The 115343-nt window shown below is 59.6% G+C and carries 108 protein-coding genes and 1 pseudogene (2 of these 109 only partly in view); 21 read left to right on the forward strand and 88 right to left on the reverse strand.

The features are described from left to right. The 3 genes from JFT91_RS27105 to JFT91_RS27115 all read right to left on the reverse strand — a co-directional run. Positions 1–652, reverse strand: partial view of a cation acetate symporter gene (locus JFT91_RS27105; RefSeq protein WP_158831984.1) — the beginning only. The gene continues 1007 nt to the left of window position 1, outside the view; the window shows 652 of its 1659 coding nt (coding positions 1–652); its start codon is at positions 650–652; the stop codon falls past the left edge of the window. After that, positions 649–960, reverse strand: coding sequence for a DUF485 domain-containing protein (locus JFT91_RS27110; RefSeq protein WP_201148229.1), 312 nt, complete (start codon positions 958–960; stop codon positions 649–651). Before JFT91_RS27110 ends, JFT91_RS27105 begins: the two co-directional genes overlap by 4 nt. A 239-nt stretch (positions 961–1199) precedes the next feature. Next, entirely contained in the window at positions 1200–2051 is an 852-nt protein-coding gene (locus tag JFT91_RS27115) for a glycine betaine ABC transporter substrate-binding protein (protein ID WP_201227393.1), read from the reverse strand. A 301-nt stretch (positions 2052–2352) separates the two neighbouring features. On the opposite strand from JFT91_RS27115, the gene JFT91_RS27120 reads away from it, so the two are divergent. Beyond that, positions 2353–3948: a glycoside hydrolase family 17 protein gene (locus JFT91_RS27120; protein WP_201234402.1), complete on the forward strand. Its 1596-nt coding sequence runs from the start codon at positions 2353–2355 to the stop codon at positions 3946–3948. A gap of 96 nt (positions 3949–4044) precedes the next feature. Here JFT91_RS27120 and JFT91_RS27125 read toward each other — a convergent pair whose 3' ends face one another. After that, positions 4045–4413, reverse strand: coding sequence for a hypothetical protein (locus tag JFT91_RS27125; protein WP_201234403.1), 369 nt, complete (start codon positions 4411–4413; stop codon positions 4045–4047). Positions 4414–4637: 224 nt separating this feature from the next. On the opposite strand from JFT91_RS27125, the gene mlaY reads away from it, so the two are divergent. Both mlaY and JFT91_RS27135 read left to right on the forward strand, forming a co-directional pair. Further along, positions 4638–5936 (forward strand): lipid asymmetry maintenance lipase MlaY, encoded by a 1299-nt coding sequence (mlaY, locus tag JFT91_RS27130; RefSeq protein ID WP_201227396.1) that lies wholly within the window; start codon positions 4638–4640, stop codon positions 5934–5936. Continuing rightward, complete coding sequence (locus tag JFT91_RS27135; RefSeq protein WP_201227397.1) at positions 5929–6717, forward strand: MlaA family lipoprotein; 789 nt, start codon at positions 5929–5931, stop codon at positions 6715–6717. Before mlaY ends, JFT91_RS27135 begins: the two co-directional genes overlap by 8 nt. 181 nt (positions 6718–6898) lie before the next feature. Here JFT91_RS27135 and JFT91_RS27140 read toward each other — a convergent pair whose 3' ends face one another. From JFT91_RS27140 to JFT91_RS27160, 5 genes are all read right to left on the reverse strand, one after another. After that, positions 6899–7813, reverse strand: a complete 915-nt coding sequence (locus JFT91_RS27140) for a DUF808 domain-containing protein (RefSeq protein WP_201234404.1) — start codon at positions 7811–7813, stop codon at positions 6899–6901. Positions 7814–7879: 66 nt separating this feature from the next. Next, positions 7880–9325 carry an efflux transporter outer membrane subunit gene (locus JFT91_RS27145; RefSeq protein ID WP_201234405.1) on the reverse strand — a complete coding sequence of 482 codons (1446 nt, stop codon included), beginning with the start codon at positions 9323–9325 and terminating at the stop codon, positions 7880–7882. Beyond that, positions 9322–12438 (reverse strand): efflux RND transporter permease subunit, encoded by a 3117-nt coding sequence (locus tag JFT91_RS27150; protein WP_201234406.1) that lies wholly within the window; start codon positions 12436–12438, stop codon positions 9322–9324. The genes JFT91_RS27145 and JFT91_RS27150 overlap by 4 nt, the downstream gene beginning before the upstream one ends. Further along, positions 12428–15508, reverse strand: coding sequence for an efflux RND transporter permease subunit (locus tag JFT91_RS27155; RefSeq protein ID WP_201234407.1), 3081 nt, complete (start codon positions 15506–15508; stop codon positions 12428–12430). The genes JFT91_RS27150 and JFT91_RS27155 overlap by 11 nt, the downstream gene beginning before the upstream one ends. 13 nt (positions 15509–15521) lie before the next feature. Then, positions 15522–16649, reverse strand: coding sequence for an efflux RND transporter periplasmic adaptor subunit (locus tag JFT91_RS27160; RefSeq protein ID WP_201234408.1), 1128 nt, complete (start codon positions 16647–16649; stop codon positions 15522–15524). 193 nt (positions 16650–16842) lie between these two features. Here JFT91_RS27160 and JFT91_RS27165 point away from each other — a divergent pair, with 193 nt between their 5' ends. Next, positions 16843–17448: a TetR/AcrR family transcriptional regulator gene (locus tag JFT91_RS27165; RefSeq protein ID WP_150647094.1), complete on the forward strand. Its 606-nt coding sequence runs from the start codon at positions 16843–16845 to the stop codon at positions 17446–17448. Positions 17449–17553: 105 nt separating this feature from the next. Here the strand turns inward: JFT91_RS27165 and JFT91_RS27170 are convergent, their stop codons facing one another. The 3 genes from JFT91_RS27170 to JFT91_RS27180 all read right to left on the reverse strand — a co-directional run bounded on the left by JFT91_RS27170 (position 17554) and on the right by JFT91_RS27180 (position 19046). Continuing rightward, entirely contained in the window at positions 17554–18012 is a 459-nt protein-coding gene (locus JFT91_RS27170; RefSeq protein WP_201234409.1) for an REP-associated tyrosine transposase, read from the reverse strand. A 224-nt stretch (positions 18013–18236) separates the two neighbouring features. After that, positions 18237–18506, reverse strand: coding sequence for a hypothetical protein (locus JFT91_RS27175; RefSeq protein ID WP_201234410.1), 270 nt, complete (start codon positions 18504–18506; stop codon positions 18237–18239). A gap of 99 nt (positions 18507–18605) precedes the next feature. After that, entirely contained in the window at positions 18606–19046 is a 441-nt protein-coding gene (locus JFT91_RS27180) for a GlcG/HbpS family heme-binding protein (RefSeq protein WP_201227405.1), read from the reverse strand. 268 nt (positions 19047–19314) lie between these two features. Between JFT91_RS27180 and gcl the strand changes: the two genes are divergently transcribed. The 8 genes from gcl (at position 19315) to JFT91_RS27220 (ending at position 29125) form a co-directional block, all read left to right on the forward strand. Continuing rightward, positions 19315–21090: a glyoxylate carboligase gene (gene gcl / locus JFT91_RS27185; protein WP_007919935.1), complete on the forward strand. Its 1776-nt coding sequence runs from the start codon at positions 19315–19317 to the stop codon at positions 21088–21090. Between the two features lie 214 nt (positions 21091–21304). Next, positions 21305–22087, forward strand: coding sequence for a hydroxypyruvate isomerase (gene hyi / locus JFT91_RS27190; protein ID WP_093103367.1), 783 nt, complete (start codon positions 21305–21307; stop codon positions 22085–22087). 224 nt (positions 22088–22311) lie between these two features. Further along, complete coding sequence (locus JFT91_RS27195; protein ID WP_201227407.1) at positions 22312–23205, forward strand: 2-hydroxy-3-oxopropionate reductase; 894 nt, start codon at positions 22312–22314, stop codon at positions 23203–23205. Positions 23206–23353: 148 nt separating this feature from the next. After that, positions 23354–24628 (forward strand): glycerate kinase type-2 family protein, encoded by a 1275-nt coding sequence (locus JFT91_RS27200; RefSeq protein ID WP_201234411.1) that lies wholly within the window; start codon positions 23354–23356, stop codon positions 24626–24628. Next, positions 24625–26040: a pyruvate kinase gene (gene pyk, locus JFT91_RS27205; protein ID WP_201227409.1), complete on the forward strand. Its 1416-nt coding sequence runs from the start codon at positions 24625–24627 to the stop codon at positions 26038–26040. Before JFT91_RS27200 ends, pyk begins: the two co-directional genes overlap by 4 nt. Before the next feature lie 227 nt (positions 26041–26267). Then, entirely contained in the window at positions 26268–27182 is a 915-nt protein-coding gene (locus tag JFT91_RS27210; protein WP_201234412.1) for an urea transporter, read from the forward strand. Between the two features lie 21 nt (positions 27183–27203). After that, positions 27204–28028 (forward strand): ion transporter, encoded by an 825-nt coding sequence (locus JFT91_RS27215; protein WP_201234413.1) that lies wholly within the window; start codon positions 27204–27206, stop codon positions 28026–28028. A 98-nt stretch (positions 28029–28126) separates the two neighbouring features. Then, on the forward strand, positions 28127–29125 hold the full coding sequence (locus JFT91_RS27220; protein ID WP_034151535.1) for a sulfate ABC transporter substrate-binding protein: 999 nt from the start codon (positions 28127–28129) through the stop codon (positions 29123–29125). Between the two features lie 184 nt (positions 29126–29309). Here the strand turns inward: JFT91_RS27220 and JFT91_RS27225 are convergent, their stop codons facing one another. Further along, positions 29310–29930, reverse strand: a complete 621-nt coding sequence (locus tag JFT91_RS27225; RefSeq protein ID WP_201227412.1) for a DUF5666 domain-containing protein — start codon at positions 29928–29930, stop codon at positions 29310–29312. Between the two features lie 242 nt (positions 29931–30172). Between JFT91_RS27225 and JFT91_RS27230 the strand changes: the two genes are divergently transcribed. Next, positions 30173–31360 (forward strand): MFS transporter, encoded by a 1188-nt coding sequence (locus tag JFT91_RS27230; RefSeq protein ID WP_201234414.1) that lies wholly within the window; start codon positions 30173–30175, stop codon positions 31358–31360. Between the two features lie 68 nt (positions 31361–31428). On the opposite strand, the gene JFT91_RS27235 is transcribed toward JFT91_RS27230, so the two are convergent. After that, a complete protein-coding gene (locus JFT91_RS27235) occupies positions 31429–31833 on the reverse strand; it encodes a type II toxin-antitoxin system HicB family antitoxin (RefSeq protein WP_201234415.1) in 405 nt (134 codons plus the stop codon). After that, positions 31833–32045: a type II toxin-antitoxin system HicA family toxin gene (locus tag JFT91_RS27240; protein ID WP_201234416.1), complete on the reverse strand. Its 213-nt coding sequence runs from the start codon at positions 32043–32045 to the stop codon at positions 31833–31835. The genes JFT91_RS27235 and JFT91_RS27240 overlap by 1 nt, the downstream gene beginning before the upstream one ends. Positions 32046–32237: 192 nt before the next feature. Between JFT91_RS27240 and JFT91_RS27245 the strand changes: the two genes are divergently transcribed. Then, positions 32238–32957: an SDR family oxidoreductase gene (locus JFT91_RS27245; RefSeq protein WP_201227416.1), complete on the forward strand. Its 720-nt coding sequence runs from the start codon at positions 32238–32240 to the stop codon at positions 32955–32957. 147 nt (positions 32958–33104) lie between these two features. Next, positions 33105–33993, forward strand: a pseudogene (locus JFT91_RS27250) (LysR family transcriptional regulator). A gap of 71 nt (positions 33994–34064) precedes the next feature. Here the strand turns inward: JFT91_RS27250 and JFT91_RS27255 are convergent. The 12 genes from JFT91_RS27255 to ccmA all read right to left on the reverse strand — a co-directional run bounded on the left by JFT91_RS27255 (position 34065) and on the right by ccmA (position 43755). Then, positions 34065–35588: a hypothetical protein gene (locus JFT91_RS27255; RefSeq protein ID WP_201234417.1), complete on the reverse strand. Its 1524-nt coding sequence runs from the start codon at positions 35586–35588 to the stop codon at positions 34065–34067. Then, positions 35575–36042, reverse strand: a complete 468-nt coding sequence (locus JFT91_RS27260; RefSeq protein WP_201234418.1) for an InvB/SpaK family type III secretion system chaperone — start codon at positions 36040–36042, stop codon at positions 35575–35577. The genes JFT91_RS27255 and JFT91_RS27260 overlap by 14 nt, the downstream gene beginning before the upstream one ends. A 332-nt stretch (positions 36043–36374) precedes the next feature. Then, positions 36375–36779 carry a hypothetical protein gene (locus JFT91_RS27265; protein ID WP_201234419.1) on the reverse strand — a complete coding sequence of 135 codons (405 nt, stop codon included), beginning with the start codon at positions 36777–36779 and terminating at the stop codon, positions 36375–36377. 25 nt (positions 36780–36804) lie between these two features. Further along, complete coding sequence (gene ccmI, locus JFT91_RS27270) at positions 36805–38007, reverse strand: c-type cytochrome biogenesis protein CcmI (RefSeq protein ID WP_201234420.1); 1203 nt, start codon at positions 38005–38007, stop codon at positions 36805–36807. Beyond that, positions 38004–38474, reverse strand: coding sequence for a cytochrome c-type biogenesis protein (locus tag JFT91_RS27275; protein ID WP_201234421.1), 471 nt, complete (start codon positions 38472–38474; stop codon positions 38004–38006). The genes ccmI and JFT91_RS27275 overlap by 4 nt, the downstream gene beginning before the upstream one ends. Further along, positions 38471–39007, reverse strand: coding sequence for a DsbE family thiol:disulfide interchange protein (locus tag JFT91_RS27280; protein ID WP_201149268.1), 537 nt, complete (start codon positions 39005–39007; stop codon positions 38471–38473). The genes JFT91_RS27275 and JFT91_RS27280 overlap by 4 nt, the downstream gene beginning before the upstream one ends. Then, positions 39004–40992, reverse strand: coding sequence for a heme lyase CcmF/NrfE family subunit (locus JFT91_RS27285; RefSeq protein ID WP_201227422.1), 1989 nt, complete (start codon positions 40990–40992; stop codon positions 39004–39006). Before JFT91_RS27285 ends, JFT91_RS27280 begins: the two co-directional genes overlap by 4 nt. Before the next feature lie 3 nt (positions 40993–40995). After that, complete coding sequence (gene ccmE / locus JFT91_RS27290) at positions 40996–41451, reverse strand: cytochrome c maturation protein CcmE (RefSeq protein ID WP_201227423.1); 456 nt, start codon at positions 41449–41451, stop codon at positions 40996–40998. Beyond that, complete coding sequence (gene ccmD, locus JFT91_RS27295) at positions 41448–41624, reverse strand: heme exporter protein CcmD (protein ID WP_008083431.1); 177 nt, start codon at positions 41622–41624, stop codon at positions 41448–41450. Before ccmD ends, ccmE begins: the two co-directional genes overlap by 4 nt. Beyond that, positions 41621–42376: a heme ABC transporter permease gene (locus JFT91_RS27300; protein ID WP_095190684.1), complete on the reverse strand. Its 756-nt coding sequence runs from the start codon at positions 42374–42376 to the stop codon at positions 41621–41623. The genes ccmD and JFT91_RS27300 overlap by 4 nt, the downstream gene beginning before the upstream one ends. A gap of 78 nt (positions 42377–42454) precedes the next feature. Beyond that, the gene (gene ccmB / locus JFT91_RS27305; RefSeq protein ID WP_008083427.1) at positions 42455–43123 is read right to left on the reverse strand and encodes a heme exporter protein CcmB; all 669 of its coding nucleotides are present in this window, start codon (positions 43121–43123) and stop codon (positions 42455–42457) included. Then, positions 43120–43755 (reverse strand): cytochrome c biogenesis heme-transporting ATPase CcmA, encoded by a 636-nt coding sequence (gene ccmA / locus JFT91_RS27310; RefSeq protein ID WP_201227425.1) that lies wholly within the window; start codon positions 43753–43755, stop codon positions 43120–43122. Before ccmA ends, ccmB begins: the two co-directional genes overlap by 4 nt. A gap of 197 nt (positions 43756–43952) precedes the next feature. On the opposite strand from ccmA, the gene fliK reads away from it, so the two are divergent. Continuing rightward, on the forward strand, positions 43953–45527 hold the full coding sequence (gene fliK / locus JFT91_RS27315; RefSeq protein ID WP_201234422.1) for a flagellar hook-length control protein FliK: 1575 nt from the start codon (positions 43953–43955) through the stop codon (positions 45525–45527). Then, positions 45524–45853 (forward strand): EscU/YscU/HrcU family type III secretion system export apparatus switch protein, encoded by a 330-nt coding sequence (locus tag JFT91_RS27320; protein ID WP_201234423.1) that lies wholly within the window; start codon positions 45524–45526, stop codon positions 45851–45853. Before fliK ends, JFT91_RS27320 begins: the two co-directional genes overlap by 4 nt. Before the next feature lie 87 nt (positions 45854–45940). Here JFT91_RS27320 and JFT91_RS27325 read toward each other — a convergent pair whose 3' ends face one another. From JFT91_RS27325 to JFT91_RS27405, 17 genes are all read right to left on the reverse strand, one after another. Next, the gene (locus JFT91_RS27325) at positions 45941–46333 is read right to left on the reverse strand and encodes a DUF2802 domain-containing protein (protein WP_201227428.1); all 393 of its coding nucleotides are present in this window, start codon (positions 46331–46333) and stop codon (positions 45941–45943) included. Next, positions 46334–46819 (reverse strand): chemotaxis protein CheW, encoded by a 486-nt coding sequence (locus tag JFT91_RS27330; protein WP_038363882.1) that lies wholly within the window; start codon positions 46817–46819, stop codon positions 46334–46336. Positions 46820–46909: 90 nt separating this feature from the next. Further along, positions 46910–47845, reverse strand: a complete 936-nt coding sequence (locus tag JFT91_RS27335; RefSeq protein WP_201234424.1) for a CheW domain-containing protein — start codon at positions 47843–47845, stop codon at positions 46910–46912. A gap of 118 nt (positions 47846–47963) precedes the next feature. Continuing rightward, positions 47964–48752 (reverse strand): ParA family protein, encoded by a 789-nt coding sequence (locus tag JFT91_RS27340; protein WP_201234425.1) that lies wholly within the window; start codon positions 48750–48752, stop codon positions 47964–47966. Positions 48753–48795: 43 nt separating this feature from the next. Continuing rightward, entirely contained in the window at positions 48796–49686 is an 891-nt protein-coding gene (gene motD, locus JFT91_RS27345; RefSeq protein WP_038363880.1) for a flagellar motor protein MotD, read from the reverse strand. A 12-nt stretch (positions 49687–49698) separates the two neighbouring features. Next, positions 49699–50439 carry a flagellar motor protein gene (locus tag JFT91_RS27350; RefSeq protein WP_095190692.1) on the reverse strand — a complete coding sequence of 247 codons (741 nt, stop codon included), beginning with the start codon at positions 50437–50439 and terminating at the stop codon, positions 49699–49701. Further along, positions 50439–51575 (reverse strand): protein-glutamate methylesterase/protein-glutamine glutaminase, encoded by a 1137-nt coding sequence (locus tag JFT91_RS27355; RefSeq protein WP_201227430.1) that lies wholly within the window; start codon positions 51573–51575, stop codon positions 50439–50441. The genes JFT91_RS27350 and JFT91_RS27355 overlap by 1 nt, the downstream gene beginning before the upstream one ends. Before the next feature lie 49 nt (positions 51576–51624). Beyond that, positions 51625–53889 carry a chemotaxis protein CheA gene (locus tag JFT91_RS27360; protein WP_201234426.1) on the reverse strand — a complete coding sequence of 755 codons (2265 nt, stop codon included), beginning with the start codon at positions 53887–53889 and terminating at the stop codon, positions 51625–51627. Positions 53890–53943: 54 nt separating this feature from the next. Next, entirely contained in the window at positions 53944–54732 is a 789-nt protein-coding gene (locus JFT91_RS27365; protein ID WP_007920000.1) for a protein phosphatase CheZ, read from the reverse strand. 18 nt (positions 54733–54750) lie between these two features. After that, on the reverse strand, positions 54751–55122 hold the full coding sequence (locus JFT91_RS27370) for a chemotaxis response regulator CheY (RefSeq protein ID WP_024012118.1): 372 nt from the start codon (positions 55120–55122) through the stop codon (positions 54751–54753). 166 nt (positions 55123–55288) lie between these two features. Beyond that, the gene (gene fliA, locus JFT91_RS27375; protein WP_003222919.1) at positions 55289–56029 is read right to left on the reverse strand and encodes an RNA polymerase sigma factor FliA; all 741 of its coding nucleotides are present in this window, start codon (positions 56027–56029) and stop codon (positions 55289–55291) included. Further along, complete coding sequence (fleN, locus tag JFT91_RS27380) at positions 56026–56856, reverse strand: flagellar synthesis regulator FleN (RefSeq protein WP_003222917.1); 831 nt, start codon at positions 56854–56856, stop codon at positions 56026–56028. The genes fliA and fleN overlap by 4 nt, the downstream gene beginning before the upstream one ends. Before the next feature lie 116 nt (positions 56857–56972). Beyond that, the gene (gene flhF, locus JFT91_RS27385) at positions 56973–58313 is read right to left on the reverse strand and encodes a flagellar biosynthesis GTPase FlhF (protein ID WP_201227432.1); all 1341 of its coding nucleotides are present in this window, start codon (positions 58311–58313) and stop codon (positions 56973–56975) included. Positions 58314–58324: 11 nt separating this feature from the next. Then, a complete protein-coding gene (flhA, locus tag JFT91_RS27390; RefSeq protein WP_201227433.1) occupies positions 58325–60454 on the reverse strand; it encodes a flagellar biosynthesis protein FlhA in 2130 nt (709 codons plus the stop codon). 196 nt (positions 60455–60650) lie between these two features. Continuing rightward, positions 60651–62300, reverse strand: a complete 1650-nt coding sequence (locus tag JFT91_RS30030; protein WP_201234427.1) for an immunoglobulin-like domain-containing protein — start codon at positions 62298–62300, stop codon at positions 60651–60653. A 35-nt stretch (positions 62301–62335) separates the two neighbouring features. After that, positions 62336–63199, reverse strand: coding sequence for a hypothetical protein (locus JFT91_RS27400; RefSeq protein WP_201234428.1), 864 nt, complete (start codon positions 63197–63199; stop codon positions 62336–62338). Continuing rightward, a complete protein-coding gene (locus JFT91_RS27405; protein ID WP_201234429.1) occupies positions 63196–63780 on the reverse strand; it encodes a hypothetical protein in 585 nt (194 codons plus the stop codon). Before JFT91_RS27405 ends, JFT91_RS27400 begins: the two co-directional genes overlap by 4 nt. 659 nt (positions 63781–64439) lie before the next feature. Between JFT91_RS27405 and JFT91_RS27410 the strand changes: the two genes are divergently transcribed. From JFT91_RS27410 to JFT91_RS27425, 4 genes are all read left to right on the forward strand, one after another. Beyond that, entirely contained in the window at positions 64440–64805 is a 366-nt protein-coding gene (locus JFT91_RS27410; RefSeq protein WP_201234430.1) for a DUF6124 family protein, read from the forward strand. A 687-nt stretch (positions 64806–65492) separates the two neighbouring features. Continuing rightward, complete coding sequence (locus JFT91_RS27415) at positions 65493–66356, forward strand: hypothetical protein (RefSeq protein WP_201234431.1); 864 nt, start codon at positions 65493–65495, stop codon at positions 66354–66356. Between the two features lie 29 nt (positions 66357–66385). Next, positions 66386–67846, forward strand: coding sequence for an Ig-like domain-containing protein (locus tag JFT91_RS27420; RefSeq protein WP_518524903.1), 1461 nt, complete (start codon positions 66386–66388; stop codon positions 67844–67846). A gap of 347 nt (positions 67847–68193) precedes the next feature. After that, positions 68194–70485: an MATH domain-containing protein gene (locus JFT91_RS27425; RefSeq protein WP_201234433.1), complete on the forward strand. Its 2292-nt coding sequence runs from the start codon at positions 68194–68196 to the stop codon at positions 70483–70485. Between the two features lie 213 nt (positions 70486–70698). On the opposite strand, the gene flhB is transcribed toward JFT91_RS27425, so the two are convergent. The 44 genes from flhB to JFT91_RS27645 form a co-directional block, all read right to left on the reverse strand. Then, positions 70699–71838 carry a flagellar biosynthesis protein FlhB gene (flhB, locus tag JFT91_RS27430; protein WP_201227435.1) on the reverse strand — a complete coding sequence of 380 codons (1140 nt, stop codon included), beginning with the start codon at positions 71836–71838 and terminating at the stop codon, positions 70699–70701. Positions 71839–71841: 3 nt separating this feature from the next. Further along, the gene (gene fliR / locus JFT91_RS27435) at positions 71842–72627 is read right to left on the reverse strand and encodes a flagellar biosynthetic protein FliR (protein WP_201227436.1); all 786 of its coding nucleotides are present in this window, start codon (positions 72625–72627) and stop codon (positions 71842–71844) included. 3 nt (positions 72628–72630) lie between these two features. Then, complete coding sequence (gene fliQ / locus JFT91_RS27440) at positions 72631–72900, reverse strand: flagellar biosynthesis protein FliQ (RefSeq protein ID WP_007920026.1); 270 nt, start codon at positions 72898–72900, stop codon at positions 72631–72633. Further along, positions 72897–73655: a flagellar type III secretion system pore protein FliP gene (gene fliP / locus JFT91_RS27445; protein WP_064121002.1), complete on the reverse strand. Its 759-nt coding sequence runs from the start codon at positions 73653–73655 to the stop codon at positions 72897–72899. Before fliP ends, fliQ begins: the two co-directional genes overlap by 4 nt. Further along, the gene (gene fliO / locus JFT91_RS27450) at positions 73655–74113 is read right to left on the reverse strand and encodes a flagellar biosynthetic protein FliO (protein ID WP_201227437.1); all 459 of its coding nucleotides are present in this window, start codon (positions 74111–74113) and stop codon (positions 73655–73657) included. Before fliO ends, fliP begins: the two co-directional genes overlap by 1 nt. Continuing rightward, positions 74114–74563 (reverse strand): flagellar motor switch protein FliN, encoded by a 450-nt coding sequence (fliN, locus tag JFT91_RS27455; protein ID WP_008077656.1) that lies wholly within the window; start codon positions 74561–74563, stop codon positions 74114–74116. A 57-nt stretch (positions 74564–74620) separates the two neighbouring features. After that, positions 74621–75589 (reverse strand): flagellar motor switch protein FliM, encoded by a 969-nt coding sequence (gene fliM, locus JFT91_RS27460; RefSeq protein ID WP_038363850.1) that lies wholly within the window; start codon positions 75587–75589, stop codon positions 74621–74623. 9 nt (positions 75590–75598) lie between these two features. Next, positions 75599–76102 carry a flagellar basal body-associated protein FliL gene (gene fliL, locus JFT91_RS27465; RefSeq protein ID WP_201148811.1) on the reverse strand — a complete coding sequence of 168 codons (504 nt, stop codon included), beginning with the start codon at positions 76100–76102 and terminating at the stop codon, positions 75599–75601. 219 nt (positions 76103–76321) lie between these two features. Continuing rightward, positions 76322–77692, reverse strand: a complete 1371-nt coding sequence (locus JFT91_RS27470; protein ID WP_201234434.1) for a flagellar hook-length control protein FliK — start codon at positions 77690–77692, stop codon at positions 76322–76324. 107 nt (positions 77693–77799) lie between these two features. Beyond that, positions 77800–78147 carry an Hpt domain-containing protein gene (locus tag JFT91_RS27475; RefSeq protein ID WP_201234435.1) on the reverse strand — a complete coding sequence of 116 codons (348 nt, stop codon included), beginning with the start codon at positions 78145–78147 and terminating at the stop codon, positions 77800–77802. 31 nt (positions 78148–78178) lie between these two features. Then, a complete protein-coding gene (locus JFT91_RS27480; RefSeq protein WP_201234728.1) occupies positions 78179–79882 on the reverse strand; it encodes an ATP-binding SpoIIE family protein phosphatase in 1704 nt (567 codons plus the stop codon). Positions 79883–79887: 5 nt separating this feature from the next. Next, positions 79888–80193, reverse strand: a complete 306-nt coding sequence (locus JFT91_RS27485) for an STAS domain-containing protein (protein WP_201227441.1) — start codon at positions 80191–80193, stop codon at positions 79888–79890. Between the two features lie 146 nt (positions 80194–80339). Continuing rightward, a complete protein-coding gene (gene fliJ, locus JFT91_RS27490; protein ID WP_201227442.1) occupies positions 80340–80789 on the reverse strand; it encodes a flagellar export protein FliJ in 450 nt (149 codons plus the stop codon). Between the two features lie 6 nt (positions 80790–80795). Continuing rightward, positions 80796–82154 (reverse strand): flagellar protein export ATPase FliI, encoded by a 1359-nt coding sequence (gene fliI, locus JFT91_RS27495; protein ID WP_201234436.1) that lies wholly within the window; start codon positions 82152–82154, stop codon positions 80796–80798. After that, complete coding sequence (fliH, locus tag JFT91_RS27500) at positions 82144–82950, reverse strand: flagellar assembly protein FliH (protein WP_201234437.1); 807 nt, start codon at positions 82948–82950, stop codon at positions 82144–82146. The genes fliI and fliH overlap by 11 nt, the downstream gene beginning before the upstream one ends. Positions 82951–82954: 4 nt before the next feature. Then, entirely contained in the window at positions 82955–83974 is a 1020-nt protein-coding gene (fliG, locus tag JFT91_RS27505; protein ID WP_007958288.1) for a flagellar motor switch protein FliG, read from the reverse strand. Continuing rightward, the gene (gene fliF, locus JFT91_RS27510) at positions 83967–85754 is read right to left on the reverse strand and encodes a flagellar basal-body MS-ring/collar protein FliF (RefSeq protein ID WP_201234438.1); all 1788 of its coding nucleotides are present in this window, start codon (positions 85752–85754) and stop codon (positions 83967–83969) included. The genes fliG and fliF overlap by 8 nt, the downstream gene beginning before the upstream one ends. Before the next feature lie 15 nt (positions 85755–85769). Beyond that, positions 85770–86099 carry a flagellar hook-basal body complex protein FliE gene (gene fliE, locus JFT91_RS27515; RefSeq protein WP_064119537.1) on the reverse strand — a complete coding sequence of 110 codons (330 nt, stop codon included), beginning with the start codon at positions 86097–86099 and terminating at the stop codon, positions 85770–85772. A 128-nt stretch (positions 86100–86227) separates the two neighbouring features. Next, entirely contained in the window at positions 86228–87619 is a 1392-nt protein-coding gene (locus JFT91_RS27520) for a sigma-54-dependent transcriptional regulator (protein ID WP_201227446.1), read from the reverse strand. Positions 87620–87624: 5 nt separating this feature from the next. Next, positions 87625–88818 carry a sensor histidine kinase gene (locus JFT91_RS27525; protein WP_201234730.1) on the reverse strand — a complete coding sequence of 398 codons (1194 nt, stop codon included), beginning with the start codon at positions 88816–88818 and terminating at the stop codon, positions 87625–87627. Between the two features lie 128 nt (positions 88819–88946). After that, positions 88947–90422, reverse strand: a complete 1476-nt coding sequence (locus JFT91_RS27530; protein WP_122661536.1) for a sigma-54 dependent transcriptional regulator — start codon at positions 90420–90422, stop codon at positions 88947–88949. A 172-nt stretch (positions 90423–90594) separates the two neighbouring features. Beyond that, positions 90595–90891 (reverse strand): flagellar protein FliT, encoded by a 297-nt coding sequence (gene fliT / locus JFT91_RS27535; protein WP_201227447.1) that lies wholly within the window; start codon positions 90889–90891, stop codon positions 90595–90597. Positions 90892–90902: 11 nt separating this feature from the next. After that, the gene (gene fliS / locus JFT91_RS27540; RefSeq protein ID WP_201227448.1) at positions 90903–91298 is read right to left on the reverse strand and encodes a flagellar export chaperone FliS; all 396 of its coding nucleotides are present in this window, start codon (positions 91296–91298) and stop codon (positions 90903–90905) included. A gap of 131 nt (positions 91299–91429) precedes the next feature. Beyond that, positions 91430–92893: a flagellar filament capping protein FliD gene (fliD, locus tag JFT91_RS27545; RefSeq protein WP_201234439.1), complete on the reverse strand. Its 1464-nt coding sequence runs from the start codon at positions 92891–92893 to the stop codon at positions 91430–91432. Positions 92894–92975: 82 nt separating this feature from the next. Next, complete coding sequence (locus tag JFT91_RS27550) at positions 92976–93335, reverse strand: flagellar protein FlaG (protein ID WP_201227450.1); 360 nt, start codon at positions 93333–93335, stop codon at positions 92976–92978. Positions 93336–93408: 73 nt separating this feature from the next. Next, positions 93409–94269, reverse strand: coding sequence for a flagellin domain-containing protein (locus JFT91_RS27555; RefSeq protein ID WP_201227451.1), 861 nt, complete (start codon positions 94267–94269; stop codon positions 93409–93411). A gap of 244 nt (positions 94270–94513) precedes the next feature. Beyond that, entirely contained in the window at positions 94514–94780 is a 267-nt protein-coding gene (locus JFT91_RS27560) for a hypothetical protein (protein ID WP_201234440.1), read from the reverse strand. Next, a complete protein-coding gene (locus tag JFT91_RS27565; RefSeq protein ID WP_201234441.1) occupies positions 94777–96066 on the reverse strand; it encodes a motility associated factor glycosyltransferase family protein in 1290 nt (429 codons plus the stop codon). Before JFT91_RS27565 ends, JFT91_RS27560 begins: the two co-directional genes overlap by 4 nt. A gap of 85 nt (positions 96067–96151) precedes the next feature. Then, positions 96152–97078 (reverse strand): ketoacyl-ACP synthase III, encoded by a 927-nt coding sequence (locus tag JFT91_RS27570; RefSeq protein WP_201234442.1) that lies wholly within the window; start codon positions 97076–97078, stop codon positions 96152–96154. A gap of 226 nt (positions 97079–97304) precedes the next feature. Then, complete coding sequence (gene pseI / locus JFT91_RS27575) at positions 97305–98357, reverse strand: pseudaminic acid synthase (protein ID WP_201234443.1); 1053 nt, start codon at positions 98355–98357, stop codon at positions 97305–97307. Beyond that, positions 98354–99856: a UDP-2,4-diacetamido-2,4,6-trideoxy-beta-L-altropyranose hydrolase gene (gene pseG / locus JFT91_RS27580; protein ID WP_201234444.1), complete on the reverse strand. Its 1503-nt coding sequence runs from the start codon at positions 99854–99856 to the stop codon at positions 98354–98356. Before pseG ends, pseI begins: the two co-directional genes overlap by 4 nt. Further along, positions 99853–100548 (reverse strand): pseudaminic acid cytidylyltransferase, encoded by a 696-nt coding sequence (pseF, locus tag JFT91_RS27585; protein ID WP_201234445.1) that lies wholly within the window; start codon positions 100546–100548, stop codon positions 99853–99855. Before pseF ends, pseG begins: the two co-directional genes overlap by 4 nt. Beyond that, positions 100545–101165 carry a pseudaminic acid biosynthesis-associated methylase gene (locus JFT91_RS27590; protein WP_201234446.1) on the reverse strand — a complete coding sequence of 207 codons (621 nt, stop codon included), beginning with the start codon at positions 101163–101165 and terminating at the stop codon, positions 100545–100547. The genes pseF and JFT91_RS27590 overlap by 4 nt, the downstream gene beginning before the upstream one ends. Before the next feature lie 31 nt (positions 101166–101196). Then, positions 101197–102354: a UDP-4-amino-4,6-dideoxy-N-acetyl-beta-L-altrosamine transaminase gene (gene pseC / locus JFT91_RS27595; protein WP_201234447.1), complete on the reverse strand. Its 1158-nt coding sequence runs from the start codon at positions 102352–102354 to the stop codon at positions 101197–101199. Next, entirely contained in the window at positions 102351–103352 is a 1002-nt protein-coding gene (gene pseB, locus JFT91_RS27600) for a UDP-N-acetylglucosamine 4,6-dehydratase (inverting) (RefSeq protein WP_201234448.1), read from the reverse strand. Before pseB ends, pseC begins: the two co-directional genes overlap by 4 nt. 30 nt (positions 103353–103382) lie before the next feature. Then, complete coding sequence (locus JFT91_RS27605) at positions 103383–106307, reverse strand: TIGR00180 family glycosyltransferase (protein ID WP_201234449.1); 2925 nt, start codon at positions 106305–106307, stop codon at positions 103383–103385. Positions 106308–106356: 49 nt separating this feature from the next. Continuing rightward, entirely contained in the window at positions 106357–107085 is a 729-nt protein-coding gene (locus JFT91_RS27610) for a cephalosporin hydroxylase family protein (protein ID WP_201234450.1), read from the reverse strand. Between the two features lie 29 nt (positions 107086–107114). Continuing rightward, positions 107115–107780, reverse strand: a complete 666-nt coding sequence (locus tag JFT91_RS27615; RefSeq protein WP_201234451.1) for a NeuD/PglB/VioB family sugar acetyltransferase — start codon at positions 107778–107780, stop codon at positions 107115–107117. Continuing rightward, positions 107777–108898 carry a DegT/DnrJ/EryC1/StrS family aminotransferase gene (locus JFT91_RS27620; protein ID WP_201234452.1) on the reverse strand — a complete coding sequence of 374 codons (1122 nt, stop codon included), beginning with the start codon at positions 108896–108898 and terminating at the stop codon, positions 107777–107779. The genes JFT91_RS27615 and JFT91_RS27620 overlap by 4 nt, the downstream gene beginning before the upstream one ends. Then, positions 108895–110121 carry a class I SAM-dependent methyltransferase gene (locus tag JFT91_RS27625; protein ID WP_201234453.1) on the reverse strand — a complete coding sequence of 409 codons (1227 nt, stop codon included), beginning with the start codon at positions 110119–110121 and terminating at the stop codon, positions 108895–108897. The genes JFT91_RS27620 and JFT91_RS27625 overlap by 4 nt, the downstream gene beginning before the upstream one ends. Next, positions 110118–110678: a dTDP-4-dehydrorhamnose 3,5-epimerase family protein gene (locus JFT91_RS27630; RefSeq protein WP_201227465.1), complete on the reverse strand. Its 561-nt coding sequence runs from the start codon at positions 110676–110678 to the stop codon at positions 110118–110120. Before JFT91_RS27630 ends, JFT91_RS27625 begins: the two co-directional genes overlap by 4 nt. Then, positions 110675–111757, reverse strand: a complete 1083-nt coding sequence (gene rfbG / locus JFT91_RS27635) for a CDP-glucose 4,6-dehydratase (protein ID WP_201227466.1) — start codon at positions 111755–111757, stop codon at positions 110675–110677. Before rfbG ends, JFT91_RS27630 begins: the two co-directional genes overlap by 4 nt. Continuing rightward, the gene (rfbF, locus tag JFT91_RS27640; RefSeq protein ID WP_201234454.1) at positions 111739–112512 is read right to left on the reverse strand and encodes a glucose-1-phosphate cytidylyltransferase; all 774 of its coding nucleotides are present in this window, start codon (positions 112510–112512) and stop codon (positions 111739–111741) included. The genes rfbG and rfbF overlap by 19 nt, the downstream gene beginning before the upstream one ends. Positions 112513–112779: 267 nt before the next feature. After that, positions 112780–115343: the 3' portion of a beta strand repeat-containing protein gene (locus tag JFT91_RS27645; protein WP_201234455.1), read on the reverse strand. The gene runs 1750 nt beyond the window's last position; only the last 2564 of its 4314 coding nucleotides appear in the window; the start codon falls outside the window, past its right edge; it ends in the stop codon at positions 112780–112782.

Here is a 115343-nt window from a genome sequence, read left to right on the forward strand (position 1 = left end):
GCAATAGCACAGCCTTGATGATCTGCACCCAGGTGGTCGCCAGCATGCCGCCGAACAGCACGTACATGCACATCAGGATGCCGACCAGAATCACCGCGACGTAATAGTCGAGACCGAACAGCAGCTGGATCAGTTTGCCGGCGCCAACCATTTGCGCGATCAGGTAAAACGCCACCACCACCAGCGAACCGCAGGCAGACAGGGTGCGGATCTGGGTTTGCCCGAGGCGGTAGGACGCCACGTCGGCAAAAGTGTATTTACCCAGGTTACGCAGGCGCTCGGCGATCAGGAACAGAATGATCGGCCAGCCCACCAGGAAGCCGATCGAGTAGATCAGGCCATCGTAGCCGGAGGTGAACACCAGCGCGGAAATCCCCAGGAAGGACGCCGCCGACATGTAGTCGCCAGCAATCGCCAGACCGTTCTGGAAACCGGTGATCTTGCCGCCCGCCGCATAGTAGTCGGCGGCCGACTTGTTACGCTTGGACGCCCAGTAAGTGATGCACAGGGTCGCACCCACGAACACCACGAACATGGCGATCGCGGCGACGTTCAGCGGTTGTTTGTGGACTTCGCCGGTCAGGGCATCAGCCGCCCACACAGCCGGCGCGAACGCCGAGATGCTCAGAAGAGCCAGTAGACGCCGGATCATTGCTGAGCCTCCTTGAGAATCGCATTGTTCAGGTCGTCAAACTCGCCATTGGCGCGGCGCACGTAGATAGCGGTCAGGATGAAAGCCGAGACAATCAGGCCGACACCGATCGGGATGCCCCAGGTGATCGAGGACTCGGGACTGAGTTTTGCCCCGAGCACTTGCGGCCCGTAGGCGATAAGAAGGATGAATCCGGAGTAGAGCCCGAGCATGATCGCCGAGAGTATCCAGGCGAACTTTTCCCTTTTTCGCACCAGCTCCTTGAATCGGGGACTGTTTTGAATCGAGAGGTAAATGCTGTCGTTCATTGTTTTTATCCTCGCAGCACAGATTATTGTTGGAACATAGCTAATGTATGCGGCTGCGGGAGCGGTTCCAGACGACCTTAGTAGTAGAAGGCCATGACACTTTTGCCAATTTCCAGCACACACAAAAAACTGTGGGAGCGAGCCTGCTCGCGAAGGCGTCGGATCAGTCGATATTTGTATCAACTGACAGATCGCTTTCGCGAGCAGGCTCGCTCCCACAGGTTATGGTGGTGAAGCTTTTATTTGGTCCAGTCAGCTACGCGATCCGGGTGCTTGGCAACCCAGGCCTTGGCTGCGGCCTCAGGCTTGGCACCGTCCTGAATCGCCAGCATCACTTCGCCGATTTCGTCTTTCGACGCCCACTGGAAGTTTTTCAGGAACTTGGCCACTTCCGGCGCTTTGGCGTCGAGTTCTTTGCTGCCGATGCTGTTGACGGTTTCAGCCGCGCCATACACGCCTTTCGGGTCGTCGAGGAAGCGCAGTTTCCACTTGGCGAACATCCAGTGCGGCACCCAACCAGTGACGGCGATGGATTCGTTTTTCTTCTCGGCACGGGTCAGTTCGGCAATCATGCCGGCGCCGGAACTGGCCTTTAGGCTGTATTTGTCGAGGCCGTAGTCCTTGATCGCCTGATCGGTCTTGAGCATCACGCCTGAACCGGCGTCGATGCCGACGATGCGATTTTTGAAGGTGTCGTCGGTTTTCAAGTCTTCGATGGACTTGGCTTTGACGTACTCCGGCACGATCAGACCGATTTTTGCATCCTTGAAGTTCGGGCCGTAATCGACGACCAGATCCTTGTTCTTCGCCCAATATTCGCCGTGGGTCACTGGCAGCCAGGCCGATAGCATGGCGTCGAGTTTGCCGGTGGCAACACCCTGCCACATGATCCCGGTAGCAACGGCTTGCAGTTTCACGTCATAGCCGAGCTTCTGTTTGATCACTTCGGCGGCTACGTGGGTAGTCGCAACGCTGTCGGACCAGCCGTCAACGTAACCGATGTTCAGGGTCTGTTTTTCAGCGCTGGCGAAAGTGGAGCTCATCGCAAGCACCAGTGCGGCACCTGCGCCTAAAAGTCGTCGCATCTTCATCGTTACTTCCCCGAAATGCTGCGCCCGACGGATGACGGGCGACGTCAACGTATTGTTATGGTGCACAGCGCCCCCATCACGCCTGACCGCAAACTCGTTGGAACATCAGCGCGATTTATCAATAAGGGTACTGACGGCTTTGATAATCAACCTGACGACCAACGCGACCTGCTCTGTCAGCGACCTCAAGACAACGAGAAACGACATCAGAAGGCCATTAACTGCGTCTATATAAATGACGCCAAATAATCCGCCCGAACTTTGCATGTCAAAATCATGCGGGCCACCTGCCCCCTGTTAAATGCAGGTAACATGCGTCGCTTTGCAGCCACTCGGCCTGACCATGTCCGCGACTTCCCGCTTGCCCTTTCTGCCTTATCTCTTCGCCTGCCTGCTCGGGCTGTTTGCACTCTGCGGTTTCTGGTACGGCCTCGGCAAACCGGTGATCCTGCCGGATGCAGCAACGCCAACCCACAAGCTGCAATGCGCCTCCTACACGCCGTTCGACAAAGACCAGTCGCCCTTCGACGTGCCGTTCAAGTTGCGCCCGGAGCGCATGGACGCCGACCTCGCCCTGCTGGCAACACGCTTTGAATGCATTCGCACCTACTCGATGACCGGCCTCGAAGCGCTGCCGGATCTGGCGCGCAAGCATGGCCTGAAACTGATGATCGGTGCCTGGGTCAACAGCAACCCGGTGGACACCGAAAAGGAAGTCGACCTGCTGATTGCCTCGGCCAACGCCAACCCGGATGTGGTCAGTGCGGTAATCGTCGGCAACGAAGCGTTGTTGCGTAAAGAAGTTACCGGTGGGCAACTGGTGAAGCTGATCAACAAGGTCAAAGGCCAGATCAAACAACCCGTGACCTACGCCGATGTCTGGGAGTTTTGGCAAAAACACCCCGAAATCGCCCCTGCCGTGGATTTCATAACGATCCATTTGCTGCCGTACTGGGAAGACCATCCATCAAACATCGACGTGGCCTTATCGCAGCTGACTGACGTGCGAGAGATGTTTGGAAAGATGTTTGCGCCCAAAGACGTGATGATCGGGGAAACGGGCTGGCCAAGCGAAGGACGCCAACGCCGGACCGCTCTGCCGAGTCGCGCGAACGAGGCCAAATTCATTCGTGGCTTTGTCAGTCTGGCTGAACAAAAGGGCTGGAACTACAACCTGATCGAAGCCTTCGACCAACCATGGAAGCGCGCGAGTGAAGGCGCGGTCGGCGGTTATTGGGGGCTGTTCGATGCCGATCGTCAGGACAAGGGCATACTCGCCGGACCAGTAACGAACGTACCGTACTGGAAAGAATGGCTGGCAGTCGGTGGTTTGATTTTCCTTGGCACGCTGCTGTTGGGCGGCCGTGTTCGCAGCACGCGCGCAGCACTGCTGCTGCCGTTGCTGGGCGCCCTCGCCGCTTGTTCGATTGGCGCCTGGGGTGATCTGGCGCGTGTGACTACAAGGTTTGCCAGCGAATGGCTGTGGGTTGGCTTGCTGACCACGTTGAATCTGTTGGTGCTGGCGCACGCTGCACTGACACTGAGCGCACGAACGGGCTGGCGTGAACGGGCTTTCAATCTGCTGGAACGGCGCGCGGGCTGGCTGGTCGCCGCGGCTGGTTTTGCCGCGGCGGTGATGATGCTCGAGATGGTTTTTGATCCGCGGTATCGCAGCTTTGCGAGCATGGCGTTTGTTGTGCCTGCGTTGGTTTACCTGTGCCGCCCGGTCAGCGTGCCGCGTCGGGAGATTGCTCTGCTGACCTTTATTGTCGGTGCGGGGATTGCGCCGCAGTTGTATCAGGAAGGTTTGCAGAATCAGCAGGCGTGGGGTTGGGCGTTGGTGAGTGCGTTGATGGTCGCCGCCCTGTGGCGCTGTCTTGGTGTTCGAAAAGTCTGATCTTCAGCGAGACATCAGGCCTCTTCGCGAGCAGGCTCGCTCCCACAGGGATTGCATTCCAAAGGTGGGAGCGAGCCTGCTCGTGAAGACAGATTATCAGGCGTTACGGGTAGCTCTGACCAAACGCAACCCGGCAATCACCAACGCAAACACCGCCAACGTCGTGTTGTACAACGCCAATGCCGGTACCCCGAACACCAGCGCCAACACCGCCATCCACCACCCCGCCCGCCCGGGCAAGACAAAGCCGATCAGTGCGGCACCCAGCGCCGTCCAGCCCAGCACCTTGAAGTGAATCATCAGCCCAAGGTTGGCGCGCAACTGGCATTCCCAGCGGCTGGCCTCATCCACGCAGATGCCGACCCACTTGCCGTCTTCCATAAAGCCATAACGCGCGCCATAACTGGCAGCCAGCCACAGCGGCAATAAAACGAGCAGCAGTATCACGGGCAAGCGGCGGGACATGAAACACTCCAATCTTCGGAAATCGGCGGCCAGCTTAATCTGCCCCCAGCCGTGTGCAAGCGCTAACAACAGTTAACTGTTCATTCTGTGGGTGCAAAGTGTATCGTCCAGCTACTATTACTCCGAATTCAGCCTGTTTGGTGCCGAGGCATGGCACTTTGGCGCAACCCCGGTGGTCATAGCCTGCGAACTTCATTCGGCACCTTCCTCTAAGGGATCTAGTCATGCTCCGTTCCTTGCGCTTCGCCGCGCTGTTCTGCGGCCTTATTTCGAGTGCGTCCGCACTGGCGGTGGATATCGACGCCGCCAGTTATGGCTACCCCCTCACCAACCCGTTCGAGGCGACCATCGCCACGACGCCGCCGGACTTGCGTCCCGAGTTGCCGCTGGACGACGACATCAATCAGTCGGATCGCAGCCTCACACTGCGCCCGGAGCGTGCGTTCATCCTGCCGGACAACTTCTGGGCAGTGAAAAAACTCACCTACCGCATCGCCGAACAGGACAAGCCCGCACCGCTGATCTTCCTGATCGCCGGCACCGGCGCGCGCTATGACAGCACGCTCAACGAATACCTGAAAAAGCTTTACTACAAAGCCGGTTACCACGTCGTGCAACTGTCGTCGCCGACCAGTTTCGACTTCATCAGCGCCGCCTCACGCTTCGCCACCCCAGGCGTAACCAAGGAAGACGCCGAAGACATGTACCGGGTGATGCAGGCGGTGCGGGCACAGAACCCGAAACTGCCGGTCACCGAGTACTACCTGACCGGTTACAGCCTCGGCGCCCTGGATGCCGCGTTCGTCGCGCATCTGGATGAAACCCGTCGCAGCTTCAACTTCAAGAAAGTCCTGCTGCTCAACCCGCCAGTCAATCTCTACACGTCGATCAGCAACCTCGACAAACTGGTGCAGACCGAAGTCAAAGGCATCAACAACAGCACCACGTTCTACGAGTTGGTGCTCAACAAGTTGACCCGCTACTTCCAGCAGAAAGGTTACATCGACCTCAACGATGCCCTGCTGTATGACTTCCAGCAGTCCAAGCAGCATTTGACCAACGAGCAGATGGCGATGCTGATCGGCACCTCGTTCCGCTTCTCGGCAGCCGACATCGCCTTTACCTCGGACTTGATCAACCGTCGCGGCCTGATTACTCCACCGAAATTTCCGATCACCGAAGGCACCAGCCTCACGCCGTTCCTCAAGCGTGCGCTGCAATGCGACTTCGATTGCTACCTGACCGATCAGGTGATTCCGATGTGGCGCGCGCGCACTGATGGCGGCAGCCTGCTGCAACTGATCGATCAGGCCAGCCTGTACGCACTCAAGGACTACCTGCACGACAGCCCGAAAATCGCGGTAATGCACAACGCCGACGACGTGATCCTCGGCCCGGGTGACCTCGGTTTCCTGCGCAAGACGTTTGGAGATCGCCTGACCGTTTATCCTTACGGCGGCCATTGCGGCAACATTAACTATCGCGTCAACAGCGACGCCATGCTGGAGTTCTTCCGTGGCTAAATATCTCCTGCTGATTGCAGCGCTCCTCTGCGCAGGCGTGGCCCAGGCCGACAACAGTAAAGCCAACGCTCCGGTGGTGGTCGACAATGACGGTTTCAAGGAACCGCTGTCCAAACTCAAGTTCAACCCGGGGCTCGACCAGCGTGAATTCGAACGTTCGACGCTCAACGCACTGAACGTCTACGACCCGCTGGAGGAGTGGAACCGTCGCGTCTACCACTTCAACTACCGCTTCGACCAATGGGTGTTCCTGCCGGTGGTCGATGGTTATCGCTACGTCACGCCGAGCTTCGTGCGTACGGGCGTGAGCAACTTCTTCAACAACCTCGGTGACGTGCCGAACCTGATCAACAGCTTGCTGCAGTTCAAGGGCCAGCGTTCGATGGAAACCACCGCACGTCTGTTGTTCAACACCACCATCGGCATCGGCGGCCTGTGGGATCCGGCGACGGCCATGGGCCTGCCGCGTCAGAGCGAAGACTTCGGCCAGACACTGGGTTTCTACGGCGTACCGGGCGGTGCCTACTTCGTGCTGCCGATCCTCGGCCCGTCGAACATTCGTGACACCGCTGGCCTGGCCGTGGATTACACAGCCGAATCGGCAATCAACTTCCTCAATGTCTCGGAGGTCAGCTCTGACCATCCGGAAATCTGGGCCCTGCGCGCCGTCGACAAGCGCTACCAGACCAGCTTCCGCTACGGCCAGATGAACTCGCCGTTCGAATACGAGAAAGTGCGTTACGTGTACACCGAAGCCCGCAAGTTGCAGATCGCCGAATAGTTTTCGGCAGACACAAAAAAGGGCCATTCGATGCGAGTCGAATGGCCCTTTTTCATGACACGACAAAGATCAAACTGTAGGAGCAAAGCTTGCTCGCGAAAGCGGTGTGTCAGTTCATATTGACTTCACTGACAGACCGCTTTCGCGAGCAAGCTTTGCTCCTACAAGAAGGCTGCTGTGTTTAGCCTTTGATGGCGCGCCAGATTTTGCCGACGACGGAAACCACCGCCAGCACCACCGCACCAGCGATGATCCCCGCGACACCGTTGAGCAACATCGGCACCGCAAACCCAGCAGAACCGGCCGCCGCACCAACACCTTCGATCCAGTGATGCACCACCGGCACGCCGTGAGTCAGGATGCCGCCACCGACCAGGAACATCGCCGCCGTACCCACCACCGACAAGGTTTTCATCATGTACGGCGCCGCACTCAAAATGCCGCTGCCGATTTTTTTCGCAAACTGCCCAGGCTTCTGGGTCAGCCACAGGCCGAGGTCGTCGAGTTTGACGATGCCCGCCACCAGACCGTAAACACCCACGGTCATGACGATGGCGATACCCGACATCACGATCACTTGCTGAGTCAGCGAAGCGTCTGCCACGGTGCCCAATGTGATGGCGATGATTTCCGCCGACAGAATAAAGTCGGTGCGGATAGCGCCTTTGATCTTGTCCTTTTCATACGCCACCAGATCGGTCGCCGGGTCGGCCACGGCTTCTGTCAATTGCGCATGCCCGGCCTCGTCTTCAGCTTCGCTGTGCAAAAACTTGTGCGCGAGCTTCTCGAAACCTTCGAAACACAGGTAGGCACCGCCAACCATCAGCAACGGCGTCACCAGCCACGGTACGAACGCACTGATCGCCAACGCCGACGGCACCAGGATCAGTTTGTTGACGAACGAGCCCTTGGCCACCGCCCAGACCACGGGAATTTCCCGCTCGGCACGTACGCCGGAGACTTGCTGGGCGTTGAGCGCCAGATCATCGCCCAGCACCCCGGCGGTCTTCTTGGCGGCCATTTTGGTCATCAATGCAACGTCATCCAGAACGGTGGCGATGTCATCGATCAGCACCAGCAAACTGCTTCCTGCCATGGTTCAGGCTTCCTACGTAAAAAAGTGCGCGCAGCATACCGTGCGGGCCACTCACAGGCGAGACAGTCAAGGCGCCTGCCAGCCACCGCCCAGGCTTTGAAACAACGCCACACTGCCCTGGCTGAGCAATCCTTGCGTGTCCCGCAGGTTTTGCTCGGCTTGCAGCAACACTAACTGTTGAGTGAGCACGGCTTGTTGGCTGACCGTTCCCGCCCGCAATTGAGCTTCCTGGCTGCCAAACAATCGCTGGTTGCGCTGGAACATCTGCGCGTATGCCTGCTCTTGAATGTGCAGGTGATTAATCGCTGACAAATTGTCCTCGACGTTCTGCAACGCGCCCAACACTGTGCCACGATAATTGGCGACATCCTGATCGTAAGTGGCTTCGGCCTCCTGCTTGGCCGCCGCGCGAGCACCACCGTCGAAGATTGTTTCGGCCAACGCCGGACCGAGCGTCCAGATGCGATTGGGTACTGAAAACAGACCGCCCAGCGCCGTACCGCGAAAACCGCCTTCGGCGGTCAGGCTCAAGGTCGGGAAGAACGCCGCTTCGGCAACCCCGATTCTCGCGTTCGCGGCGGCCGCCAAACGCTCGGCGGACACTACGTCCGGGCGGCGTAGCAACAGACTCGACGGCACAACCGGTGGCGGCAGCGGCATGACAAAACGATAGTCACCGGCCTTGGGCAGATTGAACTGCGCAGGCGCCAGCCCCACCAACACCGCCAGCGCATGTTCAGCCTGCTCGCGTGAGCGTTGGGCATTTTGCAGGGCACTGATCACCGTGCTCAGTTGATCCTGCGCCACCAGCAACTGATCGTTGGTCGCAGTGCCCTGCACCGTTTGCGCTTGAATCATCGTCAGCAATTGTTGATTGATCGTCTGTTGGCGCTGCAACAGGTCGATGTCGATATCCAGCTGCCGCAATCCCAGATAGTTGGTCGCCACGCTGGCACCGATGGACAGGCGCACGCCGGCGAGCAAAGCATCAGACGATTGCAGCGAGGCTTGGCTCGACTCGATGCCGCGTCGTACTTGCCCCCACAAATCCGGCTCCCAACTGGCGCTGAGGGTGGCGCTGACGGTTTGCTCAACGCTGCCGCCTCCGCTGCCGGTCAGGCCGCTGGTGGTGCTGCCGCTGGCCCCGCCGCCAACCCCGCGCGCACCGGACAACCCCACGCCCACGGTTGGCCACAATCCGGCGCGACTGGATGCCACTTGCGCCTGCGCCAAGCGATACGCAGCCTCGGCGGCGATGATCGATTGATTGGCCTTGGCCGAGCGCTCAACCAGATCATTCAGCACTGGGTCCTGATAAGCCCGCCACCACTGGCTGTCCAGCGCACCTTGCGGATTGGACACAGCACGCTGCCACGGCGTGCCCTCCTTGAACGAAGTCGGCAGTTCAGTCGCCGGTTTTTGATAATCCGGCCCGACCATGCAACCGCTCAATAACAGGAATACCCCCATTAAAAGCAGGCTCGCTCCTGCAGGGGATTTGCGATATTTCATGAGGATCTCCTGCGCAGGCGCTGCGACGCCCGATCGAGCCAAAGGTAGATCACCGGCGTGGTGTACAGCGTCAATAACTGGCTGAACAACAACCCGCCAATAATCGAAATCCCCAGCGGTCGGCGCAGCTCCGAGCCGTAGCCACTGCCGAGCACCAAGGGCAGCGCACCGAGGATCGCCGCCAGCGTGGTCATCATGATCGGCCGAAAACGAATCATACAGGCGCGGCGAATTGCGTCCTTGGCGCTCAAGCCTGACTCGCGGCGTTCGGTGATGGCGAAGTCGATCATCATGATCGCGTTCTTCTTGACGATCCCGATCAGCAGAATCACCCCCACCAGCGCGATGATCGACAGTTCGGTGCCCGTCAACAGCAAGGCGATCAACGCGCCGACACCAGCCGACGGCAAGGTCGAAAGAATCGTCAACGGATGTACCAGGCTTTCGTAAAGCATGCCGAGCACGACATATACCGAGAGCAGCGCGGCGACGATCAACAACGGCTCACTGGCGACCGAGGTCTGGAACACCTGCGCCGTCCCGGCAAACTGCCCCACCACACTGGCCGGCATGCGCAGTTGTTTTACGGCGTTGTCCACCAGCGCGGTGGCCTGTCCGATGGACACGCCGGGCGAGAGATTGAACGAGGCCGTCACGGCGGGAAAAGTGCCTTGATGGCTGATGGAGATCGCTGTGCGTGCGACCGAATACTCCGCCACCGCCGACAGCGGCACCAGGTTTTGCGCAGCCGTGGCACTGAGATTGGGCGCCGTAGCTGCGCCCTTGACGGTGACAGCCGTATTGCCCACCGGCACGTAGACGTTTTCCAATGTCGCCGGGTCAGACCAATACGGCGGCGCCACTTCCATCACCACGTGATACTGGTTAGCGGATCGATAAATCGTCGACACCTGACGCTGGCCGAAGGCGTCATACAGCGTCTGATCAATCGCCGACATACTCACGCCCAGACGCGCGGCAGCATCGCGATTAACGGACACGCTGGCCATCAGACTGTTGTCCTGCTGATCGGTGTTGATGTCTGTCAGTTGCGGCAAGGCATGCAGCGCCGCCACCACTTTGGGCACCCACTCATCGAGGGTGCTCTGATCATCGGCCGTCATCGTGTACTGATATTGCGCCCCGCTCTGCCGCCCGCCGACGGTGATGTCCTGAGCCGATTGCAGATACAGCCGCGTGCCCGGCATGTCGCCCAGCGTATGGCGGATCTGCGCGATGACCTGATCGGCGCTGTCCTTGCGATCGGCCAGCGCCTTGAGGGTGATGAACAACTGCGCACTGTTCACTGCGCCGCCGATGCCACCGCCACCGCCGACAAAACCACCGACCGTGGCGACATTCGGGTTACCCAAGACCTTCTGGTTGATCTCGCTGAAGTTCGCCTGAATCGCCCCGAAGGAAATGCTTTGCGCAGCGATGATGCTACCGGACATGCGCCCGGTGTCTTCCTGCGGAAAGAAGCCCTTGGGTACCAGCACATACAGCCCACACGCCAGCACAATCACCAGCAGGGTCAGCAACCCCATCAACAACGAATGCTCGATGACCCAGCCCAATGTGCGGTCGTAGAAGCGGTGAAAACCCGAGTCGGGCTGATTGCTGCTGCTCTGTTCCTTCGTGCGCAGCAACACACTGGCGAGCATCGGTGTCACCGTCAGCGACACCACCATGGAAATCACGATGGCCACCGACAGAGAAATCGAGAATTCGCGGAACAGTCGTCCGACAATCCCGCCCATCAGCAACAACGGAATGAACACCGCCACCAGCGAAACACTGATGGTCATCACAGTGAAACCCACTTCGCGCGCCCCGGCCAACGCGGCTTGCACGCGGCTCTCGCCCTTCTCCAGATGACGCATGATGTTCTCGACCACGACGATGGCGTCGTCCACCACAAACCCGGTGGAGATGGTCAGCGCCATCAGCGACAAGTTGTTCAGGCTGTAGCCGAGAAAGTACATCGCGCCAAAAGTGCCGAGCAGCGACAGCGGCACGACAATGGCCGGGATCAGCGTACTGCGCCAGTCGCGGAAAAACGCGAAGGTCACCAGCGTCACCAGCGCAATCGAAATCAGCAACGTCAGTTCGACGTCTCGCAATGACGCGCGAATGGTGCTGGTGCGATCCATCAGGACATTGATCTTGATCGCCGACGGAATCGAGCTTTGCAGAAACGGCAGGTCAGCCTTCACCGCATCCACGGTGTCGATGACATTGGCCCCGGGCTGTTTGAACACCACCAGCAACACCGCCGGTTTGCCATTCGACAAGCCGAAGTTGCGCAGGTCTTCGACGTCTTCGCTGACATCGCCCAAATCGGCGATACGCACCAGATCGCCATTGCGCTGTTTGACCACCAACGGCGCGTAGTCAGCGCCCTGATAGAGCATGTCGTTGGCCTTCAGGCCGTAGGATTGGTCACCCAGCGCCAGCGTGCCCTTGGGCAGGTTGACGTTGGCGGCCTGAATCACCTGGCGCACTTGCTCCAGGCTGACGCCATAGCGGTTGAGTCGATCCGGATTGAGCTCAATGCGCACCGCCGGCAAAGAGGCGCCGCCCACGGTGACGTCGCCGACGCCGGTGGTCTGCAACAAGCGTTGCTCCAGCAGCGTCGAGGCAACGTCATACATTTGGCCGCGAGTGGCGCTGTCAGAGGTCAGGCTGAGGATGAGGATCGGAGAATCGGCCGGGTTGACCTTGCGGTAGGTCGGGTTGCCGGACAAGTCGCTGGGCAGGTTGCTGCGTGCCGCGTTGATTGCTGCCTGTACATCCCGAGCGGCACCATCGATGTCACGGTTGAGGTCGAATTGCAGAGTGATGCGCGTCGCCCCCAGCGAACTCGCCGAGGTCATTTCGGTGACCCCGGCGATCTGCCCGAACTGACGTTCCAGTGGCGTCGCCACCGATGAGGCAACCGTGCTCGGATCAGCACCCGGCAACGACGCACGCACACTGATGGTCGGGAAATCGACCTCGGGCAGCGGCGCCACTGGCAGCAGATTGAACGCCAACACACCGAACAGCGCCAACCCTACCGCCAATAAAGTGGTGGCGATCGGTCGCTGGATAAACGGCGCGCTAAGGTTCATCGCGATACGCCTCGGCCACCGGCCGGCGCCGACTGAAACGCTGCTCCAGACCGTGCATGGCGAGGAAAATCACTGGCGTCGAAAACAGCGTCAGCAACTGGCTCAACAACAGCCCGCCAATGATCGCGATCCCCAGCGGATGGCGCAGTTCCGAGCCGATCCCGGTGCCCAGCGCCAGCGGCACCGCGCCAAACAGCGAGGCCATGCTGGTCATCAGGATCGGTCGGAAACGTAGCTCGGCGGCCTGACGAATCGCCGCGACCGGATCCAGCCCACCCTCCCGCTCCAGTTCCAGCGCGAAGTCGACCATCATGATGCCGTTCTTCATGACGATGCCGATCAACAGCACGATGCCGATCAAGCCGATGATGTCGAACTGCGTACCGGTGATCAGCAGCGCCAGCAACGCCCCAAGCGCGGCTGATAGCAACGTCGACAGAATCGTCACCGGATGCACAAAACTTTCGTAGAGAATGCCCAGCATCAGGTACACCACGATGATCGCCGCCAGTACCAGAAACACCTGGTTGGACAGTGACGCCTCGAACGTCGCCGCTGCGCCTTCCAGATTTGCCTGCACCGACTGCGGCAGGCCGGCCTGGGTTTCGATCTGCTTGAGTCTCGTCACCGCCGCGCCGAGCGTCTGGCCGGGGGCGAGGTTGAACGAGACATCGGCGTACGGAAACTGACCGAGACGGTTGATCGTCGCTGGCGCGCGAATCACCTGAAGGGTGGCCATGCTCGACAGCGGAGCCACTCCGCCGCCGGGAATGTCGACGTATAACCCGGTCAACAGATCGGCGAGATTACGTGGCGGATGGTCGGTGGCGATCACCACGTGATACTGGTTGAGCTGGGTATATATCGTCGACACCTGCCGCTGACCAAACGCGTCGTACAACACATCGTCGATGGCTTGCGGAGTAATGCCCAGGCGCGAAGCGGTGGCGCGGTCGACATTGAGCTGGATCTGGTTACCGAACTGCATCGCCTGACTTTGCACGTCGGTAAACATCGGATCGTGCTTGATCGCTGCCAGCAGTTTAGCCGTCCACTGCTCCAGCACATCCGGATCGGTGGCCTGTAGCCCCAGACGATAACTGGTGGTCGACACCGTGGCGTCGAGAGTCAGATCCTGCACGCTGTGCAGGTACAGGCGAATCCCGGCGTCGTCGGCGTTGGCATCCGCAAGCCGCCGAATCACCGCCGCGCTGCTGTCGCGATCGCCGTGCGGCTTGAGGTTGATCAGCAGGTTGCCCTGATTGATCGTCGGGTTGGTCTGGTCGATGCCGACGAAGGACGACAGGCTCGCCACCGCCGGATCCTTCAAGATCCGCGCTGCCAGCCTCTGTTGCTCAATCTGCATCTGCTGGAAGGAAATAGTCGGCGACGCCTGGGAAATCCCTTGAATCAGCCCAGTGTCCTGTTCGGGGAAAAAGCCCTTGGGCATCACCACGATAATCAGCAACGTCAGCAACCCGGTACACACCACAGAGATCAGCGTCAGCCCACGGTGCAGCAGCACCCAATCGAGGCCTTTGACGTAATAACCATTGATCCGGTCAAAAAAATCGACCCGGCGCTCCTCGTGTTTGTCCTTGAGCAGTCGCGAACACATCATCGGCGTCAGCGTCAGGGTGATCAGCGCCGAGATGACGATGGTCACCGCCACGGTCATGGCGAACTCACGGAACAACCGGCCGACCACATCGCCCATGAACAGCAGCGGAATCATCACCGCGATCAGAGCCACCGACAGCGAGATGATGGTGAAGCCGATTTGTTCCGACCCTTTGAGTGCGGCTTGCAGCGGCGAGTCTCCAGCTTCGAGGTAACGAGTGATGTTTTCGATCATGACGATGGCGTCGTCGACCACGAAGCCGATCGCGATGGTCAGCGCCATCAGCGTCAGGTTATTCAGCGAAAACCCCAGTGCGTAGGCCACCGCCAAGGTGCCGACCAGCGTCAGCGGCACGGTCACCGCCGGAATGATCGTCGCGGGAATGTTGCGCAGGAACAGGAAAATCACCATCACCACCAGCAACACCGCCACACCCAATTCGTATTGCACGTCGGTGACCGAGGCGCGGATGGTCTGGGTGCGGTCGGTGAGCACGCTGACCTTCAGTGTCGCCGGCAGACTGGCGCGCAGTTTGGGCAACAGTTGCTGCACCCGGTCGACCACGTCAATAACATTGGCGCCGGGCTGGCGCTGGATATTGAGAACAATCGATGGCGTGCTGTTTGTCCATGCGGCCTGGCGCGGGTTCTCCGGCCCTTGAGTGGAGGTAGCAATCTGCGACAAGCGAATCGGCGCGCCATTTTTGTAGGCGATCACCAGGTCGCGGTATTCCTCGGCCGACTGCAACTGGTCGTTGGTGCCAATCGAATAGGCCTGATATTTACCGTCGATATTGCCCTTGGCCTGATTGACGTTGGCCGTGCCTAATGAGGTGCGCAAGTCATCAAGGGATAAACCGAGACTGTTCAGCGCCGAGGTGTTGGCCTCGACCCGGACTGCCGGACGCTGGCCGCCGCTGAGGGTGACCAGACCGACGCCGGTGATCTGCGAGATTTTCTGCGCCAGCCGCGTGTCGGCGAGGTCTTCGACCTTGGTCAGCGGCAACACATCGGAGGTCAGCGACAGGGTCAGCACCGGCGCGTCGGCCGGGTTGACCTTGCTGTACACCGGCGGATACGGCAGGTTGGCCGGCAGGAACGTGCCAGCGGCGTTGATCGCGGCTTGCACTTCCTGCTCGGCGACATCCAGCGAAAGCGACAAATCGAATTGCAGGGTGACCACCGAAGCACCGTCGGAACTGGTCGAATTCATCGATTTGAGGCCCGGCATCTCGCCGAGCTGACGCTCAAGCGGTGCGGTGATCGACGAACTGATGACCTCGGGACTTGCGCCCGGATATTGGGTGAACACCTGAATGGTCGGGTAATCGACTTCCGGTAGCGCCGACACCGACAGCAAGTGATAACCGAGCAGCCCGAGCAACAACACCGCCACCATCAGCAACGTGGTGGCCACCGGGCGTTCGATGAAGGGCCGCGAAACGTTCATGCTGGGCGCCTCCTCACTGCGCGACGACTTTCACCGCAGAACCATCGTCGAGCTTGTCGGCCCCCTCAGTGACCACTTTTTCACCCTGCTTGACGCCGTTGTCGAGCACCGCCGTGACATCGCCGGTGGCCGGGCCGGTCTTGATGTTGCGCAGGCTGACTTTGCTGCCGGGGTCGACCACAACAAAGACGAAATCGCCTTTGCTGCCATGCTGGATCGCCCGGGTCGGCACCACGCTGATCTGCTTCAGCGTGTCAGCCTTGAGCCGGGCGTTGACGAATTGATTGGGGAACAGTGCGTTGCCCGCGTCATCGAACTGCGCCTTGACCTTGATCGTGCCCGTGCTGGTGTCGACCTGATTGTCCAGCGCCAACAAGCTGCCGGCCGCCAGCAGGTTGTGTTTGTTACGGTCATAGGCCAACACCGTCACGGTGCCTTTGGCCATAGCTTGATTGATCGCCGCCAAGTCATCTTCAGGCACCGCGAACACCACAGTGGCCGGGGTTATCTGAGTGATCACGGCAATGCCGGTGGTACTGGTAGTGGTCACGTAGTTGCCAGGATCGACCTGACGCAGGCCGACCACGCCGTCCACCGGCGACGTGATGGTGCAATAACTCAGCTGCACTTCAAGGTTCTGCAGGCTGCCCTCATCGGCGGCGACCGTGCCTTGCAACTGTTGAACCAGCGAGGCTTGGGTATCGACAGTTTGCTGGGTGGTGGAGCCGACTTTGATCAGCTCGCGATAACGCGCCAGATCGCGCACGGCGTTACTCAGCAGCGCCTGATCGTGCATCAGCGTGCCTTTGGCGACTGCCACTTGCGCCTTGAGCGCCCGGTCATCAATGCGGGCGATGACTTGGCCTTTGTGCACCTGTTGGCCCTCTTTGAATTCGACCGAACCGAGAATCCCGTCGACCTGGGAAATCACCGTCACGCTTCGGGTTGGCGTGACGGTGCCGAGGGCATCGATGTACACCGGCACGTCTTGCAGGGTGACGGCCACCGCCGCCACCGGTTCGGCAGGCGGCGGTGGTTTGCTGCGGTGTTGTCCCTGGCTCAGGTAAAACCACAGGGCAAGCGCCAGCAACAGCCCGATGCCAAACATCAGCACGAATTTGCCTCGCCTGCGTTTTTCCATGGTCGCCGCCTCGCGCACTTGATCGCTGCCTAGACTCTAGCAGCGCCGCCGCAGTGGGCCTGGCGGATGGAGCATTTGTTCAGGCGGGCGACAGACTGACGCGACGAACGCCCCGGCCGTGCATTCTTGAGCGCCGCGCGAGGCCGGTGCTACCATGCACGACCGCCAGAACAGGCAAGGAACCACCGGGTTTATGAGCACAATCCGCGAGCGCAACAAAGAACTGATCCTGCGTGCCGCCAGTGAGGAGTTTGCCGACAAGGGCTTCGCTGCGACCAAAACCAGCGACATCGCCGCCAAAGCGGGATTGCCCAAGCCCAACGTCTACTACTACTTCAAGTCCAAGGAAAACCTCTACCGCGAGGTGCTGGAAAGTATCATCGTGCCGATTCTGCAAGCGTCGACACCGTTCAACCCGGACGGCGTGCCGAGCGAAGTGCTCAGCGGCTATATCCGCTCGAAGATCCGCATCTCCCGCGACCTGCCCTTCGCCTCCAAGGTGTTCGCCAGTGAAATCATGCACGGCGCCCCGCACCTGAGCGCCGACCTGGTCGAACAGCTCAACGGCCAGGCCAAGCACAACATCGACTGCATCCAGAGCTGGATCGACCGCGGGCAAATCGCCCCGATCGATCCCAACCACCTGATGTTCAGCATCTGGGCCGCGACTCAGACCTACGCCGACTTCGACTGGCAGATTTCTGCTGTGACAGGGAAGGAGAAGCTGGATGAGGCGGATTACGAGGCGGCGGCGCAGACGATTATTCGGTTGGTACTCAAAGGCTGCGAGCCGGACTGATAGACCGTGGTGACGCCATTCGCGAGCAGGCTCGCTCCCACATTTGGAATGCGTTTCCCCCTGTAGGAGTGAGCCTGCTCGCGATCGAGGCGCCACGGTTTCAGCTCAAACCCAAATGGCATCCCACAACGGATAGTCGCCAAGCTTCTGCACCAAACCCGCCCGCAACGGATTCGCCACGACATACCGAGCCACCTTCACTAAATCCTCCTCACGCCGCAGCGCCCGGTCATGAAAACCTCTCTGCCAGAGAGGGTGGCTATCACCAGTAGACTGCCTTACGGCTTTGGCACTCAGTGACTTGGTCTTCTGCATCAGCTCACTCAATGTTCCCTGTTGCAACTCGATCAGCCAGTGAAAATGATCCGGCATGACCACCCAGGCCAGCGAATTCGCCACGCCGGACTTCTGTGAATTGCGAAATTGATCGACAACCAGTCTGCCCAAGCTGAAATTCCTGAAGACTGGGCGTCTCTGATACGTGTTGGTAGTCAGCAGATAAATGCGACCGGCTTCGGCGTAGCGTCCGAACCTCAATCGGTGTGCAGCGGGTGAGTCCGGCATTCCTTTGCCCTCCATGATCAGGTCATGAAAGGCTAGTGCTGTGGTTCACTTGTGTGGGCGGACTGTTGGCAGGATGTGTCTGGGAGGTCGCTATCGCGAGCAGGCTCACTCCTACAGTGACTTTGAGGTGCTCAGACAATTTGTGTCAGAACACGATCCTTGTAGGAGTGAGCCTGCTCGCGATGACTTTTCTTCAAGCGCCGCAAGATCTCACAAATAAAACCTCAACCCTCTTCCCGCATCACCCAGCGCAGCGCTTGCGGGAACGAAATTTTCCAGTCATCCGGGTAGAAATGCCCACCTTCATGGGTACGGGACTTCACTTCGTTGCCTTCACTGAACAGTTGGCGGAAATCGGCGTTGATCAATGCAGAGACCACCGGGCTCAGCGCGTGGAACGCGATCTCTTCGGCGTCGGGTGTTTCCGTCGCGTGCAGGATGGGAGTACAGAGGGTCATGGCCGTGGCCAGAGTCATGGCGAATAGCGTCTTCACGCAGATCTTCCTTGATACATAAACGAGAGGGGCGGCAGTCTATAGACCCCACCCCTCTTCGTCATCATCACGCCTTCAGACGTGCTGATTTATTTCCACTCAGGCCGCCACCCCCGCATCCGCACGCAGCTCCAGCGCCTCTACCGCTTTGATCGCCACTTGTTCATCGATGTCCGACAGATCGCCGCTGATACCGATCGCTCCCAGCACATTCCCGGCCTGATCACGAATCAACACACCGCCCGGTGCCGGCACGACGCTGCCCTGGCCCATGCTGTTCAGCGCAGCAATAAAGGCCGGACGTTGTTGGGCGTCCAGCGCCAGCAGGCGCGAGCCTTTACCCAGGGCAATCGCGCCCCAGGCTTTGCCGATGGCGATATCCGGGCGCAGCAGGCTCGCGCCGTCTTCGCGTTGCAGGGTGATCAGGTGGCCGCCGGTATCGAGTACCGCAATGGTCAGCGGCGCAGCGGAGATTGCCCGTCCGGCGCTGATGGCTTCGTTGACCAGCTTGACTGCGACTTTCAAGGTTAAAGCGCTCATGGTGCCGTCCTCATTTTGTTATTGGGAAAGTCGTGGGCCTGCGGTTTTCTGCCGCAGTCCGATGCAACAAATAGAACACAATGAGTTATTTTTTTGTATACAATAATTCTCGAAAAGCGCCACATGCGACGAAAAGCCACAGTCATACAGGCTTCCGACGAATGAAACAGGCGCTTGAGAAAATGGATTGACCTGCGCCGTCCGCCGTGAATACACTCTGCGCAAAGCCACTTGTATACAATTACAAAACGTAAAGAGGCACAAAACCATGAGCAAAATGAGAGCAATCGAAGCCGCCGTTCTGGTGATGCGCCGTGAAGGGGTTGATACCGCTTTTGGCATCCCGGGCGCTGCCATCAACCCGCTGTACTCCGCCTTGCAAAAAGTCGGTGGCATCGATCACGTCCTTGCTCGCCACGTTGAAGGCGCCTCGCACATGGCCGAGGGCTACACCCGCACCAAGGCCGGCAACATCGGCGTGTGCATCGGCACTTCCGGCCCAGCCGGTACCGACATGGTCACCGGGCTCTACAGCGCCTCGGCCGACTCGATTCCAATCCTCTGCATTACCGGCCAGGCACCCCGCGCCCGTATGCACAAGGAAGACTTCCAGGCGGTTGACATCACCAGCATCGTCAAGCCAGTCACCAAGTGGGCGACCACTGTTCTGGAGCCGGGCCAAGTGCCTTACGCGTTCCAGAAAGCGTTCTTCGAAATGCGCTCCGGCCGTCCAGGCCCAGTGCTGATCGACCTGCCGTTCGACGTGCAGATGGCCGAAATCGAATTCGACATCGACGCCTACCAGCCGCTGCCGCTGGCCAAGCCAACCGCTACCCGCGTGCAAGTCGAAAAGGCTTTGGCTCTGCTTGATCAGGCCGAGCGTCCATTGCTGGTCGCCGGTGGCGGCATCATCAACGCCGACGCCAGCGACCTGCTGGTCGAATTCGCTGAGCTGACCGGTATCCCAGTCATCCCGACCCTGATGGGCTGGGGCACCATCCCGGACGATCACCCGTTGATGGTCGGCATGGTCGGTCTGCAGACTTCGCACCGTTACGGCAACGCCACGATGCTGAAATCCGACGTGGTGTTGGGTATCGGTAACCGTTGGGCTAACCGCCACACCGGTTCGGTTGACGTTTACACCGAAGGCCGCAAGTTCATTCACGTCGACATAGAAGGCACGCAGATCGGTCGTGTGTTCACCCCGGATCTGGGCATCGTTTCCGACGCCGCCGCTGCGCTGACCGTGTTCATCGAAGTGGCCCGTGAATGGCAAGCCGCCGGCAAGCTGAAAAACCGCAGTGCCTGGCTGCAAGACTGCCAGCAGCGCAAAGCCAGCCTGCATCGCAAGACCCACTTCGACAACGTGCCGGTGAAACCGCAGCGCGTTTACGAAGAAATGAACCAGGTGTTCGGCAAGGACACCTGCTACGTCAGCACCATTGGTCTGTCGCAGATTGCCGGCGCGCAGTTCCTGCACGTCTACAAGCCGCGTCACTGGATCAACTGTGGTCAGGCGGGCCCATTGGGCTGGACCATTCCGGCAGCGCTGGGCGTGGTCAAGGCCGATCCGAGCCGGAAAGTCGTGGCCCTGTCGGGGGACTATGACTTCCAGTTCATGATCGAAGAACTGGCGGTCGGCGCTCAGTTCAAACTGCCGTACATCCACGTCGTGGTGAACAACTCGTACCTGGGTCTGATCCGTCAGGCACAGCGCGGGTTCGAAATGGACTACTGCGTGCAGCTGTCCTTCGATAACCTCAACGCGCCGGAACTCAACGGTTACGGTGTTGACCACGTTGCAGTGGCTGAAGGCCTGGGCTGTAAGGCACTGCGTGTGTTCGAACCATCGGAAATCGCCCCTGCCCTGCGCAAGGCCGAACAGATGATCGAAGAGTTCAAGGTACCGGTGATCGTCGAGATCATTCTGGAGCGTGTGACCAACATCTCCATGGGCACCGAGATCAACGCCGTCAACGAGTTCGAAGACCTGGCGCTGGTCGGCAACGATGCGCCAACGGCGATTTCGCTGCTTGATTAACTGCTGACCGCTCCCTCTGTAGGAGTGAGCTGATGTGGCGAGGGGATTTATCCCCGTTAGGTCGCGAAGCGGCCTCAAAACCGAAAACCGCGGAATATCAGGAACACCGCGCGAATTGGTTCACGACTGCTTCGCAGCCGAACGGGGATAAATCCCCTCGCCACACAGGCTCGCTCCCACAAGGGGAACCTCACAAGATTTACGGGAGACCACCATGCCGCGTTTCGCAGCCAACCTGTCCATGCTGTTCACCGAACAGGATTTCCTTGCCCGTTTCGACGCCGCCGCCAAGGCCGGTTTCAGCGGTGTCGAGTACCTGTTCCCGTACGACTTCAGCTCCGCTGAAATCAAGGCCAAGCTCGACGCCAACGGTCTGACCCAAGTGCTGTTCAACCTGCCGGCCGGTGACTGGGCCAAGGGCGAGCGCGGTATCGCGTGCCTGCCGGATCGGGTTGAAGAGTTCCGTGCCGGTGTCGATCTGGCCATCGCTTACGCGCAAGTGCTGGGCAACACCCAGATCAACTGCCTGGCCGGTATCCGTCCACAAGGCGTTGACGATGCCACCGTTGAAAAAACCTTCGTCGCCAACCTGAAATACGCCGCCGACAAGTTGCAAGCCGTCGGTATCAAACTGGTGATGGAAGCGATCAACACCCGCGACATCCCGGGCTTCTACCTGAACAACACGGCGCAAGCCCTGTCGATTCGCGAGCAGGTCGGCAGCGCCAACCTGTTCCTGCAATACGACATCTATCACATGCAAATCATGGAAGGCGATCTGGCCCGCACCCTGCAATCGCATCTGGGCGAGATCAACCATGTGCAGCTCGCGGACAACCCGGGGCGCAACGAACCAGGTACCGGTGAAATCAACTATCGCTTCCTGTTCGAACACCTCGACCGCATCGGTTATCAGGGTTGGGTCGGTTGCGAATACAAGCCGCTGACCACCACCGAAGCAGGCCTCGGCTGGCTGAAAACCCACAACGCAATCTGAGTTCGAGTTTTCAACATGGATCTGGACTTGAAACCAGATCCCCTGTGGTGAGGGGATTTATCCCCGACCGGCTGCGCAGCAGTCGTAAAACCTGCACCCGGGATTGCAACTGATTCGCGCTAAAAACTGGGGCAGCTTCGCTGCCCATCGGGGATAAATCCCCTCGCCACAAAAAGCCCATCGGTTGCGAACCGGGGGAAAGACAAAAACAAGAGGATTTTCTCATGGCTAAAATCGGATTTATCGGCACCGGCATCATGGGCCACCCAATGGCGGCGAACCTGCAGAAAGCCGGTCACAGCCTGTTCCTGTCGCAACACCACGACGCCGCGCCTGCCGACCTGGTGGCCGCTGGTGCCGTCGCCCTGGCCAACCCGCGTGAAGTGGCGCAGGAAGCTGAATTCATCATCGTCATGGTGCCGGATACCCCACAGGTCGACGACGTACTGTTCCGCGCCGACGGCGTTGCCGCGGGCCTGAGCAAAGGCAAAATCGTCATCGACATGAGCTCGATTTCGCCGACCGCCACCAAAGCCTTCGCCGCAAAGATCAACGAGAAAGGCGCGCAGTACCTCGACGCACCGGTATCCGGCGGTGAAGTCGGCGCCAAAGCCGCGACCCTGAGCATCATGATCGGTGGCGACGCCGATGCCTTCGAGCGCGCACTGCCGCTGTTCCAGGCCATGGGCAAGAACATCACTCTGGTCGGTGGCAATGGCGACGGTCAAACCGCCAAAGTTGCTAACCAGATCATCGTCGCGCTGAACATTCAGGCCGTCGCTGAAGCGCTGCTGTTCGCCTCGAAGAACGGTGCCGATCCAGCCAAGGTGCGTGAGGCGCTGATGGGTGGTTTCGCCTCGTCGAAGATCCTCGAAGTACACGGCGAGCGCATGATCAAAGGCACCTTCGATCCAGGCTTCCGCATCAGCCTGCACCAGAAGGACCTGAACCTGGCCCTGCAAGGCGCCAAGGAGCTGAACATCAACCTGCCAAACACCGCCAATGCCCAGCAAGTGTTCAGCACCTGCGCAGCCATCGGTGGCAGCAACTGGGACCACTCGGCGCTGATCAAGGGCCTGGAACACATGGCCAACTTCTCGATCCGCGACAAAAAATAAGCCTTCATCAAACCTGTAGGAGTGAGCCTGCTCGCGATGAATTCATCTCGGTGTACCTGATACACCGCGCAGCCTGAATCGCGAGCAGGCTCACTCCTACAGGGATCTGAGTTGCCCTTTCGAATAACAAGAATTCCGGGAGCCCGCCATGTCGGTCGATCCGCAACAACTGCTGCGCGAGCTGTTTGCCACAGCCATCGACGCGGCCCATCCGCAGCAAGTCCTCGAAGCCCATCTGCCCGCCGACCGTAGAGGTCGAGTCATCGTCATCGGTGCCGGCAAAGCCGCCGCTGCCATGGCGCAAGTGGTCGAGAATTGCTGGGAAGGTGAAGTCTCTGGCCTGGTTGTGACCCGTTACGGCCACGGCGCCCCGTGCGAAAAAATCGAAGTGGTCGAAGCCGCGCATCCGGTGCCTGACGCTGCCGGTCTGGCCGTGGCCAAACGCGTGCTCGAACTGGTCAGCAATCTGACTGAAGACGACCGCGTGATCTTCCTGCTCTCCGGTGGCGGCTCTGCCCTGCTGGCGTTGCCGGCCGAAGGCATCACCCTCGCCGACAAGCAAGCGATCAACAAAGCCCTGCTCAAATCCGGCGCGACCATCGGCGAGATGAACTGCGTGCGCAAGCACCTCTCGGCGATCAAGGGCGGCCGTCTCGGCAAGGCCTGCTGGCCTGCCACTGTCTACACCTACGCGATTTCCGATGTACCGGGCGACCTCGCCACGGTCATCGCTTCCGGCCCGACTGTGGCCGACCCGAGCACTTCGGCCGAAGCGCTGGCGATCCTCAAACGCTACAACATTGACGTCCCGGTGTCGGTGCGCAACTGGCTGCAAAGTCCGGCATCGGAAACCGTCAAACCGGGCGATCCCAGCCTCGCGCGCAGTCATTTCCAGTTGATCGCCCGCCCTCAGCAGTCGCTGGATGCCGCCGCGGTGAAATGCCGCCAGGCCGGTTTCAGTACGCTGATCCTGGGCGACCTCGAAGGTGAATCGCGTGAAGTGGCGAAAGTCCACGCCGGCATCGCCCGCCAGATCATCAACCACGGTCAGCCATTGGCGGCGCCGTGCGTGATCCTCTCTGGCGGCGAAACCACCGTGACCGTACGCGGCAATGGCCGTGGCGGACGTAACGCCGAATTCCTCCTGAGCCTCACCGACAGCCTCAAGGGCCAGCCCGGCGTCTACGCCCTGGCCGGTGACACCGACGGCATCGATGGCTCGGAAGACAACGCCGGCGCGATCATGACCCCGGACACCTACGCCCGCGCCGCCGCCCTCGGTTTGAGCGCCAGCGACGAGCTGGATAACAACAACGGCTACGGCTATTTCGAGGCGCTCGATGCGCTGATCGTCACCGAGCCGACCCGCACCAACGTCAACGACTTCCGCGCCATTCTGATTCTCGAGAGTTCTAAATCATGACGCCTGATAAAAAGGTCAAAATCCTCGCCACCCTCGGGCCTGCTGTCGATGGCATCGACGACATCCGTGAACTGGTCGAGGCCGGGGTCAATATTTTCCGCCTGAACTTCAGCCACGGCGATCACGCCGACCACGCCAAGCGCTATCAATGGATCCGCGAAGTCGAGCGTCAGCTCAACTATCCGCTGGGCATCCTGATGGACCTGCAAGGGCCGAAACTGCGCGTTGGCAAGTTTGCTGACGGCAAGGTTCAATTGCATCGCGGTCAGGCGTTTCGTCTTGATCTCGACGCCACACCGGGTGATGAACGCCGGGTAAACCTGCCGCACCCGGAGATCATTGCGGCGCTGGAAGCGGGCATGGATCTGCTGCTCGACGACGGCAAACTGCGTCTGCGCGTAGTGACCAAATACAACGATGCGATCGACACCACCGTGCTCAACGGCGGCGAACTGTCGGACCGCAAAGGGGTGAACGTGCCGCAAGCAGTGCTCGACCTCAGCCCGCTGACCGCCAAGGATCGCCGCGACCTGAGCTTCGGTCTGGAGCTGGGCGTGGATTGGGTTGCGCTGTCGTTTGTGCAGCGTCCGCAGGACATCATCGAAGCCCGCGAATTGATCGGCGACAAAGCCTTTTTGATGGCGAAAATCGAGAAGCCTTCAGCCGTTGAGCAACTGCGTGAAATCGCTGAACTGAGCGACGCGATCATGGTGGCCCGTGGCGACCTTGGCGTGGAAGTACCGGCCGAGAGCGTGCCGCAGATCCAGAAAAACATCATCACCACTTGCCGCGAACTGGGTAAACCGGTGGTGGTAGCGACGCAGATGCTCGAGTCGATGCGCTTCTCCCCTGCCCCGACCCGCGCTGAGGTGACCGACGTTGCAAACGCCGTGGCCGAGGGTGCTGACGCGGTGATGCTGTCGGCGGAAACCGCCTCTGGTGAATACCCGCTGGAAGCCGTGCAGATGATGAGCAAGATCATCCGCCAGGTTGAGAACGGCCCGGACTATCAGACTCAGCTCGACGTGAGCCGACCGAAAGCCGAAGCGACTGTTTCCGATGCAATCAGCTGCGCGATCCGTCGCATCAGCAATGTGCTGCCGGTGGCGGTGCTGGTCAATTACAGCGAGTCGGGGGCTTCGAGTTTGCGTGCATCGCGGGAACGGCCAAAAGCGCCGATCCTCAATCTGACACCGAACCTGCAGACTGCGCGGCGCTTGAGCGTGGCGTGGGGCATTCACTCGGTGGTCAACGATCGCCTGCGTCAAGTCGACGAAGTTTGCTCGACGGCGCTGGAAATCGCCCAGGCACAAGGCATGGCCGAGCGTGGCGACACGCTGCTGATCACGGCGGGTGTGCCGTTCGGCCAGCCTGGATCGACTAACTCGCTGCGGATCGAAACACTGATTTAACCCACCATAAAAAGTGGGTGCATAACCTTGTGGCGAGGGGATTTATCCCCGTTCGGCTGCGCAGCAGTCGTCGCTTTTAAACGGTGTGACGGTTTCCACAGAGAAATCGCATTCACCGATGTGGGGGCCGCTTCGCAGCCCAACGGGGCGGTGCGACGTTTCGCTAAATCCCCTCACCGCAGGTATGCAAGACCTTTTGATTTTCCAACTGCCCAGATTTTCTCAACATGCCTGCCAACCATTTCAACACCCACTGCCCCGACTGGGCCGAGGCTTTGCTCAACGGTTTCAGTCAAATATTCCTTCAGCGTCATCCGCTGTGCGGCCTGCTGTGCCTGTTGGCGATCCTTCTGACCGCGCCGGTGCTGTTCGCCGGTGCACTGCTCGGTGCCGTCGCCGGTTTGCTCACCGCGCAACGGCGCAACTACGCCAAGGCTGATCGCCAGGCTGGACTGTTCAGCTACAACGGCATCTTGCTCGGCCTGCTGCTGAGCCTGTATTTCCCCTGGTCGCCAATGCTGCCGCCACTGATTCTCGCCGCTGGCGGCTTGAGCGCGATGGTCACTCAGCAATGGCTCAAATATGTGTACCGCAGCCGCTCCATACCGGCCTACACCTCGCCTTTCGTGGCCATGAGCTGGGTCCTGCTGCTGTTCGCCGAGCCGTCGGCGCCGATGGCGCACATCGAGATGAACACGCTGAACCTGCTCGCCGCTGAACTGCGCGGCCTGGGCCAGGTGATGTTCCTCGGTCATCCGCTGGCCGGCGCATTGATCGCCGTCGGTTTGCTGATCGCTGATCGCCGCGCGTTCTGCTGGGCGCTGCTGGCTTCGGCGATCGGCCTGGGCTCCAGTCTGCTGCACCACGAAAGCAGCACGGCGCTGCTCGGTCTCGGCAGTTACAACGCGGTGCTCGCCGCCCTCGCCTTCAGCAGTCAACGCCATCAACCGTGGCTGCCGCTGCTCGGCATCGTCCTGGCGCTGCTGGTCACGCCACTGTTCGCCGCCATCGGTCTGGCCACGCTGACTGCGCCATTCATCCTCGCCGGCTGGCTGATCCGCAGCGGCATTCAGATGCTCGGTAAAGCCAGCGTCGACAGCACGTCTTGCACTCATGGGGAGAATCAACCTAGGCTGCGCTGATCTTTGATTCAGGCGTTTTCCATGGACAGCAACAACAGTTGGCGTGAACGGCTTTACGTCATGATTTTTCAGAGCGACACCCTCGCCGGGCGTCGCTTCGACGGCATCCTGCTGTTGATCATCCTCGCCAGTCTGGTGATTGTGATGCTCGACAGTATCGACAGCGTTCACCGTAACTACGCCGATCTACTGGCCTACATCGAGTGGGGCTTCACGATCATCTTCCTCGGTGAGTACATCCTGCGTCTGTACTGCTCGCCCAAACCGTTGCGCTATGCCTTCAGCTTTTATGGGCTGGTGGATTTACTGGCGATCGTGCCGGGCATCCTTGCGCTGTATTACAGCGATGCGCAGTACCTGCTGATCATCCGGATCATTCGGATGCTGCGGATTTTCCGCGTGCTCAAGCTCAGCCCGTACCTCAAACAAGCCAACTACCTGATGTCGGCACTGCGCGGCAGCAAGCAGAAGATCGTGGTGTTTCTGGTCAGCGTCTGCACGCTGGTGACAGTTTTCGGCACCTTGATGTACGTGATCGAAGGCCCCGAACATGGCTTCACCAGCATCCCGAAAGGCATCTATTGGGCTATCGTCACGTTGACCACTGTGGGCTTCGGCGACATCGTGCCGAAAACGCCGCTGGGCCAGGTGATTTCGTCGCTGGTGATGATCACCGGTTATTCGATCATCGCCGTACCAACGGGTATTTTCACCGCCGAACTGGCCAACGCCATGCGCGGTGAACAGCTGCAACATGACTGCCCCGTGTGCAAGAAAAACAGCCATGAGCATGGCGCGGCGTTCTGCTCGCGGTGTGGTAATGCCCTGTTCAAGAAATTGGAATAAGCACAGAGCTTTTTAATCTTTAAACGACTATGCGCAGGCCGTTATAGTCAGTGGCAATTGAACATTACCCCCCGCATAGACAAAACAAGGAATGCGCAGTGAAAAAACTCTTTGGCGCCTCACTTCTCGCCGCCGGCCTGGCTTTGGCCAACATCGCTCAGGCAGCCCCGACGCTGCTCAACGTTTCCTACGACGTGATGCGCGATTTCTACAAGGACTACAACACTGCGTTCCAGAAGCACTGGCAAGCCGAGCACAACGAAAACATCACCGTGCAGATGTCTTTCGGCGGTTCGAGCAAGCAAGCGCGGTCGGTGATCGATGGCCTGCCGGCTGACGTCATCACCATGAACATGGCCACCGACATCAATGCCCTCGCCGATAACGGCAAACTGGTCCCGGAGAACTGGGTCACCCGTCTGCCGAACAACAGCGCGCCATTCACCTCGGCCACCGTGTTCATCGTCCGCAAGGGCAACCCGAAAGCCCTGAAAGACTGGCCGGACCTGCTCAAGGACGGCGTGCAGGTGATCGTGCCTAACCCGAAAACCTCGGGTAACGGTCGCTACACCTATCTGTCGGCCTGGGGTTATGTGCTGAAGAATGGCGGCGACGAGAACAAGGCCAAGGACTTCGTCGGCAAACTGTTCAAGCAAGCGCCAGTGCTGGACACCGGTGGCCGCGCCGCGACCACAACGTTCATGACCAACCAGATCGGTGATGTACTGGTGACCTTCGAAAACGAAGCGGAAATGATCGCTCGCGAGTTTGGTCGTGATCAGTTCGAAGTGATCTACCCAAGCGTCTCCGCTGAAGCCGAGCCACCGGTGTCGGTAGTCGATAAAGTCGTCGACAAGAAAGGCTCGCGTGCAGCGGCTGATGAGTACCTGAAGTACTTGTGGTCGCCTGAAGGTCAGGAGATCGCAGCGGCGAACTACCTGCGGCCGCGTGATCCGGCGGTGCTGGCCAAGTACACCGATCGTTTCCCGAAAGTTGATTTTCTGTCGGTTGAGAAGACGTTTGGTGACTGGCGTACCGTGCAGAAGACCCACTTCAATGATGGTGGGGTTTTCGACCAGATTTATAGCGGGCAGTAAGGTTTAGGCTAGCGTGAAAAAGGCGACCCTCAGTGGTCGCCTTTTTTGTGCGCTTCTGAATCCACTACAAACCCAATGTAGGAGTGAGCCTGCTCGCGATAGCGTCCTGTCATTCTGCACATGTGGTGGCTGACAGGACGCTATCGCGAGCAGGCTCACTCCTACCGGGGAATATGTCAGGCGGTTACATCGGTGGCGTCACCCCGTCCTTCCCCGCCGAAATCGATTGAGCGGTCAAAGTGCCGTCCGCACTCTGCGTCACGAACGTAACGATCTTCACCCCGACCTTGAGCAAGCTGCGATCCCCCGGCATCAGATTGACGATCGGCACATCCTCCGGCACCAGGATCTTCTGCTGTCCGCCCTTGTAGTTCACCGTCAGCACCCGGCCATTGCTCACCACCAGATCGCCAACGCTGCCATTGGTCATGCTGCTGCCCTTGGCCAGATCGAAGGGTCGATGGCCATCGCCACTGCCCGCCAACTCTGGCGGAAACACATGCACTTCCAGCGCCTTGAGCGTGCCGTCCTCCTGTGGCATCGCCGCCGAACCAATGTAACTGCCGGGTTTTATGTCTTCGATGTTGGCCAACGTGACGGCGCGGACTTTGGTGTCGCCGGTCAACTGGATCACCACGTTCTCGCCACTGTTGACGTGGACTTTCAGGGAATCGGCGCTGACGCCGGTGATTTCGCCGCGCACGCCGAGGCGCATGCCCGGTGCATCGGCGGCCAGCACGCTCGTCGCACCCAGCAGGCTGATCAGGGCAATCGTTGCAGTGTGGCGAAGCTTCTGACGAAACATTGCAATCCTCCGGTCATAAAAGTGAACAAGACGATGTAAACATAAGCACGCTATCGAAGAAGATGTAAGTGAATGTATCATCGACCCTCAACGGTCGAACGCAAGGTTCACCGATGGATGACAGGCCGACAGCACCCGGTCATTCCGCAACGGAATAACTGATATCAACCGACGGCGTCTTCTGCCCTTCGGCTTTGTCCCATAGCCTCACCGCATTCCCTTTCGCTGGATCGAGAAACCTTATGACCACCACCACTCAAGCAATGACCCGAGGCATGGTGCTGCTGTTCGCCTTCTGCTGCGGCGCCATCGTTGCCAACATCTACTACGCGCAGCCAATCATCGGCCTGATCGCCCCGGACATCGGCCTGACCGACACCATGGCCAGCTTCATCGTCTCACTGACGCAGATCGGTTATGCGCTGGGCCTGTTCTTCCTCGTGCCGTTGGGCGACCTGTTGGAAAACCGTCGGTTGATGATCATCACCACCGTCGTCGCGATTGCCAGTCTGCTCGGCGCGGCGTTCACCGATCAGCCGAATGTGTTCCTGCTGATTTCGTTACTGGTGGGGTTCAGTTCGGTGTCAGTGCAGATCCTCATTCCACTGGCCGCGCATCTGGCGCCTGAAGAATCCCGTGGCCGAGTGGTTGGCGGCATCATGGGCGGCTTGTTGCTGGGCATCCTGTTGGCACGACCGGTGTCGAGCGTGGTGGCTGACCATTTCGGCTGGCGGGCGATGTTCATGATTGCCGCAGCATTGATGGCAGCGATCAGCGTCGTGCTGGCACTGACCGTGCCCAAGCGCCAACCGGATCACAGCGCCTCTTACGGACAATTGCTCGGTTCGCTGTGGACGCTGTTGCGCCAGCAACCGGTGCTGCGTCAGCGGGCGTTTTATCAGGGTTGCATGTTTGCCGCGTTCAGCCTTTTCTGGACCGCTGTGCCGCTGGAACTGGCGCGCAACCATGGTCTGTCGCAAAGCGAAATCGCGATCTTCGCCCTGGTTGGTGCCATCGGTGCCATCGCCGCGCCGATCAGCGGCCGCCTCGCCGACGCCGGGCACACTCGCATCGCCTCGCTGCTGGCCATGATATTTGCCAGCCTGAGCTTTCTGCCCGCCTTCATCCACCCTGCCTACAGCGTCATCGGCCTGGCCGTGACCGGTGTCGTGCTCGACTTCTGCGTGCAGATGAACATGGTGCTTGGCCAACGCGCGGTGTACTCGCTGGACGCGAAAAGCCGTGGTCGCCTCAACGCGTTGTACATGACCAGCATCTTCATCGGCGGCGCCTTTGGATCATCGGTGGCCAGTGCGGTGTACGAACATGGCGGCTGGTTGTGGATCGTGATTGTCGGTAGCGCGTTCCCGGTGCTGGCGTTGTTGCGGTTTTTGAGTGTTTCGCAGCGTGGTTCATTGGCAACGGCGTAAGACGTCAAAAGCTTCGCGAGCAGGCTCGCTCCCACAGGTTGCTCACTGGCCTATGGGAGCGATGACGCTTAATAGCGAACCAGTTTTTCCATCGCCGCGTCTGCCAGAAAGGAGGAGCGGCTTTTGACGTTGTGTTCGCGCACATAACGATCAATTCGCTGGATCACGTAACCGGGGAGCGTCACGTTAACCTTCTCGGTCTTGTCGAGATACGGCGAAATATCCAGCTCCAGCATGCCCCAGCCCATGTCGGCAAATTCCGGATTACTGCGATGAACAGATGCCGAGGTCGGCATAGGAATCGATTCCCCGTCCGCCGCAAGTTCTTGCAGCATGATGTGTGCGATTTCAACCGCTGCGTTATAGGCGTCTTCAAAGCTATCCCCCGCCGTGACAGCACCCGGAATATCGGGGATCTGGATACCGATGGCTGTGTTCTCGTCTCCCCACTCGATGCAGATTGGATATTGCATTACGGATCTCCTTCGTAACTGGCTGGCGGGTTGTACAGCCCGGCACGCCTCCTGATACTTTTGACCGTCCCCAACGGTAAATCCTTTTTCGGATGAGGCACGGGAATCGTGTACGGGTTGTAACGGTGCCTGAAGATGTGATGGCTGCCGGTAATCCTGTCCAACGTCCATCCGGCCTCCTCCAGCTCCTTGATCAATAACCTGCTCTGCACCAACCGCCTCCTTGCCTCGGCCTGTTAAAAGTAACTCTAGAGTTATCTTTACTCAAGCATAGAAATCCGCAGAGCGACGCCCGGTTGTTTTACAGAGTGTGATTGAATGCACCGACCTCAACCCGGATTACACTCAGCCGCTCAACCCGCTAGCTGATCAACGCTGCTCGCCAGACCTTCCAAGGAGTTGCCATGACCCGACGTACTTTCCTCATCACCGGTGCCAGCAAAGGCATTGGCCGGGCGCTGGCCGAACATCTCGACCGCGCCGGCCATCGCGTGGTGGGGATTGCTCGCCAGCCGGATTTGAGCTTTCCGGGCATTTTGTTTCCGCTGGACCTGAGCGATCGCAAGCTGACCGGTGAGGTCCTCGCGGAACTGGCGCGCACGTATGAGTTCGATGGGCTGGTGAATAACGTCGGGCTGGTGCGACCGCAGGCGTTGGGCGATATCGACCTGGAAGCGTTCGACGATGTGATGCGGGTCAACCTGCATTCGGCGTTGCAGGCGACTCAAGCGTTGTTGCCGGGAATGCGGGCGCGGGGTTGGGGTCGGGTGGTGAACATTTCCAGCCTGACAGTGCTGGGCATCACCCAGCGCACGGCGTATGCAGCGGCGAAAGCAGCGTTGGTCAGTTTCACCCGCTCGTGGGCGCTGGAGCTGGCGCAGACCGGGATCACTGTGAACGCCGTAGCACCGGGGCCCACCGAGACCGAACTGTTTCGCGCCAACAATCCGCCGGGCAGCGAGGGTGAGGCGCGGTATCTGGCCGGGGTGCCGATGGGACGGCTGGGGCAGCCTGAAGAGATTGCCTCGGCGATTGCGTTTCTGCTTTCGGAGCAAAGTGGCTTCATCACCGGCCAGACCCTGTTCGTCGATGGCGGCGCCTCTGTGGGCAAAGCCGCGTTCTAATCAACAACACATTCCCCCCTGTAGGAGTGAGCCTGCTCGCGATAGCGTCCGTCCAGCCGACATTGGTTTGACTGACACACCGCTATCGCGAGCAGGCTCACTCCTACAGGGTTATTCAACAGCTTCAAGATTGTGCAAGGACATGAGATGGACCGCCTCGCCGCCATGGAAACCTTCGTCTGCGTCGTCGAAACCGGCTCGTTTTCCGCCGCGGCCCGACGCCTGAATATCGGTCAGCCCGCCGTATCAAAAACCATCGCTGCGCTTGAAAAACGCCTGGCCGTCAGCCTGCTCCTGCGCTCGACTCGCGGCCTGACCCCGACTGAAGCCGGACTGGCTTTTTTTCGAGCGTGCCAAACGTGCGCTCGAAGAAGCCGACGAGGCCGACAACGCTGCCCGCGGCATCGCCAGTGGCCTGAGCGGCAACCTGCGTATCAGCGCCGCCGTGACCTTCGGCCGCCTGCACATCGTGCCGCAACTGGGGCCGTTCCTCGATCAGCACCCACAGCTGAACATCGACCTGATGCTCGACGATCGCAACATCAATCTGGTTGAAGAAGGCATCGACGTGGCCTTGCGCATGGGCGCGCTCAACGATTCGGGGCTCACCGCACGCAAAATCGCCGACTGCCGCCGCGTGGTACTCGGCACGCCGGCCTACTTTGCCAAGCACGGCGAACCGAGCTGCCCCGCCGAATTGAGCAAATACCAGGCGGTCGTCTACAACCTCGGCGGCGGCACCACCTGGCAATTCGCCAAAGGCGCGGTACAACAATCGGTGATCCTCAGCGGACGTTTGCGCGTCAGCGCGGCCGAGGGCGTACGCGAAGCCGTCCTGGCCGATCAGGGCCTGACACTCGCCTCGGAATGGATGTTCGCCCCGGAACTGGCCAGCGGCGCGGTGAAAACGGTCATGCATGACTGGACACTGCCCGATCTGGATTTATGGGCGGTGTTTCCAACGGGAAGAATGGCCAGTGCCAAGGCGCGGGCGTTTGTTGAGTATGTGCAGAAATTGCTCGAGGCGAGCCGCTGACGTCACCAACTTTTAGCGTCGCGCACCATCGTCCCTGACTGTACTTCCTGGCCGTCCCTGGCCTGAAAGGTTCAAGGTTGTTTCGGCTCTTTCCCGCGCTGTAACACCTCGTCCGCCATGGCCGGCAAATCGGCGCGCTTGGTATTCGGGCTGACATGGCTAATCAGATCAGCCAGCGCCACGCCCTCCATACCCAGTCTGTCGCGCAGGCCTTCATAGCCTGCGGGAACATTCCCGTCTTTCCAGAAAGAAGGCACGCGTACTTCCTTGGGCAGTCGCGCGCTCTGATCGACGATCTTATAGGGGTAAGGTGTTTCTTCGAGTTTTCTTGACTGGCTCATCAGAGGCGCCTTGCCCGCGACCATTTCGGGATGGGTCAGGCTGCCCGCGCGGTGTTGCTGTTCGAGCAGGACGATGCGCTCCTTCAGCTGTTGGATCTTGCTTTGGTGGCGCTCGTTTTCGCGGATGAGTTCGTCCGGCGTTTTCGCGATCAGCGCTGGCGGCCTGTCCAGTTGTTTCTGGATAAAGATCGCCTTGACCGCGGCCAGGCTGGGCGGTGTCAGCCACACCTGCTCGTTGTGGTCCGTATGGGCTCCGGGCGTCTCGAGGATGTCCTTCAAGTGCGTATGGCTCTCGCTGGCAATCCGCGCCAACCGGTCGGGGTTCAGAGCCTTCAATGGGTACACGCGCTCCAGGTCGTCACGCTTGTAATACAAGGGATTGCGCTGACCGAGATACCTTTCGCCGCTCCTGCCGACCTTGGCGCCCTCTCGCTCACTGGGTGCCTGCGCGACCCGACCGAGAATACGCCCCGCGGAATCCCGGTCGTTATGCCAAAGCTCCAGGGGATGGCTGATATTGCTCAGGGCCGTCTTGCCATCGAGGGTAATGGTTATGCCTGAATTGCCAATGGAACCGATCCCCAACGGAGGCAGTTGCTGGTAGGCCGCTGCGGTCTTGGCCTGGTCGATACGTTTGTCTGACACCACCCGTGTATAGGTGCCCATGGCCCCGCCACGGTTGAAGTCGGCCATTTTTCTGATTCGCCCTATCCCGTTCAACTGGCGCTCATTGACCGATAGAAAACGCTCGGACTTGAGCAGGCCCTGCATTTCGCGAAAGTCCACATCACGGGTGAAGACACTTTTCCCGACACTATGATCAAGAATGCTTTCCAGCGGCGCCGACAACTTCTGCACGTGCCTGGCTTCTTTTCCATGGGGAGCCCCTTCGCGGACCTCTCTGGACAGCTGCATTTCCTGGGCAATTGCTTTGGACAGATAGTTGGCATTCGATCGCCATGCGTTCAACTGATTCAGCTCGCGCTCGGGCAGCTTTTCTCCGGCGGTAAAGCGTTGCAACTGAGTGACCATATGACGTTCGAAGTCAGCGTCACTGGCAAAGGCGTTTTTCGCGATGAACTCGCGCTGGGCCACGGCCGCTGGAGCATGGGCAGCAGGCTGCGCCGGAGCATGAAGAGGGTTGGTGACCGACCTGATAGACATTCCTGTGGGGGTGGCAGCAGGCTGCGGATCGGTTTGCGTTGCCTGTACGGAGAACACACCACTGGCGCCGGGAATATTATGTATCGGCATGTGGAAACTCCTTGATGAGGGTGCACAGCATTTCAAGCCGGCGATGGAACTGCTCGATGACCAGGGAAAATCCTGGTTCGTGTTCCAGGCTGCGCAAATCGACCAGCCCCTTCAACTCGTAACCCTCGGCCCCTTCACTCAACACCAGCTGCCCTGTTTCGAAACCGAATACCGGCTTGCTCAACAAGGAAAACACCTCGGCCGCATTGGCCACGAGCATAGGCAGACGCAGGTCGGCGAGCACACTCCAGACCCATAAGCGATCGTCGTCCACAGTGATGAAAACATCCGAGACGCCATCAAGCTCGATTGCGATTGTGGAGTGCTGGTCAAAATCGAGCATTTTATGCTCGGGGCATTGGTATCGCCGCAGCAACGCATCCATCAGTTCCTTCAGCGTGAATCTTGACTGCTCACGGAAGGAGTAAGGATCTTGCACATCTTCTTTCACCATGGGGGACACCTGGAAGGTCTGAAGTAACCAGCGTTGTTTTGATATCCCGACCATTCGGAATAAAAAATCGCTGGCCTGTCAGGAATCAGGCTTTGGCTCTACTCAGGTCCTTGGGTATCTCCACCAGACCAGATTGGCGAACTGCACACCTTGATAACCATCACCATGACCCGTTGGCGAAGTATGCAAATCAAGGCTCTGAATTATCTGCCGAAAAAAATGCATGAAATTTTAGCCCACGGCCGATATCCATTCAGCCTCGGGTCTGCAGGCTTTGATGTTTTCAGCAGCACCCATTAGCAAAACGGCGATTCAGGATCGCCGTTTTTCATTCATTGCCCGAATTGCTTGCCCAACCCCGGCGGTACGCCGTGGATGTCGGTGTCTTCCCATGGACCACTGGGGCTGACCGAGCGGCTCCAGCCGTTGTTCCAGCGAAAGTAAGTGCGCTGGCGGTAGAAGGTGTTGGGCTGGTCATCGAGGACGTAGACGCCGAGTTTCTGATCCCAATGGCTGTTGCCACCCGGAGGTGGGGCGAAGCTGGCCGAGGTGCGCGGGACTGGTTTGGCCGGTTTGGCAGGGATGCTCTTGCCCGGTGTTGGCGAGGTCGACGGGGTCGGGCTCGGTTGCGACGGCGGGATTGGCGGCAGGTTGGTAGTCGGTTCTGGTCGTTGCACCGCACATGCGCTCATGCCCAGGGCCAGTGTGAGGACTGTGATTCGGGCGATGACGTGCATGGCGGTGCTTTCCTGTTGTGTCCGGTTACTTGTCCGGGCTGTCGATGGTCAATTTTTGTGGCGCGGTGGTGCTGCTGGGCACAGGCCCGCTGCGACCGACCCACTCACCGGCGGTCGGTTGACCTGCCCGTGAGACGCGCGCAACCAGTTGGACTTCAGGGAAGTTCGACAGTTTCAACTGCGGCATCATTGCGTCGGCATCGCCCAGTTCGACGGTCACCGGCAGATCGGCCACGGTCAGGCGTTTGGCCGCCAGCGGTGCCGGTGGGCCGGAAGTGGCGCGGGCGAAGATGAACACGCTGTCGCCCGGTTGCACTTTGCCTTTGAGTTCGCTGGCGAGGTCGACGCTGACTTTCAACAGCGCGGTTTTCGCGGCTACAGGTGCCTGAGCGACCTTGCCCCCGCTGGCTTCAAGACGCTCGGCAGCGCGTTTGATCCCGCCTTGTAGCGCGGCACGCGAGTTGTCGTCCGGCGGCAGTTGCGCCAGCAAACGGTTCCAGTAATCGATGGCTTCCTGATAACGCTCGCCTTCGAACGCAGCGATGCCGAGCAGGCCGAGGCTGGTGACTTCTTTCGGATCGGCTTTCAGTGCTTCGTCAGTCAGTGCCTGAATCTTGTCCGACCACTTTTTGCCATCCGCAAAATACTGCGCCTGCGCCCATTGGCCGAGCAGTTCCGGCTGGCGACCGGCAAGGTTGGCAGCGCGTTCGAACATCTTCGCCGCGTCCGCCGGACGCTCTTGCGCCATATAGGTACGGCCGAGAAAATACAGGCCTTCCGCAGAATCCGGTTGCGCCGCGACGGCGCGCTCCAGACGCTGGGTCATCTCTTCCATCGACTGCGGTGCCTGAGCAAATTCGCGAGTCAGTTCGACCTTGTCGGCAGCGCCGAAGTGCATATACAACCCCAAGCCCAGCACCGGCACCAGCACCGCGGCCAGCAATGGCAACGGCTTGCCTAATCGAGAGACACGCGGTGCAGCAACGCCTTCGGTATCGGCGAGCAATTCACGCGCCGCTTCAGCACGGCCGCTGTCCATTTGTGCGGCATCGAGTACGCCTTCGGCCTGTTGCGACTGCAACTCGGCGACACGTTCCTGATACAACGCAACGTTCAGGGCAGTCCGATCCTCTTCGCGCTGGGCGCGACGTTCACGCAGAACCGGGATCAGCAGAAAACTCAGGGCGACCAGAAGCAACAGCCCTGCGGCAAGCCAGAAATCAATCATTCTTGGTTTTTATCCAACAGTTGGTCGAGGCGCTGACGCTCTTCGGGGGATAGCGATTGCGGGGTCTCGGCGCGTTGCCCGCGACGACGGCGGACGATCACCGCGATCACCACAAAACCACCGAGCAAAAGCGCGGCCGGGCCGAACCACAGCAGCGCAGTCTTGGCGTTGAGTGCCGGTTTGTAGCGGACAAAATCACCGTAGCGGTCGACCATGAAATCAATGATCTGCTGATTGTCCTTGCCCTCGCCGAGCATGCGAAAAATCTCTTTGCGCAGGTCAGCGGCAATCGGTGCATTGGAATCGGCGATGTCCTGGTTCTGGCACTTGGGGCAACGCAGTTCCTTGGTCAGCTCGCGAAAACGTTCGCGATCACCTTCCTTGGCGAACTCGTAAGTGTCGATGGCGGCATGCGCGACGCCGGCCAGACTCAGGCCCAACACCACGGCGGCAATAAAACGCTTCATGGCTTGGCCTCATCGACCAGCGCCTGATACTTGGCCGCGAGTTTTTCGCGCCAGACCTGCTCATCGATCACGCCGACGTACTTGTCGCGGATGATGCCCTTGGCGTCGATGAAGAAGGTTTCCGGCGCGCCGTACACGCCGAGGTTCAGGCCCAGCGAGCCTTCGTCGTCACGGATGTCCAGTACGTACGGATTGTGGAACTCGGCCAGCCACTTCAAGGCATCGGCGTTGGTGTCCTTGTAGTTGATGCCGTAGATCAGCACGCCGCGCTCGGCGAGTTTGTTCAGCACCGGGTGCTCGACCCGGCAGGAAATGCACCAGGTGCCCCAGACGTTTACCAGCGCCGGTTTGCCGAGAATGTCAGCCTTGGTCAGCGTCTTGTCGCCCTGCACGTTCGGCAGGGTGAACTCCGGGAACGGCTTGTTGATCATCGCCGACGGCAGTTCCGCCGGATCGAGGTACAGACCGCGATACAGAAACACGGCCACCAGCAGGAAAATCGCCAGTGGCACCAGCATCAACCAACGTCTCATGCAGCCGCTCCCGTCATGCCCAGCGCTTCACGCACTTTGGATTTCACCTTGACTCGATAACGTCGATCCAGCGCTGCCAGCAAACCACCGATGCCGGTGAGTAAACCGCCGAACCAGATCCAGCGCACGAATGGTTTGACGTGCACGCGCACGGCCCACGCGCCGTTTTCCAGCGGCTCGCCCAGTGCGACATAAAGGTCACGGGTGAAACCGGCGTCAATCCCGGCTTCAGTCATTACCGAGTTCTGTACGGTGTACAGACGTTTTTCCGGGTGCAGCACGCTGACTTCCTTGCCGTTACGCACGACACGAATGGTGCCTTTGTCCGAGGTGAAGTTCGGCCCTTCGAAATGCTTGGCGCCTTCGAAGATGAAGTGGTACCCGGCCAGGTCCATCGACTCGCCCGGCGCCAGACGCAGGTCGCGTTCGGCACTGTTCTGGCTGGACAACACCACGCCCAAGGCACACACGGCGATGCCGAGGTGAGCGATCTGCATGCCCCAGTAACTGCGGGTCAGGGTTGGCAAACCGTTGATCAGACCTTTGTGGCGCGTCTTGTCGAAGATGTCGCGGACACCGGCAAGCAAAACCCACGCGGCGAGCAGGAAGGTCGCGATCACCGCCCAGTTGAAATCGCCATAAGCGACGCCGGCCACCACTGCAAGCGCGACACTGCCGAGTAACACCGGGGTCAGCATGCCCACCAGCCATTTCACCGGGGTGTCTTTCCAACGCACCACCACGCCGACTGCCATCACCAGCATCAGCAACGCCATCAATGGAATGAACAGCGCGTTGAAGTACGGCGGGCCAACCGACAACTTGGCCCCGCTGATCGCATCGAGAATCAACGGGTACAAGGTCCCGAGCAGAATCATCGATGCCGCCACGACCAACACCAGGTTGTTGCCCAGCAGCAGGGTTTCCCGCGACCACAGATTGAAACCTACCTGACTCTTCACAACCGGCGCACGCAACGCAAACAACGTCAGCGAACCACCGACCACGAACAACAGGAAGATCAGGATGAACACCCCACGCTCAGGGTCCGAGGCAAACGCATGCACCGAGGTCAGCACGCCGGAACGCACGAGGAAGGTGCCGAGCAGGCTCAGGGAGAATGCGGCAATCGCCAGCAACACCGTCCAACTCTTGAACACGCCACGTTTTTCCGTGACCGCCAGCGAGTGAATCAGCGCAGTACCGACCAGCCAGGGCATGAAGGATGCGTTTTCCACCGGGTCCCAGAACCACCAGCCGCCCCAGCCGAGTTCGTAGTAAGCCCACCACGAACCGAGCGTGATGCCGATGCCGAGAAAGGCCCAGGCGACGATTGTCCAGGGACGCGACCAGCGCGCCCACGCGGCATCAAGGCGCCCCCCCATCAACGCGGCAATGGCGAAGGCGAACGCCACCGAAAAGCCGACGTAACCCATGTACAGCATTGGCGGGTGAACGATCAGGCCGATGTCTTGCAACAATGGATTGAGGTCAGCGCCGTTGCTGGGCATTTGCGGCAGGATGCGTTTGAACGGGTTGGACGTAAGGATCAGGAACAGCAGGAAACCGGTGCTGATCATGCCCATCACCGCTAGAACGCGGGCGAGCATGACTTGCGGCAACTGGCGCGAGAACACCGACACGGCGAATGTCCAGCCACCGAGAATCAGCGCCCACAGCAGCAACGAACCTTCGTGGGCCCCCCACACTGCGCTGAATTTGTAATACCACGGCAAAGCAGTATTGGAGTTGTTGGCCACGTAGGCGACGGAGAAATCATCGGTCATGAACGCATAGGTCAACGCGCCGAAAGCGAACAGCAAAAACGCAAACTGCCCCCACGCGGCCGGTTGGGCCAGACTCATCCAGAAACGGTCGCCGCGCCAGGCACCCACCAATGGCACCACGGCCTGCACCAGCGCAAAACACAGCGCCAGAATCATCGCCAAATGGCCCAACTCAGGCATAAAAATCGCCGAAGTCATCAATCAACCCTCCTTCGCAGGTGTTGGTGCGGATTGACCACTGTCTTTCAAGGCTTTGGTCACTTCCGGCGGCATGTACTTCTCGTCGTGCTTGGCCAGCACCTCATCGGCCACTACCACACCCTCGGCGTTGATCTTGCCGAGAGCGACGATGCCCTGCCCTTCGCGGAACAGATCCGGGAGGATGCCGCGATAGGTGATGGTCACGGATTTGCTGAAATCAGTGACGACGAATTTGACGTCGAGCGAGTCCGGCGAACGCTGCAGCGAGCCCTTTTCGACCATGCCACCAGCGCGGATGCGCGTATCGTGCGGCGCTTCGCCGTTGGCGATCTGAGTCGGCGTGTAAAACAGGTTGATGTTTTCCTGCAGGGCACTCAGGGCCAGGCCGACGGCAGCGCCGACCCCGACCAGAATCGCCAGAATGATGATCAGACGCTTTTTGCGCAGCGGATTCACTTGCCGTTCTCCCGGCGCAAACGACGCGCCTCTTGTTGCAGATACCGCTTGCGGGCCAGGATCGGCGCCGCCACGTTGAAGGCCAGCACGGCCAGGCAGATGCCGTAGGCCGTCCAGACGTACAGGCCATGATGGCCCATGGCGAGGAAGTCGCCGAATGAAGCAAAACTCATCGAGCGGCCTCCAGACTGTTCTGCACTTCTTCTTTCACCCAACTGGCGCGGGCTTCGCGCTTGAGCACTTCAAGACGCATGCGCAACAGCAGCACGGTGCCGAAGAAGCAATAGAAGCCCAGCACGGTCAGTAGCAGCGGCAGCCACATTTCGGCGGGCATCGCCGGTTTTTCGGTGAGGGTGAAGGTCGCGCCCTGGTGCAGGGTGTTCCACCACTCCACCGAGTATTTGATGATCGGGATGTTGATCACGCCGACGATAGCCAACACCGCACAGGCCTTGGCGGCGCTGTCGCGGTTGCTGATCGCATTGCCCAGCGCGATCACGCCGAAATACAGGAACAGCAGAATCAGCATCGAGGTCAGCCGTGCGTCCCAGACCCACCACGAGCCCCAGGTCGGCTTGCCCCAGATCGCCCCGGTGACCAGCGCCACGGCGGTCATCCACGCGCCGATCGGTGCGGCGCATTGCAGGGCGACGTCGGCCAGTTTCATCTTCCACACCAGCCCGACCACGCCACACACCGCCAGCATCACGTAGATCGACTGAGCGAGCATCGCGGCAGGCACGTGTATGTAGATGATGCGAAAGCTGTTGCCTTGCTGATAATCCGGCGGCGCGAAGGCCAGGCCCCAAACGACGCCGACGCCAATCAGCAACAACGCTGCAATGCTCAACCACGGCAGGAACTTGCTGCTGATGCCGTAGAACCACTTGGGCGAGCCGAGCTTGTGAAACCAGGTCCAGTTCATACTGTTTCCATCACGGGTGCCGCTCATCGGTGCGAGCGGTCTCAGGGTCTTTGCTGGTTAAATTTTAACCAGACCTCATTATTCGCCGACGCTGATCTTCAGGCCAGCAGCTATTGCAAAAGGTGTCAGGGTGATCGCCAGGGCGGTCAGGCTACCAAGCCACAGCAGATACCCGGTCGCCGGCATGCCTTGCAATGCGGCCTGCAAGGCGCCACTGCCGAGGATCAACACCGGGATGTACAACGGCAGAATCAGCAGCGCCAGCAACAGGCCGCCGCGTTTCAAACCGACCGTCAGTGCCGCGCCCACCGCGCCGAGCAAGCTCAGCACCGGTGTACCCAACAGCAACGAAAACAGCAAAACCGGCAGGCAGGCGGCAGGCAAACCGAGCATCAGCGCCAGCAGTGGTGAGAGCAAAACCAGTGCCAGACCGGAGAAAAGCCAGTGTGCCAGCACCTTGGCCAAGACCAGAAGTGGCAACGGGTGCGACGAAAGGACCCACTGTTCCAGGGACCCGTCTTCGAAATCACTGCGGAAAAGCCCGTCCAGCGAGAGCAGGACCGACAAAAGCGCCGCCACCCAGACTAACCCCGGGGACAGGTTTTGCAACACTTGAGTTTCCGGGCCGACGGCCAGCGGGAATAAAGCGATGACGATGGCGAAGAAAATCAGCGGATTGGCCAGCTCCGCCGGGCGGCGAAACAGCAGTCGGGACTCACGGGCAACCAGCAGGCCAAACACACTCATACTGCCCAGTTCCCCAGATCAATGTCGCGATAACCGGCCGGCATCCGGCTCAGCGTATGGTGCGTGGTCAATACCACCAGACCGCCGCGCTCGCAGTGTCCGGCCAGATGCTCTTCGAGCTGCGCTACGCCCTGTTTGTCGAGGGCGGTGAATGGCTCGTCGAGAATCCACAACGGCGGGCTGTCGAGATATAGACGCGCCAGCGCCACGCGGCGCTGCTGACCCGCCGACAGACTGTGACAGGGAACATCTTCGAAACCGCGCAATCCTACAGCTGCCAGCGCTTGCCAGATCGCCTCGCGTTCGGCGGGATGATGCAGGGCGCAGAGCCACGCGAGATTCTCTTCCGGGGTCAGCAGATCCTTGATTCCGGCGGCATGGCCGATCCACAGCAGGTTGCGCGCCAGTTCGCTGCGTTGCTCGGTCAATGGCAGACCGTTGAGCAGGACTTGGCCGTCGGTCGGTTGCATCAAACCGGCCAACAGGCGTAACAAACTGGTTTTACCGCTGCCGTTGGGCCCACTGATCTGCACCATATCGCCACTGGCCAGTCTCAATTCGAGATTTTCGAAGAGCAGCCTGAGATCACGTTCACACGCGAGGGCAACGGTTTGCAGGACAGGACTGGTCAAGGGATCACGGGCCTTATACGGTTCAAGTCGGCTCTGGTACGGCCGTTAAAGAGATGCAGCATAGATGCATTGACGGCTCGATCTAGAGAGCTGCGTCAAACAATTGTTATGTTTTTTGAACGAAGCGCAAGACGGGCGGCATTATACATGCCGTGCCTTACTCTCAAGAGTGCAATTTCCTCAGGTTGTGTCCGCGTATGACAGGCGAAATGAACATCCTCCCGCTCCCGCCCACCACCCCGGCGACCGTTCGCCCGCAGGTGGGTGAGCTGCTCAAGCTGCTGACACCGGTGGAAGGCTTGATCGGCGCCGGGCAAAGCGCCAAGGCCGAGGTGTTGTCGCTCAAGCAGGCGGATCAGACCTTTCAGTTGCTGCTCAAGGTGACACTGGACAGTGGCCGCCAGACCACCGTGCAAGCCACCAGCAATCTGCCATTGCCGCAAGGCACCAGCCTGGCCATTACTCAACCGTCGGCGGGTAATCTGGCGATTACCGTGCAGCAAGCGATTGCCAGCAGCGTCGCCGCCCTCACCCGCATCGATACCGCGCAGTTGCCGGCCGGCACGTTGCTGCAAGGCAAGGTGCTGACCTCACAGGCCCTGCCGCAGACGCCGGGGCAAGCGACGGTGTTTCGCTCGATGGTCAGCTTGCTCAATACCGCATTGAGCGGCAGCACGTTGACCGTCGACAGCCCACAGCCGTTGCGCATCGGCACACTGTTGTCGGCGCTGGTGGAGGATTCGCAGACCCTCAAGTTCGTGCCGATGAGCAGCCGCCAAGAGCAGTTGGCGGTAAGCCAGCAACTGGTCGGCCAGCAGAGTCGCCAGGCATCGCTCGGCAGTTTATTGAACGCACTGCAAAATCTGCCGACCGATACCGATCAAACGTCGGCGGATTTGCGCGCAGCGGTCGACAAACTGCTTGCCGGCCTGCCTGACGTGCAGCAACTGAGCACGCCGAAAGGTCTGGCAATGGCGCTGGCCAACAGCGGCATGTTTCTCGAGGCCAAATTGCTGACAGGCCAGAATCCGACGCTGGCCCCGGACATGAAAGCCGATCTGCTCAAGTTGATCGCGCAACTCACCCCAGGCCTGCCCGGCAACACCAATCTGAATGCGATCATCGCCGCCAACACCCTGGCGCAGGCCATGCCGAGTTTCGTCCGCAACGCCCTCGGCATGCTCGGTCAAGTCAGTGCCAAACCGCTGCCAAACAGTTTCCCGCTGCCCGACCGACTGCTGCAAAGCCAGGACGGCGAAGGTGATCTGGAACATTTGCTGCGCCTCGCCGCCGCCGCTGTTTCTCGCCTGCAAAGCCATCAGTTGTCGAGCCTTGAACAGACCGGCGTCACCGATGACGGGCGCCTGCTCAGCACCTGGCAACTGGAAATCCCCATGCGTAACTTGCAGGACATCGTGCCGTTGCAGGTCAAGTTCCAGCGCGAAGAAGCGCCGGAGAAAGAGCCGCAACCGAACGAGCGTCGCGACGAACGCGAGCCCAGGCAACAATTGTGGCGCGTCGATCTGGCATTCGACATGGAACCGCTCGGGCCAATGCAGATTCAGGCACAGTTGATCGCCGGCAGCCTGTCCAGTCAGCTCTGGGCTGAACGGCCATACACCGCCGACCTGATCGAAAACAACCTGTTCGCCCTACGCCAGCGCCTGCTTGATCGCGGGCTGAACGTCGGCGACATCGACTGCCACCGAGGCACGCCACCGCAAGGCAACCAAACCCGCCTCGACCACCGCTGGGTTGACGAAACCGCATGAATGACACCACCGCCCCACGCCAGGCCATCGCCCTCAAATACGACGGCAACCACGCCCCGACCCTCACCGCCAAGGGTGACGAGGAACTGGCCGAAGAAATCCTGCGGATCGCCCGCGATTATGAAGTGCCGATCTACGAAAACGCCGAACTGGTGCGGCTGTTGGCGCGAATGGAATTGGGCGACAGCATTCCCGAGGAGTTGTATCGCACGATTGCCGAGATCATCGCGTTTGCGTGGAACCTGAAGGGGAAATTTCCCGAGGGGCAAGACCCGGACGCGCCGATGGTCGAGAAGGACATCACCGAACGTGGGGATGATTACTGAGGATTTGAGGGCCCCATCGCGAGCAGGCTCACTCCTACATTGGAACGCATTTCAAATGTAGGAGTGAGCCTGCTCGCGATAGCGATTTCAGTTCTTGTGAAGTTTACGCATCAACTCCGCCTCAGCCTGGGTCAACCCACACGACTGAGTCAGTTCATCAACGCTTGCGCCCATCCCCACCAGTTTCGCTGCTTGGGCGAACGACAGGCTCGATGGATCGCGCTGTTCCAGTTGAACAATTTTGTCCGGCAACGGACCGACTACCGCGCGCAACTCGTGCAGGGCTTCGCCCATGCGCACGTTGCCGTTCTGGTAGTCGTCGACACGTTTGGCCAGCTCTTTGATGCGCTGATCACGCAGCGCATCGCCTTGAGCCTGCTGCGCGGCGATCACTCGCTGCGCTTTGATGTACGCCAGAAACATTGCCAGCGTGCCTGCCCAGAAGAGGAACAGGACAATGACCGCAACCTCGAGAATCAATCAGATATTCTCCAGGTCCGACCATTCTTCTTCGCTCATCATCTTGTCCAGCTCGACCAGAATCAGCAATTCGTTGTTCTTGTTGCACACGCCCTGGATGAACTTCGCCGACTCTTCGTTACCGACGTTCGGCGCCGTTTCGATTTCCGACTGACGCAGGTAAACCACTTCAGCGACGCTGTCGACCATGATCCCGACGACTTGCTTGTCGGCTTCGATGATGACGATACGGGTGTTGTCGCTGATCTCACCAGTGCTCAGGCCGAAGCGCTGACGGGTGTCGATCACGGTGACCACGTTACCGCGCAGGTTGATGATGCCCAGCACGTAGCTTGGCGCACCCGGCACTGGAGCGATCTCGGTGTAGCGCAGCACTTCCTGAACGCGCATCACATTGATGCCGTAGGTTTCGTTGTCCAGCTTGAAGGTCACCCATTGCAGGATCGGATCTTCAGAACCTTTTGCATTCGTCGCCTGACTACTCATACCCTGACCCCTCGAAAAAACCGCACTGAGCGGTGTGTGTTCTGTGTGGCGGCATTCAACAATGCCGTCGCCTGATTGTTATGTCGGCTGCTATGTCGGTTTATGTAGCGGCTTGTTGCCGCCCAGGTGCTTTGCCCCACCGCTGGCGATCAACTCGGCCAGTGCGGAAACGTCAAGCAATGCACACATGTGCTCAATCACCGTGCCGGCGAGCCATGGCCGCTGACCTCGATGACTTCTCCATTTGATTTCATTCGGATCAAGACGCAACGAACGACTGACCTGATGCACCGCCAGGCCCCACTCGTAACCTTGTACCGAAATCACGTACTGCAAGCCTTGACGGAAGTCATCGCGATAGCGATCCGGCATGACCCAGCGCGCAGTGTCCAGAACCTTCAGGTTGCCGGCCTGGCTCGGCAGGATCCCGAGGAACCACTCCGGCTGTCCAAACAGCGGCGTCAGCTCATGGCCGGCCAGCGAATAGATCGAACCGAGGCACACCAGCGGCACGGCCAACGTCAGCCCCGCGACATCGAACAGCAGGCACTCGAACGCTTCGGAGGCCCACGCGGGACGTCCATCGGTTTCCACCGGTGGCGGTGTGTTGCTCGGCGGCAGATGCACTTCCACCAGCGGCGGCACCAGCGTCTGTTCGACGGCTGCGGGCACAACTGGAGCCGGAGCCGGTTCAACCACAGTCGGTTCCGGTGCGGTTTTCAGCAACTGGGTTTGCAGCAGCGGTGCCAGCGTCGAGACCGATGCGCGAACCTCTTCAATCAATGTCACCGGAGCCTTGGTCACCGCTACCGCAGCGGCAGGCGCGGCAACCGGCTTCACAGCCTGTTGCGCATCACGCGCCTGTTCTTCCAGCACCGCTGCCTGGAATTCATCCAGCGCCTCGCTGCTTTCTTCAACGACCTCGACTGGCGTCGGCAGCTCGTCAGGAATTTCCTGCAGCAAACTGTCCAGATACGACTGCAAGGCCAACTGCGGCTTCGACGTCAACTTCAACGGCCGATTCATACGCAACCCCCTGTAGGAGCTGCGGAACGCTGCGATCTTTTGATCTTTTCAGAAGCACCACAAAGCAAGATCAAAAGATCGCAGCCTGCGGCAGCTCCTACACGAATAGAGATCATGCTCAAGCCACCTGCGGAACAAGTTGCTGCGCCAACAGATGCTTGAGCAGCGCGCGGTAAGCCAGTACGCCACGGCTCTTGCCGTCGAATTGCGAAGGCGTGACGCCGGCACGGCTGGCGTCGCGCAGACGGGTATCGACCGGGATATAACCCTGCCAGATCTCGTCGGGGAATTTGTCACGCAGCACACGCAAGGTATGCATCGATGCCTGCGTACGGCGATCGAACAGGGTCGGCACAATGCTGAACGGCAACGCCTGCTTGCGCGAGCGATTGATCATCGCCAGGGTGTTGACCATGCGTTCCAGACCTTTGACGGCCAGATGCTCGGTCTGCACCGGGATCACCAGTTGCTGGCTCGCCGCGAGGGCGTTGACCATCAGCACGCCGAGCAACGGCGGGCTGTCGATCACCGCGTAATCGAAGTCCTGCCACAACTGCGCCAGACTCTTGGCGATCACCAAGCCCAAACCACTCTGCCCCGGCGACTGACGCTCAAGGGTCGCCAGTGCAGTGCTCGATGGCAGCAGCGAAATAAGTTCATCACTGGTCGACAACAGCAATTGCCCAGGCAGGCCTTGCGGCACGCTGCCCTTGTGCAGAAACAGGTCGTAGTTGCTGTGTTCCAGACTGTCGGGGTCGTAGCCGAAATAACTGGTCATCGAGCCGTGCGGGTCGAGATCGACCACGACCACGCGCTTGCCCGCCTCGGCCAGCAATCCGGCTAAAGCGATGGAAGATGTGGTTTTACCGACACCACCCTTTTGATTGGCGACTGCCCAGACTCTCATTCGGTTCGTTCCTCCCGGCCGATATCCTCGACCGAGACATAGCTCAGCGTGTTAATGCGGGTGACGGAGAATTGACGGCACTCTCGCGTCCCGGCGTCTTGACCGGGGTCGGTGCAGTTTGTGTGCCAGCACGCTTCAACGCTGCGTCCGGTTGCGCATTGGCGGTTCCGGTGCCCGTAAGACTGCGGCGTACATCGAGATTTCGTGACACCACCAAGACTACGCGACGGTTTTTCGCCCGGCCTTCAGCGGTGGCGTTGTTGGCCACTGGCTGGAATTCGCCATAGCCCACCGAGGCCAGGCGTCCAGGGTTAACGCCCTGCATCGCCAGCATGCGCACGATGCTCGCCGAACGCGCCGAGGACAGTTCCCAGTTGGTCGGGTACTGCGCGGTGCGGATCGGTTGATCGTCGGTGAAACCTTCGACGTGGATCGGGTTGTCGAACGGTTTGAGAATCGCCGCGACCTTGTCGATGATGTTGAAGGCGATGTCGCTCGGCATCGCATCGCCGCTGCCGAACAACAGGCTGGAATTGAGTTCGATCTCGACCCACAACTCGTTGCCGCGCACGGTCATCTGGTTGGAGCTGATCAGGTCACCGAACGCTGCGCTGATGTCATCGGCGATGCTTTTCAGCGGATCGCTGGCACCGGCGATACCGGCGTCGATCTGCTCGGCATCCTTGACCAGCGGCTTGGCCGGGGTCACGGTCTTCGGTCGTTCGTCGCCGATCGGGATCGGTTTGAGCGCGCGGTCGGAGTCTTTGAAAACGCCGACCAGCGCTTCGGAAATTTCCTTGTACTTGCCTTCGTTGATCGACGAAATCGAGTACATCACCACGAAGAACGCGAACAGCAATGTGATGAAGTCTGCGTAAGACACGAGCCAGCGCTCGTGATTGACGTGTTCTTCCTGGTGGCGACGACGAGCCATGAGGTCAGTCCCTTAATCCATGAAGCCTTGCAGCTTCAACTCGATGGAGCGTGGGTTTTCACCTTCGGCGATCGACAAAATACCTTCCAACAACATTTCGCGATAACGCGACTGTCGCAACGCGATTGACTTCAACTTGGCGGCAACCGGCAACAGAATCAGGTTGGCACTGGCAACACCGTAGATGGTTGCCACAAACGCCACGGCAATGCCGCTACCCAGTTGGGTCGGGTCGGCGAGGTTGCCCATCACGTGGATCAGGCCCATTACCGCGCCGATGATGCCGATGGTTGGCGCGTAGCCACCCATGCTTTCAAAGACTTTGGCGGCTTCGATGTCGCGCGCTTCCTGAGTGTAGAAATCCACCTCGAGGATGCTGCGGATCGCTTCCGGCTCGGCGCCATCGACCAGCAATTGCAGGCCTTTGCGCGAGTAACTGTCGGGTTCGGCGTCAGCCACTCCTTCCAGACCCAGCAGGCCTTCCTTGCGCGCGGTGAGACTCCAGTTGACCACGCGGTCGATGCCGCCAGCCAGATCCACACGCGGCGGAAAGAAGATCCAGGCAAGAATCTGCATCGCGCGTTTGAACGCGCTCATCGGCGATTGCAGCAGTGCGGCACCAATGGTGCCGCCCAGTACGATCAGCGCCGCCGGGCCGTTGGCCAGCGCACCGAGGTGACCACCTTCAAGGTAGTTGCCGCCGATGATGGCGACGAACGCCATGATGATCCCGATAAGGCTTAAAACATCCATCAGATACACGCCTCGACGATGTGCTTGCCGATATCGTCCAGGCTGTACACCGCATCCGCGAGGTCAGCTTTGACGATGGCCATCGGCATGCCGTAGATCACACAGCTGGCTTCATCCTGCGCCCACACGGCGCTACCACCCTGCTTGAGCAGACGCGCGCCTTCACGGCCGTCGGCGCCCATGCCGGTCAGTACCACCGCCAGAACTTTGTCGCCGTAGGACTTCGCGGCAGAACCAAAAGTGATGTCCACGCACGGCTTGTAGTTCAGACGTTCGTCGCCCGGCAGAATCTTCACCGCGCCACGGCCATCGATCATCATTTGCTTGCCACCCGGCGCCAGCAACGCCAGGCCCGGACGCAGGATGTCGCCATCCTCGGCTTCCTTGACGCTGATGCGGCAGAGCTTGTCGAGACGCTCAGCGAAGGCCTTGGTGAAAGCCGCCGGCATGTGCTGGATCAGCACGATCGGCGCCGGGAAATTCCCCGGTAGTTGCGTCAGCACACGTTGCAGCGCGACAGGGCCGCCCGTCGACGTACCGATGGCAACCAGTTTGTAGGCCTTGCGTTTCGGTGCCGGCGACGAGGCGCTGGCGGCCGGCGCACGAGTCGGTGCCGGTGCAGGCGCCGGACGTGCCGGAGCGCTGCTGCTGTGGCTGCTGAAGCTCGACGCTGCCGGAGCAGGCGTCGGCGTCGGTGCAGCAACGGGCGCAGGCGCGCTGTAGGCACTGAAACGACGGTTACTGCGCGAGATGCTATGGACCTTTTCGCACAGCAGCTGTTTGACCTTCTCCGGGTTACGCGAGATGTCTTCGAAATTCTTCGGCAGGAAATCCACTGCGCCCGCGTCCAGCGCATCGAGGGTTACCCGAGCGCCTTCGTGGGTCAGCGAGGAGAACATCAACACCGGGGTCGGGCAGCGCTGCATGATGTGCCGCACTGCCGTGATGCCATCCATCATCGGCATCTCGTAGTCCATGGTGATCACGTCCGGCTTGAGCGCCAGGGCCTGATCGATCGCCTCTTTACCGTTGGTGGCCGTGCCGACCACCTGGATGCTCGGATCCGCTGAAAGAATTTCCGAGACGCGGCGGCGGAAAAAACCCGAATCGTCCACCACCAGGACTTTGACTGCCATAAACACTCCATTAGGTGCAGCGGAACGTTGTCGCCCCGCTGCCCCGGATTCAAATACGCCGTGCGGCGTAACGCTTGAGCATGCTCGGAACATCGAGAATCAGTGCAATGCGGCCGTCACCGGTGATGGTGGCGCCGGACATGCCCGGAGTCCCCTGGAGCATTTTGCCCAATGGCTTGATGACCACTTCTTCCTGGCCGACCAGTTGATCGACGACGAAGCCGATCCGCTGAGTACCTACCGAAAGGATCACCACGTGGCCTTCACGCTGCTCTTCGTGAGCGGCGGAGCTGACCAGCCAGCGCTTGAGATAGAACAATGGCAGCGCCTTGTCCCGCACGATCACCACTTCCTGGCCGTCGACGACGTTGGTGGTCGACAGGTCGAGGTGGAAGATTTCGTTGACGTTGACCAACGGGAACGCAAACGCCTGATTGCCGAGCATGACCATCAGGGTTGGCATGATCGCGAGGGTCAGCGGCACCTTGATGACGATTTTCGAGCCCTGGCCCTTGGTCGAGTAGATGTTGATCGAACCGTTGAGCTGGGAAATCTTGGTCTTCACCACGTCCATGCCGACGCCACGGCCGGACACGTCGGAGATCTCGGTCTTGGTCGAGAAACCCGGGGCAAAAATCAGGTTGTAGCACTCGGTGTCGCTCAAGCGATCGGCTGCATCCTTGTCCATCACGCCGCGTTTTACCGCGATGGCGCGCAGGACGTTCGGGTCCATGCCTTTGCCGTCATCGGAAATCGACAGCAGGATGTGGTCGCCTTCCTGCTCGGCCGCCAGTACCACGCGACCGCCACGGGCCTTGCCCGACGCTTCGCGTTCTTCCGGCGACTCGATACCGTGGTCGACGGCGTTGCGCACCAAGTGGACCAGCGGGTCGGCCAGGGCCTCGACAAGGTTTTTGTCGAGGTCGGTTTCTTCGCCCACCAGTTCCAGGTTGATCTCTTTCTTGAGCTGACGCGCGAGGTCGCGAACCAGACGCGGGAAGCGCCCGAAGACCTTCTTGATCGGCTGCATCCGCGTCTTCATCACCGCGGTTTGCAGGTCAGCCGTGACCACGTCGAGGTTCGACACGGCCTTTTGCATGGCTTCATCGCCGCTGTTGAGGCCCAGGCGCACCAGACGGTTACGCACCAGCACCAACTCGCCAACCATGTTCATGATTTCGTCGAGACGTGCAGTGTCGACGCGCACGGTGGTTTCCGCTTCGCTCGCCGGTTTTTCCGGTGGCGGAGTCGCGGGAGCACGGGCCGGAGCCGGTGCCGCCGCGGCAGCCGGTTTTGGCGCCTCGGCTTTTGGCTCGGGCTTGGCTGCAGGTTTTGGCGCAGCAGCAGCCGGCGCTTTGGCGGCTGGCGTCGCCACGGCAGAGGTACTGCCCACGGCGGCGGTGCCCACTTCAGTGAACTTGCCTTTGCCGTGCAATTCGTCGAGCAGCGATTCGAATTCGTGATCGCTGATCAGATCGCTGCCGGCCGCCGCTGCAACCGGTGCGGCTGGCGCAGGCGCCGAGGCAATGGCCGACTCCAGCGCATCAACGGCAAAGTTGCCCTTGCCATGCAACTGATCGAGCAGTGCTTCGAATTCGTCGTCGGTGATGTCGGAGCTGTCACCCTTGGCCGGTGCCGCAGGTGCTGGCGCGGCTGGCGCAACAGCGTCCACCGCGAACTGGCCTTTGCCGTGCAACTGATCGAGCAACGACTCGAACTCGGCATCGGTGATTTCATCGCTGGCCGCGCCATCGGCAGCCTGCGCAGGTGCAGCGGCTGCCGGGGCTTCAGCTTGCGCCTTGACGGCATTCAGCGAGTCCAGCAGTTGTTCAAATTCGTTATCGGTGATGTCGCCCGAATCGCCTTCGACGACCAGCTCTTCGATCATCTCGGCCACCGGCGATGCCGGGGCTTCATCCGCCGATTGCGGTTCGGCCAGACGCGCCAGGGCGGCCAGCAGTTCCGGGGTAGCGGCGGTGATAGGCGCACGTTCACGGACTTCGCTGAACATGCTGTTCACCGCGTCCAGTGCTTCGAGGACAACGTCCATCAGTTCTGCATCAACGCGACGCTCACCCTTACGGAGGATGTCGAACACGTTTTCGGCGATGTGACAGCACTCCACCAGCTCATTGAGCTGAAGGAAGCCGGCGCCCCCTTTTACAGTGTGGAAACCGCGAAAAATTGCGTTGAGCAGATCTGCGTCATCCGGGCGGCTTTCCAGCTCGACCAGTTGCTCTGACAGTTGCTCAAGAATCTCGCCGGCCTCAACCAGGAAATCCTGAAGGATCTCTTCATCGGCGCCGAAGCTCATTAATGGGGTGCTCCTACAGGTCTAAAAACCCAAAAAACCTACAATTCCAAAACTCTAGAATCCAAGGCTGGATAACAAATCGTCCACATCGTCCTGACCGGACACAACGTCTTCTCGTTTATCGGCATGAATCTGCGGACCTTCACCCTGCGAGAGATGTTTTTGTGGATCTTTTTCTGCAAGCATCGCCGCACGGTCATGTTCGATGCCCGCAAAGCGGTCCACCTGACTGGCCATGAGCACAAGCTTGAGCAAATTACTTTCGACTTCGGTGACCAGTTGGGTCACACGCTTGATCACCTGACCGGTCAGATCCTGGTAATCCTGGGCCAGCAGGATGTCGTTGAGATTGCTCGACACCGCACGGTTGTCCGTGCTGCTGCGCGACAGAAAACCGTCGACCCGGCGCGCCAGTTCGCGGAACTCTTCAGCCCCGACCTCGCGACGCATGAAGCGACCCCAATCGGCGCTCAAGGTCTGGGCTTCATCAGCCAGACTGTTGACCACCGGCGTGGCGCTTTCCACCAGATCCATGGTGCGGTTGGCCGCGGCCTCTGTCAGCTTGACCACATAGCCCAGGCGTTCGGTGGCGTCGGTGATTTGCGACACTTCCTCGGCCTGCGGCATGTTCGGATCGATCTGGAAGTTGACGATCGCACTGTGCAGTTCACGTGTGAGCTTGCCGACTTCCTGATACAGGCCGCGGTCACGGGTCTGATTGAGCTCATGGATCAGTTGCACAGCGTCGCCGAACCTGCCTTTTTCAAGGCTCTCGACCAGTTCGACCGCGTGTTTTTTCAGGGTCGACTCGAAATCGCCCTGTGAAGATTCGTTATGCTCCATAGCTCCCCCGCGCGTTCATCAGCCGATGCGTTCGAAAATCTTCTCGATTTTGTCTTTCAACGCCTGAGCCGTGAAAGGTTTGACGACGTAGCCGTTTACACCGGCCTGAGCGGCTTCAATGATCTGCTCGCGCTTGGCTTCAGCGGTCACCATCAGTACGGGCAGATGCTTGAGTTTTTCATCGGCACGCACGTGGCGCAGCAGGTCGATACCGGTCATGCCCGGCATGTTCCAGTCTGTTACCAGAAAGTCGATGCTTCCGCTGTTGAGCACCGGAATGGCGGTAGTGCCATCGTCGGCCTCGACGGTATTGGTGAACCCAAGATCCCGCAGCAGGTTCTTGATGATCCGCCGCATCGTTGAGAAGTCATCAACGATGAGGATTTTCATGTCTTTGTTCAATTCGACCTCCAAGCAGTCTTAAACGCGCCCAGCACCTGGACGCGCCACTTCAATCAATCGGCGCAGCACTCGAAGACTGTCTGGAGCACAACAGAGCAAGACCGGTGCCGTTCATCACCGCACCAGCCTCGTTCGCAGTGTCCCCACACTGCCTTCAGCGCGCTCGCCACTCCCCCAAACGCCCCCGCAAGCGGGCCGCGCACTGGCTGTGTAACTGGCTGACCCGCGATTCACTGACGCCAAGGACTTCACCGATCTCCTTGAGGTTCAGCTCTTCGTCGTAGTACAGCGCCAACACCAGTCGCTCACGCTCCGGCAAATTGGCAATCGCGTCCGCCAGCGCCGCCTGGAAGCGTTCATCTTCCAGATCGCGTGACGGCTCAAGATGAGCACTCGCGCCATCCTCGTGCAGCCCTTCGTGTTCGCCGTCCTGCAACAGGTCGTCGAAACTGAAGAGGCGGCTGCCCAAGGTGTCATTCAAAATCCCGTAGTAATCGTCGAGACTCAATTGGAGTTCGGCCGCAACCTCGTGATCTTTAGCATCACGGCCGGTTTTAGCTTCAATTGCACGAATCGCGTCACTGACCATACGGGTATTGCGGTGAACCGAGCGTGGCGCCCAGTCCCCTTTGCGCACTTCGTCGAGCATCGCGCCGCGGATTCGAATGCCCGCGTACGTTTCGAAACTGGCGCCTTTGCTGGCGTCATATTTGGTCGAGACTTCGAGCAGGCCGATCATCCCGGCCTGGATCAGGTCTTCGACCTGCACACTCGCCGGCAACCGTGCCAGCAAGTGATAGGCAATGCGTTTGACCAGCGGCGCGTAACGCTCGATCAGCTCGTACTGAGCGTCACGTGCCGACTTTTTGTAGTAATTCATACCGCTAGCGGTCATAGCACGGGCCCTGCCGTTTGCTGCACGAGACGCTCGACGAAAAACTCGAGATGGCCGCGCGGGTTGGCGGGCAGCGGCCAGGTGTCGACCTTTTGCGCAATCGCCTTGAACGCCAGCGCGCACTTGGAACGCGGGAAGGCTTCATACACCGCGCGCTGCTTCTGCACTGCCTTGCGCACGCTTTCGTCGTAAGGCACGGCGCCGACGTATTGTAGAGCGACGTCGAGGAAGCGATCCGTGACCTTGGTCAACTTGGCGAACAGGTTGCGACCTTCTTGCGGGCTCTGCGCCATGTTGGCGAGAACGCGGAAGCGGTTCATGCCGTAATCGCGGTTGAGCAATTTGATCAGCGCGTAGGCGTCGGTGATCGAAGTCGGCTCATCGCACACCACCAGCAACACTTCCTGGGCGGCGCGGACAAAACTGACTACCGAGTCACCAATACCCGCAGCGGTGTCGATCACCAGCACGTCGAGATTGTCGCCGATGTCGCTGAACGCCTGAATCAGGCCAGCGTGTTGCGCAGGGCTCAGGTGCACCATGCTCTGGGTGCCGGAGGCAGCCGGCACAATGCGAATCCCGCCGGGCCCCTGCAACAGGACGTCGCGCAGTTCGCAGCGGCCTTCAATGACGTCGGCCAGCGTGCGTTTAGGGGTTAACCCCAGCAGAACGTCGACGTTCGCCAGTCCCAGGTCGGCGTCCAGCAACATGACCCGACGGCCAAGCTCTGCCAGCGCCAGGGACAAGTTCACTGACACGTTAGTCTTGCCGACGCCACCTTTGCCGCCGGTCACCGCGATCACCTGTACGGGATGCATGCTGCCCATGTTATTTCTTTACCTTGTCTTGCATAGACGGAGGCCACATTACTGGCTGCGCGTTCACAACCTGAACAATGCATGGCAGACCATCGATGTAGGTACAAAAACTGTTCATGAATACCTCAGCCTACCTGCTTGGTCGGGCTGTGATAGATATCAGCGAACATGTCAGCCATGGCTTCTTCGCTGGGTTCTTCCTGCATTTGCACGCTGACGGCGCGGCTGACCAATTGATGACGGCGCGGCAGATGCAGATCATCCGGAATCCGTGGGCCATCGGTCAGGTACGCGACCGGCAATTCATGACTGATCGCCAGGCTCAACACTTCGCCAAGGCTGGCCGTTTCATCCAGTTTAGTCAGGATGCACCCGGCGAGCCCGCAACGCTTGTAACTGTGATAAGCGGCGGTTAGAACCTGTTTCTGGCTGGTGGTTGCCAGCACGAGATAATTTTTTGCACGGATGCCACGTCCGGCCAGACTTTCGAGCTGCATGCGCAGGGCCGGATCGCTGGCTTGCAGGCCGGCGGTATCGATCAGCACCACGCGCTTGCGCAGCAGTGGATCCAGCGCTTGCACCAGCGACTGGCCCGGATCGACATGGGTCACCGGCACATTGAGGATGCGGCCCAGAGTCTTGAGTTGTTCCTGCGCGCCGATGCGGAAGCTGTCCATGCTCACCAGCGCGACATTCTGCGCGCCGTACTTGAGCACGTAACGTGCCGCGAGCTTGGCCAGCGTGGTGGTCTTGCCCATGCCGGCAGGGCCGACCATGGCAATCACACCGCCCTCTTCCAGCGGCTCGACTTCCGGTACGGCAATCATCCGCGCCAGGTGCGCGAGCAGCATGCGCCAGGCCTGACGGGGTTCTTCGATATCGGTAATCATCGACAGCAAGTCGCGCGACAACGGCCCGGACAGACCGATGCGTTGCAGACGGCGATACAGATTGGCTTGCGCCGGACGGCTGCCTTGCAGCTGATTCCAGGCCAGGGTGCCGAGCTGAACTTCCATCAGCTCGCGCAGGCTGTTCAATTCAAAACGCATCGAATCCAGTGCACGTGGATCCACGCCGCCGGAGGACTGCGCAGGCGCCGGAGCTGGACGCGCCGGGGCGGCGTAGGTCGGTTCGCTCAACGGTTCGGCAGCGGTCAGCGGCAGGCCAGCGGTCAACGGCAGCCCGGCAAAGATCTGGCGATTGCTATTGCCGTCGGCTTCGCCGCGCAGGCTCAACTCGGCCTGGGCGGTAACGATGCGCGACTGCGTCTTGCGCAGTTCGTCTTCGAGTTCCATGTTCGGAACCCGTGGCGCGAGCGCCGACAATTTGTAATCCAGTGCCGCCGTCAACTCGACACCGCCGGCAATGCGGCGATTGCCAATGATGGCGGCATCAGCGCCCAGCTCATCACGAACCAGCTTCATGGCCTGACGCATATCGGCGGCAAAGAAACGCTTAACTTGCATAAACCACTACCTCAGCCGTTGGGCCCTACTGTCGCAACGATGGTCACTTGCTTGTTGTCCGGTATTTCCTGGTAGGCCAGCACGTGCAGTCCAGGGACTGCGAGGCGGCCAAAGCGCGAGAGCATCGCGCGCACCGGGCCTGCTACCAACAGGATCACCGGCTGACCTTGCATTTCCTGACGCTGCGCCGCTTCGATGAGCGAACGTTGCAGCTTCTCGGCCATGCTTGGCTCCAGCAGAACACCCTCTTCCGAGCCTTGTCCTGCCTTCTGCAGACTATTGAGCAATATTTGTTCCAACCTTGGCTCCAAGGTGATCACAGGCAGCTCGGACTCAGTGCCTACAATGCTTTGGACGATGGCGCGCGATACGCCGACCCGCACAGCGGCCACCAACGCGGCGGTATCTTGACTCTTGGCGGCGTTGTTGGCGATGGCTTCGGCAATGCTGCGAATGTCGCGTACCGGCACGTGTTCGGCCAGCAGCGCTTGCAGCACTTTGAGCAGTTGCGACAGCGAAACCACGCCCGGCACCAGCTCTTCCGCCAATTTCGGCGAGCTTTTGGCCAGCAATTGCATGAGTTGCTGCACTTCTTCGTGGCCGATCAGCTCGCTGGAGTGCTTGTACAGAATCTGGTTCAAGTGCGTCGCGACCACGGTGCTGGCATCCACCACCGTGTAACCGAGCGATTGTGCCTGCGCCCGCTGGCTGATTTCGATCCACACCGCTTCCAGGCCGAAAGCCGGATCTTTGGCGTTGATACCGTTGAGCGTGCCGTAGACCTGGCCCGGGTTGATCGCCAGCTCTCGATCCGGGTAGATCTCGGCTTCGGCGAGGATCACGCCCATCAGGGTCAGACGATAAGCGCTCGGCGCCAGATCGAGGTTGTCGCGGATGTGCACGGTTGGCATCAGGAAGCCCAGATCCTGCGAGAGCTTCTTGCGCACGCCCTTGATCCGCGCGAGCAATTGCCCACCCTGATTGCGGTCCACCAGCGGGATCAGGCGATAGCCGACTTCGAGGCCGATCATGTCGATCGGCGTCACGTCATCCCAGCCAAGCTCTTTGGTTTCCATGGCGCGGGCCGGCGATGGCAGCAGTTCCTGCTGGCGCTGAACCTCTTGCAGGGCCTGCACCTTGACGGCGTTTTGCTTCTTCCAGAACAGGTAAGCGCCACCGGCGGCCAGCGCAGCCATGCTCAGGAACGAGAAGTGCGGCATGCCCGGCACCAGGCCCATGACCGCCATCAGACCTGCGGCCACCGCCAGCGCTTTCGGCGAGGCGAACATCTGGCGATTGATCTGCTTGCCCATGTCTTCCGAGCCGGAAGCACGGGTCACCATGATCGCCGCCGCTGTCGATAACAACAGTGATGGCAATTGCGCCACTAAACCGTCACCGATGGTCAGCAAGGCGTAAACCCGACCGGCGTCGCCGAAGCTCATGTTGTGCTGGAAGATACCGACGGCCATACCGCCGATAAGGTTGATGAACAGAATCAGCAGGCCGGCAATCGCATCACCACGGACGAATTTGCTGGCACCGTCCATCGAACCGTAGAACTCGGCCTCTTGGGCAACTTCGGAGCGACGCGCCTTGGCCTGGTTCTGGTCGATCAGGCCGGCATTGAGGTCGGCGTCGATCGCCATTTGTTTGCCGGGCATCGCATCGAGGGTGAAACGTGCGCTCACCTCGGAAATCCGTCCGGCGCCTTTGGTTACCACGACGAAGTTGATGATCATCAGGATCGCGAAGACCACGATACCGACGACGTAGTTACCGCCGATCACCACCTCACCGAAGGCCTGGATCACCTTACCGGCGGCGGCGTGGCCGTCCTGACCGTGGAGCATTACTACCCGCGTCGACGCCACGTTCAAGGCCAGCCGCAGCAACGTCGCGACCAGCAGAATGGTCGGGAACACCGCGAAATCCAGCGGCCGCAAGGCGTACACGCAGACCAGCAGAACGACGATCGACAGCGCAATGTTGAAGGTGAAGAACACGTCCAGCAGGAACGGCGGCACCGGCAACATCATCATCGCCAGCATGACCAGCAGCAACAACGGCACGCCCAGATTGCCTCGACTGAGGTCGGCAATGTTCGAGCGAGCGTTGTTGATTAACTGAGAGCGATCCACCGGTTTTCCCCGTTCCTTTAAAGCAAACTTTTGACGCCCGACACAGGCGCACGGCGGCTATTGCAAGAAGCCTTCCAACTTTTGCGCAGGCAAAAAATCGCAGCCTGCGGCAGCTCAACGGGGTTATCCCGCCCATTGAACTGCCGAAAACGGCGATCACGGCGCGTTCAGTAGCGACACGCCCCTACCTCGGTAACTATGTCGGGAAATACCCCATTGCGCGAGAGCGGGTCGCCCCATCCGTTAAATGTACGTTGCGACTCCCCATGACCCCGTTGCTGACCAGCAACGAGTGTTCGAGTACATAGATGTTCGGGTATGAAAGATTGATCGAAACAAATCGTCCGTAATACAAACCCCGCCCGCCATAAATGGGCGTAACGTCGATAAAGTTGTTATGCAAAATCCCCCATCCCATAGGTTGTCCACCGTTGTCCATGCTGACGGCACCGAACTGTCTGAACCAGGCGGCTGCCTGAGCTGCGGTCATGAACGAGTTGTTTAAAATCAACCTGTGAACATTCATCACCCGCACGGGATAGGAAATCTGTTTTTCATCGGCATCGGTCACAGTGATAGTGGTCGATTGATTACTCAGCCCCGTAACCTTGCCATTGGCATCGACCGATGCGATGCCGGGGTTGGCTGAACGATAGGTGTAAGGTGGCCGGCCACCCGTTGGAACGCGCACCCGCACATTGTTGGCGACCTCGCGTTCGCGTAATCCATAAGCGGTGCCACCCAACAATTTCCAGCCATTCAAAAGCATCAGTTGAGTATCAATCGCCAATGCTTCAGTGACCTTGACGGTATACCGCGCCACTGGAAGCATCAGCGCCGTCTCCTCGTTGTCCATACTGCCCAGTGCGATTTTGCAAGTCACCTCACAGGTAGACAGATCCTTGAGTGCATAGAACCAGCCTCGCGCGGCCTTAACGCTGATGCCCTGAGAGATTTCTTCGGCAGTCAGCGCGGTGCCGGGACGCAATAGCAAAGGATCAACGCCCTCGCTGGCGACCGTGATCCACACTCGCTGCCCGACCTCGGCGACAGGCAACGGCGGCTTGACCACGCACGTGAGGTCAGTCTGGATGATTCTCAGATCGATAAACGGCACCGCTCCTGCTTCAACAATATGCGGGCGGGTCAAGACGGGATCCCTGTCGCTGATTGTTTTGACCGTCAATATCAAAGGCCTGGACAGAATAGTCTTGCCATTCCTGATCAGCTCAAAGTTGATTTCTACCTGTGCCCCACGATTTTCCGCAATGAATGACGGCCTCAGTGAAAAAAATGCAACGTTGTCAGCATTCAACGATTGAGCAGTGAATGTCGGAGAGCCCTCACCCGGCGCCCCCTTGACCAGCAGGCGCACTTGGTCTCCCGGGCGTGGACTGGCCACATGTACACGCGCTCGGGCACCGCCATTATTTTCCAGCGGGTCAAGTACGCCATCAGGCGCACGGCGTACAGTCGGCGGCTGCAACGATTGCGCCGGGTCTCCGATGTACAACTCGAGAAGCGCGGATGACTGTGGCAGATCTTCTGGCCGCTCGATCCACCAAAGCAGACTGAAAAACTGCTCCCGATAGAACTCGATAGCCTCGCCACCCAGCCAGAACTCCAGATCCTTGCCTACCCTTGAGTGCTCAATCGGTAAGCGGTCCCGAAATACCACCCCGCCTGCATCCCCTCGCCCCTCCAAATGCACCACGTCTCCCAAACGGGTATAGGAAGCCGCCGCGACCTGGATATCCGTTCCATACGGCACATGCGCGGGATTGAGCACACCATCGATGACGCCAATCACAACCGGCGCAGGCAATACGGGTTTGAAATCGTCCACACGCGCATTCATCGTTTCCGAAACCAGCGCAGGATTCAAAGTGGCATGACTGGCCTCATAGGAGACATTGACCGCCCCCGGATCAACGGGGCAATGTCCTTGGCAGTTACGCTGAAGGCAATGGCTTGGCCGACCAACTGATCACTGACGTCACGATAGGTTTGATACAGGTGCGGACGCCCAGAGGCACTGGTTCCCGCCCATGTCAATGTGACTCTGAACCCCTTCTTGATCCGGGTATCGGGACCGCACAACACCACGGTTCGGCTTAGCGCAGGATCCAGAGTGCCGCCTACCGCATCCGTTATCCACGGCGCCGGTAGCCGCAAAGTCTTACCTTGCAACGTGAAGATATAGATCTCCGAACGATCCTGTTTACCATCTGCTTTTGTGCGCAGGTAATCGACTTGCACCTGCCCACAAGCACTGGCAAGCACGATTGGATTTGGAATTTGGAAAGACTGAATCCCGAGGCGAGTGATCGGTTGCTCTTCACTGTGTTCGACCACCTCGCCGCTCTGCGTCGTAGCCGCCCATCGCAACAGCAGTTTCTCACCCCGCGCAAAACCACTGCTCGTAATCACCTGAACAGCCAAGTCGTCGAAACCCACCTCATCAAGGCTGACCAGGTCGTCGTCGGCAAGAGGAACGAATACCGGATCAAGCCAGGCATTGGCGGGATCACTGACGACTGTAGTGCGCTCTGAAAAGTCGCTGACGTTCTCCACCTGATCTTCGATCTGATAGACCAGCACCGCCGGGTCGGCGGGACCTGCATCGCGGATATTTTCTGGCGTAATGAAAACACTGATGTCCGATCCGACCTCGCTCTCCAGCACCGTGTGGGGAGTGACAGCAATGCCATGGAAACAGAGCTTCAACTTGTCCCCCTTGGTCATGAAGGGCCACCGAGGGATGATCGCTGTGACCCCTCGGCAGCGACATCCTTATCAATGACCTGACCAGGGGCCAACTGGAGTCGAGCCGGCTTGAGTCGTTGATGACCAGGCAAGTCCGGCTCGGGATCGTTGCCGCCCGGCGGATCGATCTTGAACCAGACTTCGAGTTCCCGCCCCTCGGGTGGCTGACCGCTTTTGCGCAGAATTTCATAACGCAAAGTATGAACACCGGCCGGGACATCCTTCGCAGCGATGTGCATCACCACATCAAGATTATCGTGATCCGCAGGCAACACCGACGTGGCAACCAGTGTTTTACCCACGTACAGCCGAATGGTGTCCTCTGCGGCCATGTTCGTATAAGCCTGAACCAGCACCCGGAGCCCCTTGGCACTCGTATAAAGCAAGGGACGGTTGACCCCCACTTGCGCCGGCGCAAAATCGATGTTGGTGAACTGCCCGGGAATATTGGGCGCATACAGGGAAAAGAGCCCCAGACCACCGCTCGAATCGAAGGGAACAATGTCGTATTGCGCATCGTCAATTTCGTCCAGAATCGGCATTACCATTAAGCCAATCATTGCCCTGCTCCTGAAAAGATCCGTGCGGTTTGCCAAGGATATGGAGCGGCCATTGAAAACTTGATGCGAATAATCGACCACTGTCAGAACTAACAGGTACACGCTTTTTTCTGACGAACGGCACAGACGTCAACCGGAAAATATCTTCAAAGGACAGTGTGTCAGTCTCACCACTGTCACCGTGATTGAGGAATCGCGGCGTAGATGGGGCGCAATCGCGCAACGGGTCATGCTGGCTGGGCTAGCGGTTAATCGAGGGCTGAATATTGTGGAGTTGCCGTAGGCTGCAATCTTTTGCTTTTAAACACCAACGTTTAAAAGACACCTCCAGACACGTCTCGCAGGCTACACATCCTTGCGCCATTGCCTACAGCTACGCCAGAATCGGCCGGCTTGTGCGCTTTGGGGGCGGGTTCTATTGTGGTCCGGTCGCTGACGAATCAGCGATCGGGTTTAGCGACCTGGACCAACTCAGTGCATCAGCGTTCGTGGCTTCGTTGTGGGACTTTTCGCCCGCAATTACGTTATGGCGGCTGTATGCGGGAGACCTTTGGGTCTACCGGTGTGCCTGAGACCGGTTCGCTAACCTGCGTACAGCTGCCACCTTCATCTGTTTAGCGACAGGTAAAGAGTGGCTCCATAAATTCAGGAGCTTCACCATGATCAAACCAACACCCAACCCACCCGAAACCGAAACCGACCTCACCTCCCCCTACGAATCCCTCGATTCAAAAAAACTCCACGAAGCCGCCGACCGCGCCCTCGATCACTACCTCTGCCCGCCCGGGTCTGCTCCCATTCAACGCAAAACCCGCTCTATGTTCGCCGTCACCGCAGACTTCAAAAACGAAGAACTGTTGGCCAACGCCTGCGAAACCCTCGCTTCAGCCAGAACCATCGCCAATGACTTCGCCAACCTCATACCCGCATCACAACGCAGGACGCTGCTGGGCATCGCGCAGTTGATCATGCTCGGCGAACTGGCGGTGAATCGGGTGATGGATAATCTGGAGTTGCCCCAGTAGCGTCTCCCCCGATGATCGTTCCCACGCTCTGCGTGGGAACGATCAGAAAAACCGCCGCCCGTTGACTCGGGGCGGCGGTTTTTTCGTGTCAGCTGCTTTACGGTCGGTTGCTCAATACCGGAGGATTTTTACTTTTCCATTCTTGTTCCTGGGCAATTCGAACTCGACCTCGCCGCCCACCTTGACGTTCGCATGCTGGGCATCGGGCAATGGAATGCTGAATCGGTACTCTTTGGCAGTCAGAAAAAACCAGTGGCTTCGGCAAAGGAAAGGGATCGTCCCGTTTGCTTCGGCGTGATGGTGCCTCTTCCGGTTTTTTCATCGTAGCTGCTGAAAATACCTTTCATTGACTTGCTCCCCTGCACTCGCCTGTCTGACCGCGCCAGTGCGCGGCCGCACCTTGTATCAGACTGCAAAATCACGGCGACCGCACCTGTCAGAGTTGACAGTAAACGGGAGTCTTAGACAAATGGCCGCACAGCAAAGTCAGCAATCGCGCCGCAAACCCGGCGGAAATCGGCTAGTCATCCTTGAGCGGATCCGGACATCGGGATCCCTCAGAGACAGACCACATTTGCTTTGCACGGATGACCACCCGTCGCCACCTGTCAGATCTGACAGGTGCGCAAATCCTCATTTAGCGCTCTGATGGCTCCTTCCCGTTCTCACTACGCAGGAGCCTCTTCCATGACCGCCTCGTCCTCTGGCGACAACACTGTCCTTGTCCTCTTTCCGCCCATAGTCAACGGCCAAACCGAGCCCGTGGTTGGCGCGGACATCGGCGTGCCGTTGGTGGCCTATGACCTGGTCACCGACGGTGAAGGCGCTGTTGTTTTTGTCGATCCGCCATTCTCTCCCTCCATGGAGTCCGGGGATGTCATGGAGCTTCGGCTCAAGGATGAGTTGGCCGCACTGGACAGTAAAACCATTGACGATCCGAACGTGCGCACCAGGTTGCGCATTCCCAAGGGCCGGCTGCTTCCTAATCGGGTCAACGAGCTTTACTACACCATCACACGCGGCAGCCAAAACATCGGCAAGTCGAATCCGCTCACCATCCTCTACAACAAGATCCGTCCAGGCCTCAAGGACAAGTACGACGCCTCCGGTGGCCATTCCGAACTCAAACTGCTGCTGCCCGACGTGATCAAAAACGGCGTCGGTGCGGATTTCGTCAGCGCCGACGTCTGCGTGTCCTACCCGTACTGCCGGGCTTATGACCTCATCACCCTCAAGTGCAATGGCGAACTGATGACGGCCAAGGTGAATCCGAATCAGGCGCCGCAACCGCCGAATCATGGCTCCGAAGAGCCCATCACCATTTGCTTCACCATCACTCGCGCGTTTCTGGACAAGGCGAAACGGATAGAGCAGAAACTGTATTTTTCCTACACCGTCACCGACCAGATCGGCAACGGCCCGGACACCGATGCGCCGTGGTCGCCGGTACAAGTCGTGGATGAGGATCTGGACGGCAAGCGTTTGCCGAAGCCGATTTTGCTGGAACGCCTGGAGGATTTCCCGGGGATGACCCCGAGGAAATCGATCTGAAAAAACTGGCCGGCAAGCCTTTGCTGCTGGTGGTGTTGACGGCGAATCCCCCTTTTGTTGCGGGTGATAACGTGCTGGCGACCTACACCGCCCAAGACACCGGGCAACCCGCCGATGTGGTGGTGAACGTCAGCGGCAAAGTCGAAGCGGATCAGTTCGGGTCGAAAAAGCCCTGCATTCTCGAAGTGCCCAACGCCAAGGTCTTCGCCGGCAGCCGCGTGACCGCGACCTACGAACTGCGCAGGCCCAACGGTGATCTGGTGGGCAATTCGATCACGGCCAACGCAACGGTAACCGGAGCCGCTCCGATTGATCTGCTACCGCCGAGTCTCGTGGCGCCGGCCGTTGACCCTGTCGATGTGCTGGCCTATCCGAACGGGATCACGATGCGCATCGAATACCTTGCCGCCCTCGACGGCGATCGCGCGCGATTGGCCGAGGTCGATCCGCCGACAGGTTCGCCACAGTTTCCGTTGGTGGCATTCAACAGCAACAAACGGGTCAACACCGTGCTGACCCCGGCGTATCTCGCGGCCCGCCAAGGCAAGTCATTCGAGCTGCGCTGGAACCTCAATCGCAATGGCGGACAGGCCGGGAAGTCAACCCCGACACCAGTGAGGGTGCTGAAGATTGCCGATGGCGACTCACGTTTGCCGACGCCGAACATTGCAGCCAACACCAATACCGTACTGGACGTTGAAGCCCTCAACGAAGGGGCGCGGATTCTTGCAGTGAAATGGCCAGTGTTTGAACCGGCGCAACCGATCTGGGTTACGTGCAAGGGTTTTGACAACAATGGCAACCCGATCAGTACCGAGGTGAAGTCTGGCGAGCCCAATGACTCACTGGATGGATTGAACGTTCAGGCGCCGGTTGCGTGGTTGAAGGCGCTCAAGGATGGCAGTGCACTGACTGTCGAATGCGCCGTAAGTCTTGATGGCTCCCGTGACAAGACCAGGGCGGTTTTACTTCCGCTGCGGCTTTATACCGTCAGGGCCGTGGAGGATTTGAACTTTGGAGCGGCTCTAACGCTCAATCTCCCGGCTTATAGCGTTGTGCGAGGTGTCCCGCCACTGAATCCTCCGGCCAATGCAACGTATACGCGGACGCCGACCGGCGGAATCAAGCCCTACCATTTCAGCTCAAGCAACACCAACGTCGCGCTGATCGACGCAACCACGGGCACGGTGCGCGTGTCCGGGCGCGGAACGACGACACTGACCGTCACCGATCATCAAAACAATAAAGCCACTTACACCCTCACCACGACCGGGTTAAAGATGTTCGTCAGGCTTGGCAACCTGATGACTCAGCCCAGTGCCGCGCAGGCTTGTGCAGCCGCCGGGGAGGCCTGCCGAACAATCGAGCAGAACTGCGTGCGGTGTACAACACCTACGCAGGGTCAGGAGGCATTGTTCAAGCAGCTGGATGGTTACCGAATGACACGTGGACAAATGAAACTCACTCCCAGAAAAATCACTATTGGGTAGTACGAATGAACACCGGAGTGGACTCCTATGCGCATACAACCCAGGGCCAATCAGCGGTTGCCTGTCGAATTGATACTTGAGTCAATTCCGCAGACAGGCAAGCGCAACCGCCAGAAACCTGCAGCTTTTGCCAGCTTCTACAAGGAATGAATGCCTGGCTCAAGGCATGAAAAAACCGCCGCCCGGTTCAATCGGGACGGCGGTTTTCTGTTTCGGATCCCTCAGGGACAGACCACATTTGCTTTGCACGGTTGACCACTCGTCGCCACCTGTCAGATCTGACAGGTGTGCAAGCTTTCATAAAGCGCTCTGATAGCCGTTCCCCTCGCCGCGCCGGAGCCGCAGCCATGACCACGAACCAGTCACCCGACAACACCGTGCTGGGGCTGTTTCCACCACACGCCCCTGAAGCGACCACACCAGTGGCAGGCGCGACTTATGGTGTACCCAAGCACGTTTACGACCTCAAACCCATGGGCCTGACCATCCTCGTTGAAGCGCCACTGGCCGGTACGGCTCAAGGAGGCGATGTCATCCGACTGGTGCTGAACAACACCAATACCGAAGCGACAAAAACCATTCAGCCTGGCGAGGAAAACGCCACGCATACGCTCTACCTGCCTAAGGGCCTGCTGTTGACCGAACGCGTCAACACACTCGTTTACACCATCACCCGCGGCAGTGAGAACATTGGCACATCGACGCCGCCGCTGACCTTGCTGTACAACGCCATCCGTCCCGGTATCGAGGATCGTACGCCGGGTGACGGCGCCCATTCCGAACTGCAATTGATCCTGCCGCAGGACGTGATCGAGGACGGTATCGATGCCGACCGCGCCAAATCGGGTGTGCAGGTGTGTTTCACCTACCCCTACTGCCGCGCTCACGACGTGATCCGATTGAACTGCAACGGCCAGGATGTCTTGCGCACCGTCACCAACGCCGAAGCCCCTACTGCTCCATCGCCTGCGCCAACGACAATCTGCGCCATGGTCGACGAAGATGTGTTTCTAAGGGCCGGAGACAATCCGAAGTTCATCTTTTCCTACACCGTCACCGACCAGCTCGGCAACGGGCCGGACACCGACTCGCCATACTCGGGCACGGTGGAGGTCGATGTGCACCTCGGTGAAACCCGATTGATCGCTCCAGATCTGACCGAGGACCCGGACGATCCAAGCGATGACCCAAGCACCATCGATCTGACGAAGCTCGGCAGCAAGGATCTCACCGTACTGGTGCATGCATTCGCCCCAATATGGCAGCCCAACGACAAAATCCGTGTGACCTACACCGCCAGCAAACCTGATGCCCCCGTGGTATCACACACCGTTGAGGCGGATGTCGGGCGCATCCCGTTCACCTACAAACTGATGGTGCCCAATGCCAAAGTAATTGCCGGCAGCATGGTGCGTGCGAAATATGAACTGTTGCGCGGTGGCATCGTCATTGCGACATCGAAAACCGCCACGGCCGATGTGATCGGCGGTAGCACCATTGTGTTGTTGCCTCCGTTTCTAGTGTCACCAGCTGTCAATCCGATTGATCCACTGGCGTATCCAGATGGGGTAACCGTCCGCATCGAATACCTCAACGCCTTGCCCGGGGACAGAGCGCGGTTGGTTGAGGTCAACCCGCCAGCGGGTTCGCCGCAGTTCCCGCTAGTGACGTTCAACAGCAACAAACGGGTGAACACAGTGCTGAACCCGGCGTTCCTGGCAGCACGCCATGGCAAGCAGATTGAGTTGCGCTGGAATCTGAATCGCAATGGAAGACAAGCCGGGAAATCGCCGGTTGCAGAGTTCCGTGTATTGCAGATTGCGGATGGCGACTCGAGACTGCCGATACCGCATATTGCGGGTGAAGAGAGCAGTGTTTTGGATGTGACAAAGTTACTGAGTCGCGACTTGCTAAAATCCGCTCCGTGGCTGCATCAAGCTCGCGGGCAAACGGTTTGGGGCGTCTATGAGGGGATTAATGATCAAGGCGAAGCCATTTCGCGCACCGAACCCAATGGTGTAACGATTGATCAAACAGGCGATTTCGAATGGCCCATCCCCGTTACATGGCTCAAAAGCCTGCGACACGGCAGCGACCTGCGCGTCAAGCTCATGATCAACGCTAACGGAACCTCCGACTCATCAGAAGCTGTGAGCACACAGACACGTTTGTACAGGGTGCAGAGACAGATCCTGCAATTATCAGAAAACTTCAACTCTCTCGCGCCCTTCGTCAGCACTGAGGAGGGTGAATTAATAACGCCCAACATTAAAATCACAATCAGGAAAGTCCGATTTCCCGATATCGCCTGGGCAATTGAACCCAGTGAAGGCGAATACCTCTTTCCAGGAAAAGTAGACGGCAGGCACTTCGCGATAAACGCGGCAGAAACCGAATTCAATTTTGGCAGGACGTGTTCTCGTGTGAGCTTTTGGTATACGCACGTTGACTTTGCCAATCACAGAGTCGAAGCCCGCGATGACACCGGTCTTTTGTTGGATAGCAGAATCTTGCAAATCAATAGGGGAATACGAGCAGATCAATTGATATTCAATCATGACGACATATACAGCATCACCATCATCCCCGACTCTCGTGAAGCGCTGATATTTGACAATTTTGAACTCACCACACAGTAAAACCACGTCATCAAGGACTACACGGAGCCAGACCACTGCCCAATAAAACCCGCCGGATGTACGAGGTTTGATTGATGTGTTGTCGTGACTGACGCTTTCGGGAGCGGGCTTGCTCGCGAAGGCGACCTCACAGGCAAGACACGTCCTCCCGGCATAAAAAAACCGCTGCCCCATTCAATCGGGACAGCGGTTTTCTGTTTCATCTCAGCACAGTCAGGAGTCGCGACGCAAATCCGGCGGGATCGGCAAGTCGTCCTTGAGCGGATCCGGGCGCTTGCCCTTGCCCGCGCGGAATTGGCGGATCTGGTAGACGTAGGCCAGTACCTGCGCGACGGCCAGGTACAAGCCGCCAGGGATTTCCTGGTCGAGTTCGGTGGAGTAGTAGATCGACCGCGCCAGCCCCGGCGACTCAAGGAGCATGACGTTGTTGGCCACGGCGATTTCACGAATTTTCAGAGCCAGGAAGTCGCTACCCTTGGCTAGCAGGACTGGCGCCCCGCCCTTCTCCGAATCGTATTTGAGCGCCACGGCGTAGTGGGTCGGGTTGGTGATGACCACATCGGCAGTCGGAATCGCCGCCATCATCCGCCGTTGGGACATCTCGCGCTGGGTCTGGCGAATCCGCTGCTTGACCTCTGGCCGGCCTTCTTGATCCTTGTGCTCGTCGCGCACTTCCTGCTTGGTCATCAGCAGTTTCTTGTGGGCTTCCCAAAGCTGCACCGGCACGTCGACCGCCGCGATGATGATCAACCCGCAAGCCAGCCACAAGGTACTCCACCCCACCAGCGTCACGCTGTGAATGATCGCCCGATCCAGCGGCTCATGAGCGATTCGCAAAAAGTCGTCAACGTCGGCGGACAGCACCACCAATGCCACACCCAAGGTGATCAAAAACTTCGCCAGCGCTTTGAGCAACTCGACCACGGACTTGAACGAGAACATCCGCTTGATGCCCGCAGCCGGGTTCATCCGGCTGAACTTGGGCGCCATGGAACCGGCCGCGAACAGCCAGCCACCAAGGGAAATCGGCCCGACCAGCGCGGCAATCAACAAGGTGATCATGATCGGCTGAATCGCCACCAGCGCGAGCTTGCCGGACTGCATCAGAAACGCGCCCATGGAACCCTGATTCATGATCACTTCGCGCGACAGCGTGAAGTTCATCCGCATCAGGTCCATCAGGTCTTCCGCCAGCATGCCGCCGAATATCAACAGTGCGCTGGCGCCGGCCATCATCACGGCAAGCGTGTTGAGTTCTTTCGAGCGGGCGATCTCGCCCTTCTCACGGGAATCCTTTTTACGTTTCTCCGTGGGGTCTTCTGTTTTGTCCTGACCGCTTTCGCTCTCAGCCATGAGTCAGCGCGCCCGTGCCAGTTCACGTAGCAACTGCAGGGCCTCGGTGGCCAGCGGTTGATACTGATTGAGAATGTCCGCCAGACCGACCCAGACGATGAACAGGCCGAGCACCAGGGTCAGCGGAAAACCGATAGAAAAAATATTCAGTTGCGGCGCGGCACGGGTCATTACGCCAAAGGCAATGTTGACCACCAGCAACGCCGTCACTGCCGGCAACACCAGCAACAACGCCGCCCCCAGCACCCAGCCGAGCTTGCCGGCCAACTCCCAGTAATGCGCGGTCATCAACCCACTGCCCACCGGCAACGTGGTGAAGCTCTCGGTGAGAACTTCGAAGACCACCAGATGGCCATTCATCGCCAGAAACAACAACGTAACCAGCATGGTGAAGAACTGCCCGATCACCGCCACCGAGACACCGTTGGCCGGGTCGACCATCGAGGCGAAGCCCATACCCATCTGGATCGCGACAATCTGCCCGGCCACCGCGAAGGCCTGGAAAAACAGCTGCAAGGAAAATCCGAGCACAGCGCCGACCAGAATCTGCTCGGCGATCAACAGCAGACCACTGAGATCAAGCGGGCTGACTGCCGGCATCGGCGGCAGCCCCGGAACAATCACCACGGTAATCGCCACGGCGAAATACAGGCGCACACGCCGGGGGATGAGGGTTGTGCCGAACACGGGCATGACCATCAGCATCGATGCGACGCGAAACAGCGGCAACATGAACGTCGCCACCCAGGAACTGATCTGGGTGTCGGTCAACTGCAGCAGCGATTGCATGGCCTAGCCGATGACCATCGGAATGTTTTTGTACAACTGAATGATGTACTCCATGAAGGTCTGCACGATCCACGGACCGGCGACGATCAGCGTGACCAGCATCACCAGCAGACGCGGCAGGAAGCTCAGGGTCTGTTCGTTGATCTGCGTGGCCGCCTGGAACATCGCCACCAGCAAACCGACCAACAGGCTCGGCACCACCAGAATCGCGACCATCAACGTAGTCAGCCACAGCGCTTCACGAAATATGTCGACCGCGACTTCCGGCGTCATGGCGAGACACCTCCGAAACTGCTGGCGAGCGTGCCGATGATCAGTGCCCAGCCATCGACCAGCACAAACAGCATGATTTTGAACGGCAGGGAAATGATCAGCGGCGAGAGCATCATCATACCCATCGCCATCAGCACACTGGCCACGACGAGGTCGATGATCAGGAACGGAATGAAGATCATGAAGCCGATCTGGAACGCGGTTTTCAGCTCGGACGTGACGAACGCGGGTACCAGAATGGTCAGCGGCGCCTGATCCGGGGTGGCAATGTCGGTGCGCTTGGACAGACGCATGAACAGCTCCAGATCACTGGTGCGGGTCTGCGCGAGCATGAAGTCCTTGATCGGCACCTGAGCTTTTTCCACCGCTTGCTGAGCCGTGAGTTTCTCGGCGAGGTACGGCTGCAACGCATCGTTGTTCACGCGATCGAACACCGGCGCCATGATGAACATGGTCAGGAACAGCGCCATGCCGGTGAGGATCTGGTTCGACGGCGTCTGTTGCAGACCGAGGGCCTGCCGCAGGATCGAGAAGACGATGATGATCCGCGTGAAGCTGGTCATCAGGATGACCGCCGCCGGGATAAAACTCAGCGCGGTCATGATCAGCAGGATCTGCAGACTGACCGAATACTCCTGCGCGCCGTCGGCGTTGGTGCCCAGCGTGATTGCCGGGATCGACAACGGATCGGCGGCGAACGCCAGCGGCGCGGCCAGCAACAGGGCCAGCGTCAAGACGATGCGTAGCGCACCCATTACTTCGTATCCTTCTGATCCTTGCCGAGAATCTTCAGCAACTGCTGGGCAAAATCCGGCGTGGCTTTTTCACTGGTGCTCGGCACTGGCACCGGCTCTTTGAGCACGTGCAGCGCGGTGATGGTACCGGGGCTCAAGCCGAGCAGAATCTGCTCGTTGCCGACCTGGACCAGCATCAAGCGATCCCTTGGGCCGAGCGCGCGCGAACCGATCAACTCGATCACCTGGCCCTTGCCCGCCGGGCCTGCCTGCTGCACGCGGCGCAACAACCAGGCGAGGAAGAAGATCAGGCCCAGCACCAGCAGCAGACCGAACACCAGTTGCGTCAGCTGACCGGCCACGCCGCTGTTGACCATCGGCGTGGTGGCCGCAGGCACGCTTGCAGCGACGGTGGCTGCAGGCTCGGCAGCCAGCACGGTCAATGGCAGCGCCAGCAGCGCCCAGAGAAACCTTTTCACTCAGCGCAGCTTCTTGATGCGTTCGCTTGGGCTGATCACGTCAGTCAGGCGGATGCCGAACTTTTCGTTGACCACGACCACTTCGCCGTGAGCGATCAGCGTGCCGTTGACCAGCACGTCCAGCGGCTCACCCGCCAGGCGATCCAGCTCGATCACCGAACCCTGGTTGAGTTGCAGCAGGTTGCGGATGTTGATGTCGGTGCTGCCCACTTCCATCGAGATCGACACCGGGATGTCGAGGATCACGTCCAGGTTCGGACCGTCCAGTGTCACCGGATCGTTGTTCTTCGGCACGCTGCCGAACTCTTCCATCGGCAGACGAGAGCCGCTGGATGCGTCGGCCGCCAGCAGTGCGTCGATGTCAGCTTGACCATCACCGGTTTCTTCCAGGGCAGCAGCCCATTCATCAGCCAGTGCCTGGTCGTCCTGGGCGTTCATATCGTCGTTCATCATGTGTCCTCGGCGGGCAACAATTCAGTTAATGCAAAAAGGGAGGGTGGCGCCGCTTCAGCGGCGCTCGATCGGCTCGATCACTTGCAACGCGAGGTTGCCTTTGTGCGAGCCCATCTTGACCTTGAAGGCCGGCACGCCGTTGGCGCGCATGATCATCTCTTCCGGCATCTCGACCGGGATCACATCGCCCGGCTGCATGTGCAGGATGTCGCGCAGTTTCAACTGGCGGCGGGCAACGGTAGCGCCGATCGGTACGTCGACATCGAGCACGTCCTGGCGCAGGGCGTTGACCCAGCGCTCGTCCTGATCGTCGAGGTCGGACTGGAAACCGGCGTCGAGCATTTCGCGCACCGGCTCGATCATCGAGTACGGCATGGTCACGTGCAGATCGCCGCCACCGCCATCGAGTTCGATGTGGAACGTGGAGACCACGATCGCTTCGCTCGGGCCGACGATGTTGGCCATGGCCGGGTTCACTTCCGAGTTGATGTACTCGAAATTGACTTCCATGATCGCCTGCCAGGCTTCTTTCAAGTCGACGAAGGCCTGTTCCAGCACCATGCGCACCACGCGCAGTTCGGTCGGGGTGAATTCACGCCCTTCGATCTTGGCGTGACGGCCGTCGCCGCCGAAGAAGTTGTCCACCAGCTTGAACACCAGTTTGGCGTCCAGGATGAACAGCGCGGTGCCGCGCAACGGTTTGATCTTGACCAGGTTGAGGCTGGTCGGTACGTACAGCGAGTGCACGTATTCGCCGAATTTCATCACCTGTACGCCACCGACGGCAACGTCCGCCGAGCGACGCAGCATGTTGAACATGCTGATGCGGGTGTAACGGGCAAAACGCTCGTTGATCATTTCCAGAGTCGGCATGCGTCCACGGACGATGCGATCCTGGCTGGTCAGGTCGTAGCTTTTGACACTGCCGGGTTCGGCAGCGTTATCGGTCTGTACCAGACCATCGTCGACGCCATGCAACAGCGCATCGATTTCATCCTGGGACAGCAGATCCTGCACGGCCATGTCGTGTTCCTACTGCAGTACGAAATTAGTGAAAAGCAACTGTTCGATCACCACTTTGCCCAGCTCTTTCTGCGCCACTTCCTGGACGCTGGCTGTGGCCTTCTGACGCAACATCTCTTGCCCGACCGGGGTCGCCAACGTGGCGAAATCCTGACCGGAGAAGAGCATTACCAGGTTGTTGCGAATCACCGGCATGTGCACTTTGAGCGCTTCCAGATCGGCTTGATTGCGGCCCAGCATGGTGATGCTCACCTGCATGTAGCGCTGACGGCCGTTCTGGTTATAGTTGGCCACGAACGCCGGCGCCATGGGCTCGAAGATCGCTGGCTGCTTGCCGACCGGCGCAGCATCGGCGGCTTCGGCAGGCTTGCTCTGGGCGCTGTGCATGAAGAACCAGGTCGCCCCCACGGATGCACCAATGGCCAGCAGCAACGCCAGCACGATCACGATGATCAGCTTGAGTTTGCCTTTGGTTGCGGGGTCTTTCACTGCTGCTGTTTCGCTCTTCGCCATGCCAATAATCCGTCACTATTCGGGTTTTCACAGTCGCACGGCAAGGCAAGAGCAAGTGTTATGCCAGAAGTGTCGGAGGGATTGACGAGAGGGATCTGTCGACTGATGCAAAACCTGTGGGAGCTGGCTTGCCAGCGATAGCAATCTGTCAGACACATCTATGTTGAATGTGCCGCCGCCATCGCTGGCAAGCCAGCTCCCACAAGGTACAGCGGTGTGTCAGGCGTAATAGTCGACGGCGCTGGTGCCGATCACGCTGGTGGTCTGGGCGGCAGCTTCAGCAACAGCAGCGGGTGCCAATTCTTCATCCGCCGAATCCAGACGACCACCGGCAGCGCTGGTGCGACCACTTTGGCCCTGCTGCGCTTGCTGCTCCTGACCCTGTCCTTGCCAGCCACGACCCTGATCGGCCACGTTGACGTCGACCTGGCCCATGCCCTGCTGGGCGAACATATCGCGCAGGCGATGCATCTGCCCATCGAGGGCTTCACGCACACTTGGGTGCGCGCTCATGAACGTCACCTGCGTCTGCTGATCCGGGACCATGTTCACGCGGATATCCAGACGCCCCAGCTCCGCCGGCTGCAATTGAATGTCTGCCGCCTTCAGATTGGCGCTCGACAGATACATGACGCGGTTGACCACTTCTTCGGTCCAGCCGCTTTGATGCATGGCGATCGGCTGATTCACCGGAACAGCGTTCGCGGTCTTCGGCGTGGCAGCCTGAGTCAGTGCCGCCAAGCGGTTGGCAAAGTCATCGACACGGGTATCGCTTGTGGCGGTTTTCAAGTCTTTCAGGCCGTCATCGATCAACCCGCTGAAAGCCTTCTCGCCGCCCTGACCAGTGCTGTCCTTGTCGGCCTGCACGTCGAGCATGCTGGCCATGCCGGCGGCAAAGTTCTGCGCCGAGGTCAATTCGCTGTCAGCCTGTGTTTGCGCAGGCGCCGCTTTCGGTTGTGCCTGGCTGGCGGCGGAAATGTGTCCACCCTGCTCCATCGCCATGCGCACGGCCGGCAAAGCATCGAGAGGATCGGCCGAAGGGTCGAAATCGCTGTCGGTGCTCGCCGCCGGATCTTTGACCACACCTGGCAACACGGCCACGGCCGGGGTTTCGGTTTTCGCCGGAGTGGTCGCTTCGGCCACCGGAGCCGCCACGACGGGTGGCGTCACTACCGGTTGGACGACGGCAACCAATGCAGGATCCAGCGTCGGGTCGACTGGAGCGGCATCCGTCACCGGAGTCTGCGTGGTATCAGTGGCATCGTCGCTGCTGGCGGTCTTGTCGTCGGCCGCCACCGGCTTGTCGGCAGGCAAGGCATTGCCGCTATCGGCAACCGCTGGCTTCGCAGGGGCAGATTGATCCTTGCTGACGTCCTTCTTGCCGCTGGTGTCGGCGACCTTGTCGCGCGCCGACTTCATCGGGGCGTCAGTCGTCATGGCAGGCTTGTTCGAGCCCTGATCGGCGAATACCTGAGCGAAGCTTGAGGCCTTGTCCCCGGCGTCTGCGGCCATTGCCGGCGTTTTGGCAGAGGCGGCTTGAGCCTTGGCCTGAGCGGCGTTCTGAAGAAGAATGTTGGGGGTCGCAGGCATGAAACGGTCTCCGCTGCACTGGGATCGTAGGTACAGTTGCGGGAGATAGCTGCAAGTGCCGGGCCAGTTTTGTCCGGCGCCGTGGAAAAGCGCCGGACGGAGTGAAATCAGTGAGTGGTAGCGTGCTGTCGCTCGTCTTCATAGACAGGACGTATATCAGCAAACTCGTTGCCGATTTCGGCGATCAGTTGGGCGATTTCATCGGGACTTTTGTTATTTGCATCCGACTCCAGCTTCTGACACAAGCCGGCCAGATGAGTCGCCCCCATGTTGCTGGCGCTGCCCTTGAAGCTATGGGCAACTTCCGACAAGACCTTGGCGTCTGCAGTCTTGCGCAGCTCAACCAAGCGACTTTCGGAATCGGCCAGAAAGGTATCCAGCAACTCCGGATACCCCTCCTCCATAACTTCGCGCAGTACGCTTAGCGTTTCGCGATCCACATGTTTGTCAGTCACTTGCTCACTCCTTGATCAAGAATTGCGCGAATTATGCCTGAACCTCCCAGAGAAACTCCACGCAAGCACTACGACCTTGGTCCGACCACCTGGCATTACGCCCCAATTGCCGGATCAGACTGACACCACGCCCCGACAGACGGACATCATCCAATGGCCGCTCCATCATCCGTTCCACGTCAAAACCCTTGCCACTGTCTTCGACGCGGATCACCAGGCATCCGCCATTGCTCACGGGTTTAACCTGGAGGTGGATACGCACATAACCGTCCTGTAAACCATCGAGCCGTGCGTTGCGCTGCTCGTAATAACGGGCAAAACCGGTGGCATCGCGCTTGAGGCTGGAATCCAGTCCGAGCACGCCATGCTCCAGTGCGTTGGAGTACAACTCGGCGAGCACGCTGTGCAACGCGCCACTCTGCGCCCGCAACCCATGCACCTCCAGCAGCAACTGCAACAAGTACGGCAAAGGGTTGAAACGCCTGAGCGTGGCGCCGCGAAATTCGAAGCTCACCGACCAGTCCAGCGGACACGACTGGCCGCTGTCGGAATACACCGGCGCCGTCGGGCTGACATGTGCGAGGTCCAGCATAGCGACTTCGACCATGCTCACATCGTCGCGCGCCTCACCGCGAAAATCCCGCAAAGCCTGGTTGATATCCGCGAACAACCGATCAGGCTCACGGTTGGCGGCAAATACCTGCTGCAAACGCTCGACACCGAACAGTTGATCGTTGGCATCGCTGGTGTCGATGACCCCATCGGACAACACAAAGACCCGGTCGCCCACCGCCATCGAAAGCACTTCGGTGCGGTCGTCGAAGGCCTGCGGACTGAGTACGCCCAGTGGCAAATGGCGCGCCACCAAAGGCTCGCGCTCACCCGTGGCGACCCGATGCAGGTAACCGTCGGGCATGCCGCCATTCCACACTTCCACCGAACGCCGCTGAAAGCTCAGGCACAACACGGTCGCGCAACAGAACATATCGACCGGCAGGATGCGTTTGAGCTTGGCGTTCATCTCGCGCAGGGTCTCGGCCAGGCCATAACCCTTGGCGGTCATGCCATAAAAGACTTCGGCCAACGGCATCGCGCCCACCGCCGCTGGCAGGCCATGCCCGGTGAAGTCGCCGAGCATGACATGCATGTCGCCCGCCGGCGTGTAGGCCGCCAGCAGCAGGTCGCCGTTGAACAGCGCGTAAGGCGATTGCAGGTAACGGATGTTCGGCGCACTCAGGCAACCGGAATGCGCCACCTTGTCGAACACCGCTTTGGCGACGCGCTGTTCGTTGAGCAAGTAGTCGTGATGCTTGGCGATCAGGTCGCGCTGTTGCAGCACCGTGGCTTGCAGACGTCGCAAACGATCCATCGCCTTGATTTTGGCGGCGAGGATCACCTGGTTGTACGGTTTCGCCAGAAAGTCGTCACCCCCGGCTTCCAGACACCGCGCCAGCGCTTCGCTTTCGGTCAGCGACGTCAGGAAGATAATCGGCACCAGGGTTTCGCCGGCCAGCACCTTGATCTGCCGGGCCGCCTCGAAACCGTCCATCACCGGCATCATCGCGTCCATCAGGACAAGCTGGGGTTGTTGCCGGCGGAAGATCTCGACGGCATCGGCACCGTTGGCCGCCGTCAGCACTTCATGGCCCTGACGGCGGACGATGGTCGACAACAGCAACCGGTCGGCGGCGCTGTCTTCGGCGATCAGAATGGTCAGCGGCTCCTGCGCCTGCATGGCGATCAACTGATGTCGAAGAGTTTGTCGAAGTTGGAGATGGCGAGAATTTTGCGCACGTCGGAGTTGCTGTTGACCACCCGCACATCCGAACTGTCGCCGCCAGCGTGGTCGCGCAGCAGAAGCAGCATACCCAACGCGGAGCTGTCGAGATAAGTGGCCTCTTTCAGGTCAACCACAATGGATTCCGGCTTTTGATCGACCTTCTCATACGCTTCACGAAACTCCTGATGGCGACCGAAATCGAACCGCCCCCTGACCGAAATAGTCAGCTTTTGCCCATCCGGGGAGACTTCTGTAACGACTGACATTGACTGGCTTCCTTGTCATTGACGAACGTGTACAAGGTTTAGCACTTGGACAGGGTTGCAGCAAGGCGCAGGACAAGATCAACAGATCGCAGCGTGCCACACGTTCCCTGCAGGAGCTGCGGCACGCTGCGATCTTTTGACCTGTTTTAAAAAGGCTGGTGGCGCGGCAAGCGCTGGGACAACTCGTCCAGTAGTTTCTGCTCGCGCTTGTCTTCAAGGCGTTGCGCCTCTTCGCGATAGCGCTGCACCAGTTTGCGCAAACCCTCGACCTTGGCGAATGCCTGTTGCCAGGCCTCTCGCGCCTTATCAAGATTGTTCTGGTGCCAGACCAGACTTTGCCGCTGTTGATCAACAGCCGTGTCGAGTTGCGCCAGAAAGCCCTGGAAGCCGAGCAGCCACTGCCCACTGACGCCAGTGCTGCCGCGCACGATCCATTGCTCCGAGTAATCCAGGCGGAAGGCGTGCAGGTCGGCGAGTTTGCTTTCGGCAACCTTCACCTGTCCTTGAAAATAGCCCAGGCGCTGCACGGCGGTTTTCTCGGCCTGTTCGGCCATGTCCACCACCGGAGCGAGACGCGCGGCTCGGCTGACGGCCATGGCCGGTTATCCGCCTGTCGCCGGGGCGAACAAGGTCGCGAGATAGGACTGACTTTCGCCCATGTTGATTTTGTCGTTCAGACCCTGACGCTGGTACCTGACCAATTGCGGTTGCAGGGAAATCGCCAGGTCGGTCTCGCGATCGCCACCGGCAACATACGCGCCGACGCTGATAAGGTCGCGACTCTGCTGATAGCGCGACCACAGCTGTTTGAAATACTGCGCGCGCTGCATGTGTTCCGCCGAGACCACCGCCGGCATCACCCGACTGATCGAGGCTTCGATGTCGATGGCCGGGTAGTGCCCTTCCTCGGCCAGACGCCGCGACAGCACGATGTGGCCGTCGAGCACGCCCCGCGCCGAGTCGGCAATCGGGTCCTGCTGGTCATCGCCCTCGGACAGCACGGTATAGAACGCGGTGATCGAACCCCCGCCCTTCTCGGCATTACCGGCGCGTTCCACCAGTTTCGGCAGTTTGGCGAACACCGACGGCGGATATCCCTTGGTCGCGGGCGGCTCGCCAATGGCCAAAGCGATTTCCCGCTGCGCCTGGGCGAAACGGGTCAGCGAATCCATCAGCAACAGGACGTTCTTGCCCTTGTCGCGGAAATACTCGGCAATGCGCGTGCAATACATCGCCGCGCGCAAACGCATCAGCGGCGCATCGTCCGCCGGCGAGGCAACCACCACCGAACGTTTGAGACCTTCTTCACCGAGGATGTGCTCGATGAATTCCTTAACTTCTCGACCCCGCTCACCGATCAGACCGACGACGATAATGTCGGCCTCAGTGAAGCGGGTCATCATGCCAAGCAATACCGATTTACCGACACCGGTACCGGCGAACAGACCCAGACGCTGGCCGCGACCGACCGTCAACAAACCGTTGATGCAACGAATGCCAACGTCCAGCGGTACGCTGATCGGGTCACGGTTGAGCGGGTTGATCGTCGGGCCATCCATCGGCACCCAGTCTTCGGCTTTCATGCCGCCCTTGCCGTCCAGCGCACGACCGGCGCCATCGAGCACGCGACCAAGCATGCTCATGCCCATCGGCAAACGCCCGGTGTCGGCCAGTGGCACGACACGGGCGCCCGGAGCGATACCGGCGACGCTGCCGACCGGCATCAGAAAGACTTTATTGCCGGAAAAGCCCATGACTTCCGCTTCCACCTGCGAAGGGTGATAGCTGTCGTCGTTGATCACCAGGCAGCGTGTGCCCATGGCGGCGCGCAGGCCTTCGGCTTCCAGGGTGAGGCCGACCATGCGCAGCAGGCGACCTTCAAGGATCGGCGCACCGGCAATCTCGGTGGCCTCGGCATAGGTGCTCAGGCGCTTGGCGAAACTGGTGCGTTCAAGGCGCATCGGGGGCGTCCGCCAGCGGCTCGTCAGCGTCGACAGCCGGTTTGGCGTCCTCAGGAATGTCCAGACTCAGGTCCGGCGCCGTCGGGTGCAAAGCCTGTTCATGCAACTGATCGAACAGCTTGGCCATGACCTGACTGACACGCGATTCGATGCTGGCGTCGATGCGACTGTGCTCGGTTTCTACCCGGCAACCACCGGGCAACAGCGAGTCGTCTTCGACGATGCGCCAGGTTTCTTCATGGCGTTCACGCAGGGCTTTGACCTGAGCGAAATCCTGCGGATTGACGTACAGGCGCACGTTTTCCACACCCAATGGCAACAGCTTGAGCGCGTCGCGCATGACCTGCTCGATCTGCGTCGAATCGATCGCGAGCTCACGTTTGATCACTTGTTTGGTGATGTGCTGCACGAGATCGACCAGCGACTTTTCAATCTGCGTGTCTTGCTCGGCGATCGGTTCGAACAGGTGCCCCATCAGTTGCTCAAGGCTGGCGACTTTCGCTGCCAAGGCCACTTCGGCTTCCTGACGAACCTTCAGCGTGGCGCTGTGAAAACCTTCTTTTTCGCCGATGGCGAAGCCCTCGTTGTAAGCCTCCTGACGGATGCTTTCGAGCTCTTCGAGGGTCAGTGGCTGGACTTCGTCCAGTGGCACTTCTTCCATTACCGGCGGTTCGGGCTCGGGTTCAGGCTCGGGCTCCGGTTTCGGCGGATCGAAGCTGGGCAACGCCCAGGATTCGAAACCGCGAACATCGCGGGCACGGATCAGATCCGTCACATCGTCGTCGTGCTTGTCCATGGGCTTAGATCATTTCCTCGCCACCTTTGCCACCGAGTACGATCTCGCCGGCTTCGGCCATACGACGGGCGATGGTGAGGATTTCCTTCTGCGCGGTTTCGACGTCGCTGACGCGCACCGGGCCTTTGGCCTCGAGGTCGTCGCGCAACAGTTCGGCGGCACGTTTGGACATGTTCTTGAAGATCTTCTCTTTGACGCCTTCGTCCGAACCCTTGAGGGCCAGCACCAGCACGTCGGAAGACACTTCGCGCAACAGCGCCTGAATACCGCGATCGTCGACATCGGCAAGGTTGTTGAACACGAACATGAGGTCTTCGATCTGACCGGACAGGTCTTCGTCGACTTCGCGGATCGAGTCCATGAGCTGGCCTTCGATCGAGCTGTCGAGGAAGTTCATGATGTCTGCCGCACGCTTGATACCACCCAGGGTAGTGCGCGAGGCATTCGAGTTGCCGGAGAACTGCTTCTCGAGAATCTGGTTCAATTCCTTCAGTGCCGCTGGCTGCACGGTGTTCAACGACGACACGCGCAGGATGATGTCCAGGCGCACTTTATGGTCGAAGTTACCGAGTACTTCACCGGCCTGATCCGGGTCGAGGTAGGCAACCACGATCGCCTGGATCTGCGGGTGTTCGTAACGGATCACGTCAGCAACGGCACGCGGCTCCATCCATTTCAGGCTGTCGAGGCCACTGGTGTTGCCACCGAGCAGGATGCGGTCGATCAGGCCGTTGGCCTTGTCTTCACCCAGGGCCTGGGTGAGCATTTTGCGCACGTAGTCGTCGGAACCGACGCCCAGGCTGGTCTGGTCGCCGACGATGTCGACGAACTCGCTCATGACCTGTTCGACTTGCTCGCGATGGACGTTGCCCATCTGCGCCATCGCCACACCCACACGCTGAACCTCTTTCGGGCCCATGTGGCGCAGCACTTGCGCAGCATCGGTCGAGCCCAGGGACAGCAGCAAAATCGCGGCTTTATCGACCCGGGACAGTTTGGCGACGGCGGCTCGGTTATCACTCATCTGCGTTAATCCACTCTTTCACGACCTGGGCCACGCGACCCGGGTCTTCTGCCACCAGACTCTTGATTGCATTCAGTTGCGCGTCATAACCCTCGCTCGGGCTCGGCAACAGAATGCTCTGCGGACCACCGAGGCTCACGCGGTCGTTGGAAAGCTCGCCGTCCAGGCCGCCCATCCCACCGAGTTCCACGTCGCTGCCAAGACCGGCCAGCTCCTTGCCTTTGCCACCGCCGGTGATGTTGTTCAACACCGGACGCAGCACACCAAACACCAGCACCAGGATGAACAACACACCCAGCACTTGTTTGACGATGTCCCAGAACCATGGCTGGGAGTAGAACGGAATATCGGCAATCACTTCGCCGCGCTCGGCGGAGAACGGCATGTTGATCACGCTGACACTGTCGCCACGGCTGGCATCGAAGCCGACGGCGTCCTGCACCAGACGGGTGAAGCGCGACAATTCGTCGGCGCTCCACGGCGCGCGGGTGATTTCCCCGTTGGCCGCGTTGACCTTGACCTGATCGTCGACAACCACCGACACCGACAGACGATTCAGACGACCCTGCTGCTGTTTGGTGTGGCTGATCGAACGGTCGAGTTCAAAGTTCTTGGTGGATTGTTGACGCTTGTCGGCCGGGTACGGCGCGAGCATCGGCTGGCCTGTGGCCGGGTCCATGATCTGCTGACCGTTGGCATCAACCAATGGCTGACCTGGCTGCACCATGCTGGCCGGCGCAGCAGCGCCACCGGTGGTTTGCGGCGCCGAGGCTGGCGACGGTGGCTGGTTGCTCAGAGCACCCGGCACACCTTGCGGGCCATTGCTGGCAGTGCGTTGTTCGTTGACCGACTGTTCGCTGCGCAGCGCCGGTTGATCCGGGTTGAACTGCTCGGCAGTGGACTCGACAGCGTTGAAATCGATGTCGGCCGAGACTTCAGCCTTGTAGCGGTCATTACCCAACACCGGTTGCAGGATGTTGTGCACGCGCTGAGTGAGCATGCTTTCCATACGGCGGCTGTAATCGAACTGCTTGCCGGCCATGGTCATTTCGGAGTTTTCCGCCTGATCAGAGAGCAGGTTGCCCTTCTGGTCGACGACGGTGATCTGCGATTTGCTCAGCTCGGGAACGGAAGTCGCCACCAGATTGATGATCGCAATGACCTGGCCCGGCTCCAGCGAACGACCGGAGTACAGCTCGACCAGCACCGAAGCGCTTGGCTTGCGTTCATCACGCACGAACACCGAGCTCTTCGGAATCGCCAGGTGCACGCGCGCGCCTTTGACGTTGTTCAGGCTGGAAATGGTCCGCGCCAATTCACCTTCGAGGCCGCGACGGTAATTGGTCGCTTCCATGAACTGGCTGGTGCCCAGCCCCTGCTCCTTGTCGAGGATTTCGAAACCGATGTTGCCGTCGCTGGGAGTGACACCAGCAGCAGCGAGTTTCATCCGCGCACGGGACAGGTCATCGGCTTTGACCAGCAAGGCGCCGGAATTCGGTTCGACGGTGTAAGGAATGTCGGCTGAGGCCAGGGTGTCCATGACCTGCTTGGCGTCCATGCCGGCAAGGCTGCCGTACAACGGACGATAATCCGGCTGCTGCGACCACAGCACCACGGCAAAGCCAATCGCCACGCTCGCGGCCAGGCCGACCAACAGGCCCACCTGACGCAGCACGGTCATCTCGGAGAGGTTTTCCAGGAAGGTCAGGCCGAACAGCGGCGGTTTGCCGTCTATCGGGGTGGCCTTGGCCGGAACGTTATCGGCGACTGCTTCTGCCATGACTCAATCTCGTCCTTAAACCGGCATCTGCATGATGTCTTGATATGCCTGAACCAGCTTGTTGCGCACCTGGGTCAGAGCCTGGAACGACACGCTGGCTTTTTGCGAAGCGATCATCACGTCCGTCAGATCGACGCCGCTCTTGCCAACTTCAAAGGCATTGGCCAATTGAGTCGACGCGGTCTGGGTATCGCTGACTTTGTTGATCGCCTGACCGAGCATGTCGGAAAAGCTGCTGCCCGCCAGTTCAGGGACAGCGGTCGTCGATTTCGGCGCAGACATGGCATCCAGCTTCATGGCCTTCATGTCTGTCATCAACCGATTAAATTCAATACCTTGGCTCATGGTCTACTCTCTTGGGCGGCCCGCAATTTTTTGACACTCACTCGGCGGGTACACAGGTATTAGCAACAAGGGTGCCAGCTCATGGGCAGCCCTTTCAGAAAAGCATTTTCAAGTCTTTGCGCCACGACTCACGTAGCGAACAGGTAGCCTTCGACATCCATGCCGGCGTCGCGCATTTGCGCCAGCTTGTAACGCAAGGTGCGCGGGCTGATACCGAGCTTTTCTGCCGCTTCCTTGCGCCGGCCACGCTCGGTGCGCAAGGTGTCGATGATCATCTGAAACTCCCGGCGGCGCAGGTCATCGCCCAGGGCTCCGGCCGAATCCGCTTCGATTTCCACCTCACGAATCACGGCGGGCACCGGCGCTGCCACTGGCAACGTGGCGAACATCACGGGACCGGCGAGACAGAAATCCTGCGGTTGGATCAAACCTCCCTGCTGCAGAATCAACGCCCGCTGAATCGCGTTATCCAGCTCTCGCACATTGCCCGGCCATGGATATCCAGTCAGGCACGCCTGCGCTTCCGGCGAAAGTTTCGCCGCCGCATGCTTCATTTTATTGACGTGCTTGGCCAGCAAGCGCTCAGCCAGCGGCAAGATATCGGCAGTGCGCTCGCGAAGTGGACGCCAGGCGAGGGGGAAAACCGACAGACGGTAAAAAAGATCTTCACGGAAACGCCCCGCCGCCACTTCCCCGGCCAGATCGCGGTTGGTGGTGGCGACCACGCGAATGTCCAACGTGATTGGCTTGCGCGCCCCCACCCGCTCGACTTCGCGCTCTTGCAACACGCGCAGCAGCTTGGCTTGCAGGCCGAGGGGCATTTCGGAAATTTCATCGAGCAGGATGGTGCCGCCGTCGGCCTGTTCGAACTTGCCCGCCTGCGCCGCGATGGCGCCAGTGAACGAGCCTTTCTCGTGACCGAATAACGTCGCTTCGAGCATGTTGTCGGGGATGGCCGCGCAATTGATCGCGATGAACGGTTGGCTGGCACGATGGGACTGCTGGTGAATGTAGCGTGCCAGCACTTCCTTGCCGGTACCTGACTCGCCGGAAATCAGCACGGTGGAGTCGCTGCGTGCAACGCGCGCCGCCAGTTCCAGAAGCTGGGCACTGGCCGGCTCGACCGCGATCGGGCCTTCGACGTCGCCTGCACCGAGGCTGCCCAGCGCGTGTCGCGACACCAGATCCAGCAGAGCCTTGGGTTCAAACGGCTTGACCAGATAGTCCGCCGCGCCCTGGCGCATCGCATCGACGGCACGCTCGACCGCCCCGTGAGCAGTCATGAGCAACACCGGCAATTGCGGCTGACGAGTGCGCAGCAACGCGAGCAATTGATGGCCATCCATGCCGGGCATGTTGACGTCGCTGACCACCAGGCTGAATGCTTCGCGCGCCACCGCCGTCAACGCCTCCTCAGCACTGCCGACGGCTTGATAATCATGGCCAGCCAACAGCAACGTATCGGCCAGCGCCTCGCGCAACGAACGGTCATCCTCGACCAGCAAAACCTTGATGCCCATGACGTTCACTCAGCTCCCTGTACAGCGGAAAACAGCGGCAGAATCACCTGCGCGCACGTGCCGCGTCCGACTCGCGAACGCAGCTGCAATTCTCCCTGATGTGCCCTGGCCACAGCCTTGACCACGGTCAGGCCGAGGCCGGTACCGGTGACTTTAGTGGTGAAAAATGGTTCGCCGAGCCGCGCCAGAACAACCGGGTCAATGCCGCTGCCACTGTCGCTGACGCATAACCGCAGCGTGTTGTCTCGGGTGTAGCAATGCACTTTCAGGCGCACATCAGCAGTGCAGGCCTGAATCGCGTTTTCGATCAGATTCAACAGCGCCCCGACCAGTGTGTCGCGGTTGCACAGCAACTCGCCGACATGACTGTCGCACTGCCAGCGAATTGGCAGATCCTGCACGTGGGTCAATGCGGCAGCCTGCAGCGATTGCATCAGCGCATTCGGGGTGAGGCGATCGGTCAGCGGCAATTCACCGCGTGCGAATACCAGCATGTCGCGCACCTGGTGCTCCAGTTCATGCAGGCGCTCCTTGAGGCGTCCGGCGAAACGCTGCTGGGTGGCGACCGGCAGTTCCTGCTCGGTCAAGTGACTGGCGTAGAGCAACGCGGCGGACAACGGCGTGCGGATCTGATGCGCCAGCGAGGCGACCATACGCCCCAGCGAGGACAGACGTTCGTGGCGCGCCAGCTGATCTTGCAGATGACGGGTTTCTGTCAGGTCGTTGAGCAGCACCAATTGCCCCGGCTCGGCATCCAGCGAGCGCGTGGCAATCGACAGGCGTCGACCGTTTTTCAGGGAGATTTCGTGGCCGTCGTCTTCACGCGGCGCAAAACAACGCGCAATGACATTACGCCACAGCTCACCCTCCAGCGGCAGCCCGAGCAAGTCGATGGCGGCCGGGTTGGCTTCGCGCACGATGCCGTGGCCATCAATCACGATGACGCCACCGGGCAACAGATCAAGAAGGTTTTGCAGACGGTTGGCCAGACGTTCTTTTTCCGCCAGTTCCTGCATGCGCTGGGCGCTGACCACGGCCAGCTCACCCTTGAGCTCGGTCACCCGCGCCTCGAGCATGCTGTAGGAGTCAGTCAACTGGCTGGACATTTGATTGAACAGCTCGAAAGCCTGCTCAAGACCCTGTCGGCTTGCCTGCTCTACGGAGGACGGTTGCCCCTCGGGACTGGAGGCAGAAGACATCTGGGAGGCTTGGGGCATTGTGCTCTCTCGCTTGGCTGACCGTCAGTTAAACGGAACGTTGCGAGGGATGTAGCAATACCCGTGCCTAAAAAAAACTGCTTATAAATGAAGCAGTTGAAAAACAGGCGTCAATCCTCCGCCTGTTCGTCTCCATCGCGCCGACTCATGCCGTACTTGCGCATCTTCTCGACCAGCGTGGTACGTCGAATGCGCAGACGTTCGGCAGCACGCGCAACAATGCCATTGGCATCATCCAGCGCCTGCTGGATCAGGCCTTGTTCCAGACCCCCGAGGTAGTCCTTCAGGTCCAGGCCTTCCGGCGGCAACATGGCGTTGGCGGTGAAGTCCGGGGTATGACCATTGATGGCCACGCGCTCTTCGAGATCGCTGCGCAGGCTGTCGACCATTTGCTCGTCTTCGTCATCGACGTAGCGGAATTTCTTCGGCAACTCGACGACGCCGATCACACCGTACGGGTGCATGATCGCCATGCGCTCGACCAGGTTAGCCAGTTCGCGAACGTTGCCCGGCCAGCCGTGACGGCACAGCGACATGATCGCGGCGGAGTTGAAACGGATCGAACCGCGTTTCTCGTGCTCCATGCGCGAGATCAGTTCGTTCATCAGCAGCGGGATGTCTTCGACGCGTTCACGCAGCGGCGCCATCTCGATCGGGAACACGTTCAAGCGATAGTAGAGATCTTCGCGGAAGGTGCCGATCTCGATCATGCTTTCGAGATTCTTGTGAGTCGCGGCAATGATGCGCACATCGACGCTCTGGGTCTTGTTGCTGCCCACGCGCTCGAAGGTGCGCTCCTGCAGGACGCGCAGCAGTTTGACCTGCATCGGCAGCGGCATGTCGCCGATTTCGTCGAGAAACAGCGTACCGCCGTTGGCCAGTTCGAAACGGCCGGCACGGCTGGTGATGGCGCCAGTGAAAGCGCCCTTTTCGTGACCGAACAGCTCGCTTTCCAGCAGTTCTGCCGGGATCGCCCCGCAGTTGACCGGCACGAACGGCGCGTCGCGACGCTTGGAGTGGTAGTGCAGGTTGCGCGCAACCACTTCCTTGCCGGTGCCGGACTCGCCGAGGATCAGCACGCTGGCGTCGGTGTCGGCCACTTGCTGCATCATCTGACGCACGTGCTGAATCGCCCGGCTGGTGCCGACGAGGCTGCGGAACAGATTGGGTTCGCGATGACGGCCGCGCTCGCGGGCCTGGTCGTACATTTCGCGGTAGACCTGGGCGCGGTGCAGCGAGTCGAGCAATTTGCTGTAGCTCGGCGGCATTTCGAGGGTCGAGAGCACGCGACGACGCTGGTCATCAGGCAGGTCGACGGAAGAATTATCGCCCATCAACAAAACCGGAAGGAACTCATCCCAGGTTGAGAGTGTCTTTAGCAAGCCCAAAAGCGCACCAGGAGCATTGACCGTCCCGATCAGTACGCAAATGACCTCACGACTAGACGACAAAGAGCCGACTGCCTGCTGCCAGTCATGGCTACCGCAGGGTAAATTTTCTTCGCCGAGAAAATTTAGAATCACCGCCAGGTCGCGGCGGCGGACGCTATCGTCATCGATCAGCAGAATTTTGGTTTCACGCCACATGCAATAGCAACTTCCCTAGTCAACTCAATGCCCGAAAAATGGGGCAAGCGAGACGCTTGCAGGACACCTTGTGCCTGTAGACGCCTGAAATCTGAAATCAGCCACTAGTTAAGTCAAAAAACCGTGCACAGTCAAATTTATGGCGCACATGTCTGGATTAACTGGGGATTAATTAACCAAACAGATGGTAAACCTTTGCTGCCTTTTGCGCTTGGGTGATCTGCGACATCTCATTGGCAATTGCCTGCCGCTCACCCATGGCAGCCTCAAGAAGCTCCTTGTAGACGTGGAGCAACTCCTCAAGATTTTCGCGCAACGCGACCTCGTCCACCGGAGCTTCAGCCATGACGTCTTCCATGCAGGCACGGCAAGCCAGATCCAGCTCGCCAATGGCTTCCCAATTACGTTCGGCCAAGGCACTGGCCAACGCTTCACGGGTATCGGCGATTCGCTGCAATACAAGACTCATGGTGTTCTCCTTTAAAACTGGGGTCCTGGCGGAGCAATGCCATCCCAGCCTTCCTTCACGGTACGCAGCAGACCAGCGACTTCATCGAGAATCCGTGGATCGCTGTCGATATTGGCCTGTGCCAGCCGCTTCATCATGTAGATGTAAAGCTGGTTGAGTTCACCGACCGTATCGGCACTGTTTTCCAGATCCAGGCCTTCACACAAGCCACCGATAATGCCAATGGCCTTGCTGATGGCAGTGCCCTTGGCAGGAATGTCCTTGCGCTCAATGGCGCCTTTGGCCTGAGCGATACGCTCCAGACCGCCTTCCATCAACATTTGCACCAGGCGGTGCGGGCTCGCTTCGGATGTCTGGGCATGTGCGCCGACTTTCTGATATTGCCGAAGGGCTAACATTGGGTTCATGTTCTACCTCATTGCCACAATGACTCGTATAACCAGTGTATCGCCAACGAGCCACAAAACTTTAGATGAAAAGACAAAAACCCGGCGCACGCCGATAAAGCGTAGCCGGGTTTTTGTCGTCAGCTCATGAACTAGCTGGCGGACTTCTGCGCGTCAAGCGAGGCGAAGAACGAGGTGATGTTGCTCGCCGTCGCTTTCATTTGCCCAACCAACAGATCCATGGCGTTGTACTTGGCAGTCAAAGTCTTGGTCAGGTTCTCGACGCGCAAGTCCAGTGCCGCTTGCTGGTCGGTCAGGTTTCGGGTGTTTTTTGTGAGAATGGCCATGCGCTGATCAAGCAGGCCGGTGCCGGTAATGCTACCCGCTGGCGGCTTGAGATACGGATCAACCACCTTGCTCATACGCGTCAGCAGGCCATTGGTGTCGTCGGTGCCGGTGAACAACTGTTGAACCTGGCCGGTCATGCCTGGCTGCGCCATGGTTTTGGTGAAAGCAGCGGTATCAAACTTCAGGTTACCGGTGTCACGGTCGGTCATCACACCCAACTGCGACAGCACCGACAACGGGCCGCCAGCGCCTGTTGCCGTCAACTGTTCACGGATATCGGCCATCAGCGAGCGCGGCAGCGAGTCACCGGTAAACGCGGCCGAAACCGTCAGATTGCCATCCTCATCCGCTGTCGCATTGGACAGGGTGTCGATGGTTCGCTTCAGCGTGTTGTAAGCGTCGACGAACGACTGAATCGATGTCTGCAGACCTTTGGTGTTGGCGTCCACGCTGACCACAGTCGGCGTCCCAACGCCACCCACGACAGGACTGACCGTCGTCAGGTTCAACGTCATGCCGCTGATTGCGCCGGTTACCGTGTTGCTTTTGCTGGTAACGTTCAGACCGTCGATGCTGATCGTGGCATCGCCGGCCAAATCACCAACAGCGCCGGAAGTGCCAGCCGCCGGGTTCTCCCCCATTTTCTGGGTACCATCGATTTCCAGCCCGGCAATACCGCTGACCTTCAGGTCCATGCCTGTACCGGTCTTGCTCGAGTTGATCACCAATCGCGACGCGCCGCTGGCGTCGGTCACGATGTTGGCGGAAATACCATTGCTCGCCTGCGCACTGTTGATCGCGTCACGAGTGCTCTGCAAGGTGGCATTGGCCGGAATCGCGACATTGTAATCAATGCCATTCTGACTGATTTTCAGAGTACCACTCGGAATAGCACTGGTGGCGCCACCAGCAAAAGCAGCACTGGCTATCTTCGACCCGGTTGCCAAAGTCTTCACGACAACGTTGTAACTGCCAGGCACAGCCGTACTGTCAGAAGTTGCACCGAGAACCGTCGGAGTATCCGAAGTCGCGGAATAACCGGCGAACGCAGGGTTGGTTGCCTTGTCCAGATCAGTCATCGACTTCTGGAATGCCGCCAGCGCGCTTTTCAGCGAACCTACACCGGAAATTTTCAGCGAGTTGGTTTTGGTCTGAGTATCGATCTGCGTCTGTTTGGCCGATTTGTCGGCATTGACCAGCGCAGTCACGATCGAGCCGATGTCCAGACCGGAACCTAGCCCGGAACCCGGTAGAATTGGACTTGCCATGTGCATCTCCCTTCAGATTGTTGCCATTCTTTTGACCGTTAACAGCGTCCTGAGAACGTACAAACACTATTCATGCCAGCTATCAGACTTTGGCGTCGAACAACACGTGACTCGCGTTGGCGAGGCTGTCTGCCAGCTTGAGGGCTTCGGCGGAAGGGATCTGTCGAACAACCTCACCCGTCTCGCTTGCAATTACTTTGACGACGACCTTGCCGGAGTGTTCATCGATAGAGAACTCCAGATTACGCTTGATCGACTGGACAAACTTCTCGATGTCCTGAACTGCCTGCTTCAACTTGGCATCGTCCGTAACCTGACTCTTTTTATCAGCGACCGGAGCGTCGACCTTGGCAACCACTGGCGTGTCTGCCGGTTTTTCAGCAACCGGTGTTGCTGGCTTGGGAGCCGGATAAGACACGTTAAGCTTTACGCTCATGTCCATGCCCATCACCTCCTAAAGTAAAAAAGCGAGAGAGCGCGACAAGCGCACTCCCCCGCTTAAACTCGATCCGAAATTACTGAAGCAGCTTCAGTACAGCGGAAGGCAGTTGGTTGGCTTGAGCCAGAACGGAGGTCGAAGCCTGCTGCAGAGTTTGCTGCTTGGTCAGGTTAGCAGTTTCTGCGGCGAAGTCGGTGTCTTGTACACGACCCTGTGCAGCAGTGGTGTTTTCCACGATGTTCTGCAGGTTGGAGATGGTGCTGGTCAGACGGTTTTGCGAAGCACCCAGGCTGGCGCGCTGTGCACCGATGGCAGCGATAGCGGCGTCGATTGCAGTGATCGCGTTGTCGATGTTCTGCGAAGCAGAACCAGCACCAGTACCGGTAGCACCGGTCAGAACTACGGTACCGCTACCTACGGACAGGCTGACGGCGTCGAACTTGGAGCTCAGTACCAGGTCGATGTGGTTAGCTGCGCCGGTGTTTGCGCCAACTTGCAGAGTTACAGTACCAGCGGTACCGTCCAGCAGGTTTTTGCCGTTCAGGTTGGTCGAAGCCGAGATACGGGTGATCTCGTCGGACATCTGAGCGAATTCGGAGTTGGTAGCGGTCTGGTCAGCAGTGCCGTTGGTACCGTTACGTGCTTTAACAGCCAGTTCACGCATACGCTGCAGAATGTCGGTAGTAGCTTGCAGACCGCCTTCAGCAGCCTGAGCAACGGAGATACCGTCGTTGGCGTTCTGGATAGCCTGGTTGCCACCACGGATCTGCGAAGCCATACGGTTGGAGATCTGCAGGCCAGCGGCGTCGTCTTTAGCGCTGTTGATTTTCAGGCCGGAAGACAGGCGCTGCATCGAAGTCGACAGAGCGTCGGAAGCGCGGTTCAGGTTTTTCTGAACGTTCAACGACGTGGTGTTGGTGTTTACTGTTAAAGCCATGACGAATTCCTCGTTGGTTGGGTACTGCGGCTTCCGGCCCTGGCAACCGCCGGGTATGGCCTAGAGAACCTTCGTAATAGTTATCGTCGGGTTATCAGGTTGCTTGAGGGCTTTTTTAAAAAAATTTGCCATCACCCTGCCACCCCCGAGAAAACAAGGGCTTAGCCGCCCCTCACCCACGAAAAAATGACGTCATAAAACTGCCCGCACCACCAACCCCTGTGCCAGAGCCGTCGGTCCCCCTTCAGCGCTGTGCGCTTTGCAGCAATTCAATCAGTTCATACTCGATGAAATCGGCAAGCCCCAACCAATCCTGGCGTTCCTGACACGCCAGAATGTCTGTCAGGACCTGTGCCCACGACTGCTGAACCTGCTCAGGGGCAAGCGAAAACAACCGCTGCGCCTCGTCGAATACCTCGACCATCGTCAGCGCCGCTTCGACATCACGCCCCAAACGAAACAAGCCGGCGCATTGCCGGCATGCGCTGATGCACGTCACCTGCGCACTCATTGCACAAACTCCGGATTGAACTGCGTGCCCACGATCATCGCCCCTGCCCGACTGCTGTTAAGGAAGCTAACCTCTGGATGCCGCGCGATATAACGCTCCAGCACGCACAGGTAGCCACGAAAATTCAGCTGCGTCCTGACCCGTTCGCCATTGCCGTCATGGACCCAGTGCCGCGCCTGCTCGAGGGCCGGGCCCAGGTCGCCATCGTCCCATCCGGCATGTGTCTTGTTCATCGGGAAGGCAAAGTCGGCGCCGAACAGGGTGATGCGCGTGCCGCCCATTTTCACCGCCAGGTCCACGGCGGGGTGAATCACACTGCCGCCGGCATGCAATTCGGCCCGAGGGTGCTGCTCACGCAATGTGGCGTAGACCGGGCTGGCGGTATAAGCGCCATAACGCTTGCCCTTCCAGGCCTTCAACACCTGGGTGGAGCTCATGGGCAGGTACACCAGCGGGATACCGTCGGACTCCTCGAAGGGCAGATGCCGAAAGCTGATCAACTGATCGATCGTCACCACCAGATCGGGGATGATCCCGTGCTGACGTAAAGGCCGATAAGCCGTGTCGACACAAATGAACAGCGGCCGCTCGGCCTGAGCCCGCACCGCCGCCAGCCGTTCAAAATGGTTTTCCAGGCTCGGTCCGGTGCCGATCACATAGATCTCGCGGTCGCTGCAGGTGCCAAACAGTTGCGCTACGTCATCATCGGCAAGCAGCACCTCCAGGCTATCGCGCAGGCGCTGCTGGATCGCCGGCAATTGCGGATCGAATTCGCGGTTGTTGAACGTCAGATGAACCTCGTTGACCAGCCGATCACGGATCTTCGCGTTGAAGTCATCAGCCAGCAGCATCTCGGCCGGCAAGGCAAAAAACGGCGTGCAGATGTCGGAAAGATCGCCCGCATAAAACAGCTCCACGCGCGGATCTTCCAGCCACTGCCGTTGATCAATCAGTTGCAGCACCAGCGCAAACAACGCGCCATTGAGGATGTGCACGTACAAACGATCAAGGTTTGTGCGCTCCAGCAACACGCCCGGCAGATCGCCGAGGCCGGTGCCGTAGACGTGCAGTTGCGCTTTGTCCGGGAGGCTGGCGGCCTGAGTCCGCGCCTCATGCGTGCGCTCATGGCGGCTGGTGAGCTGGATGCCGTTGACGCTCAGCGTCGAGCCCAGCCCCTGCGTCAGCTCAGCCTCGATGGCCGAACTATCCTCTGCCATCAAGCGCTCGAACAGCGCCGGCCAGCGTCGTTGCAGGACTTCGGCGTTGGCCTGGAAAAACTCGCTCATGACGACTCGCACTCCCTTTCAGGCAAAAAAAATAGCGCTCAAGGTTAACCCTTGAGCGCTATTTTTGTATCGGCCGTTGTGTGGCTCAAGGACGATAAATAATCGCCGAACCCCACGACAGACCCACACCGAAACCGCTGAGCGCAATGCGCTGCCAGTCGGAATCGATCACGTGTTTTTCCAGCAGCAGCGGAATGCTCGACGATACGGTGTTGCCAGTCTCGATCATGTCCTTGAGGAATTTTTCCGGCTTGTCCTCGAAACGTCGCGCCACGGCATCAACGATCGCCGCGCTGCCCTGGTGAATGCAGAACGCGTCGATGTCGTCAGCGTTCAGCCCACTATCGTCGAGCAATTCATGCAAGTGCGCCGGGACTTTGAGCAGCGCAAAGTTGAACACCTGACGACCGTTCATGAAAAACACACCGTCAGTGACTTTCAGGTGCGGTGCGCCGGAACCGTCGGTGCCGAACTTGGCCTTGCCCAGCGCCCAGGTCGGATCTTCACCCATCCAGGTAGCAGTGGCGGCATCGCCGAACAGCATCGTGGTGTTGCGGTCTTCCGGGTCGACGATTTTCGAGTACGGGTCAGCGGTGATCAGCAGGCCGTTCTTCAGGCCAGCGGCTTCCATGAAGCCCTTGATCGCGTAGATGCCGTAGACATAACCGGAACAGCCCAGTGAAATGTCGAACGCGGCAACATGGGTCGGCAGGCCGAGTTTGTCCTGCACGATGGCTGCGGTGTGCGGCAGGCCTTCTTCGTCACCGTTCTGGGTGACGACAATCAGTGCGTCGATCGATTCACGTTTCAGATCAGGGTTGCTGGCAAACAGCGCATTGGCCGCTTCCACGCACAGATCGGAAGTCTCTTGATCAGCATCTTTGCGCGGCAGAAAGGCCGAGCCGATTTTGCCAAGGATGAATTCTTCATCCTTCTCGAATTTTGCACCTTGTGCGTAATTGTCCACGCCGGCTACAGGAACGTAGCTCGCAATGCTTTTTATGCCAATCATTACGGCTTCCCAATAAAAAACAGCCCAAGACCACCGCTCGCAAGGATTCGAGGGGCGCCGACAAACAGAAATTGGCCGCCACGAAGGGCGGCCAGGGGGAGCGCGAAGGGCTATCACTGCAACCAGAAACGGTCCAGGCGCCATCTCCCCGATCAATACAATACAGTGAAGATGCGCGTTATGACTCGCAGGTCACGCTATTTTGCCGAATCGGTGGCAGATCGGGTTATTCGACCAACGACCAATCCAGCGGCGTGCCGCGCTTGATTGGCGCGCGAGCGCGGCGGCCAAGGACTGCGTTGGTGTGCTTGGGCGGCAGACCGAGGCCGGGACGAATGGCGCGCAGATTGGCTGCGGTGAAGGGCTCACCGGCAGCCATGTCGGCGGTAACGTACAGCGAACGGCGATACACCACCGACTTCAACTCGGCCTCGGTGGCACCGTATTGCACCTGCCCGAGGGCTTGCCAGGCACGTTCGGTTTCCAGCACCAGACTGGCCATCTCCGCCGGTTCCAACGAGAAACTCGCGTCGACCCCGCCTGCCGAACGGTCAAGCGTGAAGTGTTTCTCCACCACGGTCGCGCCAAGTGCCACGGCCGCCACCGACACGCCGACACCCATCGAGTGGTCGGACAACCCCACCTCGCAGCCGAACAACTCACGCAAATGCGCGATTGTGCGCACGTTGCTGTTCAGCGGCGTTGCCGGGTAGGTGCTGGTGCATTTGAGCAGCACCAGATCCTTGCAACCGGCCTCGCGGGCGGCGCGCACGGTTTCATCGAGTTCAGCGATGCTGGCCATGCCGGTGGAAATAATCAACGGTTTGCCGGTGGCGGCGACGCGGCGGATCAGCGGCAGATCGGTGTTTTCAAAACTGGCGATCTTGTACGCCGGCACGTCGAGACTTTCGAGAAAATCTACGGCCGTGTCATCAAACGGCGTCGAGAACGCGAGCATCCCCAACTCCTTGGCCCGAGCGAAAATCGGCGCATGCCATTCCCAGGGCGTATGGGCTTTCTCATACAGCTCGTAAAGCGAAGTCCCCGCCCACAAACTGCCAGGATCCTTGATGAAGAACTCGCCTTCAGCCAGATCCAGGGTCATGGTTTCGGCGGTGTAGGTTTGCAGCTTCAAAGCGTGCGCGCCGGCCTTGGCCGCGGCTTCGACGATTTGCAGCGCCACATCCAGCGACTGGTTATGGTTGCCGCTCATCTCGGCGATGATGAACGGCGGCGCATCGGCACCAATCAGACGGTCGCCAATCTTGAAACTGCTCATGTGCGGTGTTCCTTCAAAACCTTTGTGAGCGCGCAGGCATTCTGGCTGAAGCCGGCGTCGCGAAATACCTTCAATGAGGCACGATTGTCCGGCAACACCCGCGCCGTAATGGCGGTCAGTTGCGGCCAGTGCGCACGGACAAACAACTCGCCACGCGCCAGTAGCGCCCTGCCCCAGCCGAGACCGATTCGCTGATCAAGCAGGGACAGCGAGACTTCGGCCTCGAGGCCGCGCAAGTCATAGCGCAACACGCCGACCGGGCCGTCATCGGCCTCGGCGATCAACAACAAGTGCTGCGGATTGCGCAAAGTCGCCGTCAGCCAGTTCAGGTGTTGCGGCCAATCGATCACGCCAGTGTCCAGCGACCGGCGCCGCACCGTTTCGGCATTGCGCCCATCGAATAGCAACTGCGCATCGTCCAGCGTCGCCGCGCGCACCTTCAGCACGGCACCGGCCAGTGCCGCGGCGACCCGCAATGCGCCACGCCCGTCGACCAGTTGCCGCGAACGTTCGGCCAGGCTCTGACGCAGATAATGATTGCCCGCGACGAAGCCAATGGCATCACGCAACTGCTCGACACTGACCTGCTCGCTGGCGCCCATGAACACATGCGCGCCAGCGGCCGCCATCACTTCGCCGTTGACCTGTTGGTTGTTCGAGACGGCAATGCAGATCGTCGGCAACCCCAGCGCCGCGCGCTCCCAACTGGTACCACCACCGGCGCCGATAAACAGATCGGCCTCGGCCATGCGCCGATGGAAATCACTGACAAAACTGTGCAGGCGCCAGTTTGGACGCGTCTCGGCCAAGGCCTGCATTTGCGCCCATGCCGGATTATCGGCACCCGCGACGAAGTCCACCGCCAGTTCAGGAAAATCCACCAGCGCCAGCATCGCGTGATGTGTTTGCATCGCCGCGTCGAAACCGCCGAAGTTCACCAATACTTGCCGCGCCTTGGCTTTGATCTCGATAGCCGGACAGTTGAACTCCTCACGCAACATGGCAAAGCGCGGGCCGAGCAGTGTACGGCAGCCATCGGGCAGCAGCGGCGCGTAGTTCTCGCTGAGGCCGGAGAGATTCTGATTGAGCAGCAGATCAACGCTGTAGCGTCGGGTGGCGAGATCGTCGACCGCAGCGATGCGCGGCGCCCAACGGCGCGCGGCGGTTTGCCAGTGATGATCGAGGCCGTAGTGATCGACGATGATCCAGTCGAATTCGGCGTGACCTGCCAGCAACGTGCCCAACGCATCAATGTCGGCTTGCCACGGCAACATCGATTCGATGGCTTGTTGCGGGTCTTCACCGGGGTAGAAGTCCGGTAGCGCGAAGGTTTCGAAACCCTCGTCGCGCAACACATCGAGCCGATGCCCCGGCAAGCGTCGGCAGGCAAACGCAACATGACTGCCGTGCTTGCGCAGCACGCGAGCCAAGGTCAGGCACCGGGCAATATGGCCACTGCCGATGGTCGGCGAGGCGTCGGCGCGAATCAGGATTCTCATTGCAGCTCTCCGCCGGCCTTGAGCGCAGCGTAAAGGTATTCGGCACGCTTCCAGTCTTCGGGGGTGTCGATGTCCTGCACCAGATGCCGGGGCAGAACCACTGGCAGACTCGCCGGCGAATAAACCACTTCGCCGTGCAACCACGCGTCGCTGCGCCCCCAGTAAAACTGGCCGGCATCCTGAAACGCTTCGGGCAGATCCTGCGAACGGGTATTGCGAAACTCCGGGTACAACGCCGTAAGCGCGCCCTGCCCGTCGAGTGTCAGCGCACGCTGCACCGGGAAACCGAAGCTGCACACCGAGAAGGCGAAAGACTTGTCCGGATGCTGCTCCAGCCGTTCAAACCCTTCACGCAGATAACGCGCCTGCAACAACGGCGCCGTGGCGTACACGCAACAGGCGTAATCGAAGGGCGGCAGTTGCTGCAAGGCATGCACGATCACCGCTGCGGTGCCGGTGAAATCATCGGCCAGTTGCGCCGGGCGCAGGAACGGCACCTCGGCGCCATGTGCCCGCGCCACGTCGGCAATCTCTGCGTCGTCGGTGCTGACCACAACTTGATCGAACAAGCCTGAATCCAGTGCAGTACGGATCGAGCGGACAATCATCGGCACGCCGTCGAACGGCGCAAGATTCTTGCGCGGGATGCGTTTGCTGCCCCCGCGGGCCGGGATGATTGCGACGTTACTCAAGAGCGTTTTTCCAGCAGGAACCAAGTGATATCGTCCGCCGGGAATTGTCGGTCGCGATGATAGACGAAGCCGTAATCGAGCAATTGCAGATCCGGGTAGCGATCCAGCATTTCGCCAGCAAAATCGCGCTTGAACAGTTTGCCGCTGTTGCCGCGACAGGCCACTTCCACTGGCGCCGGGTTGTAGTACTCGGCGATCAGGATGTAGCGCCGACTCAGTTCGTACAACTGCGCATACGCGGTCGGCAACAGCTCCGGCGCCAGATGGATCAGCACGCCTTTGCTCAGTGTCAGGTCATAGCTGCGCTCACGCGGGAAGTCGAACAGCGAACCGTGCCAGATCTGTGCGATCTGCAGCGCTCGGGCCTGAGCATAAGCGTTTTCATTGATCTCGACGCCGAATAATTCGCAGCGCGGCAACAGTTGATGCAGCGCCTGCAAACTGTTGCCGGCATTGGTGCCCAACTCCACCAGGCTCTCGATCTTGCCGGTGCGGTTCAGCGCCTTGGCGAACAACGCCAGATTGGCCGCCACCAAGGGTTGACCGACGTTACGGTCGACGCACTGATTGCCGAACTCGCCCTGCCAGAACTTTTCCTGCTCACTCAGATCACGCATTGCGGATACCCATCCACCGCCGCAGCGGCAATTATTCGGTCAGCCGGCGCAATTGCTCGACCACATAATCCTGCTGCTCATCGCTCAGCAATGGGAACAATGGCAGGCTGATCGCTTCAGCGTAATAGCGTTCAGCCTCAGGAAAATCGCCCTCGGCAAAACCCAGGTCTTGATAGTAGGGCTGCAAATGCACGGGAATATAGTGCAGATTCACGCCGATGCCGGCCGCGCGCAAGCCTTCAAAGACCTGGCGATGACTGAGGCTGATTCGATCCGTCTGCAAGCGAATCACATACAAATGCCAGGCCGACTCTGCGTCAGGTTGAGCGCTCGGCAACGTCACCGGCAAGTACGCCAGCAGACGCTCGTAACGCGCCGCCAGCTCACGGCGTCGAGCGATGAAACCCTGCAGTTTTGCCAGTTGCGACAAACCCAGCGCAGCTTGCAGATCAGTGATGCGGTAATTGAAGCCCAGCTCGATCTGCTGGTAATACCAAGGGCCGTGACTGGCCTCAGTCATCTGTTGCGGATCGCGGGTCATGCCGTGGCTGCGCAAGCGTTGCAGACGCTCGGTCAGTTCCGGGCGATTGGTCAGGATCATGCCACCCTCGGCGCTGGTGATGATTTTCACCGGGTGGAAACTGAACACTGTCATCGCCGCGAATTGACCACAGCCGACCGGGCGCCCTGCATAGGACGCACCGACCGCGTGCGAAGCATCTTCGATCACGGTGAAGTTGTAGCGTTCAGCCAGTTCGGCAATCCGCCGCATGTCGCAGCTCTGTCCGGAAAACGCCACGGCCACCAGCACTTTTGGCAAGGTGCCGTCCTGCTCGGCCTGATCCAGCTTCGCCGCCAGCGCGAAAGCATCGAGGTTCCAGGTCAGCGGATCGATGTCGACGAAATCCACGTCCGCGCCGCAATAGCGCCCGCAGTTGGCCGAGGCCAAAAAGGTATTTGGCGTGGTCCACAAGCGATCACCCGGCCCAAGCCCCGCCGCCAGGCAAGCAATGTGCAGCGCCGCCGTGGCGTTACACACCGCCACGGCAAAATCAGCCTGGCAGCGTTCGGCCATCGCCTGCTCGAAACGCTCGATGGTCGGTCCCTGAGTCAGCCAGTCCGACTGCAGCACGTCGACGACCGCATCGATGTCCGACTGATCGAGACTTTGCCGACCGTAAGGAATCATGCCGACAGCTTCGCGTGCAGATCGGCGATTTGACCGACCGAGAGGAAATGCGGATTGGTGTCGGAACGATATTCAAAGTCCTCGCCCACTGCACGCCCCTGCTCGCCCAGTCTATCGACGGCAAAATCGACGTCGACGCTGGTGAAGCGAATCGACGGCTGGATCGTGTAGTGGTCTTCGAACTCCAGCGTCATTCGCGCATCGTCCAGCGGCACCATCAGCTCATGGAGCTTTTCTCCCGGACGAATGCCGACGTTCTTGTGCGGCAGATGTTCGGCCATGCCACGCGCCAGATCGACGATGCGAATCGATGGAATCTTCGGCACGAACACTTCGCCGCCGTGCATGCGCGCAAAGCTGTCGAGCACGAACTGCACGCCGTGATCCAGAGTGATCCAGAAGCGCGTCATGCGTTCATCGGTGATCGGCAACTCTTGGGCGCCGTCGGCAATCAGTTTGCTGAAGAACGGCACCACCGAACCACGCGAGCCGGCCACGTTGCCGTAGCGCACCACGGCAAAACGGGTTTCCTGCTCACCGGCAATGTTATTGGCGGCGACGAACAGTTTGTCCGAGAGCAACTTGGTCGCACCGTACAGGTTGATCGGGCTGGCCGCCTTGTCAGTGGACAGCGCCACGACCTTCTTCACACCGTTATCGATCGCTGCGGCGATGATGTTTTCCGCGCCGTTGACGTTGGTGCGGATGCATTCGGTCGGGTTGTATTCCGCCGCCGGCACTTGCTTCAGCGCAGCGGCATGCACCACGTAGTCGATGCCGCGCATGGCCTGACGCAGACGGTCAGCGTCACGCACGTCACCAATGAAATACCGCATGCACGGCGCGTTGAACGTCTGCTGCATTTCGTATTGCTTGAGTTCATCGCGCGAGAACACCACCACCCGCTTGGGCTGATATTGCTCCAGCAGGCGGCGGATGAAATTGCGCCCGAAGGAGCCGGTGCCGCCGGAGATGAAGATCGATTTACCGTTGAACATGTCTGAATTCCTGTGTCCTGCCTGCCTGGCTTAGCCGAGCAACTGTGCCCAATTGACCGAGGCACTTTCACCGAGGACAAAACCTTTGCCGCGCAGGGCCAGGTTGGCGTTGTATGCCGGATCCTGCGCGAAGGCGCTGCTCCATTTTTCACGCAGTGCAGCCAATGTCTGCGGCACTTGCGGCAGCTCGCCGGTGTGCAGCACCTGTACCGACGGCGTCCACACGGTGAGATAACCGGCCTGACCGGCCTTGAGGCACAGATCGACGTCGCTGAAGCCGTCGGCAAAGGTCACTTCGTCGAGGCCACCAAGCGCTTCGAACAACTCTTTGCCCACCATCAGACACACTTTCGAAACCGCCGAATAGTTCTGCTCCACCACCAAACGATGCATATAGCCTTCGGCTGCATGTTTTTCGCCAACGAAGGCCGAACCGATGTCACCGTTGAACCCGAGGATCAGACCGGCCTGGGAGATTTTGCCGTCACGGTCGACCAATTTGGCCCCGACAATCCCGACTTCAGGGCGCAAGGCATGGTTGAGCAGCGATTCAATCCAGTTCGGGTTGACCACTTCGCTGTCAGGCGTCATCAGCACCAGATATTCGCCCTGAGCCTCCTGGCTGGCAGCGTTACACAGCGCCGCATCATTCAACGGCTGATCGGCCCTCAGCACACGCACTTTGGCGTTTTGCAGCGAGCCTAGCCAGTCGTTGATATCTGCCGACTGATTGGGGTTTAACGCGATCAACACTTCATAGCGCGTGTATCGGGTCCGGAGCAATATGCCGTCGAGGCAGCGTTGCAGCTCGGCAAGATTGTTACCGGCAGGCAAAATGACCGAGACCTGCGGCTGTTGGGCATGCCGGTAATCGATCTGCCAGGTGCCTGGCAACGCCGAAGTAATTCTTGCCTTATAGCCGCGATTGCCCAGATGGCGCATTAACGCCTGGCGCTCGTGGGCATTCTCTTCCAGCACCGGCGCCTGGGAAATCAGCAACGGTTCGTCGAGATGCGCCATACCGCCGAGACCGCCCTGCTCAATGATGCGCAGGAGCAAATCGAATTCCAGCGCATCGCGAAAATCAGCCTGATAACCGCCGACGTCGAGCAGCACATCGCGGCGGATCAACCAGTGGCGCGCCATCAGCGATGGAATGCTTTGCAGCAGGTCAAGATTGAAACCCGGACGGAACACGTCAACCAGCGCGCCCTTATCGGTGCGCACGATCTCATCGGTGGCAACGGCTCGCAGATCAGTGGCGGACAGCAACTCCAGGCTGGCGCGTAGCAGGCCTCCAGCCGTGAATTCGTCACCTGCCTGGGCCAACAGCACCCACTCGCACGGTGTTTGGCCGGCACTCTGATTGAGTTTCTCGACAACGTTGCTCGGGGTAACCCGGACGAAGTGCAGGGTGTTTTGTGCGGTGGTCGCCGCCGGTGCTTCGCCGGTGGTGAATACGACAATTTTGAAAGCTTTGCAGTGACCTTCAAGCAAGCTGTCGAGAGTGACCTGCAACTTGTCGATATCGTTGTCCAGATCCAACAGGAAAATCGCGAATTGCGGGCCGCCATCATTGGCTGCCAGGTGGCGGGCAATCGCCGTGGCCTGCTCGGTGTCAGGCGCACGCGCGGCGAGCCACTCGAGCAGGCGGCCGGTGAGCATTTTGGCGAATGTCGGCTGATGCCCTTCGAGCAACACCGCGTCCAGACGCGCGACCCAATCGCGCAGCACTGGCGCGTCGTCTTCCTCGTCCAGCGGTTGCAATTGCGCGAGCAGTTGCTTGATCACCGCGCGATTGAACACGTTGGCGTCGTGCGCCTGCCACAAGCGGTCGAGGACACTTTCCGGAGTGTCATTGTTGCGTGCCAGCATCAGGCTCTGCTGGCGAGCCCAAATGCCTTCCAGCTCTTTGAGCTGAACGCGTCCGGCCGGCATCGCGTGCAACAGAAATTCGAATTGCGTCAGTTGATCGAAAAACACCTGGTTATAGAAAGGCATTTCCACGTATTGCTTCGGCCCGAACCGACGTTGCGGGCCGGCCTCGATATCGATCCAGGTCGACTCGAAGATCAACTCGGCGGTGAGTGCCCGGTAGGTCCGCAGGCTTTCGGCCAGCGCGGCAAAACTCTTCAGGGCAAACTGTTTGCCCTGCTGTGGATCCTGATGCTGGAGCTGGGTCGGCAACGACGCGAGGAACTCGGCGAACGCTTCGCGCCCGGCCACGCTCTTGCCATCCATATAGGCCAGCGTGTGATAGATCTCGGTGTTGTGATCGGACTGCTCGTAGTTGATTTCGCGCACCACATACGGGATCGGCAGAATCCGCACCTTGCCCCGGGCCAGCATGTAAAAGGTGTGACCGACTTCCTGCCACTGGAAGATCGTGTCTTGCGGCATGGCCGCGTACCAGTCGCGCAAGATCGCCGTACGCTGCACGGCATAGAACGGCGGCAGGTACTGGTGCATGTAATCGAGCAAACGCTCCTCGGCCTGATCGGCCGAGTAGTCTTCGCAGACTTTCTTGTCACGGCGGTAGTAATTGACGCTGTTGGCCAATGCCAGATACATCAGGCTGTAGCCATGGCACAGGCTGTAATCGGGGTTGGCATCCATGAATGCCACGGCTTCATGCAGGGCATCATGCACAAGGAAGTCATCGTCGGCGGCAAACACCATGTAAGGCGTTTGCAGCTGCTCGACACCGTAAGCCAGCTTGGCGCGAATACCCCAGTAGCCGAACTGCGGCAAGTGCTGATAATCCACGTTGGTGAATTCGGCAGGGATGCCCGCCAGCGCCGCCGCCGACGAATCCAGCACCAGAATCCTGCACGGCAGGCTGCTGTAGAAGCGAATGGCTCTACGCAGAAACGCCGGGCGTTCGTGAGAGATCAGCACAATGGTCAACTGTTCGTTGAGTGCCGGACCGGTTCCAGAAGTGTTCTTGCCTTGCATATATTCCCCACAAACGGCGCGTCGCCGAAAACTCATCGTTGTTTGTCGATTAACGCACGCGACGCAGATAACCATCCGGCGCGACTGTGATCAGCAATTTGCTGTGGATCGACGGGTCGATTTCAAAATCGCGGTTTTCTTCCAGATACGCCCACACCGCGGTTTTCGGGTTGTCACCCTTGCCCCACGGACGATCCGGGAACGCATCGGCCGGCATGTCTTCGACCACGGTGTCCATGACCACGCAATAGCTGCCCACCGACACCAGTGGTGCATACAGGCGCAGCTCTTCGAGGACGTGCTCGTGGGTGTGGTTGGAGTCCAGCACTACCAGCACTTTTTTGCCCTGCACACGCTCGCGCACCTGATCGACGATGCCGCTATCGATGCTCGAACCCTGGATCATGCTGATGCGTTTGAACATCGGGTGCGCTTCGATGGCTTCGCGGTTGTGCTCGCGGATATCGATGTCGATGCCCAGTACTTCGCCGTGTCCGATCAGTTCCAGGATCGAGGCGTAAAACACCAGCGAACCGCCGTGAGCGATGCCCGTCTCGACGATCACGTCCGGACGCAGGTTCCAGATGATTTCCTGCATCGCGACCATGTCCTGCGGAAACTGAATGATTGGCCGGCCCATCCAGCTGAAGTTGTAGGTGTACTTGTGTTTTGCCGTGGTGCCGACCCAGTCCAGGGACTCGGTTTGCAGGGCCTTGTCGTTCTGCAGGCCTTCGATGTTGGCTTTTACTTCTTCGCGAAACTGTTCATGCGGATTCATTGCAACTCTCCAAAAATTCGGGAAACGGCTTACCTGAACACCCTGGCGTCCGGGTAAGGCACTGCGTTGGTCTTGATGATCCTGGCGGGATTGCCCACCACAACCGAAAAATCCGGAACATCTTTGGTCACGACCGCACCGGCACCGATGGTCACCCAGCGACCGATGCGCAGGCGCGGCAGGATCGTGGCGTTGGTGCCGATAAAGGTCCCGTCACCGATTTCCACGCAACCGGCGATACACACGCCCGGCGCCATGAATACCGAGTGGCCGATCTGCCCCTCATGCCCCACGACACTGCCGGCGCTGATGCTGGTGTTGTCGCCCAGTGTCACCTCGGCCTGCATCAGCACGCCTTCTTGCAGATAACTGCCCTGGCCCATGCGAATCATGCTCAGGTCGATCCCCGGATGAACGAATTGGCCCAGGCGTGCACCGGCGTCCACCAACTGACAGGTGGTTTCGTAGCGTAACCGGGTACTGCCGGTGATCAGATTGACGAAGCGCACGTCCTCGCCATTGAGTTCGCCGACCCGTTCACAACCACCGAGCACCGGCACCCCGTAAAACAGCGTGCCGTGCTTGCGCGGATCGTTGTCGAGAAAGGCGAATTCGATGTTCGGCGTGCTGCGCTTGACGGCATGCAGCATGCGCACCGCTTCCGGGTTGGCGGCCCCCAGCAGATACATCTTCACGATGCGTGCCTGCGAGCCAGCAGATCCAGCACCACTTGCACCACGCGGTGTTGATCGGCGTCGGTCATGTCGTGATAGCTCGGCAGGTTGAAGGCACGCTCGGGCAACGCAAACGCCAGCGGCGTGTCGACCACGTATTCGCTGAACATCGGCAGCGATGACAGCGGCCAGAAAAACACCCGGGCGTCGATGTCGGCGGCCTGGAACGCGGCAATCATTTGCTCGCGGTGGATGCCGGTGTCGGCATCGAACACCACGGTCGGCATCCAGTAGCCATTGCGGGCATGGGCCGGTTCGGGATTGAGCGACACACCCGGTACGCCTTCGAGTGCTCGCGCGTAGTAGGCAAAAATCGCCCGTTTGCGCTCGATCAACTCCTCGATTCGCTCGACCTGGGCACAACCGACCGCGGCCTGCAGGTTGCTCATCTTGTATTTGAAACCGACAAACTCCGGCCAGAACTGTTTGGTGCAACCCGCCACACGCCCATGGTTGGACAGGGTCAGAACACGCTCATACAAAGCCTTGTCGGAAGTGACGAACATGCCGCCCTCACCGGTGGTCATGGTCTTGGTGCCATGAAACGAAAAAGCGCCGAAAGCCCCCAGCGAGCCGGCCGCCTGGCCACGCCATTGCGAGCCGATGGCTTCCGCCGCGTCCTCGATCACCGGGATGCCGAATTCGCGACCGATGGCGAGCAGTGCGTCCATGTCACACAAGTTGCCGTACAAATGCACTGCGAGAATCGCCTTGGTGCGCGGGGTGATCGCCGCTCTGACACGTTGCGGATCCAGGCACCAGCTATCAGCCAGGACATCGACGAACACCGGCGTGGCGCCCAGGTAAGTGATCGGTGCCGCCGAAGCAATCCAGTTGGTGTTGGCGAGGATCACTTCATCGCCAGCACCAACGCCCAAGGCGGCCATGCCCATGTGCAGCGCGCCGGTGCAACTGGAGGTGGCAATGGCGTAGGTAGCGCCAAGATGCTCGGCAAAACCGTGCTCGAAACGTGTCAGGTATTCATAGCAACGTGCGCCCCAGCCGTTCTGCACAGCGTCCAGGGCGTATTGCGCTTCGAGTTCGCCAACGCTGGGTTTGGTGTAATGAATTCTGCTCATTGGATGATCAACTCCGGAACGGCGACGACAAAACGTGCGCCCCATGCCTTGGCCGCAGACAGTTGCTGCGTCACTTCGTGCAGCAGGTTCCACGGCAGCACCAGCACGTAATCCGGTTTCTCGATGTCGATCTGCGCGGGCGCCACGATTGGAATGCGACTGCCCGGCATAAACTTGCCTTGCTTGTGCGGGTTGGCATCGGCCACCCACGCGAGCAGGTCCGGTTTGACCCCGGCGTAGTTGAGCAAGGTGTTGCCCTTGGCGGCAGCGCCGTAGCCGACCACTCGCTTGCCGTCGGCCTTGGCCTGCAACAGAAAGCGCAGGAGTTCATGCTTGATGCGCTCAGCGGCGGGCGCGAGGGTTGCGTAGTACTCAGCGGTTTTCACGCCAGCGTCGAGCTCGGCCTGCAACTGCTGTTGCACCGCTGGCTGCACGGCACGGCGTTCGCCGTCCTTGCGCTGGACGAACACCCGCAACGATCCGCCGTGAGTGCTCAACTGGCTGACATCGAACACTTCCAGACCGTTGCGTTCGCACAGCGTCTGCACGGCAGTCAGTGACAGATAGGAATAGTGCTCGTGATACAACGTGTCGAACTGCGCGCCGGCCATCAGCGTCAGCAGTTGTGGGAATTCGAAGGTAGCGACGCCGGTCGGCTTGAGCAGCGTGGCGAAACCACAGAGAAAGTCGTTGATGTCCGGCACATGCGCGAGCACGTTGTTGGCCGCCATCAAATCGGCGCCCCAGCCTTCGCCTTTCAACTGCGCGGCGGTGTCACGACCGAAGAACAGTTCGCGAATCTCCAGACCTTTTTCTCGTGCCGCTTGCGCGGTGCTGCGAGTCGGCTCAACGCCCAGGCACGGAATGCCCCGCGCGGCGACGTATTGCAGCAGGTAACCATCGTTGGCGGCGACTTCAACCACGCGGCTGTCGGCAGTCAGGCCAAAGCGCTCGACCATCTCGGCGACATAGCGCTCGGCATGCGCCAGCCAGGTGCTGGAGAACGAGCTGAAGTAAGCATATTCGGCGTCGAACAGGCTGTCGGCGCTGGTGTAATCTTCGGTCTGCACCAGCCAGCATTGTTGGCACACGGCGACCTTCAGCGGAACCCATTGCTCGGCCTGCTCCAGACGATCGGCATGCACGTAGGCGTTGGACGGTGGTGAGGTGCCGAGGTCGATCAGCGGCAGGCTCAGCGGTGCGGCGCACCCACGGCAGTTCATAGACGCACTCCAGCAAAGTGTTGATCGAGCGCGGGATGGCTGGAATCACGCGCTGACAAATTATTGACAGGCAATGGCCAGGCGATCGCCAGCCGTGGATCGTTCACCGACAGACCGCCCTCGTGCTCCGGTGTGTAATCGGCGCTGTGCAGGTAAAGCAATTCGGCGTCTTCGGTCAGCGTCTGGAAACCGTGGGCGAACCCGGCCGGGATCAACAGGCTGCGGCCATCACCGGCCTTCAGATGCTCAGCGTGCCAATGCAGAAACGTCTCGGAATCGGGACGCAAATCGACCGCGACATCCCACACCTCACCACGCAGGCAGGTGATCAGCTTGGCTTCCGGCGCGTTGGCATTCTGGTAATGCAGACCGCGCACACTGCCCTTCTCGCGAGTGCAGGAATGGTTGATCTGGCGGATATGAAATTCGCTGCCGAATGCGCTCAGACTGCCCTCGCAGAACAGCCGGGCGAAGTGCCCGCGCTGATCTTCGAAGCGTTTATGCTGGACGCTGAACAGGCCGGCCAGCGGCAGCGCGTGCAAGGAAAACTCGCTCACAGCGCGCCTCGGTACAGGTTCAGTTGACCGAGGGTAACGGCGCGCATGTCATCGCCGTTTTGCCACGCCAGATGCCAGTCGAGGGTCTGGGTCAGGCATTGCTGCAAGGTCCAGCGTGGTTGCCAGCCGAGTACCTGGCGTGCGCGACTGCTGTCCAGGCGCAACAGGCCGGCCTCGTGCAGTTCGCTCGGTTCGATGCGCAAACCGCGCGCTTGCGGCCAACGACTGGCGAGCAACTCGACCACTTCGCCGACGCTGCACATGTCCGCCTCGCCCGGGCCGAAGTTCCACGCCCCGGCATACTCCGGGCCTTGTTCGTAGAGACCGGCGGCCAGTTGCAGATAACCGGCCAGCGGCTCCAGCGCGTGCTGCCACGGACGTACGGCTTGCGGGTAACGCAAGGTCACCGGCTCGTCGGCCGTCCAGGCTTTGAGCACGTCGGGGATCAGTCGCTCCGGGGCAAAATCACCGCCGCCCAGCACGTTGCCGGCACGCGCAGTGGCCAGGGCCAGACCGTGCTCGGCGTATTTGTCCGCCGGGAAGAAAGAAGCGGCATAAGACTGCGCCAACAGTTCGCAGCAAGCCTTGCTGCTGCTGTACGGGTCGTGGCCACCGAGGGCTTCGTCTTCGCGGTACGGCCACAGCCATTCCTTGTTGGCGTAGACCTTGTCGGTGGTCACCAGCACGCAGGCACGTACGCAACCGACCTGGCGAATCGCTTCGAGCAGATTAAGCGTGCCCATCACGTTGCTGGAATAGGTACCGAGCGGATCACGGTAGCCTTCACGCACCAGCGGCTGGGCCGCCAGGTGCAGGACGATCTCAGGCTCGGTGTCAGCAATGATTTCCAGCAGCGCGCCGAGATCACGCAGATCACCGCGCTGATCGTTGATGCCGTCGGACACGCGCGCCAATTCGAACAGGCTCGGCTCGGTCGATGGATCAAGCGAAAAACCGCTGACATCAGCGCCGAGGCTTTGCAGCCACAAAGTCAGCCAACTGCCCTTGAAACCGGTATGTCCGGTGACCAGAACACGCTTGCCGCGCCAGAACTCCGGACTCAGGCCCATTGCTTCCATGGGGCCTCCCCGCTCAGCCACAGCGCTTCGAGGTGATTCTTGTCGCGCAGGGTGTCCATTGGATGCCAGAAGCCTTCGTGCTCGAAAGCCTTCAATTGTTCGTCCTGGGCCAGGCGGGCCAATGGCTCGGCCTCCCAAGTGGTTTCGTCGCCAGCAATGTACGGCAGCACTTTCGGCGACAGCACGAAGAAGCCGCCATTGATCCAGCCACCATCACCGCGGGGTTTTTCGGTGAAACCGAGGACCTGATCGCCCTGGCGCTCGAGGGCACCGTAGCGTCCCGGCGGTTGCACGGCCGTCACGGTCGCGAGACGGCCGTGCGCATTGTGGTAATCGACCAACTGACGAATGTTCAGATCGGACACGCCGTCGCCGTAGGTGAAGCAGAACGCCTCTTCATCCTTGAGGTAACGGCCGGCACGCAGCAGACGGCCACCGGTCATGGTTTCCTCGCCGGTGTCGATGAGCGTGACGCTCCAGGGTTCGCTGTAATTCTGATGCACATCCATGCGGTTTTCACGCATGTTGAAGGTGACGTCGGAGGTGTGCAGGAAGTAGTTGGCGAAGAAGTCCTTGATCGCGTAGCCCTTGTAGCCAAGGCAAATCACAAAATCGTGAATTCCGTGCGCGGAATACTGCTTCATGATGTGCCAGAGAATTGGCTTACCGCCGATCTCGATCATCGGCTTGGGCTTGAGGTGCGACTCTTCACTGATGCGCGTGCCGAGGCCACCCGCCAAAATAACTGCCTTCATCGTCTCCCCTCTCGTTCGTCACCGGGCCGCGCATGGCTTTCTTGAGCTTTGCGGGCCTTCTGGCTAAACCTTTTGCCGCTTGCGGCGCCGCTGCGATGACCGCGAGCGCTCGTTTTATGGCGATTTACAGGGGACTTGCAGGAAACGCGCCAGCTCGGTGCGCGGTGTGTCGCAGTCGTGCGGCCATGAAAAAAGGGATGAATCCGTCACCGGACTCATCCCTTTCATCGAGCTATTTCAACGAGCTATTTCAACGATTGGAGCGGATCAGCCAAACATGCTGAACCCATCATTGATCGGCAGAACATCACCGTTGGCTGCCATGAAGTGTTCGATGGTGTTGTAGCCAGCGAACCAGTCCTGCAGTTTTACACCTTGGGCGGTTGGGTCGGACGGCGGGAAATATCCATCGTTGAGGTACAGGTCATTACCCACCCGAGCCAGTTGCAACGCATCAGCCGAACGGATGTTGTTCAGGATCAACGTGTCCGTACCGCTAGTGCCGTCATCACGGATAGTCACCAGCAGGCCAGTATCGACGACATAGGTATCGCCGCCTTCGCCACCGTTGGCAAAACCGGTGGCTTTCATTTGCCACGGATAAGTAACTTTACCGCCGAAAGTCAGCGCGTCATTGCCCGCGCCACCAAGCAGCACGAAGTTTTCGCCGGTACCGAGCAAATCATCGCTACCGTCGCCACCATCAGCAGTACCGCTGACGACCTGGATCGTGTCGTTGCCAGCTTCACCAAAGGCGAACGTTCCACGATCATCCGGAGCGCTGATGATGAGGTCATTGCCATTGCCGCCGTACAGCATGTCGGCTTGCGGCCCACCGGCAGCCACGTCGACCGCGAACGGCCCGAGCTGGGTGTAGAAACTGCCGTAAATGACATCGTTGCCATCGCCACCGTAAATGGTGTCGTTGCCCAGACCACCCTCAAGCCCGTTGGCCAGCGCGTTGCCGGTCAGCGTGTCGTTGAAGTTGGTGCCGATGAGACTTTCGACGTTGATCAGCACATCGCCTTGTGCATCACCGCCCTGATTGAGGCCGGTCTGCAAGTTAATGTTCACCGCCGTGGTGTTGTTGATGTACCAGACAGTGTCGATCCCTTCGCGCCCGTCAATCACGTCGGCGCCGCCGCCACCGATGAAATTGTCGTTGATCGCCGTTCCGGACAAGGTGTCGGCGAAATTGCTGCCCTGGAAGATCTCGATGCCGGTAAAGGTATCACCAGCAGCATCGCCGGCATTGACGTTGGTTTTCAGGTCGATGGTGACGGCACTGTCTGACGACTCGTAGCTGACCATATCCAGGCCGGTGCCGCCGTTGATCGCCAGCGCTGCGGAGTTGCCAACGAAGATGTCGTTGTACTTCGAGCCTGTGAACGCTTCGATACTGTTGTAGGTGTCGCCCGTCGCGATCCCGGTGCTGATGCCGGTTTTCAGGTTAATGCTGACGCCCACGGTGCTGTCGTCATAGGACACAGTGTCCATACCCGCGCCGCCGAAGAACTGGTCGGCACCGCCGCCGCCCTTCAGCAGATCATTACCACTGCCACTGACAATGATGTTGTCGCTGTCATTGCCTGTACCGGTAAATGCAACCGTACCGGTGTAGGTCATGCGCTCGATGTTCGCCGCCAGGGTGTGTTCCTTGTAGCTGACGCGCACCTCATCGTTGCCGCCACCGACTTGCTCGATGGCTGTTACGCCGCCACCGTTGACGAAGTAGATGTCGTCACCAGCACCACCCTCGAAGGTCGCGTAGCTGATAGCCGCAGCAGTGAAGGTATCGTTGAAAGCCGAACCGACGACTTTATCAATGTTGGTAAAGGTGTCGCCCTGCGCATCACCGCCGGTGGCCACTGAAGAAGTGCCCGGGCGAATTTCGACGTTGACCGCCTCGGCAGACGCCGAGTAATCCACGGTATCCCAGCCAATACCGGCACCACCGTCAAACGCGATCACGCGGCTGTCGGCAAAAAACGTATCGTTGAGCTTCGAGCCGGTAATCCCCTCGATGCTGTTGTAGACGTCACCCGCACCAATACCCGAGTTGATCCCGGTTTTCAGGTTGATGGTCACGCCCACGGTGCTGTCGTCATAGGACACGATGTCCATTCCCGCGCCGCCGAAGAACTGATCGGCACCGCCACCGCCCTGCAGCGTGTCGTTACCCGCGCCACCGGTGATGATGTTGTCGCTGTCATTGCCTGTACCGGTAAATGCAACCGTACCGGTGTAGGTCATGCGCTCGATGTTCGCCGCCAGGGTGTGTTCCTTGTAGCTGACGCGCACCTCATCGTTGCCGCCACCGACTTGCTCGATGGCTGTTACGCCGCCACCGTTGACGAAGTAGATGTCGTCACCAGCACCACCCTCGAAGGTCGCGTAGCTGATAGCCGCAGCAGTGAAGGTATCGTTGAAAGCCGAACCGACGACTTTATCAATGTTGGTAAAGGTGTCGCCCTGCGCATCACCGCCGGTGGCCACTGAAGAAGTGCCCGGGCGAATTTCGACGTTGACCGCCTCGGCAGACGCCGAGTAATCCACGGTATCCCAGCCAATACCGGCACCACCGTCAAACGCGATCACGCGGCTGTCGGCAAAAAACGTATCGTTGAGCTTCGAGCCGGTAATCCCCTCGATGCTGTTGTAGACGTCACCCGCACCAATACCCGAGTTGATCCCGGTTTTCAGGTTGATGGTCACGCCCACGGTGCTGTCGTCATAGGACACGATGTCCATTCCCGCGCCGCCGAAGAACTGATCGGCACCGCCACCGCCCTGCAGCGTGTCGTTACCCGCGCCACCGGTGATGATGTTGT

It is taken from the genome of Pseudomonas sp. TH08, assembly GCF_016651275.1.
In the GTDB taxonomy this organism is placed as follows: domain Bacteria; phylum Pseudomonadota; class Gammaproteobacteria; order Pseudomonadales; family Pseudomonadaceae; genus Aquipseudomonas.

Excerpts from the sequence above, each read along its gene's own strand:
- JFT91_RS27110 (WP_201148229.1), bottom strand. The coding sequence starts at position 960 with ATGAACGACAGCATTTACCTCTCGATTCAAAACAGTCCCCGATTCAAG.
- JFT91_RS27115 (WP_201227393.1), bottom strand. The coding sequence starts at position 2,051 with ATGAAGATGCGACGACTTTTAGGCGCAGGTGCCGCACTGGTGCTTGCG.
- JFT91_RS27120 (WP_201234402.1), top strand. The coding sequence starts at position 2,353 with ATGCAGGTAACATGCGTCGCTTTGCAGCCACTCGGCCTGACCATGTCC.
- JFT91_RS27125 (WP_201234403.1), bottom strand. The coding sequence starts at position 4,413 with ATGTCCCGCCGCTTGCCCGTGATACTGCTGCTCGTTTTATTGCCGCTG.
- mlaY (WP_201227396.1), top strand. The coding sequence starts at position 4,638 with ATGCTCCGTTCCTTGCGCTTCGCCGCGCTGTTCTGCGGCCTTATTTCG.
- JFT91_RS27140 (WP_201234404.1), bottom strand. The coding sequence starts at position 7,813 with ATGGCAGGAAGCAGTTTGCTGGTGCTGATCGATGACATCGCCACCGTT.
- JFT91_RS27145 (WP_201234405.1), bottom strand. The coding sequence starts at position 9,325 with ATGAAATATCGCAAATCCCCTGCAGGAGCGAGCCTGCTTTTAATGGGG.
- JFT91_RS27150 (WP_201234406.1), bottom strand. The coding sequence starts at position 12,438 with ATGAACCTTAGCGCGCCGTTTATCCAGCGACCGATCGCCACCACTTTA.
- JFT91_RS27155 (WP_201234407.1), bottom strand. The coding sequence starts at position 15,508 with ATGAACGTTTCGCGGCCCTTCATCGAACGCCCGGTGGCCACCACGTTG.
- JFT91_RS27160 (WP_201234408.1), bottom strand. The coding sequence starts at position 16,649 with ATGGAAAAACGCAGGCGAGGCAAATTCGTGCTGATGTTTGGCATCGGG.
- JFT91_RS27165 (WP_150647094.1), top strand. The coding sequence starts at position 16,843 with ATGAGCACAATCCGCGAGCGCAACAAAGAACTGATCCTGCGTGCCGCC.
- JFT91_RS27170 (WP_201234409.1), bottom strand. The coding sequence starts at position 18,012 with ATGCCGGACTCACCCGCTGCACACCGATTGAGGTTCGGACGCTACGCC.
- JFT91_RS27180 (WP_201227405.1), bottom strand. The coding sequence starts at position 19,046 with ATGAGCGCTTTAACCTTGAAAGTCGCAGTCAAGCTGGTCAACGAAGCC.
- gcl (WP_007919935.1), top strand. The coding sequence starts at position 19,315 with ATGAGCAAAATGAGAGCAATCGAAGCCGCCGTTCTGGTGATGCGCCGT.
- hyi (WP_093103367.1), top strand. The coding sequence starts at position 21,305 with ATGCCGCGTTTCGCAGCCAACCTGTCCATGCTGTTCACCGAACAGGAT.
- JFT91_RS27195 (WP_201227407.1), top strand. The coding sequence starts at position 22,312 with ATGGCTAAAATCGGATTTATCGGCACCGGCATCATGGGCCACCCAATG.
- JFT91_RS27200 (WP_201234411.1), top strand. The coding sequence starts at position 23,354 with ATGTCGGTCGATCCGCAACAACTGCTGCGCGAGCTGTTTGCCACAGCC.
- pyk (WP_201227409.1), top strand. The coding sequence starts at position 24,625 with ATGACGCCTGATAAAAAGGTCAAAATCCTCGCCACCCTCGGGCCTGCT.
- JFT91_RS27210 (WP_201234412.1), top strand. The coding sequence starts at position 26,268 with ATGCCTGCCAACCATTTCAACACCCACTGCCCCGACTGGGCCGAGGCT.
- JFT91_RS27215 (WP_201234413.1), top strand. The coding sequence starts at position 27,204 with ATGGACAGCAACAACAGTTGGCGTGAACGGCTTTACGTCATGATTTTT.
- JFT91_RS27225 (WP_201227412.1), bottom strand. The coding sequence starts at position 29,930 with ATGTTTCGTCAGAAGCTTCGCCACACTGCAACGATTGCCCTGATCAGC.
- JFT91_RS27230 (WP_201234414.1), top strand. The coding sequence starts at position 30,173 with ATGACCACCACCACTCAAGCAATGACCCGAGGCATGGTGCTGCTGTTC.
- JFT91_RS27235 (WP_201234415.1), bottom strand. The coding sequence starts at position 31,833 with ATGCAATATCCAATCTGCATCGAGTGGGGAGACGAGAACACAGCCATC.
- JFT91_RS27245 (WP_201227416.1), top strand. The coding sequence starts at position 32,238 with ATGACCCGACGTACTTTCCTCATCACCGGTGCCAGCAAAGGCATTGGC.
- JFT91_RS27255 (WP_201234417.1), bottom strand. The coding sequence starts at position 35,588 with ATGCCGATACATAATATTCCCGGCGCCAGTGGTGTGTTCTCCGTACAG.
- JFT91_RS27260 (WP_201234418.1), bottom strand. The coding sequence starts at position 36,042 with ATGGTGAAAGAAGATGTGCAAGATCCTTACTCCTTCCGTGAGCAGTCA.
- JFT91_RS27265 (WP_201234419.1), bottom strand. The coding sequence starts at position 36,779 with ATGCACGTCATCGCCCGAATCACAGTCCTCACACTGGCCCTGGGCATG.
- ccmI (WP_201234420.1), bottom strand. The coding sequence starts at position 38,007 with ATGATTGATTTCTGGCTTGCCGCAGGGCTGTTGCTTCTGGTCGCCCTG.
- JFT91_RS27275 (WP_201234421.1), bottom strand. The coding sequence starts at position 38,474 with ATGAAGCGTTTTATTGCCGCCGTGGTGTTGGGCCTGAGTCTGGCCGGC.
- JFT91_RS27280 (WP_201149268.1), bottom strand. The coding sequence starts at position 39,007 with ATGAGACGTTGGTTGATGCTGGTGCCACTGGCGATTTTCCTGCTGGTG.
- JFT91_RS27285 (WP_201227422.1), bottom strand. The coding sequence starts at position 40,992 with ATGACTTCGGCGATTTTTATGCCTGAGTTGGGCCATTTGGCGATGATT.
- ccmD (WP_008083431.1), bottom strand. The coding sequence starts at position 41,624 with ATGAGTTTTGCTTCATTCGGCGACTTCCTCGCCATGGGCCATCATGGC.
- JFT91_RS27300 (WP_095190684.1), bottom strand. The coding sequence starts at position 42,376 with ATGAACTGGACCTGGTTTCACAAGCTCGGCTCGCCCAAGTGGTTCTAC.
- ccmB (WP_008083427.1), bottom strand. The coding sequence starts at position 43,123 with ATGAGTGTGTTTGGCCTGCTGGTTGCCCGTGAGTCCCGACTGCTGTTT.
- fliK (WP_201234422.1), top strand. The coding sequence starts at position 43,953 with ATGACAGGCGAAATGAACATCCTCCCGCTCCCGCCCACCACCCCGGCG.
- JFT91_RS27320 (WP_201234423.1), top strand. The coding sequence starts at position 45,524 with ATGAATGACACCACCGCCCCACGCCAGGCCATCGCCCTCAAATACGAC.
- JFT91_RS27330 (WP_038363882.1), bottom strand. The coding sequence starts at position 46,819 with ATGAGTAGTCAGGCGACGAATGCAAAAGGTTCTGAAGATCCGATCCTG.
- JFT91_RS27335 (WP_201234424.1), bottom strand. The coding sequence starts at position 47,845 with ATGAATCGGCCGTTGAAGTTGACGTCGAAGCCGCAGTTGGCCTTGCAG.
- JFT91_RS27340 (WP_201234425.1), bottom strand. The coding sequence starts at position 48,752 with ATGAGAGTCTGGGCAGTCGCCAATCAAAAGGGTGGTGTCGGTAAAACC.
- motD (WP_038363880.1), bottom strand. The coding sequence starts at position 49,686 with ATGGCTCGTCGTCGCCACCAGGAAGAACACGTCAATCACGAGCGCTGG.
- JFT91_RS27350 (WP_095190692.1), bottom strand. The coding sequence starts at position 50,439 with ATGGATGTTTTAAGCCTTATCGGGATCATCATGGCGTTCGTCGCCATC.
- JFT91_RS27355 (WP_201227430.1), bottom strand. The coding sequence starts at position 51,575 with ATGGCAGTCAAAGTCCTGGTGGTGGACGATTCGGGTTTTTTCCGCCGC.
- JFT91_RS27360 (WP_201234426.1), bottom strand. The coding sequence starts at position 53,889 with ATGAGCTTCGGCGCCGATGAAGAGATCCTTCAGGATTTCCTGGTTGAG.
- JFT91_RS27365 (WP_007920000.1), bottom strand. The coding sequence starts at position 54,732 with ATGGAGCATAACGAATCTTCACAGGGCGATTTCGAGTCGACCCTGAAA.
- JFT91_RS27370 (WP_024012118.1), bottom strand. The coding sequence starts at position 55,122 with ATGAAAATCCTCATCGTTGATGACTTCTCAACGATGCGGCGGATCATC.
- fliA (WP_003222919.1), bottom strand. The coding sequence starts at position 56,029 with ATGACCGCTAGCGGTATGAATTACTACAAAAAGTCGGCACGTGACGCT.
- fleN (WP_003222917.1), bottom strand. The coding sequence starts at position 56,856 with ATGGGCAGCATGCATCCCGTACAGGTGATCGCGGTGACCGGCGGCAAA.
- flhF (WP_201227432.1), bottom strand. The coding sequence starts at position 58,313 with ATGCAAGTTAAGCGTTTCTTTGCCGCCGATATGCGTCAGGCCATGAAG.
- JFT91_RS27400 (WP_201234428.1), bottom strand. The coding sequence starts at position 63,199 with ATGACCAAGGGGGACAAGTTGAAGCTCTGTTTCCATGGCATTGCTGTC.
- JFT91_RS27405 (WP_201234429.1), bottom strand. The coding sequence starts at position 63,780 with ATGATTGGCTTAATGGTAATGCCGATTCTGGACGAAATTGACGATGCG.
- JFT91_RS27410 (WP_201234430.1), top strand. The coding sequence starts at position 64,440 with ATGATCAAACCAACACCCAACCCACCCGAAACCGAAACCGACCTCACC.
- JFT91_RS27415 (WP_201234431.1), top strand. The coding sequence starts at position 65,493 with ATGACCGCCTCGTCCTCTGGCGACAACACTGTCCTTGTCCTCTTTCCG.
- JFT91_RS27425 (WP_201234433.1), top strand. The coding sequence starts at position 68,194 with ATGACCACGAACCAGTCACCCGACAACACCGTGCTGGGGCTGTTTCCA.
- flhB (WP_201227435.1), bottom strand. The coding sequence starts at position 71,838 with ATGGCTGAGAGCGAAAGCGGTCAGGACAAAACAGAAGACCCCACGGAG.
- fliR (WP_201227436.1), bottom strand. The coding sequence starts at position 72,627 with ATGCAATCGCTGCTGCAGTTGACCGACACCCAGATCAGTTCCTGGGTG.
- fliQ (WP_007920026.1), bottom strand. The coding sequence starts at position 72,900 with ATGACGCCGGAAGTCGCGGTCGACATATTTCGTGAAGCGCTGTGGCTG.
- fliP (WP_064121002.1), bottom strand. The coding sequence starts at position 73,655 with ATGGGTGCGCTACGCATCGTCTTGACGCTGGCCCTGTTGCTGGCCGCG.
- fliN (WP_008077656.1), bottom strand. The coding sequence starts at position 74,563 with ATGAACGACGATATGAACGCCCAGGACGACCAGGCACTGGCTGATGAA.
- fliM (WP_038363850.1), bottom strand. The coding sequence starts at position 75,589 with ATGGCCGTGCAGGATCTGCTGTCCCAGGATGAAATCGATGCGCTGTTG.
- fliL (WP_201148811.1), bottom strand. The coding sequence starts at position 76,102 with ATGGCGAAGAGCGAAACAGCAGCAGTGAAAGACCCCGCAACCAAAGGC.
- JFT91_RS27470 (WP_201234434.1), bottom strand. The coding sequence starts at position 77,692 with ATGCCTGCGACCCCCAACATTCTTCTTCAGAACGCCGCTCAGGCCAAG.
- JFT91_RS27480 (WP_201234728.1), bottom strand. The coding sequence starts at position 79,882 with ATGCAGGCGCAGGAGCCGCTGACCATTCTGATCGCCGAAGACAGCGCC.
- JFT91_RS27485 (WP_201227441.1), bottom strand. The coding sequence starts at position 80,193 with ATGTCAGTCGTTACAGAAGTCTCCCCGGATGGGCAAAAGCTGACTATT.
- fliJ (WP_201227442.1), bottom strand. The coding sequence starts at position 80,789 with ATGGCCGTCAGCCGAGCCGCGCGTCTCGCTCCGGTGGTGGACATGGCC.
- fliI (WP_201234436.1), bottom strand. The coding sequence starts at position 82,154 with ATGCGCCTTGAACGCACCAGTTTCGCCAAGCGCCTGAGCACCTATGCC.
- fliH (WP_201234437.1), bottom strand. The coding sequence starts at position 82,950 with ATGGACAAGCACGACGACGATGTGACGGATCTGATCCGTGCCCGCGAT.
- fliG (WP_007958288.1), bottom strand. The coding sequence starts at position 83,974 with ATGAGTGATAACCGAGCCGCCGTCGCCAAACTGTCCCGGGTCGATAAA.
- fliF (WP_201234438.1), bottom strand. The coding sequence starts at position 85,754 with ATGGCAGAAGCAGTCGCCGATAACGTTCCGGCCAAGGCCACCCCGATA.
- fliE (WP_064119537.1), bottom strand. The coding sequence starts at position 86,099 with ATGAGCCAAGGTATTGAATTTAATCGGTTGATGACAGACATGAAGGCC.
- JFT91_RS27520 (WP_201227446.1), bottom strand. The coding sequence starts at position 87,619 with ATGGGCATCAAGGTTTTGCTGGTCGAGGATGACCGTTCGTTGCGCGAG.
- JFT91_RS27525 (WP_201234730.1), bottom strand. The coding sequence starts at position 88,818 with ATGTCTTCTGCCTCCAGTCCCGAGGGGCAACCGTCCTCCGTAGAGCAG.
- JFT91_RS27530 (WP_122661536.1), bottom strand. The coding sequence starts at position 90,422 with ATGTGGCGTGAAACCAAAATTCTGCTGATCGATGACGATAGCGTCCGC.
- fliT (WP_201227447.1), bottom strand. The coding sequence starts at position 90,891 with ATGAGTCTTGTATTGCAGCGAATCGCCGATACCCGTGAAGCGTTGGCC.
- fliS (WP_201227448.1), bottom strand. The coding sequence starts at position 91,298 with ATGAACCCAATGTTAGCCCTTCGGCAATATCAGAAAGTCGGCGCACAT.
- fliD (WP_201234439.1), bottom strand. The coding sequence starts at position 92,893 with ATGGCAAGTCCAATTCTACCGGGTTCCGGGCTAGGTTCCGGTCTGGAC.
- JFT91_RS27550 (WP_201227450.1), bottom strand. The coding sequence starts at position 93,335 with ATGGACATGAGCGTAAAGCTTAACGTGTCTTATCCGGCTCCCAAGCCA.
- JFT91_RS27555 (WP_201227451.1), bottom strand. The coding sequence starts at position 94,269 with ATGGCTTTAACAGTAAACACCAACACCACGTCGTTGAACGTTCAGAAA.
- JFT91_RS27560 (WP_201234440.1), bottom strand. The coding sequence starts at position 94,780 with ATGAGTGCGCAGGTGACGTGCATCAGCGCATGCCGGCAATGCGCCGGC.
- JFT91_RS27565 (WP_201234441.1), bottom strand. The coding sequence starts at position 96,066 with ATGAGCGAGTTTTTCCAGGCCAACGCCGAAGTCCTGCAACGACGCTGG.
- JFT91_RS27570 (WP_201234442.1), bottom strand. The coding sequence starts at position 97,078 with ATGATTGGCATAAAAAGCATTGCGAGCTACGTTCCTGTAGCCGGCGTG.
- pseI (WP_201234443.1), bottom strand. The coding sequence starts at position 98,357 with ATGAGCAGTTTCAAGATTGGCGACCGTCTGATTGGTGCCGATGCGCCG.
- pseG (WP_201234444.1), bottom strand. The coding sequence starts at position 99,856 with ATGAGAATCCTGATTCGCGCCGACGCCTCGCCGACCATCGGCAGTGGC.
- JFT91_RS27590 (WP_201234446.1), bottom strand. The coding sequence starts at position 101,165 with ATGCGTGATCTGAGTGAGCAGGAAAAGTTCTGGCAGGGCGAGTTCGGC.
- pseC (WP_201234447.1), bottom strand. The coding sequence starts at position 102,354 with ATGATTCCTTACGGTCGGCAAAGTCTCGATCAGTCGGACATCGATGCG.
- pseB (WP_201234448.1), bottom strand. The coding sequence starts at position 103,352 with ATGTTCAACGGTAAATCGATCTTCATCTCCGGCGGCACCGGCTCCTTC.
- JFT91_RS27605 (WP_201234449.1), bottom strand. The coding sequence starts at position 106,307 with ATGCAAGGCAAGAACACTTCTGGAACCGGTCCGGCACTCAACGAACAG.
- JFT91_RS27610 (WP_201234450.1), bottom strand. The coding sequence starts at position 107,085 with ATGAATCCGCATGAACAGTTTCGCGAAGAAGTAAAAGCCAACATCGAA.
- JFT91_RS27620 (WP_201234452.1), bottom strand. The coding sequence starts at position 108,898 with ATGAGCAGAATTCATTACACCAAACCCAGCGTTGGCGAACTCGAAGCG.
- JFT91_RS27625 (WP_201234453.1), bottom strand. The coding sequence starts at position 110,121 with ATGAACTGCCGTGGGTGCGCCGCACCGCTGAGCCTGCCGCTGATCGAC.
- rfbG (WP_201227466.1), bottom strand. The coding sequence starts at position 111,757 with ATGGAAGCAATGGGCCTGAGTCCGGAGTTCTGGCGCGGCAAGCGTGTT.
- rfbF (WP_201234454.1), bottom strand. The coding sequence starts at position 112,512 with ATGAAGGCAGTTATTTTGGCGGGTGGCCTCGGCACGCGCATCAGTGAA.